Genomic DNA, 114,529 nt, shown 5'->3' with positions numbered 1-114,529 from the left:
GTTGGAGATTTGAGGAAAGCTGCTCCTAGTACGAGAGGACCGGAGTGGACGAACCTCTGGTGTTCGGGTTGTCACGCCAGTGGCATTGCCCGGTAGCTACGTTCGGACAGGATAACCGCTGAAAGCATCTAAGCGGGAAGCCCCTTCCAAGATTAGATCTCCCTGGGACCTTGAGTCCCCTAAAGGGCCGTTGAAGACTACGACGTTGATAGGCTGGGTGTGGAAGCGCTGTGAAGCGTTGAGCTAACCAGTACTAATTGCCCGTGAGGCTTGACCATATAATAGAAATGATTGCATTACGGACATGTGTCCCAAGAATCACTCGCTGCTTTAACATTTTTATCGACCTAATTTGAGTGCAGAGCATTGTAGCCCTGTTGGTTTTTTGACTGATATGTGGCTGCTTTGTACTTTAACCAGTTTTCCTGACGACAATAGCAAGCGTGAACCACCTGATCCCTTCCCGAACTCAGAAGTGAAACCGCTCAGCGCCGATGGTAGTGTGGGGTTTCCCCATGTGAGAGTAGGTCATCGTCAGGTTTTATCCCAAGGCCCAACCGTTAGCTCGGTTGGGCCTTTTTATTTTTATCTAGTTGGTTTTGTGGCATAAGTACCTCGATGGACGGTTGATATTTCATGTATGTCCTTATGCTGAACTCGCGACTGCTGTTTATTGTTGTCGAAGCGCCAATGGCGGGTCTTCTTCAGGGTGTGAGCGAACCGCTGTAACCAATGTTTCTTTAGTAATGGATTTCTAAATTTTCCGCTAAAGAGTTAGACGTAACCATCCAGCATCGGCTTTCCAAGCATTGCGGCTTGTACTGCATTGTTGCGCGGGATAGTCCGACCTGTGAACAGGCTCTCTGCTCGAATATCGTTGTCAACGCCCTACTTCATACCCGTTTGAAAGGGATTTTATATATTCGTGTCCTGTATCGGATGATAGCTTGTATGGAACTAACTAGTGGAGTTGGCGCAGGTTAGTTCCAGTTTTATTTTTTGGTTTGGTAAAGTTATGTTGCACCACTATTGCACACATTAAATTAACAATATATCTTCATTAAAGACGCTTTATATGCTCAAAAATATGCGTCAATATAATTAAAATTTTTTGAAGTCTGCAGAGCAGTCATTTTTATTCTGTTTGATTATGGGAGTGGGAAGGTGGAGAGTTTTTATGAGAACCACAAACCTGAACATGCAGAATCGATACTTTCTTTTTTGGCAGTTCTTCATGATCCAATGATAGCCATTAAGGAGAATGGCAAAATCGTGCAGGCTAATAATAAAGCCCAGGAATTATTTGGTTATCACCGAAACGAATTTCTTAAAATGACGGTTGAGGACCTGCTACCTTCAAACCTGCATCAACTATACAGGCACTTCAAAGAAATATTTATAAAAAAACCCTCTCCCGGTCCCATGGGGAAGTCCCGCAAGCAATATGCCCTATTCAATAGAATGGGCGAGAAAATATATGTTGAAGTGTTTTTGAGTCCGATAATCGGGCCAGAAGGCAATATCACAATCGCAACCATACGTGACGTTACCTCAGAGACTGTTGGTCGAAGAGCTTTAATAAACGTTATGAAGGAAAACTTCTCAAAGACTCGACAGGATTTCTTTGACTCCTTGGCTCTTTTTCTTTTCCGGGATTTGAAAGCTCAGTGGGTTGCAATTGGGAAACTGACGGCCACAAAAGATGCTATCCAGACCATTAGTTTTCTGTCCAATGGCCAGCACGTTGATAACGTCTGTTACCCGCTAGCTGGCATGCCTTGTAATATGACGATTAAAAGTGATGAGTATCTAATTCTTGATCAGCTTCAACAGGCACATCCATCCTGTTGCTCGCACAACAGGATGGATGTGCTCATGCGTACGTTGGGGTCTGCTTGTACTCGTCATCGGGCGAAGTGCTTGGCCTGATCAGCGTACTTTACGATGCTCCCATAGATTCTTCCCAAGGAGAACTAACTCGACATCTTTTGAGAATCATCGCCCTTAGAGCCGCCCCGGAAATTGAAATACTCAGTAATCAGGAAAGCCTGAGTAAACTGTCAGCAGTAGTGGAGTCCAGTCCAAATGCGGTTGTCATAACAGACAGGGAAACCAGGATTGAATATGTAAATCCGCGATACTGTGAAATGAGTGGTTATATTCAGAAAGAACTTATTGGTCAAAAAATGCATATTAACAGCTCGGGAAATACACCTAAAAAAACCTACAACTCGCTGTGGAGTAAAATTGGGGCCGGAGATCAGTGGCAGGGTGAATTAGAAAATGCGAGGAAAGACGGCAGTAGCTACTGGGCAAGAAGTCAGATATTTCCAATTAAAGACCAGAGCGGCTGTATTGTTAATTATGTGGGTATACAAGAAGATATTTCAAAAGCCAGGGCGCTAACCAAGCAGTTAAAATACGAAGCATCGCATGACCACTTAACAGGCCTCGAGAACCGAAAGGCATTTGAATTAAAACTTGATCAGGCTGTGTGCGCTGCCAAACAAAATGGATCCATTCACTCCTTGTGTTTCATAGACCTTGATCATTTCAAGGTCTTAAACGACACCGGTGGGCACCTGGCAGGAGACCTGTTGCTCAAGGGTATAGGGCAAGTTTTGAAGGAGGGAATTCGTGCCAATGACGTTGCCGCTCGCCTGGGTGGAGATGAGTTCGGTCTTATTCTATTTGACTGCGACTCTAACCATGCGGACAAAATAGTGTCCAATATATTAAACAGCATACAGAAATTGGAGTTTGTCTGGGATGACAAATCTTATGTTGTTGGTGCCAGTATCGGTATTGTGGAAGTATCCGGGTACGAACATGATTCAACGGAGTTGCTCAAGCAGGTTGATGTAGCATGTTATAGCGCAAAAGAGCAGGGAAAAAACAGAATCCATTTTTATCACGAAAGCTCGCAAGGTATATCCCGGCACAGAACCGAAGTTGATTGGGTGCCAAAGATTAATGCCGCATTAGCTGATGATCTATTCAGGATTTATTTGCAGCCTATCGTCCCGTTAAAGCAGCATACGGAAAAAAGAAAAAGGGAGGCTTGTCATTTTGAGGTATTGATTCGGCTCTCTGATGCTGTAACGGGTGAGATAATTTCGCCGGCCCGTTTTCTGCCTTCTGTTGAGCGGTTCAATCAATCTGCAAGACTGGATCGCTATGTGATCAACAAAGTCTTCGACTGGATCAAGTATAACCCGAAACGAATTCAACAAATCGGTGGGTTTAGCATCAATCTGTCAGGTGCGTCTATTGCTGATCGATCGCTACTTGATTTCATTATTACAGAACTTGAGACTGGATTTATAACTCCTGGAAAAATCAAGTTTGAAATCACTGAAACTGCCACCATTAGGAATATTACTGAAGCCTGTTATTTCATGAAGTCCATAAGGGCAACAGGTGCACAAGTTGTTTTGGATGATTTTGGCAGTGGTTTTTCATCGTTTCCTTACCTGAAATCCTTGCCCATCGATATGTTGAAAATAGATGGCTCCATGGTCAAAGACATAGCGAGGGATAAGGCCAGCTACACGATGGTCAAGATGATCAATGATCTGGCGCATGCCTTGGGGTTTCAAACTGTGGCGGAGTATGTTGAGAGCAAAGCTATTCTGGATGTTCTGAGAGAGATTGGCGTCGATTACGCCCAGGGTTATGAAATTGCACGTCCCGCACCTTTGGAAGAGGTTTTGCGCGACTAATTTTCGAATGATTCAGAGAATATTGCAGGTCAGGTTTAAACCACTGGATAATACGTGTATCTTCAGTCGGTCATTTTTCTGCAATAAAAAATGAATCTCCGTCTCGTCCTTCTCGAGTAAGTCTCTTGAAAATCTGTCGCGTATAACAACCGCTAGCTTGTTCATATTATTGTTTGTCTCTCTCACTTTTTATTTCGGGCATAATGCTGGGCAGTCCGATATGCAGGAGTTGGCGTGGATATTTACCTGTTGTACCTTTGTCTCGGTGCTGCCGCAGGTCTGATCAGTGGCCTGTTTGGTCTGGGCGGCGGTGTTGTTATCGTCCCTATCCTTATCTTCACGTTCACTGCCCAGGGTATGCCCCAGGCGGTGCTGACACACCTGGCCATAGGCACATCGCTGGCCACCATCGTAGTGACGTCGATGAGTTCTATCTCCTCCCACCACAAACACGGTGCTATCCTGTGGCCGCTCGCCGGGTGGTTGACGCCCGGTATTTGTCTTGGCGCCGCACTGGGTGCTGTTTTTGCAGTCAGTATTTCTGGCACAGCACTGCAGCTCGCTTTCGGACTATTTCTTTGTCTCGTGGCATTAAAAATGGCATTCGCACTCAATCCCACTGGTGGTTCCAATATGCCCGGTCGAGCAGGGCAGAGTATGGTGGGCACAGTGGTCGGCTTCGTCGCAAGCCTGTTCGGGATTGGTGGAGGCTCGCTCACGGTCCCGTATTTAACCTGGGTGCGCGTACCGATGAAAAATGCAGTGGCCACCTCTGCTGCTTGTGGGCTGCCAATAGCTATTAGTGGGGCGCTGACATACTGGTGGCAGGGTGTTGGTGAACCGGATCTGCCGGATGGGGCAATTGGGTTTATTTATCTTCCGGCATTTCTGGGGATTATCGTAGCCAGTACGATATTCGCAAAAGTCGGTGCGCGGCTCGCGCACCAGTTGCCCGGTGAAATTCTTCGACGCAGTTTTGCATTCTTGCTATTGATCATTGGTGTGCGGTTTATCTGGCGGAATATTGGGGTTTGATGGGCGCACATGAACAGTTTGCTGAAAATACTTTGTGACGGCCATTTTCACTCGGGTGAGGAACTTGGCAGATTGCTGGGTATTTCAAGGGCGGCGGTCTGGAAGCAAATACAAAAAATCGAGCAAATGGGCCTCGATGTTAAATCCCACAGGGGTTGTGGTTACTGTCTTATGACAGAGCTGGAATTATTCGATAAAAATACGCTCATCCACAGTCTTTCGCAGATTTCCTGGTCGCTTATCAAGGAGTTGCGAATTGAGTCGTCCGTGTCATCAACCAATGATCTGGTTCGGCATACAGCTGAGCAGGGCGATTCCACTGGTCTGATCGTGCTTGCCGAGCAGCAAACAGCAGGTCGTGGACGGCGGGGAAGGCAGTGGATCAGCCCCTTTGGCAGGAATATCTATCTCTCCCTGGGTTGGGGGTTTGACGGGGGTGTGCAGGTACTCGAAGGCCTGAGTCTTGCGGTTGGTGTGGCTGTAAGGCGTGCGATCCAGTCCTGTGGTGTCGATGGGCTGATGTTCAAGTGGCCGAATGATTTGTTCCTGGAAAACAAAAAGGTAGGCGGTATTTTATTGGAGGTTCTGGGTGACCCCTCCGGCTTCTGCCAAGTGGTTGTCGGTGTTGGTGTCAATCTGGGTATGTCCGATAAAAACGGTAAACTTATCGATCAGCCGTGGATAGACATCAGCTCAGTATCAGGGCGGCCGGTAAGTCGAAATGGGTTGGCTGCCGCCATCATAGAAGAAATGATCGCCTTGCTGGCAAATTTTCACGAGGTTGGATTTGAGGCCTACCGTGAAGAGTGGCTGCAATCTGATATCAATGCCGACAAAGAAGTCAGCCTGTTGCTGATGAATAAAACGATTCAGGGTATTGCCAGAGGCGTGGACGAGAGCGGGGCATTGCAACTGGAGGTTGGTGACGAGATCAAGCTTTTCAGTGGTGGAGAAATCAGTGTCAGGAGCACAGTATGATTGTCGACATTGATGCTGGAAATAGCCGGATCAAATGGCGAGTCATAAAGAATGGGGCGCCTGATTACAAGCCACCGGTCACAGATATCAAAACTCTGCTGGCGGCTGTTGAAACAGAGGGCCCCCCCACTCGAATTCGTCTTTCCAGTGTAGGTAGCAGGACTATCGCCGAGGAACTTGAGAAGCAGGCAGCCCAGTGGGGGTGTCAGTTGCAGCAGGCCGCAACCACCCGTGAAGCGGCAGGTGTGCACTGCGGTTATCTGGAGCCTTCATCTATGGGGGTGGATCGCTGGCTGGCTCTACTGGCTGTTCGAGATCAGTTTAAAGGTGCCTGTGTTGTCGTGGATGCAGGTACGGCTATCACGGTGGATTTGCTCAATGAGCAAGGTTGTCACCTCGGCGGTTACATCGTGCCCGGGTTCCCGATGATTTATCAATCGCTTAATCGGGGAACCAGTAATATTCGGCTCGAGCCTGTTTCGATTGCGGATTGTTTGCCGGGCAAAACAACGGGTGAAGCGGTGAGTCATGGCGCATATTTGATGATCAAGACACTGATCGAGGCATCCAGGTCGACCTTGCAGACAAATACACAGCCCGTAAAAGTCATCGTCACTGGTGGTGATGGCTCGGTGCTCATCGGTGCTCTGAGTGGAGATTGCATTTATGTTCGAGATTTGGTGTTGGACGGTCTTGAAGTCATGTTTCCATAGGCATTGACCAATGCGCTGGCTGTTTTTTGTTTTGGTTTTAATCAACCTCGTGGCGGGCTATTGGTTCTACAGTGCGGCCGTCTTTCGTGCAGATCAACTTGATGGTGTGCAAACCGGATCGGCCTATCAAGAGAATGACAACTACGCTTCGCTCCTGTTGGTGGGGGAGGTCCCCGCTACGACTGAAGAGGCATCTGAACAGCAGCCGATTTCGGATAATAACCAGGCAAGCACTACTATAGATGCCTGGTCGCTCGATAATGCCCGAGAACCCACCCTTTGCCTGCTTGTCGGCCCCCTGGTCGACATCAATCCACAGGAGCTCCGTCAGCAGCTGTCATCCTACAGTTTTGGTGAAGAGTTTGTTTGGCGAACCACCACAATAAGCGAGGGTTATTGGTTGATTATCCCGCCTCTCGGTTCTCAAGCGGAAGCCAGCAAGATGCTAAAAGACTTGCGAAGCAAAGAGATTGATAGTTTTCTGATTGCCGAAGGTGAATACAGAAATGGGATCACCCTCGGGGTATTCAGTGATAAAAGCAATATGGAGCACTATCGGCGGGAGCTGGCAGATCAGGGGTATCCCGTGGTGATCGTTCCCCGTGTCAGCACGAGAGAAGAGCTTTGGTTGCAGCTGCGCCGGTACTCGGATCAGCAGATACCGAAAGACCTGGCGGGCGTCCTTGATCAGCAAGGTAAAAATATTGCACGACAGGTTGTCAAAGAGGCATGTGTTGATCTGGGCCCGGTTGAATAAGGCGATTTCAGATCCCCGGCAAGGGGGGGCGCTCATGTGACGACAGGTTTAAAAGTGGAAAACAGTCATCCAGGTTGCGGCAATGGTTGATTATAGTGTCAACTTTCACTAGAATCGCGCTCCCGATTTAATAGCGGGGTTTTTATAGAGCTGGCGTAGCTCAGTTGGTAGAGCAGCTGACTTGTAATCAGCCGGTCGGGGGTTCGACTCCTCTCGCCAGCTCCAATTAGTTCAGTATAGGCGATCTGTTTGACAGCCAAACTGATGGCATGGACAATGTCCAGCCTTTTTCGCAGGGGTTCCCGAGCGGCCAAAGGGATCAGACTGTAAATCTGACGCGAAAGCTTCGGTGGTTCGAATCCACCCCCCTGCACCAGATTTTAGAGCAGGCACGATAGATTGGTGTGCCTGATATGCCTTACCCAGGAGCGCGAATAGCGCCGTGTCTCGGCAGGCAAGCAATCGCTGTTCAGGCAAGCAATCGCTGTTGAGGAGTAAGCTCAGGTCGGCATAAGAAGACGGATATTATTTAAAGGGTTAAATGGTCTATCTTCTCGAGCAAATGTGAATAAGGTAATTATCCCCTGACGGGGTTGGTGTCGGTTGAGCAGTCAATCGACACTTTATTATTTGACGGAGTGTTGTAAGCGTAGCGGGTATAGTTCAGTGGTAGAACCTCAGCCTTCCAAGCTGATGATGCGGGTTCGATTCCCGCTACCCGCTCCAATGCCTGTCTAGGTAAGTTTTTGCTCATATAGCTCAGTCGGTAGAGCACTTCCTTGGTAAGGAAGAGGTCACCGGTTCAAATCCGGTTATGAGCTCCAGTTTTTCTCCCCGGGTATACTCCGTGGTGTTTTTATTTCAGGTGCCAGTTTTAATGAGGAGTGCTCGTCATGGGAAAAGCAAAGTTTGAACGTAACAAGCCCCACGTAAACGTTGGCACGATTGGTCACGTTGACCACGGTAAGACGACCCTGACAGCGGCGCTGACGCGAGTTTGCTTCGAGACTTGGGGCAGTGGCTCAGCGATGGCCTTTGATGGTATTGATAATGCGCCGGAAGAGCGCGAGCGCGGTATCACGATTGCGACATCCCATGTTGAATACGATTCTCCGAGCCGCCACTACGCACACGTTGACTGTCCGGGTCACGCCGACTATGTGAAAAACATGATCACTGGTGCTGCGCAGATGGATGGAGCGATTCTGGTGTGTGGTGCGACGGATGGTCCGATGCCGCAAACCCGCGAGCATATTCTGCTGTCCCGCCAGGTGGGTGTGCCTTACGTTGTAGTGTTTCTGAACAAGGCAGATCTGCTGGCTGAAGATTGCGGTGGTGTTGGCTCTGAAGAATACAACGAGATGATCGAGCTGGTTGAAATGGAGCTCCGTGAGCTGCTGGACGCCTACGACTTCCCGGGTGATGACACGCCTATTATTGCCGGTTCAGCCCTGATGGCGCTGAACGGTGAAGACGACAACGAGCTGGGTACCACAGCGGTCCGCAAGTTGGTGGAAGCGCTGGATGCCTATATCCCTGAGCCGGAGCGGGCGGTTGACCAGCCGTTCCTGATGCCGATCGAAGATGTATTTTCGATCTCTGGACGCGGCACGGTAGTTACCGGGCGTGTTGAGCGCGGTGTTGTCAAAGTGGGTGAGGAGATCGAGATTGTGGGTATCCGGGATACCACCAAGACGGTCTGCACCGGTGTTGAGATGTTCCGGAAGCTGCTGGACGAAGGTCGTGCTGGTGAGAACGTTGGTGTTCTGCTTCGCGGCACCAAGCGCGATGACGTTGAGCGCGGTCAGGTTTTGTGTAAGCCGGGCAGCATCAAGCCGCACACCAAGTTTGAGGCAGAGGTTTACGTGCTGTCGAAGGACGAGGGAGGGCGTCACACGCCGTTTTTCAAAGGCTACCGTCCACAGTTTTACTTCCGTACCACGGATGTGACAGGTGCCTGTGAGCTGCCTGAGGGTGTGGAGATGGTTATGCCTGGAGATAACGTCCAGATGACCGTGACGTTGATTGCGCCGATTGCGATGGAAGACGGGCTGCGCTTCGCGATTCGTGAAGGTGGCCGCACGGTCGGTGCCGGCGTGGTCGCTAAAATTATTGAGTAATAGTGTTTTTTGAATGAGCCCTGTGGGTGAAGTGCGTTTTTGCAGTTTCAGCCCTATGGTCAAGTTAGTTTTTTAAGGTGACGCGACAGGCCAGTAGTTCAATTGGTAGAGCACCGGTCTCCAAAACCGGCTGTTGGGGGTTCGAGTCCCTCCTGGCCTGCCAATCTTAAACCTGTGTGCCCTCTGCAAAAAGCGGGCGCGGTCAGTAGGGGTGCTATCCGAGAATGAGTTCGGCAACGGAAGAAAAGCAGTATCGATTAGATGGCCTCAAATGGCTGCTTGTCGTGCTGCTGGTCAGCGCCGCTATCTACGGCAACTATTATTTTGCAACAGAGTCGCTGTTATATCGGGTTATAGCGATACTGGCGGTAGCCTTGGTGGCTGGCTTTGTTGCACTGCAAACCCGTAAAGGTGACGGTTTTATTACTCTGTTGCGCGGTGCCTACACGGAAGCGCGACGAGTCGTCTGGCCAACACGGCAGGAGCGTAATCAAACAACCCTGATGGTGGTTGTGGTGGTGCTCGTGATGTCGCTGATTCTCTGGGGTCTCGACACACTATTCGGTTGGCTCGCCACAATGGTCATTGGCTAAGAGGTTCAGATGCGCTGGTATGTCGTTCACGCCTATTCAGGCTACGAAAAGAAAGTTGCCGCTGCTCTGAGAGAGCGTGTGGCTCTGTATGGCATGGAAGATCGTTTTGGCGAAATCCTGGTTCCCACTGAAGAGGTGGTGGAGATTAGGGGCGGTCAAAAACGCAAAAGTGAACGAAAGTTTTTCCCAGGATATGTGCTGGTGCAGATGGAGCTAGGTGATGATACCTGGCACCTGGTGAAAGAAACGCCCAGAGTTATGGGTTTCATTGGTGGTAAGGCAGACAAGCCCGCACCGATTACGGACAAAGAGGCAGAGATGATCCTGCAGCGCGTGCAGGATTCGGAAGATAAGCCGAGACCAAAAACCGTGTTTGAAGCCGGTGAGGTTGTCAGGGTAACTGATGGACCGTTTAACGATTTCAACGGTGTTGTGGAGGAGGTTAACTACGATAAGAGTCGACTGAGGGTTTCGGTGTCGATTTTTGGTCGTTCCACGCCTGTTGAGCTGGAGTTTACCCAGGTGGAAAAAGCCTGACGCAATAATTGTATTGTCGCTTCCCATGGGGGGTGGTGACGGGGAGCCAGCGAGGGATGTCAAAATTCTGAGGCGTTAATACCCATTATAGGAGAAACCAAGATGGCAAAGAAAATTGATGCTTACATCAAGCTTCAAGTGGCCGCTGGGCAGGCTAATCCCAGTCCGCCGGTAGGTCCTGCGCTGGGCCAGCGCGGCGTTAATATTATGGAGTTCTGCAAGGCGTTCAATGCGCAGACTCAGGGAATGGAACCGGGTGCTCCGGTACCTGTTGTGATTACTGTCTATAGTGATCGCAGCTTCACGTTCACCATGAAAACTCCGCCGGCTTCATTTCTGCTGAAAAAAGCTGCGGGAATCAAAAGTGGTAGCGGTCGGCCCAATACGGCCAAAGTAGGCAAGGTGACGCGCGCACAACTGGAAGAGATTGCCAGTACGAAAATGGCCGACCTCACCGCAGCTGATATGGATGCTGCCGTTCGTACCATTGCCGGCTCCGCCCGTGCAATGGGTCTTGATGTGGAGGGTGTGTAAATGGCTAAGCCATCCAAGCGTGTTCGTGCGATCCAGGAAAAAGTACAGGTTGGTAAGCTGTATCCCATCAGTGAAGCCATTGCATTGTTGAAAGAATTCTCCAGCGTCAAATTTACTGAAACCGTTGATGTGGCTGTGAACTTGGGAATTGATCCCCGCAAATCCGATCAGGCAGTACGCGGTGCAACCACATTGCCTAACGGCACAGGCAAGACCGTACGTGTGGCTGTATTTACTCAAGGTGATTCTGCCGAAGCGGCCAAGGCTGCCGGCGCCGATCTCGTCGGAATGGAAGACCTGGCTGAGCAGATCAAAGCCGGTAATATGGATTTTGATGTGGTGATTGCAGACCCTGCGGCAATGCGGGTGGTTGGTCAGCTCGGTCAGGTGCTCGGTCCCCGCGGCCTGATGCCTAACCCAAAAACTGGCACAGTGACCCCCGATGTTGTGACTGCAGTAAAAAATGCCAAGGCCGGGCAGGTGCGTTTCCGTGCTGACAAGAACGGCATTATTCATGGTGGCATTGGCAGCTTGACTTTTGAGGCTGGTGCGTTGAAGCAGAACCTTGAAGCATTGATTGCCGATTTGAAAAAGATCAAGCCGGCTTCTGCCAAGGGTATCTATGTGAAGAAAGTAACAGTCTCCAGCACTATGGGGCCAGGATTGATTATTGATCAGGCCTCTCTGGAGGCTTGATATCGGGGGCAGGATACAAGCCCCTAAATAACTTTGGGGTCTGGGTGGCGAGCTTTATTGCGCGCGCCCGGGCCGTCAAAGACCGTAGGTGCCCCTTGGGGTCTAATGTGATTTTCAGGTTCATGTAACCGCCGTTGAAAAAACGCCTACGCAGACGGTGTGACCCGGTTCAGTATATTTTGGCTGGATTTGATCACCGAAACGGTATCGATAGTGGTTTTATCGATGCTTAAACCAGTAGAGAGCTCCCCCGGGGGTGATCTATTAAATCCAGGAGATAATCTCGTGGCATTGAATCTCGAAAACAAAAAAGCGATCGTCGCTCTAGTTAACGAGACTGCTGGCAATGCATTGTCACTGGTAATCGCTGACGCTCGCGGCGTCAACGTGACGAACATGACTGAGCTCCGCGCGAAGGCTCGCGAACAAAATATCGACCTGCGTGTCATTCGCAACACACTTGCGAAGCGTGCATTTCAGGGTACGGATTTTGAATGCGTGACTGATGTGCTGACTGGTCCGTCACTGTTCGGTTTCTCTATGGAGGATCCGGGTGCTGCCGCTCGCCTTTTCAAAGAATTTGCCAAGACCAATGACAAATTTGAGATCAAGGCGCTGTCCGTCAGTGGACAACTGTTGAGTAAGGAACAAGTTGACGTTCTGGCTACCCTGCCGACCCGAGAGCAAGCTCTGGGAATGCTGGTCAGCGTAATGATTGCTCCAGTTACCAAACTGGCTCGCACGTTCAACGAAGTCCCCACCAAAGTGACACGTGTTGTAGCGGCTGTTCGCGATCAAAAGCAGGAAGCTGCTTAATCGGCGACATCGTTTACTTTAATTTACTTTTTATCAGGAGATTGAGTCATGGCTCTATCAAAAGATGACATTTTGAACGCAATTGCTGAAATGAGCGTCATGGACGTTGTGGAACTCGTATCAGCTATGGAAGAAAAATTTGGTGTATCTGCCGCTGCTGCTGTTTCAGTTGCTGCTGCACCGGCTGCCGCGGCTGCTGCGGAAGTCGAGGAGAAAACCGAGTTTGACGTTATTCTGAACGCCGCAGGCGAGAAGAAAGTCAACGTGATCAAGGTTGTTCGCAGCCTGACTGGTCTGGGGCTGAAAGAAGCCAAAGACCTAGTTGACGGTGCGCCCTCCGCTATTAAAGAAGGCGTTTCCAAAGCGGATGCAGACGCAGCCGTGAAAGAACTGGAAGAGGCTGGCGCAACTGTCGAACTTAAGTAAGTTCTACGGGTTTGACGCGCTGGTTGTCTGATAATTTATCAGGCGCAGGCTGGTGGGCGATTTCGCCCTCCGGCCTTTTCCTGCTTATGGCAGATGCCTAAAGCGGGATCGACAAGGCCTTTTTGTTAAAAGGCCGGACGGCTGCAAAGCCGGGCAATGCTGGATGGTCGATTGGACCAAGTGAACGTGCTGGGGAATATGATGGCTTACTCGTACACTGAGAAAAAACGTATTCGCAAGGATTTTGGCAAATTGCCACAGGTAATGGACCTGCCTTTCCTTCTTGCGATTCAGCTCGACTCCTACCGAAATTTTACACAGAAAGGTGTTCCCGTTGAGCAACGGATGGATGCCGGTCTGCATGCTGCATTTAATTCTGTCTTTCCGATTGTGAGCTACTCAGGTAATGCGAGTCTCGAGTATGTTGACTACGTGCTGGGCAAGCCATCCTTCGATGAAGAGGAGTGTAAGCTGCGCAGTGTTACCTTCGCTGTGCCGCTCAGAGTTCGTGTGCGTCTGGTTATTTATGACAAGGAGTCTGCCAACAAGGCAATCAAGGATATTAAAGAGCAGGAAGTCTATATGGGGGAAATTCCCCTGATGACGGATAACGGTACCTTTATCATCAATGGTACCGAGCGGGTTATTGTTTCCCAGCTACACCGTTCGCCAGGTGTGTTTTTCGATCACGATAAGGGTAAAACTCACTCCTCCGGCAAGTTGCTGTATTCCGCGCGGATTATTCCCTACCGCGGTTCCTGGCTGGATTTCGAGTTTGATCCGAAAGACTTGGTGTTTGTGCGTATTGACCGGCGCCGTAAGTTGCCGGCAACTATCCTGTTGCGTGCGCTTGGGTTCAGCTCAGAAGAAATGCTGGGAATGTTTTTTGAAACCAGCACATTCAACCTGGCTAAAGACGGCAGTTACTCACTGGATCTGGTCCCTTCCCGTCTGCGGGGCGATATTGCCGCATTTGATATCAAGGGCAAGGGCGGCAAGGTTATTGTTGAAGAGGGGCGTCGGATCACGGCGCGCCATATTCGTGAGCTGGAAAAAGAGAATGTCAGCAAGCTCGAAGTGCCCACTGACTACCTTTACGGTCGTCCTCTGGCAAAGGATCTGGTGGATCCAAACACTGGCGAGCTGCTGCTTGAGTGTAATACTGAAATTACCCAGGAAGCTCTCGATAAGTTGCGCGAAGCCGGGCTGAAGTCGGTTGAGACGATCTATACGAATGATCTGGACTGTGGTCCATTTATTTCTGACACTTTGCGCAGTGACAGCAGTCGCACCCAGCTTGAAGCGCTGGTAGAAATTTACCGAATGATGCGTCCCGGCGAACCGCCGACCAAGGAATCTGCTGAAAACCTGTTTAATAATTTGTTTTTCAGCCTGGAGCGTTACGATCTGTCCGGCGTAGGGCGGATGAAGTTTAACCGTCGTCTCGGTCGTGAAGAGGAAGTGGGTGAAGGTACCCTGAGCCGCGAAGATATTGTCGACGTGATGAAGGTTCTGATCGACATTCGCAACGGTAAAGGTGTGGTGGATGATATCGATCACCTGGGTAACCGCCGAATTCGTTCAGTGGGGGAGATGGCCGAAAATCAGTTCCGCATTGGCCTAGTTCGTGTCGAGCGTGCGGTCAAAGAGCGCCTCTCTGTAGCAGAATCCGAAGGATTGATGCCCCAGGATCTGGTCAATGCCAAGCCGGTGGCTGCGGCCATGAAAGAATTTTTTGGCTCCAGCCAGCTGTCCCAGTTTATGGACCAGAACAACCCGTTGTCGGAGGTCACCCACAAACGTCGCGTGTCGGCATTGGGCCCAGGCGGTCTGACACGGGAACGCGCCGGTTTTGAAGTCCGCGACGTACACCCTACGCATTATGGTCGTGTGTGTCCTATTGAGACACCCGAGGGTCCAAATATTGGTTTGATCAACTCCTTGGCAGCCTATGCTCGTACCAACAGTTACGGCTTTCTCGAGACGCCTTATCGGAAGGTGATTGACCGCAAGGTGACTGATCAGATCGAATACCTGTCGGCGATTAACGAATCCAATTTTGTTATCGCTCAGGCCTCTGCCTCTGTCAATGAGAAGGGTGAGCTCAACGATGAGCTTGTCAATGTTCGTCATATTGGTGAATTTACGGTTAAACCGCCGGAAGATGTTCACTATATGGATGTGTCTCCCCAGCAGGTGGTGTCGGTTGCAGCAGCATTGATTCCATTCCTGGAGCACGATGATGCCAACCGCGCATTGATGGGTTCCAATATGCAGCGTCAGGCAGTGCCGACGCTAGTGGTTGAAAAACCGCTGGTGGGAACCGGTTTTGAACGCCATGTGGCATCGGACTCCGGTGTCTGTGTGGTCGGTCGCCGCGGTGGTGTCATCGAGAACGTTGACGCCAGCCGGATTGTTGTGCGTGTCAATGACGATGAAGTTGAATCTGGTGATGCCGGTGTTGATATTTATAACCTCACCAAGTACACCCGTTCCAACCAGAATACCTGTATCAATCAAAGACCGATTGTCCGTCAGGGCGATGTTATAGCTCGCGGTGATATTCTTGCCGATGGCCCGTCTGTGGATATGGGTGAACTGGCGTTGGGCCAGAATATGCGTATCGCCTTCATGCCCTGGAATGGCTACAACTTTGAGGACTCGATTCTGATTTCAGAACGGGTGGTTCAGGAGGATCGCTTTACCACTATTCATATTCAGGAACTGACCTGTACTGCGCGTGATACCAAACTTGGGGCAGAAGAGATTACTGCCGACATTCCCAATGTCGGCGAGGCGGCGCTGTCCCGTCTCGATGAGTCCGGAATTGTCTACATTGGCGCCGAGGTTTCGGCCGGCGATATTCTGGTGGGCAAGGTCACGCCGAAGGGCGAAACCCAGCTGACGCCGGAGGAGAAGTTGCTCCGCGCCATCTTTGGTGAGAAAGCCTCTGATGTGAAAGACACCTCTCTGAGGGTTCCCTCAAGTACCAAGGGTACGGTGATTGATGTACAGGTGTTCACCCGTGACGGGTTGGAAAAGGATCAGCGCTCCCTGCAAATCGAGAAGGCTGCGCTGGATCAGTTCCGTCAGGACCTGAATGATGAATACCGCATTATGGAAAATGCCACTTTTGAACGGCTGAGTGCCGCATTGGTAGGGCAGCCTGTGGTTAAGGCCCCCGGTCTCAAAAAAGGCGAAAAGCTGACGGAAGAAATCGTCGCTGCCTATACCAGTGAAGAATGGTTCAAGTTGCGGATGAACGAAGACGCTCTGAACGAACAGGTTGCCAGGGCAGAGGAGTTGTTGACCGAACGTCGCAAAATACTTGATGAGCGTTATCAGGATAAAAAGAGCAAGCTGCAAAGTGGTGATGATCTCGCCCCCGGTGTGCTGAAAACCGTCAAGGTGTATCTGGCCGTCAAACGTCGCATTCAACCTGGCGATAAAATGGCGGGCCGTCACGGTAACAAGGGTGTTATCTCTGTGATCATGCCCGTGGAAGATATGCCTTTTGATGAAAATGGTGTGCCTGTCGATGTGGTTTTGAACCCACTTGGCGTGCCATCAAGGATGAATGTCGGTCAGATCCTTGAAACGCACATGGGGCTCGCTGCCAAGGGGCTGGGTGAGAAAATCGATCGTATGATCCAGGCTCAGCAGCAAACTGTCGAGATTCGCAAGTTCCTGCAGCAGATCTACGATGTGGGTCTCGGTACCAGTCCGGTCGAGCTGAATACGCTTTCAGATAAGGAAGTCGGTGAGTTGGCCAACAACCTCCGCAAAGGTGTGCCGATGGCGACACCCGTGTTTGATGGCGCACAGGAGGAAGAGATCAAGGCTCTGCTGGCTTTGGCCGATTTACCGGAAAGCGGGCAGATGACGCTCTATGACGGGCGTTCCGGCGACCAGTTTGAGCGACCTGTAACCGTCGGTTATATGTACATGCTGAAACTGAATCACTTGGTGGACGACAAAATGCATGCCCGCTCAACGGGATCCTACAGTCTGGTCACCCAGCAGCCACTGGGTGGTAAAGCCCAGTTTGGTGGTCAGCGCTTCGGTGAAATGGAAGTGTGGGCGCTCGAGGCTTATGGCGCTGCCTATACCTTGCAGGAAATGCTCACAGTCAAGTCCGATGATGTGAATGGTCGTACCAAAATGTATAAAAACATTGTGGATGGAGATCACAGCATGGAGCCCGGCATGCCGGAATCCTTCAACGTGTTGGTTAAGGAAATACGCTCGCTTGCTATCAACATCGAGTTGGAAAACGAGTAACGGTCATTATTAGGTTGGGGGCGGACCTAATGTCCGCCGCGCAAAGCTAGCACCCACTGGAGAAAGGCATTGAAAGACTTACTGAATCTGCTCAAGTCACAGGATCAAACCGGCGAGTTTGACGCCATACGTATTGGCCTGGCATCACCGGACATGATCCGGTCCTGGTCATATGGCGAAGTGAAAAAGCCGGAGACTATTAACTACCGTACCTTCAAGCCCGAGCGTGAAGGTTTGTTTTGCGCCAAAATTTTTGGTCCTGTAAAGGATTACGAGTGTCTTTGCGGTAAATATAAACGCATGAAGCACCGCGGTATCGTTTGTGAGAAATGTGGTGTCGAGGTCACTCTGGCGAAAGTGCGTCGGGATCGTATGGGCCACATTGAGCTGGCCTGTCCGGTAGCCCATATCTGGTTCCTGAAATCGCTACCCTCCCGCATTGGTTTAATGCTGGATATGACCCTGCGTGAAATCGAGCGTGTTCTCTACTTCGAATCATTTGTGGTTACGGACCCAGGTATGACGACGCTTGAGCGCGGCAACCTGCTGACCGATGAAGAATACTTTCAGGCCATGGAAGATTTCGGTGATGACTTCGAGGCCACGATGGGTGCCGAGGGCATTCAGAAGCTGATGAAAGATCTCGATCTGGAGCAGGAAATTGCAGATATCCGTGAGGAGATACCCAATACCCGTTCCGAAACGAAAATCAAGAAACTGTCCAAGCGGTTGAAATTGCTGGAGGCTTTTCTGCACTCGGGCAATAAACCGGAATGGATGGTGATGGAGGCGTTGCCGGTGTTGCCGCCGGATCTGCGTCCTCTTGTGCCTCTGGACGGCGGGCGTTTCGCCACCTCGGATCTCAATGACCTGTATCGCCGGGTTATTAACCGTAACAACCGCTTGAAGCGCCTGCTGGAGTTGAATGCCCCCGATATCATCGTGCGCAATGAAAAACGTATGCTGCAGGAGGCCGTCGACGCCCTGCTGGATAATGGTCGTCGCGGTCGGGCCATCACCGGTTCAAACAAGCGTCCGTTGAAATCCCTGGCAGATATGATCAAGGGTAAGCAGGGTCGTTTCCGTCAGAACCTGCTGGGCAAACGCGTGGACTATTCCGGGCGTTCAGTGATTGTTGTTGGCCCGACCTTGCGTCTGCATCAATGCGGCCTGCCAAAGCGTATGGCGCTGGAGCTATTCAAGCCCTTTATCTTCTCGAAGCTGGAGTTGCGTGGATTGGCAACCACCATTAAAGCGGCCAAGAAAATGGTTGAGCGTGAAGAGTCGGTGGTTTGGGATATTCTTGATGATGTGATCCGCGAACACCCCGTCTTGCTCAATCGGGCTCCTACGCTTCACCGTCTCGGTATTCAGGCGTTTGAGCCGGTACTGATTGAAGGTAAAGCCATTCAGTTGCACCCGCTGGTCTGTGCGGCCTACAACGCTGATTTTGATGGCGACCAGATGGCGGTCCATGTTCCCCTGACTCTGGAAGCGCAGCTGGAATCTCGGGCGTTGATGATGTCCACCAACAATATTCTGTCTCCCGCTAGCGGTGAGCCGATTATTGTGCCGTCTCAGGATGTTGTGCTGGGTCTCTATTACATGACCCGTGAGCGGATCAATGCGCAGGGTGAAGGCCGAGTGTTTGGTAGCCTTCAGGAAGTTTCGCGTGTCTATTACGGCAAGCACGCGCACTTGCAGGCGAAGGTAAAAGTTCGTATCCACGAAGTGACCTTTAACGAAGAAGGTGAGCGCTTGGCGCGTACCTTCATTGCTGACACGACAGTTGGTCGTGCTCTGCTCTGGGGTATCGTTCCGGAAGGTCTGAGTTTCGACATGGTTAATCAGCCGATGACCAAAAAGGCGATCTCGCGCATTATCAATCGTTGCTATCGCGATGTTGGTCTGAAGGCCACCGTCATTTTTGCCGACCAGCTGATGTATACCGGTTTCGATTTCTCCACCAAATCCGGGGTTTCTATTGGAGTTAATGACTTCACTATTCCCGAAGCCAAGGGTGAAATCATTGCCCGAGCTGATGCCGAGGTATTGGAAATTGAAAGTCAGTTTTCCTCGGGCCTGGTGACCCAGGGTGAGAAATATAACAAGGTGATCGATATCTGGTCTCGGGCCAACGACCAGGTCGCCAAATCCATGATGGATGTCATCAGCACCGAGCCGGTTATCGACCGGGACGGCGTCGAGGTGGAACAGGAGTCATTCAACTCTGTTTATATCATGGCCGACTCCGGGGCGCGGGGTTCTCCCGCCCAGATCCGTCAGCTGGCTGGTATGCGTGGCCTGATGGCTCGTCCGGATGGCTCGATCATTGAAACGCCCATCACTGCAAACTTCCGTGAAGGGCTGAACGTGTTGCAGTACTTTATCTCTACTCACGGTGCCCGGAAGGGGCTTGCTGATACCGCTCTGAAAACGGCTAACTCCGGTTATCTGACGCGGCGCCTGGTGGATGTGTCTCAGGACCTGGTGGTGGTTGAGCATGACTGTGGTACCAGCGAAGGGCTGCTGATGACGCCGGTCATCGAAGGCGGCGACATTATTGAATCACTCGGTGACCGGATCTTGGGCCGGGTGGTGGCGGTGGATGTAATGAAAGCCGGATCCAATGATATCGCCATTGAAGCTGGCCTTATGATTGACGAAAAATGGGTTGATCGTATTGAGGCAATGGGTATTGATGAGCTGGTCGTTCGCTCCCCAATTACCTGTGAAACCCGTTTTGGTATTTGTTCTGTCTGCTATGGCCGTGATCTCGCCAGAGGCCACATGGTCAACCCTGGAGAAGCTATCGGGGTTATCGCAGCCCAGTCCATTGGTGAACCGGGTACCCAGTTGACCATGCGGACCTTCCACATTGGTGGTGCAGCGTCACGCGCCTCTGCTGTGGACAGCATTCAGGTAAAAATGAGTGGCACTGTGCGGCTTGTTAATATCAAGGTGGTCGAGCGTGAAAACGGCGAACTGGTTGCCGTTTCCCGGTCGGGTGAACTGGCTCTGGCGGATGAAAACGGCCGCGAGCGCGAACGCTATAAGCTGCCCTATGGTGCTACGATCAATGTGAAAGAGGGCGCCAAGGTGCAGGCCGGCGAAGTAGTAGCCAACTGGGACCCGCATACCCACCCGATTATTACAGAAGTGGCAGGCCATATAGCGTTCTCCGGTATGGAGGAGGGGCTCAGTACCCGTACACAAACGGATGAGCTGACCGGCCTTTCCAATATTGCTGTGTTGGATCCCAATGAGCGTCCATCTGCAGGCAAGGATCTCAAGCCGATGGTGACCATGCTGGATGACAAGGGCAAGGAAATGACCTTCCCAAGCTCGACTGTTCCAGCACACTACATGCTGCCTACCCACGCCCTTCTCAGCGTCAGCAATGGGAGTCGGGTCGGTGCAGGTGATGTGATCGCACGGATCCCTCAGGAGGGGTCGAAAACCCGTGATATCACCGGTGGTTTGCCCCGGGTAGCGGATTTGTTTGAAGCGCGTCGTCCAAAAGACCCTGCCATTCTCGCCGAGGTGACTGGTACGGTTACCTTTGGCAAGGAAACCAAGGGTAAGCGCCGTTTGGTGATTACCCCGACGGATGGCCAGACATTGCCAGACGGAAGCCCCTTCTACGAAGAGCTGATCCCCAAATGGCGTCAGCTGGGCGTGTTCGAGGGTGAGCATGTCGAGAAAGGGGAAGTAATAGCTGATGGGCCTGCCAATCCTCACGATATTTTGCGTTTGCAAGGTGTGGATTCGCTGGCGAAGTATGTCGTCAATGAAATTCAGGACGTCTACCGTCTGCAGGGCGTAAAGATCAATGACAAGCATATTGAGGTCATTGTTCGCCAGATGCTGCGCAAGGTCGAAATTAGCGATATGGGTGATTCATCGTTCGTAAAAGGTGAGCAGGTGGAGTACAACCGCGTCCTGGAAGAGAACGAAGCGCTCTACAACGATGGCAAAACGCCGGCTAAATTTGAGCGTCTGTTGTTGGGTATAACCAAGGCCTCGCTGGCTACGGAAAGCTTTATTTCAGCCGCATCCTTCCAGGAGACTACGCGAGTCCTCACCGAAGCTGCTGTTACCGGTAAAGCGGATTTTCTGCGCGGCTTGAAAGAAAATGTGGTGGTGGGGCGTCTGGTGCCAGCGGGTACGGGTCTTACCTATCACAAGCAACGCCGCGAAGCCCGGGAAGTTATTGGTGAAACGACGGTGAGTGCCAGCGATATTGAGGCAGCATTAAGTGAGGCGCTGAATTCGAGCGACGAATAAAATTTGCTTTGCAAGCGGCCCGCACGGGCCGCTTGACTCGCAGGTTCTCTGTCTTTAGAATGCCGCCTCCCTAAAGTGGGGTCCAGCTATCTGGATCTATTTATTGGAGCCTTCTGCGCGAAGGCGTTTTTATATCTGGAGTTAATGAATGGCAACGATCAATCAGTTGGTTCGTAAGCCGAGGAAACGCAGAGTTGCCAAGAGCGACGTTCCTGCATTGCAAGCTTGTCCCCAGCGTCGTGGTGTCTGTACCCGCGTTTATACAACAACGCCAAAAAAGCCAAACTCGGCACTGCGTAAAGTTTGCCGGGTTCGCCTGACAAATGGTTACGAAGTCAGTTCTTACATTGGTGGCGAAGGGCATAACCTGCAAGAGCACAGCGTGGTTCTGATTCGTGGTGGTCGTGTCAAGGATTTGCCGGGTGTTCGTTATCACACCGTTCGAGGCAGCCTGGATACCGCTGGCGTGAATAATCGCAAACAACGTCGTTCCAAATATGGTACCAAGCGTCCCAAAAAATAACGGACGTACTGTGTGTCGGTAAGAAGAACTGAGTAAGGCCGGGTGCGCGTCAGCGCTCAGTGAATCCCGGATAGCCCTGAAGAGAAGAGCAGACTATGCCTAGAAGAAGAGTTGTCGCCAAACGCGAAATTTTACCTGATCCAAAATTCGGTAATGTAACGTTGGCAAAGTTTATGAACCACGTCATGGTAAGTGGTAAGAAATCTGTTGCCGAGCGTATCGTTTACGGTGCGCTGACAGTGGTTCAAACCCGTTTGAAAGAAGATCCTGTGATGGCATTTGAGACAGCGCTGGATAATATTGCGCCGATGGTTGAGGTTAAGTCCCGCCGGGTCGGTGGCGCAACCTATCAAGTGCCTGTTGAAGTGCGTCCATCCCGCCGTGTTGCGCTGGCAATGCGCTGGATGGTGGACTACGCCCGCAATCGTGGTGAGAAATCCATGTCCCAGCGTCTGGCAGGCGAGATAGTCGATGCCTACCAGAACAAGGGTGGCGCTGTGAAGAAACGTGAAGACGTCCACCGTATGGCGGAAGCCAACAAGGCGTTCTCACACTTCCGGTTCTAGTTCCGGTTGGCGTGCTTTCGTTTTGCAAAAGGGTAGCTGGCATACAGCTACCTTTTGTAATTTTTAAGATTAATTGTTTGTTGGGGAAAAATTGTGGCTCGTAAGACTCCCATTGCCCGTTACCGGAATATTGGTATTTGTGCGCACGTAGATGCTGGTAAAACGACTACGACAGAGCGTGTGCTGTTCTACACGGGGCTGTCACACAAGCTGGGCGAAGTACATGATGGTGCTGCCACCACTGACTGGATGGCTCAGGAGCAGGAGCGCGGTATCACGATTACCTCGGCGGCTGTTACGACTTTCTGGCAAGGCATGGACCAGCAGTTCGATCAACACCGAATCAATGTGATCGATACACCTGGCCACGTCGACTTTACCATTGAGGTTGAGCGTTCACTGCGAGTGCTGGATGGTGCAGTGGTAGTGCTCTGTGGCTCTTCCGGCGTTCAGCCACAGACTGAAACAGTCTGGCGGCAGGCCAATAAATACGAAGTGCCGCGCATGGTATTTGTCAACAAGATGGACCGAGCTGGCGCTGACTACATGATGGTTGTCCGTCAGCTGAAAGAGCGTCTTGGTGCTAATGCCGTGCCATTGCAGATGACCATCGGCTCCGAAGAGAACTTCAAGGGTGTGGTCGATCTGATCAAAATGAAGGCAGTACTTTGGAACGAAGCTGACCAGGGTATGACATTTCAATATGCCGAAATACCGGCAGAGATGGTTGACCAGTGTCAGGAAATGCGTGAATTTATGGTTGAGGCTGCTGCCGAAGCCAATGAAGAGTTGATGAACAAATACCTTGAGGGCGAAGCGCTGAGCGAGGCAGAGATCAAGGCCGGATTGCGTGCTCGTACACTGGCTAACGAAATCGTGCCGGTTCTCGGTGGTTCGGCTTTCAAAAACAAAGGTGTTCAGGCCGTGCTGGACGCGGTGGTTGAATATCTGCCGGCGCCCACGGAAGTGAAGGCCATTGAAGGTATTCTGGACGATGGCGAGACAGTGGCGGTGCGCAAGGCCGATGACGATGAGCCCTTTTCTGCACTGGCGTTTAAAATTGCTACCGATCCCTTTGTAGGTACGCTGACGTTTTTCCGTGTGTACTCCGGTACGCTGAATTCTGGTGATACGGTCTTAAATCCGGTCAAGAGCAAGAAAGAACGTATCGGCCGTATGGTGCAAATGCACGCCAATAACCGTGAGGAAATCAAGCAGGTGCTGGCGGGTGATATTGCGGCAGCGATTGGTCTAAAAGATGTGACCACAGGTGATACGCTCTGTGATTTGAACAATATTATTACACTGGAGCGCATGGAGTTTCCTGAACCGGTAATCTCAGTTGCTGTAGAGCCAAAATCTAAAGCTGACCAGGAAAAAATGGGCATTGCACTAGGCAAGCTCGCTCAGGAAGATCCCTCTTTCCGTGTCAAAACTGATGAAGAGACAGGTCAGACCATTATTTCTGGTATGGGTGAGCTGCATTTGGATATTCTGGTAGACCGGATGCGTCGCGAGTTTAATGTCGAGGCCAATATCGGTAAGCCGCAAGTAGCCTATCGCGAAGCGATTCGCAATACCTGTGAGATTGAAGGTAAGTTTGTGCGTCAGTCCGGTGGCCGCGGTCAGTACGGTCACGTCTGGATCCGCTTTGAGCCGGGCGAGGACGAGAATGCTGAGGGGCTGGAGTTCGTCAACGAAGTTGTCGGTGGTGTGGTCCCCAAGGAATATATTCCGGCTGTCCAAAAAGGTATCGAAGAGCAGATGCAGAATGGCGTGCTCGCTGGTTACCCTCTGTTGGGTTTGAAGGCAACAGCCTATGACGGCTCGTACCACGATGTCGATTCGTCTGAGATGGCGTATAAAATTGCTGCGTCTATGGCGACCAAGCAGCTTGCCCAAAAAGGTGGTGCTGTCCTGCTTGAGCCTATCATGAAGGTTGAAGTCATTACCCCCGAGGAGAACATGGGGGACGTGGTTGGTGACCTCAACCGCCGCCGTGGCATTATTCTCGGTATGGACGAATGTGTTTCAGGAAAAGTTATTAATGTAGAGGTTCCCCTGGCGGAGATGTTTGGTTACGCAACCGATTTGCGTTCAGCCACTCAGGGCCGCGCTACATTTGCTATGGAATTTAACAAATACGCCGAGGCGCCGCGCAATATTGCCGATGAAGTCATCGCAAAAAACCAGCGCTAATTTTTGAAATATTAAAAAGCATATCTTTAAGAGGATCTAGACAATGGGAAAAGCAAAGTTTGAACGTAACAAGCCCCACGTAAACGTTGGCACGATTGGTCACGTTGACCACGGTAAGACGACCCTGACAGCGGCGCTGACGCGAGTTTGCTTCGAGACTTGGGGCAGTGGCTCAGCGATGGCCTTTGATGGTATTGATAATGCGCCGGAAGAGCGCGAGCGCGGTATCACGATTGCGACATCCCATGTTGAATACGATTCTCCGAGCCGCCACTACGCACACGTTGACTGTCCGGGTCACGCCGACTATGTGAAAAACATGATCACTGGTGCTGCGCAGATGGATGGAGCGATTCTGGTGTGTGGTGCGACGGATGGTCCGATGCCGCAAACCCGCGAGCATATTCTGCTGTCCCGCCAGGTGGGTGTGCCTTACGTTGTAGTGTTTCTGAACAAGGCAGATCTGCTGGCTGAAGATTGCGGTGGTGTTGGCTCTGAAGAATACAACGAGATGATCGAGCTGGTTGAAATGGAGCTCCGTGAGCTGCTGGACGCCTACGACTTCCCGGGTGATGACACGCCTATTATTGCCGGTTCAGCCCTGATGGCGCTGAACGGTGAAGACGACAACGAGCTGGGTACCACAGCGGTCCGCAAGTTGGTGGAAGCGCTGGATGCCTATATCCCTGAGCCGGAGCGGGCGGTTGACCAGCCGTTCCTGATGCCGATCGAAGATGTATTTTCGATCTCTGGACGCGGCACGGTAGTTACCGGGCGTGTTGAGCGCGGTGTTGTCAAAGTGGGTGAGGAGATCGAGATTGTGGGTATCCGGGATACCACCAAGACGGTCTGCACCGGTGTTGAGATGTTCCGGAAGCTGCTGGACGAAGGTCGTGCTGGTGAGAACGTTGGTGTTCTGCTTCGCGGCACCAAGCGCGATGACGTTGAGCGCGGTCAGGTTTTGTGTAAGCCGGGCAGCATCAAGCCGCACACCAAGTTTGAGGCAGAGGTTTACGTGCTGTCGAAGGACGAGGGAGGGCGTCACACGCCGTTTTTCAAAGGCTACCGTCCACAGTTTTACTTCCGTACCACGGATGTGACAGGTGCCTGTGAGCTGCCTGAGGGTGTGGAGATGGTTATGCCTGGAGATAACGTCCAGATGACCGTGACGCTGATTGCGCCGATTGCGATGGAAGACGGGCTGCGTTTTGCGATTCGTGAAGGTGGCCGCACGGTCGGTGCTGGCGTGGTCGCTAAAATTATTGAGTAATAGTAATAAAGCGCCTGTCTTGTTTGCGGGGGTCACTGTGACCCCCTTTTTATCGCGATGCTGTTGATCGCTAGCCGATAAAAATCGCCTGGTGTAACAGGTTTTTGCTTGACAGGGGTTGGGTGCAGACTTAGAATCTCGCCTCCATTTTTCCGGGTCCCGATGTGCGGGATTCGATGGCTCTTTAGACAGTTGGAGTTTGATTCCATGCAGGATCAGCGCATTCGTATTCGCCTGAAGGCTTTTGATCACAAGCTGATTGATGCTTCCACGCAAGAAATTGTTGAGACGGCAAAGCGTACCGGGGCCCAGATTCGTGGACCGATTCCCCTGCCAACTCGCAAAGAACGTTTTACTATTTTGATTTCACCGCATGTTAACAAAGATGCGCGTGATCAATATGAGATCCGTACCCACAAGCGGTTGCTGGATATTGTTGAGCCGACAGAGAAAACTGTTGATGCCCTGATGAAGCTGGATCTGGCCGCAGGTGTTGAGGTTCAAATTAGCCTGACATAAACGGTACTGAAAACCCATGTCCTGCCAGAGCAGGGCGTGTGTAACGCTCTGAAATGGGCGGCCATAGCGGGTAATAGCCCCGTACACTATGAGGTTAGACAAATGACTATTGGTATAGTCGGCCGCAAATGCGGCATGACACGTGTGTTCACTGAGGATGGCGCCTCTATTCCGGTCACTGTGATCGAGGCAGAGCCCAATCGCATTACTCAAATCAAAACCGAGGATACTGACGGTTATATTGCCGTGCAGGTGACTACTGGTGCCCGTAGGGCTTCCCGTGTCAGTAAATCTCAGGTTGGTCATTTCGCCAAAGCTGGTGTTGAGGCGGGTAGGGGCTCTTGGGAGTTGCGTGTCGATGGTTTGCCCGAAGACTTGCAGGTTGGCGGCAATATCACGGTTGAGCAATTCGAAGCAGGCCAGAAAGTCGATGCCACCGGCACATCTAAAGGCAAGGGGTTTCAGGGTGTCATCAAGCGCTGGAACTTCAGCATGCAGGATGCTACGCACGGTAACTCATTGTCGCACCGTGCTCCTGGTTCAATCGGCCAGTGTCAGACGCCTGGCCGAGTATTCAAAGGCAAGAAAATGTCTGGGCACATGGGTGCCGAGCGTGTTACCACGCAGAATCTCGAAATTGTCCGTATAGACGCTGAACGTAACCTGCTCCTTATCAAGGGCGCTGTACCTGGTGCGCCAGGTGGTGACGTGATCATTCGTGCTGCTGTGAAGGGCTGAGGGGATCGCCGATGGAATTAACGATAGCTACTCCCAAAGGCAGCGCAGGAACCATAGAGGTTTCTGAGGTCGCGTTTGGTAAAGAATTTAATCAGGATCTGGTACATCAGGCAGTGACTAGCTACCTGGCGGGTGCCCGTCAGGGTACGCGGGCGCAAAAAACCCGCGCTGAAGTCAGCGGTGGTGGCAAAAAACCCTGGCGGCAAAAAGGTACGGGTCGTGCTCGTGCCGGTACCATTCGTTCGCCAATTTGGCGTACCGGTGGTGTGACATTCGCTGCCAAGCCCCAGGATCACTCGCAAAAGCTGAACCGCAAGATGTATCGTGCTGCGCTCAGATCCATACTTTCAGAGCTGGCCCGTCAGGATCGCTTAGTGGTGGTGGAATCTTTTGATGTGGATCAGCCAAAAACCAAAGTCTTGATTCAGAAGCTCGGTGAGTTTGGCATTCAGGATGTGCTGATTGTGACTGAAGAGGTGACAGAAAATCTGTACCTGTCCTCGCGTAATTTGCACAAAGTCGATGTGCGCGATGCAGTTGGTGTTGATCCTGTCAGTCTGATCCATTTTGAAAAAGTGTTGGTCACAGTGCCTGCACTGAAAAAGATTGAGGAGATGCTGGTATGAATCAAGAGCGCATCTTTAAAGTATTGTTGGGGCCGCATATTACGGAGAAGACATCGCTTGCCGCCGATAGTCAAAATCAAGTCGCTTTCAAGGTTGCTACAAATGCGACCAAACTTGAAATAAAGGCGGCTGTTGAGAAGCTGTTTGATGTCGTGGTAATGGATGTTCGTGTCGCCAAGGTCAAGGGTAAAACCAAACGCACTCGCTTTGGTTTGGGTAAGCGCTCCGACTGGAAAAAAGCGTATGTTCGTCTAGCGCAAGGTCAGGACATTGACTTTGCAGTAGCTGCTGAATAAGGGGTTGTTGAGATGCCAGTCGTAAAGAGAAAGCCAACGTCTCCCGGTCGCCGATTTGTTGTCAGTGTCGTCAACCCGAATCTGCATAAGGGGGAACCCTATGCACCGCTGCTCGAGAAGAAAACCAGAACGGGTGGGCGCAATAACAATGGTCGTATCACAACACGCCATATTGGTGGTGGCCATAAACAGCATTACCGACTGATCGATTTTAAGCGTAGCAAGGACGGTATCCCGGCAAAAGTCGAGCGCCTGGAATACGATCCGAACCGTACACCTTATATCGCGCTGGTTTGTTATACCGATGGTGAGCGCCGCTATATTATTGCTCCGAAAGGTCTGAAAGACGGCGACATGATCCAGTCCGGCGTCAGTGCGCCGATCAAACTGGGGAATACACTCCCTCTCAGAAACATACCAGTGGGTAGTGTTATCCATTGCGTCGAGATGAAGCCCGGTAAGGGTGCACAGTTGGCGCGCAGTGCAGGTACTTCAGTTCAGCTGGTTGCCCGCGAGGGGCAATACGCCACCTTGCGCCTGCGTAGCGGTGAAATGCGTAAAGTGCCGGTGGATTGTCGTGCGACCATTGGTGAAGTTTCCAACAGTGAGCACAGCTTGCGCTCACTGGGTAAGGCCGGCGCATCTCGCTGGCGTGGTGTTCGCCCCACTGTTCGCGGTGTGGTTATGAACCCGGTTGATCACCCCCATGGTGGCGGTGAAGGTCGTACATCCGGCGGGCGTCATCCGGTGACCCCATGGGGTATACCGACTAAAGGTTACAAGACCAGAAAAAACAAGCGCACAACCAATATGATCGTGCGCCGTCGCGGCAAGTAATTGATAGAGAAGAGGAAAATATAGTGCCACGCTCTCTCAAGAAAGGACCTTTTATCGACCTTCACCTTGTGAAAAAGGTTGATGAGGCGCAAGAAAAAAATGACAGACGTCCGATCAAAACCTGGTCGCGCCGTTCGATGGTCAGCCCGGATATGGTCGGCTTGACTATTGCCATACACAATGGTCGTCAACACGTACCAGTGTTGGTTAATGAGGAAATGGTGGGGCACAAATTAGGTGAATTTGCCCCTACTCGGACTTATCGCGGCCACGTAGCGGACAAAAAGGCCAAGCGTTAAGCTGGTGTTTAAGAGGTAGATGACTGTGGAAGTAGCAGCAAAATTACGCGGAGCCAGATTGTCGGCGCAAAAGGCGCGTCTGGTGGCTGATCAGGTACGTGGCAAACCTGTAGAGGAAGCGCTGGATATATTGGCTTTTAGCGCCAAAAAAGGTGCGGCGATTATCAAAAAGGTGCTTGAGTCTGCTATTGCAAATGCTGAGCATAATGAAGGCGCGGATGTTGATGAGCTTCGTGTATCGACAATCTTTGTCGACGAGGGCACCACCATGAAACGCATCAAACCGCGTGCCAAGGGTCGTGATGACCGCATATTCAAACGCTCTTGTCACATTACCGTGAAAGTTGCCGATGAGGAGACCGTTTAATGGGTCAGAAAGTACATCCAACAGGCATTCGTCTGGGTATTGTTAAAAAACATACCTCTATCTGGTACGCCGGACAGAAAGATTATGCAGACAAACTGAATGCTGACCTAAGCGTTCGCGAGTTTATCAATAAAAAACTTGCCCATGCCTCTGTCAGCCGAATTGAAATCGAGCGCCCCGCACAAACAGCGAGAATTACTATCCATACTGCCCGTCCAGGCATTGTGATCGGTAAGAAGGGTGAAGATGTTGAGGCGCTGCGCAACGAGGTTTCTGCCCAAATGGGTGTTCCTGTGCATATCAACATTGAGGAAGTTCGCAAGCCCGACCTTGATGCAACCCTGGTGGCCCAGAATGTCGCTCAGCAGCTGGAGCGTCGCGTTATGTTTCGTCGTGCCATGAAGCGGGCGGTACAGAATGCCATTCGGCAGGGTGCCAAAGGTATCAAGATCCAGGTCGGCGGACGTCTCGGCGGTGCTGAGATAGCGCGCTCAGAATGGTATCGTGAAGGTCGTGTTCCCCTACACACCCTGCGGGCCGATATTGATTATGGCACTGCAGAAGGGTCAACAACTTACGGCATTATTGGCGTAAAAGTGTGGATCTTTAAGGGCGAAGTGATTGGTGGTGAAGAGGCGGCGCAAGCGCCCGCCAAGAAAACACCGACTAAAAAGAAGTAAGTTTGCGAGTTAAGGGTCAAGCGAGATGCTGCAACCGAAACGTACAAAATTCCGTAAGCAACACAAAGGCCGCAACCGTGGTCTGGCATTGCGCGGTAGCAAGGTAAGCTTTGGCGAATTTGGTCTGAAGGCCATAGGTCGTGGTCGGCTGACTGCGCGTCAGATTGAATCTGCCCGTCGTGCCATGACCCGTCACATTAAACGTGGTGGCAAGATCTGGATTCGGGTTTTTCCCGATAAGCCGATTACCAATAAACCACTTGAAGTGCGGATGGGTAAAGGTAAGGGGAGCGTTGAATACTGGGTCGCTCAAATTCAGCCCGGCAGAGTGCTTTATGAAATGGAAGGTGTTTCTGAAGTAATCGCTCGCGAGGCCTTTGCTCTCGCGGCAGCCAAGTTGCCGGTTCAAACTACCTTTGTTAGACGGTCGGTAATGTAATGAAAGCCATCGAATTGCGTGAAAAAACAGTTGAAGAACTGAATCAGGAATTGAGCAAGCAGCTAGAGCAGCAATTCAAGTTGCGCATGCAGGCTGCCACTGGTCAGTTGGGTCAGAGCCACAAGGTCAAAGAGGCGCGTGTCAATGTTGCGCGTATCAAGACTGTGCTGAACGAAAAAGCGGGTAACTAAGATGAGTGAAGCAGAAAAAAATGCTCGCACGCTCACTGGTCGAGTTGTTAGTGACAAGATGAATAAATCAGTCACTGTGCTGATCGAGCGCCGGGTTAAGCACCCGGTTTATGGAAAAATCGTGAGCAAATCCACCAAGGTTAAAGCTCACGATGAAAGTAACGATTGTCGTCAGGGTGATCTGGTGACCATTGCGGAAACTCGTCCACTGTCCAAAACAAAATCCTGGACGCTGGTCAAGATTGATGAGCGTGCGGCCGAAGTCTAATCGGCGCGCAGCAGTAACGGGTTCGGAGAGAGACAATGATTCAGACAGAAAGCTATCTGGATGTGGCTGATAACAGTGGTGCTCGTCGGGTGATGTGTATCAAGGTTTTGGGTGGTTCACACCGCCGCTACGCCAGCGTGGGTGACATTATCAAGGTAACTGTCAAAGAAGCCATACCCCGTGGCAAAGTAAAAAAAGGTCAGGTTATGAATGCAGTTGTGGTGCGTACCCGTAAGGGTGTCCGTCGCCAGGATGGCAGCCTGATCAAGTTTGATGACAATGCAGCTGTTCTGTTGAACCAGCAGCTCGCGCCGATTGGTACCCGCATTTTTGGGCCGGTTACACGTGAGCTGCGCGGCGAACGTTTCATGAAAATTATCTCACTGGCGCCTGAAGTTCTGTAAGGCCGGGGGCGAGGAAAGGGTTATGCGCAAGATTAAACGTGATGATGAAATCATCGTGACAGCCGGTAAAGATAAAGGCAAACGTGGCAAGGTGCTCAAGGTACAGGCCGATGGTCGTTTGTTGATCTCCGGTGTGAATATCATCAAAAAACATCAGAAACCAAATCCTCAGATGAATATTCCTGGTGGAATCATTGAGAAAGAGGCACCGATTCAGTCCTCCAATGTTGCAATTTATAATCGTGCAACCAGTAAGGCGGACCGTGTGGGCTTCAAAGTGTTAGAAGATGGTAAGAAAGTTCGTATTTTTAAATCCAACGGCGAAGCCGTTGACGCCTAATTTGACAGGAAACTGACATGGCAAGGCTGAGAGAAGTCTACAAGAGTGAAATTGCTTCCAAGCTTAAAGAAGAGCTGGGACTGGCAAATGTAATGCAGGTGCCTAAGATCACTAAAATCACACTTAATATGGGTGTGGGTGAAGCGCTGGGCGACAAAAAAGCCCTTGAAAATGCGGTAGCGGATATGACGTTGATCGCTGGCCAAAAGCCGGTCGTCACCAAAGCACGCAAGTCAATCGCCGGGTTCAAAGTTCGTGAGGGTTGGCCCATCGGTTGCAAAGTGACTTTGCGGAGTGATCGTATGTACGAGTTTCTCGAGCGTCTGATTTCTCTGGCGATTCCAAGAATCAGAGATTTCCGGGGTATAAGTCCGAAATCCTTTGACGGTCATGGGAATTTCTCCATGGGTGTCACCGAGCAAATTATTTTCCCTGAGATTGAGTACGACAAAGTGGATACGTTGCGTGGACTGGATATCACCATTACCACCACCGCCCGCAATGACGATGAAGGCCGGGCTCTGCTCCGTGCATTCAGTTTTCCGCTGAAAGGTTGAGGTAAGTTATATGGCAAAGACATCCATGATCGAGCGCGAGAAAAAACGTGCACGTATTGTTGCGCAATACGCTGAAAAGCGTGCCGAGTTGAAAGCAATTATTTCCAATACGACGCTTTCTGATGAAGAGCGTTGGGATGCTCAGGTGAAATTCCAACAATTGCCACGTAATGCCAGCCCTTGCCGTCAACAGCGCCGTTGTCGTCAAACCGGTCGCCCCCATGGTGTCTATCGTAAATTTGGTCTGTGCCGCAACAAGCTTCGTGAAGCTGCCATGCGCGGAGATGTTCCAGGCCTGGTTAAGGCCAGTTGGTAAGCAGCGTCGCGAATTAAGGAATTAATCAGATGAGTATGCAAGATACCCTGGCAGATATGTTGACCCGCATCCGCAACGCGCAGATGTCGGCAAAAAAATCTGTCACTATGCCGTCCGCCAAATTGAAAGTGGCTGTTGCCCAGGTTTTGAAGGACGAAGGTTACATTACTGATTTCAGTGTTGCGGATGGTGCCAAGCCGGAATTGACCTTGGTGCTGAAATACTTTGAAGGTAAACCGGTGATCGAATCGATTACCCGTTACAGTAGGCCGGGCCTTCGCCAGTATTCAGGTTCAGACAAGCTGCCAAGTATTCGAGCTGGCTTGGGTGTTGCTATCGTCTCCACAAGTAAAGGTGTGATGACTGATCGTGCTGCCCGTGCTGCCGGTATTGGCGGTGAGGTTCTCTGCACAGTTTTCTAATGGGATAGTCGAGATGTCTAGAGTTGCAAAAAACCCGGTTACCATACCGGCTGGTGTGGAAGTAAAACTCGGCACTAATGAGATTTCGGTCAAGAGTGGTTCGAATGCCCTCTCGTTGGCTGTTAATCAACAGGTAGAAATCAAACAGGACGACAACCTGCTGACCTTTACTGCGCGTGATGGAAGTAAGCAGGCGAATGCCATGGCCGGAACGACCCGTTCATTGGTCAACAATATGGTTCTGGGTGTCGGTGAGGGTTTTGTCAAAAAACTACAGCTAATTGGTGTCGGTTATCGTGCCCAAGCGCAGGGTGGCAAAATCAATTTAACGCTGGGCTTTTCCCACCCCGTTGAATATCAACTGCCTGATGGCGTTTCAGTAGAGACACCGAGTCAGACAGAAATTTTACTGAAGTCGGCAGATAAGCAGCTGCTTGGACAGGTAGCATCAGAAATACGTGCTTTCCGTCCACCTGAGCCCTACAAAGGCAAAGGAGTTCGCTATGCGGATGAGCAGGTACGTCGTAAAGAAGCGAAGAAGAAGTAGGTCAAGATCATGAGCGACAAGAAACAATCACGTTTGCGTCGTGCACGTCGTGCCCGCTGCAAGATACAAGAACTGGGCGCGAATCGTCTCTGTGTGAATAGAACGCCGCGTCACATTTATGCGCAAGTTATATCGCCTTGCGGCGGCCTGATTCTGGCCAGTGCTTCAACGCTGGACAAGTCACTGCGTGCCGGTAAAACCGGCAATACGGATGCGGCCAAGGGTGTCGGCGCTCTTATTGCAGAGCGTGCCAAGCAGGCAGGTGTCACTCAGGTTGCATTTGACCGGAGTGGTTTCAAGTATCACGGACGCGTTAAAGCATTAGCCGATGCCGCTCGTGAAGCCGGTCTGGAATTCTAAAGGTTTATTGTTATGTCTAGAGATCAGAGAGATACATCAGCCGGTGAAGAAGGGCTGCAGGAAAAACTGGTTGAGGTTAATCGGGTTGCCAAAACTGTAAAAGGTGGTCGGATATTTGGTTTTACCGCCCTGACTGTCGTTGGTGATGGTAACGGCAAAGTTGGATTTGGTCGCGGTAAGGCGCGCGAAGTGCCCCAGGCCATCCAGAAAGCCATGGAGGCTGCTCGTCGCAATATGATCCAGGTGGATTTGAAAGGCACGACTATTCAGTACCCCACCAAGGCCAACCATGGTGCATCCAAAGTCTATATGCAGCCGGCCTCTGATGGTACCGGTGTCATTGCTGGTGGTGCTATGCGCGCGGTGCTGGAAATTGCCGGTGTGCAAAACGTATTGGCAAAATGCTACGGCTCTACCAACCCGGTCAATGTTGTTCGCGCAACATTTAAAGCGCTGCAAGAAATGAGTTCACCAGAAACAGTGGCAGCAAAGCGCGGTAAGAGCGTAGAAGAGATACTGAATTAAGTACGGCGGTTGCCGCGTTAAGTACAAAACGGAAGCTTTACCATGACAAAAGCTAAGAAAATCAAGGTTACTCAGGTGCGCAGCGTACATGGCCGACTTGCAGCCCATAAGGCGTGTGTCGCAGGTCTGGGTTTGCGCCGCATCAACCACACTGTAGAGGTCGAAGACACCCCTTCAGTTCGTGGCATGATTAATAAAGTTCACTATATGGTTAAGGTTGAGGGAGTATAGACATGCGTCTGAATACGCTAAGTCCCGCACCAGGCAGAATCAAGGAAGGCAAACGTGTTGGCCGGGGTATTGGCAGCGGCCTGGGCAAAACGGCTGGTCGTGGCCACAAGGGCCAGAAAGCACGTTCCGGTGGAAGCGTTCGGCCGGGTTTTGAAGGCGGGCAGATGCCCCTGCAGAAACGTTTGCCGAAGTATGGCTTCACTTCCCGTATTTCCCGCGTTACGGCTGAAATCCGTTTGAGTGAATTGAACAGCGTCTCCGGTGATCTGATCGACATCGCAACATTGCGTGCTGCAGGTTTGATTAATGCATCAATTACCCGCGCCAAAGTTTTCATGTCCGGTGAAGTGGATCGGCCCGTTACTGTTAAAGGCTTGCGTGTAACCAAAGGTGCTCGTGCTGCGATTGAAGCGGCTGGCGGCAAAGTTGAAGAGTAAAGCCTGATGGCAAAACCCGGAAACATGCCGCAGGGCAATACTAAAGGTTTGGGCGAGCTTTGGGCTCGCCTTCGCTTTTTGTTTGTAGCGCTGGTCATTTACCGTATCGGGACCCATATCCCGGTGCCGGGTATAGACCCGGATCGTCTGGCTGACCTTTTCAGTCAGAACCAGGGAACGATCATCGGCATGTTTAACATGTTTTCCGGTGGTGCCCTGGAGAGAATGAGTATCCTGGCGCTTGGCATCATGCCCTATATTTCGGCATCAATTATCATGCAGCTGTTGACAGCGGTAACACCGTCGCTGGAGCAGCTTAAAAAAGAGGGTGATGCGGGCCGACGCAAAATTAACCAGTACACGCGTTACGGCACCGTACTACTTGCCACTGTTCAGGCTATCGGTATGTCAGTAGGTCTGGCGGGCCAAGGGTTGGCGTTTTCCGCTGACTTCAGCTTTTATTTTATTGCTGTAGTCTCGCTGGTCACTGGTGCCGTGTTCATGATGTGGTTGGGTGAGCAGATCACAGAGCGCGGCGTTGGTAACGGTATATCAATGCTGATTTTTGCCGGTATTGCAGCGGGTATTCCCTCTGCAATTGGTCAGGCGTTTGAGTCATCGCGGCAGGGTGAATTGCATATTCTCGCCTTGTTGGTCGTGGGTGTTTTGGCAATCGCCGTGGTTTATTTTGTTGTATTTGTTGAGCGTGGGCAACGCCGCATCACTGTGAACTATGCGCAAAGACAACCGGGTAGAGGGCCGGCACAAACCAGCCACCTACCCCTGAAAGTGAACATGGCAGGTGTCATACCGGCAATTTTCGCAAGTAGTATTTTGTTGTTCCCGGCGTCTATAGCGCAATGGTTCGGCCAGGGAGCAGACAGTCCGGATTGGTTGCAGGACGTGGCGTTATTTCTCGGACCAGGCCAACCATTGCATGTGCTGCTGTTTGCCGGGTTAATAATTTTCTTCTGCTTTTTCTATTCGGCATTGATGTTTAACCCGAAAGAGATGGCGGATAACCTCAAGCGGGGTGGCGCGTTCTTACCCGGTATTCGTCCCGGCGAACAAACTGCGCGTTATATCGATGGTGTTATGACAAAGTTGACTCTGGTCGGTGGTTTGTATGTGGCGGCAGTGTGTTTACTGCCGCAATTTTTGAATATTTATTTTAATGTGCCCTTCTATCTGGGCGGTACCTCATTGCTGATTGTTGTCGTTGTTACCATGGATTTCATGGCTCAGGTCCAATCTCATTTGATGTCACGTCAGTATGAATCGCTAATGAAAAAATCGAATCTGAAAGGTTTTGGCAGCGGAATTCGCTAGTTGAAGTTGAGGTGTTCCTATGAAAGTGCGTGCTTCGGTAAAAAAAATGTGCCGCAACTGTAAGGTTGTAAAACGCAAGAGTGTTGTGAGGGTGATTTGTAGTGCAGAACCCCGCCATAAACAACGGCAGGGTTAGTCGTAGACAGTTATTGATTTTTTGTGCCTTCAGCGCTATCCTTTTGCGCCTTTTTGGCCAGCCCTGTGGGCTGTTAAAGCAAGTTGACGGCAGTTAAACATAAAAGTGGAGTAAAGTGATGGCCCGTATTGCCGGTGTCAACATCCCAGATAATAAACATGCGGTGATTTCACTTACCTATGTTTTTGGGATTGGTCGCAGTTCAGCCCGTGCCATTTGTGCCCAGGTTGGTATTGCCCAGGATGTTAAGATTTCTGATTTGAGCGATGAGCAGATGGACGCTGTCCGTAATGCTGTTGGCGATCATACGGTTGAAGGTGATCTGCGCCGCGAAGTCAGCATGAGCATCAAGCGTTTGATGGATCTGGCCTGTTATAGAGGTCTCCGTCACCGCCGTGGTCTGCCGCTGCGCGGTCAACGCACCAAAACGAATGCGCGTACCCGTAAAGGCCCTCGCAAGCCCATCAAGCGATAGGAAAGACAAATGGCAAAGCCTGGACAAAAAACGACTCGGAAAAAAGTCAAAAAGACGGTTGTTGATGGTGTGGCGCATATTCACGCTTCATTCAATAATACGATCGTAACGATTAGTGATCGTCAGGGTAATACCCTGAGCTGGGCCACCTCTGGTGGTTCTGGCTTCCGTGGTTCACGGAAAAGCACCCCCTTCGCTGCTCAGGTAGCTGCGGAGCGTGCTGGCCTTGCAGCACAGGAATACGGATTGAAAAATCTGGATGTTCAGGTGAAAGGCCCCGGTCCCGGACGTGAGTCTGCCGTGCGTGCACTGAACAATGCAGGCTTCAAAATTACCAATATCACCGACGTGACACCGATCCCGCACAACGGCTGTCGTCCGCCGAAAAAGCGTCGGGTATAAGAGGATAGTTAACTAATGGCAAGATATCTTGGACCGACTTGTAAGCTTTCTCGACGCGAAGGCACGGATCTTTTTCTCAAGAGTGGTATTCGTCCACTGGAGTCAAAGTGTCGCGCAGAGAGTGCACCCGGCCAACACGGTCAACGTCGTGGTCGTCTTTCTGACTATGGGGTTCAGTTGCGCGAAAAGCAAAAAGTGCGTCGACTTTATGGCGTATTGGAAAAGCAATTCCGCAATTACTACAAGGAAGCGGCCCGCATAAAAGGCGCAACGGGTGAAAACCTGCTCCAGCTGCTTGAGCGCCGTTTGGATAATGTTGTCTACCGCATGGGCTTTGGTTCCACGCGTGCAGAGGCTCGTCAACTTGTTGCTCACAACTCTATTCAAGTGAATGGCAAAAAGGTCAATATCCCTTCATACAGAGTGATGGATGGCGACGTAGTGAGCATTCGTGAAAAATGCAAAAAACAGTTGCGTATTCAGTCTGCGATGCAAATTGCTTCGCAGCGAGGATTGGTTGACTGGATGGAAATAGATGCGAACAAACTGGAAGGTGTGTTCAAGCGCAATCCGGTGCGCAGCGATCTCCCTGCTGAAATCAATGAAAACCTCATTGTTGAACTTTACTCGAAGTAAAGAACTGAAGGCTGAAAACCAGTTAAGCGACCCCATCTAACAGGTACAGATATGCAGACATCAGTAAATGAGTTTTTGACACCACGCAACATCGACGTAACTGAGCTCGGTCCAACTCGCGCCAAGGTCGTTTTAGAACCATTGGAGCGTGGATTTGGTCATACACTGGGTAATGCGCTGCGCCGCATTCTGTTGTCATCAATGGGTGGTGCAGCCATTGTAGAGGTCGAGATTGACGGTGTCCTACATGAATACAGCAGTATCGAAGGCGTTCAGGAAGATGTTATTGAAATACTCCTGAACCTCAAAGAAGTTGCTATCGTTCTGCATGATAAGGACGAGGTTACTCTGACCCTCAGCAAAAAAGGTAAAGGGGTTGTGACTGCAGGTGATATTCAGGTAGATAACTCTGTAGAAATTAAAAACCCCGAGCACCTGATTGCCACGATCACGGGCGATACGGCTCTGAATATGCAGTTACACATTACGACAGGGCGTGGTTATCAGCCTGTTGATAGCCGTGGTAATGATGAAGATGAGACTCGCTCTATTGGCCGTCTCCAGTTGGATGCCACCTTCAGTCCTGTTCGCCGTGTTGCCTATGTTGTTGAGAGTGCCCGGGTTGAGCAGCGTACTGACCTAGACAAACTTGTGCTGGATCTTGAGACTAATGGCACCATTGATCCTGAAGAGGCCATTCGTCGGGCAGCTACCATTCTGCAACAGCAACTGGCCGTATTTGTCGATCTCGAAAGCGAAAATCTTGCCGAGCCGGTAGAGAGAGAGGAAGAAGTGGATCCGATCCTCTTGCGTCCTGTTGATGACCTGGAGCTGACAGTCCGATCGGCAAACTGTCTGAAGGCAGAGAGCATCTATTACATTGGTGATCTTATCCAGCGTACAGAAGTTGAGCTGCTCAAGACGCCAAATCTTGGCAAAAAGTCACTCACTGAAATTAAGGACGTGCTGGCATCCCGTGGACTTTCCCTGGGTATGCGCCTAGAAAACTGGCCACCTGCCAGCCTGCGTTCTGACACTGAACAGGTTTAATTGATTAGGGTTGCAGATTTTGTCTGCCACTGTTGCATAGAATACTTGCTGAGTTAACAGCAACACTATTTGAAAGGAAGTATAAAATCATGCGTCATCGTCTTAGTGGCCGCAAATTAAGTCGTACAGGTGCCCACCGTCGCGCCATGTTTCGCAATATGACGACCTCCCTGGTTGAGCATGAATTGATCAGGACTACGCTGCCAAAAGCAAAAGAGTTGCGGCGTTTTGCCGAACCGCTGATTACCTTGTCAAAACAGGACAGCGTTGCCAATCGCCGCCTGGCATTTGACCGTTTGCGCTGCAAGTCAGCTGTCGGTAAATTGTTTGCCGAACTCGGCCCGCGCTATGAAAGTCGCCCCGGTGGCTATATCCGCATTCTTAAATGTGGGCTGCGCTCTGGCGATGCCGCGCCGATGGCATACGTAGAACTGGTAGACCGTCCAGATGTTGAGCCGGTTGATGTTGACGATGATGAATAATTGACCACGGTGATTTGGTCAGATAAGAGCCGGACGAATGTCCGGCTTTTTTATGCCCTTTTTTCCCGGCAAACTAAAAAGTGCGTGATAGCTTTTTTTGGCTACTGAATAATTACTGATAATCTTAGATACAGGGTATCGCAATGAAAGTACTGGTCACCGGAGGTGCAGGTTATATCGGGAGTCATGCCTGTGTCGCGCTACTTGAAGCAGGCCACGACATTGTTGTGCTAGATAACTTTGCAAACAGTTGTATGACGTCACTGAATCGGGTGAAACAAATCACGGGAAAGGAGTTTCCGGTGGTGGAAGGAGATGTCAACGACTCCCAGGCTCTGGACAGTATTTTTACCAGCAATAATATCGATGCAGTGATGCACTTTGCAGGCTATAAAGCGGTCGGTGAGTCCTGTGAAAAGCCACTTCTCTATTATCGCAACAACGTTGCCGGCACCTTGACCCTGTGTGAAGCCATGCAGCAGCATAAGGTCACTCTGCTGATTTTCAGTTCGTCAGCTACCGTTTATGGCGATCCGCCCACAGTGCCCATCAAAGAGAATTTCCCGCTTACCGCCACAAACCCCTACGGTCGTTCCAAGCTGATGGTGGAGGAAATTCTGCGCGATTTAGTGAGTGCTGAACAGCTTGCAGGATCGGGGGCCTGGCAAATTGGTCTAATGCGCTACTTTAACCCGGTGGGTGCCCACTCCAGTGGCTTGATAGGTGAAGATCCCAACGGTATTCCAAACAATTTATTACCTTACATTTCCCAGGTAGCAATCGGTCGATTACCTGCCTTATCGGTATTTGGTTCGGACTACCCGACTATCGATGGGACGGGTGTTCGAGACTATCTTCACGTGATGGATCTGGCCGAAGGCCATGTCCGGGCATTGGACTACCTTGCCCAGGGTAAAAGTGCATCGGGATGTCACACCTGGAACCTCGGTACCGGTAAAGGCTATTCAGTGCTGGAGATGATAAGGGCATTTGAATCTGCCAGTGGAAAGACTGTGGCCTTCAAAATGGCTCCGCGCAGGCCGGGAGATATTGCGGCCTGTTGGGCGGACACATCCAAAGCCGAGAATGAGCTCGGCTGGATAGCATCGCGAGGCCTGTCTGAGATGATGGAAGACAGCTGGCGCTGGCAGCAGTGTAATCCCCGTGGCTATCGCAGATGACACTGGGGGTTATGTCTATACCTATGCCAGGGGCAGCTGGATATGGAAGGTGGTGCCGACATTCATGTCAGAGGTAACTGCGAGCTGCCCTTTGTGTTGTTCCGTGATGATGAAGTGTGAGAATGATAGGCGCTTACCTGCATCATAGTCTTCTTCGGATGATTTGCCTGCTTTATTGGTGAAGAAGGGCTCAAATATATATTGTTGCTCATCATAGCTGATGCCCAGGCCATTGTGCTGAACCTTGATCCAGAGCATGTCATAACAAACAATGACCTGAATGCGAATAATCGGTAGGTGTCCCGACCTGTTCACCTGACCGAGTGCGTGACAGGCATGGCGGAACAAGCTGAGAAACACCTGCTGTAATTCTGATGCGTAGCAGGGAATATCCGGGAGATTTCGGCTGTAGTGTCTTTCTATTTTGATCTCCCGGAAGCGCAACCCGGACGGTACCGAAAGCACATCATTGGCCAGTTCGATCGTGTGCTCGATAAGTCCAGTGATGTTTGCCAGTCGTTTCTCGCCACCGCGACTTTTCGAGAAGTCCAGCAAGTTGTTGATAACAGCCAGTGCCTGCTGTCCCTGATGATCTGCCTCTTCCAGCACGCTGGTTACGTCGTCTGCCCACGGCGAGTCCGCCCTATTTGTTTGTAATAGTCGGTACGCGGCCTGAAGGTCATTTAGAATAATCTGCAACGGGGCATTAATATCGTGGGCCATGGTCGCTGCCAGCTCGCCCATGGAAGACATCTTGTCGCGCTGAATAAGCATGTTGGATGTAAGAATGTGCTGTGTGACATCGTCTATCAGGATGACTGCATCGGTTTCTGCCTGATTACGCAATGGATAAATGGTTATATCAAAGTGGTATTGGCCCCGTTGGCTGTGTTTGATAGTTACTGGTTTTTTATCGCTTAACGCCTTCTTTACCTGGTCCCTCGACAATGTGATCGTCGGGTAGGTTTGCCACAGGTTTTTTGTCAGCGCCTGTGCTGCCGGGATACCGGTAATTTCTTCTGCGCGGCGGTTCCATTGTGTGATACTGCCCGTTTCAGTCAAACCGATTAGCATCAAAGGCATCGAGCTCAACACATCTTTTATGTAGGCTTCAGAGGATCGAAGTCGACTGGTTGTTTCCCGGTGCTGGACAATTTCACCCTGTAGTAAGACATTGGCCTTTTGCAGTAAGCGGTTTGACTCATCCAGCGTCGCTGTGCGCTCCTTGACGCGTTGCTCAAGCTCCTGGCGGATGACTTCCAGCGCCTTGTTCGCACGGTGTGCCTGCCTGCGACTGAAAAAAAGTGTCACGACGGTGATGGAAAGGAGAATGATAAAAATACCACTTGACCAATTGGCAACGTACTGCCAGTTGGTGTGACCATCTTCCAGTCTGAAATAAGGGATTATGCTGGCTGTGGCGGGACAGCTTGCCAGCATAAAAAAAAGCGCGGTCGCGTAAATCTTCATAATGTTCGATAGTGCTCTTGCAGAGATTAATGTGCGCTGAGTGGAAACCGGGCTATATGATACCAGTGAACGAACAACGGGTTGTTGAAATCATCAAAGCGATAGTTTGATTCCTTGTCTGTCAGCGTTATTCCCGGGAGGAGCATTCGTTTCTACTGGTCTTTCAACTGACAATGTGTTGCAGGATATGCGGCGAATCAACCTGATAAGCAGCAACCCGCCCCTATTTTTGATTTACTTATTGTCTGCTAACTGGCCCTGAATGGAAATACACGGGTATGTCTGACCTTACTATCTATTTGAACGGCGGAGAACTTCACATCAAGCCAGTCAGAATAGCAGCAATAGTGCGACACCGTAGACGAGGCCTGACCAGAGTAGCGCCACCGTGCAGTAACCCATAATATCCTTGATGCCCAACCTGGCTATGCCCAGTAAGGGAAGAGCCCAGAATGGCTGAATCATATTGGTCCAGGCATCACCCATGGCGACAGCCATGGCGGCCTGGTTCAGGGGTATCCCCAGTGATTGTGCGGCGGGAATGACGATTGGTGCCTGGATTGCCCACTGTCCGCCCCCGGAAGGGATAAAGAAATTGACTATCCCGGCACTGAGGAATGTAAACAGATTAAACGTGTGTTCATTGGAAATGCTGATGAACCACTCGGATACGGATGCTGCCAGCCCGGATTGTGCCATCATGCCCATGATTCCGGCATAGAGGGGGAACTGCAGGACAATGCCGGACAGACCTTTTACCGCCTCGTTGACAGCAGAGAGGTAGTTGCGGGCAGAGCGGTGCAGGAGTAGGCCCGTCACCAAAAAAACGAAATTTACGGTGTTCAGCCCGATACGGCCGCCGTCACTGAAAAACTCAAACAGGTAGGCGCAACCCAATAGGCCGAGCATCAGGGTTGGCAGTCGGCTGTGTTCAATCCGGTCTGCCGGCGTATCGATTCTGATGGGAACCTCTTCGGTGATACCCATTTGTTGTGGGGTGACTTCCCGGACGGCGTCGGGTGGTGGCATCATCAATCGAAAAATAACGGGTAATGTCACTAGCATCACAAAACAGATGAGCAAAACTTCCCAGCTGAAAATTGTCTCTGTCAGTGGAATGGTGATATCGCCCATCAAGTTGCTGATGATGTCACCGTCGGCTACGGCAATCTTCAGTGGAATGGAGCCAGATAATCCCGCGTGCCAGATAACCATTCCCGAGTAAGCCGAAGCCACCAGAAGTGGGTAGTGAACCCCCTTGACATGGCGTGCAATTTCTCGAGCCATCAGGGCGCTGGTGATCAGTCCGAACCCCCAGCTGATCCAACCACAAACCAGTGCGATTGTGGTCATAAGAATGATGGCCTGGCCCGGTGTTTTGGCAAGACAGGCCAGCGATCGCAACAGTTTTTTTACCGGTGCTGTTTGCGCCAGCACACTGCCGGTTACCAGTGTCACGGTGACCTGCATGGAAAATACCAGCAGGTTCCATACGCCATCCCCCCAAAAGCGAACCATATCAGTCGGGCGCTGTGTCTCCCCAAGGATACCCGCCAGCAGCACAATGAAGGTCAGTAGGATGGCAAAGATAAAGGCGTCAGGCATCCAGCGCTGCATAATACGGGTAAACAGGTTAGACAGAGAGCGAATCATTTTTGCGTCACCTTGTAATTATCAATTATGGGTTGGTTGCAAAATTAAGGCGTTATTCTATCGGCTTCATGGTTGATTCGAAACGGGATACCGTAAGGCGGTACTTACAAATGTTGGTGAAAGCAGGTGCCGGTGTCCAGGTTCATCAATCGCATGGGGCCGCCCCAGACACATCCGGTATCCAGCGGAAACAGGTTGCTGCCACAGGGTTGTCCCTGTAATGCCGCCCAGTGGCCAAAAATGATTTTCCACTGACGGGTTTTCCGATGCGGGTGACTGTACCAGGGGGCATAGCCCGCCGGTGGCTCATTCGGTGTGGACTTGCTGCGGAGCTCCAGCTTCCCCGTGGCCGAACAAAAACGCATTCGTGTGAAATAGTTGGTAATCATACGCCAGCGTACCGAGCCGGTGAGTTGGTCGTTCCACTGGTCGGGTTGATCGCCATACATGCCTTGAAAGAACGCGTTGGCCTGTTCCGGGTCTTGCAAAACGTTACTGATCTCTCTTGCCCGTATCAGGGCTTCATCGCGCGTCCACTGTGGCGGGATTCCTGCATGAACCATCAACCAGTCGCCCCGTGAGACCATCAGCGGTTGTAATTGCAACCAGTTAAGCAATTGATTCCGGTCCGGGGCTTTCAGGATAGCTTCCAGGGTATCGTTGCGGCTGGGTGCGCGCACGCCGTGAGCGATGGCCAGTAAATGCAGGTCGTGATTGCCCAGCACCATTTGCAAGGAATTTCCTAGCTGGTGGCAGAAGCGCAAGGCTTCTAGGGAGTCCGGGCCACGGTTAACGATGTCTCCCACCGACCATAGGCAATCCTTGCCGGGCTCAAAGTGGACTTTCTCCAGCAACTGCTGCAGAGGCTTCAGGCAGCCTTGCAAATCACCTACTGCATAAGTGGTCAATGCACTGTTCCTGGTACGGAGAGCAGAAAGGCAGGTATTTGAGCATCAAACGTTTCTCCGTGGTCACTGACCATTTGATAGCTGCCCTCCATTGTACCCACCTCAGTATCCAGGACGACTCCGCTGCTGTATCGGAAAGACTGACCAGGGGCAATCAGCGGTTTTTCGCCTACCACCCCGGGGCCCTGAATTTCTTTAATCTTGGCATTGCCATCCGTGATGATCCAATGACGGCTGATCAGTTGGGCTGTTGTATCGCCCAAATTGCGTATCGCGATATGGTAGGCAAACGTAAATTTATTATTGTCCGGTTCGGATTGGCCGGGGAGATACTCTGGTGTGACCTCAACGACGATCCGGTTCATTGCAGGGCTCCTATCTGGTTGCTGAGGTGGACAAAGTCCACCACGCTGAGATTTTGAGGGCGAAGTGATATATCAATATCAAGTTGTTCAAGCTGGGTGGCATCAAGCATATATTTCAGTGTATTGCGCATCGTTTTCCGCCGTTGCTGGAAACTGGCACTCACCAGTCTGGTCAGTAATTTCAGGTCGTTCGCGGGGTGGGGTGGTTGGTTGTACGGTAGCAGTCGAACAATAGCGGACTCTACTTTGGGTGCCGGTCTGAATGCTGTCGACGGAACGCTAAACAATGGCTGCACGCTACTGTAATACTGGACCATCACACTGAGTCTGCCATAGTTTTTGTCACCGGGTGAGGCGGCCAATCGGTCCACCACTTCTTTTTGCAGCATAAAGTGCATATCTTGTATCTGCTGACTGAAACCCAGCAGGTGAAAAATTAGTGGTGTTGAGATGTTGTACGGCAGATTGCCAATAATGCGCATTGCCCGACCAGCTTTATAAAATTGGCTGAAATCGATTTTCAATGCGTCACCCTGATGAATCTGAAAATCCGGGTAACCGGCGAGTTTTTCTCTGAGTAGAGGGATAAGATCACGATCCAGCTCCACCACTTTGAGGGAGGGGCATTTGGCCAGTATGGGCTCGGTGATGGCGCCCCGGCCGGGTCCAATTTCGATGATGTTTTGCCCTGGTTTTGGGGCGATGGCCGCAATAATTTTGTCGATTACATGGTGGTCGATCAGAAAATTCTGGCCAAATCGTTTGCGGGCCCTGTGTTGGTGCGAATCTTCCTGGTTCATGAATAGGTGTTTGCCTTTGCCATACAGGTGGCTGTGGTGATGGCTGCTATCAGGCTGCCTGTGCTGGCAAGCCCCGTTCCCGCCAGATCCAGTGCGGTGCCATGGTCAACTGAGGTGCGGATAATGGGTAGGCCGAGCGTAATATTGACGGCTTTGCCAAACCCCATGTATTTGAGTACGGGTAAACCCTGATCATGATACATGGCCAATACCGCATCACATCGCTTCAGATACTTTGGCGTGAACAGTGTGTCTGCTGGCAGGGGACCCTCGATGTGCATCCCCAGACCGCGCAGCCGCGTCAGTACGGGTTCTATCACCTGAATTTCCTCCATACCCAGATGGCCGTTCTCGCCTGCGTGGGGATTGAGCCCACACACCAATATCCTTGGCGCCTGTAGACCAAATTTCTGCTGTAAATCCGTATGCAGAATATTAATTGTCTCGGTCAAACCTGCTTGCGTAATCTGAGCCGGCACCTGGCTAAGCGGCAGGTGTGTTGTGGCCAGTGCAACCCGAAGCCCTTCGGTAGCCAGCATCATGACTACCTTTTCTGTATGGGTTTTCGCCGCAAGAAATTCGGTGTGCCCCGTGAAGGGAATGCCTGCATCATTGATGATGCCCTTGTGCACAGGGCCGGTTACCAGTGCCCGACAAACATTTGATTGGCAGTCTGCAAGCGCAGTGGATAAGGTCTTCAGTACATACGTGGCATTGTGCGAGTCGAGTAAGCCGGGCCTGGCGGGCATACTCAGTTCAATCGGCCTGATAGCGAGTTCGCCAGCCGCCAAAGGGGAGGGAGGTATTTCGGTCGAGAGCTGGCGTAGCCGCAGGGGAAGATTTAATTCCCTGGCTCGGGCCAGGAGCAATTCAGGGTCAGCGTACACCACCAGTTCTGCAGCATTTGGGCGCTGAGCCAGCTTGATAATCAGGTCGGGACCAATACCGGCTGGTTCGCCTGGTGTAATGGCAAGTCGAATCACAGTTTAATGTCTACAAATGCCTCGTCGCGTATTTCCCGCAGCCAGATTTCCTGTTCTTCATCAAACTTGCGTCTCCGGATGATGTTTTCAGCCTGACGCCGTTGTATCTCGTCACTGAAATCCTGACGACGACGTTCGGTTACCTGCAGAATATGCCAGCCGAACTGGGTGCGGAAAGGCTCACTGATCGCCATTGTGTCAATACTGCCCATGATCTGCTCAAATTCCGGTACAAACTGTCCCGGCAGGGACCAGCCGAGATCACCGCCGCCCAGAGCAGTACCAATATCCTCGGAGTGTTTTCTGGCTAATTCGGCAAAGTCGGCACCGCCGAGGATATCGGCGCGCATTCCTTCGAGCATGGTTCTGGTATCGTCTTCACTGCGAATCTCGTTAGGTTTTAGCAGAATGTGGCGGACTTTGTGTTGCTGCACAATTTGTTCGCCGCCACCCCGGCGATCATAAAGTTTGAGTAAGTGATAACCGGCATCACTGCGAATCGGCATGCTGACCTCGCCCGGGGACAGTTTATCCACGGCGCTGACAAAAATACTGGGTAACTGGGTTGTTTTTCGCCAGCCCAGGTCGCCTCCCTGAAGTGCATCCTGAGCGCCGGAATGGGCGATGGCCAGGCTTTTGAAGTCTGCACCATTTTGCAGTTGCTCGTAGAGTTCCCGAACCTTCTGTTCTACCTTGCCAACGTCCTCGCGGGATGCGCCCGAGGATAGGGGCAGCAGGATATGACCGAGGTTGACATCGGGCGATGACCACTGTTGGCCCTCTTCGGAGGCCAGGAAGTTATCCACTTCCTGCTCGCTGATGTAAATACGGCGATTAACGGCTCTTTCCTGAACCCGGTTTATAGTAATCTCATTGCGTAGCTGTTGCCTCAACGACGTCAGGTCGATTCCGCTCTGACGGGCGTCCTCGACCATTTGAGCAACCGTCTGTTCCCGGCTCTCCGCCATCCTCTCCATGGCCTGGGTGACTTCTTCGTCGCTGATGCGTATCCCCATGCGTTGTGCCCGACTGAGCTGCAGGCGCTCCAGAATAAGGCGCTCAAGAACCTGTGGGACCAGCACCGACTCTGCAGGAATTTCGGTTTCACTGTTTTCCAGTCGTGCATAGATATCAGCTACCCGCTTCTCCAGCTCGCTGGCCATGACTACGTCATCGTCAACCACGGCGACGATGTGGTCGAGTGGTATTTCTTCTGAGCTTGCCGGCAATGCCCAGGCAAGCCCCAGCAGGAGCAGGCTGAAGAAAATATTCGTTTGACTGCATGTGCTCATAATCCGGCTCATCTGCATTAGTAATTGCTTTGTGGTTCATATCCGTAAATACCATCCTGCAGGATGGATTCCACTTTGCTGCCACTGCCGGCGAGGCCTTTGAACTGGATCTGGAAGAACACACCATTGTCGTGTTCCAGATCTTCATCCGGTAGCCGGATGTAGTCATTCCGGTCGAGCCAGCGACGACTGATAATGCTCATTTTCCAGCAGCAGCTCTCATACTGGAACCCGAACAGGGTTTCCAGGTCCCGGCTATTGGTCAGATCGTAATTGTACCGTCCGATCAGGCTCCAGCTTCGGGAAATCGGCAGAAAGGTGGAAAAGTCTGCCTGTTCAATATCGCTATCAATTTCAATGAATTGATTTCCTATGTCAGAAAGGCGGGGCACCCTGCGATTATACCGATAGCTCAAATTGAATATCTTGTTGTTGCGATCGTTATAACGAAGGCTGGCGTTGCCGCGGTCGAGTTCACTGTCGTCTTCATCGTATAGCACGTCAGCCTGGAAGCGGAGGTGTTCGCTGAGCCGCAGGGCAAATTCCGCCGCGTACGCGGAATCATCACGCAATAGGTCGGCGGCGATATCTCGTTGTAGGCGATTCAAATCATCGGGGTCATCCAGGCCTTTCAGGAAAGACTTGCTCAGGTTGGGGTTCAGGGAGACGTAGCGATCACTCAGGTAGAAGATCTGGCCGATGCTGGCTCGCAACCACTCAATCCCGGTGGATTGCTCAACCAGACGGCTGGTTAACCCCAGGGAAACTTGCTCAGTATCGCCAATGCGGTCACCGCCGATAAAACGGTCTTCCCGAAACAACTGGTTATAGGTAAATGTCATCTGCGATGTGTCGAAGTCCGGCAAATCAGTTTGATCTTCGTACTTGGTATGAACCATGTACAAACGCGGCTCAAACGTCTGGGTAAACCCCGTCAGCATGGTAGTGTCGCGCTCCATAAACAGGCCGGTATCGATAACGCCAACCGGTACGGTGACCGAGGGGCTGTCGTCCGTCTGTCCCAGTACTGGATTGTCCAGGTTGTAGGACAGGTGCTTGAGGGTGACCGAGGGCCGGAAGTAGCCCCATGCCCACTGTTTGTCCCAGGTTAAACCGTAATCGAGGCGCAGCCGGTCGCCGGTCACGAAGGTGCCCTTTTCATCTTCAAAAAAGGTTTCACCCTGGAGATAGCCGGGCAGGGTGTCGTTCTCGTCATCGTGGTCAAAAGCGGTGAACTGGTTCTGCAGATTAAAGACAAAGTCCCCGAGGCGATAGTTGCCCGTGGCTTCCAGGCGGGGCAGCATCTGGTACTGGTCAATCCGGTTGGGATCATCGGTGATCGTCTGGAATTCCTGCCCCTTGATACCAAACAGCCAGTGATCCGTTCGGTAATTGGCCGAAACCAGCTGGCGGAGATAGGTCTGACTGTTGACCTCCAGTGTGGCATTGTCCAGATCCCGGAAGTATTCACTGTCACTGACTTTGGTGTAATCGACGCGGGTTTGCCAGCGTTTGCCGATACCCCCCAGGTGATTCAGGTTGACCAGCCAGCGATCTTCGCCCTCGAAGTCTCTTGTGTTGAAGACTTCGGTCGGGTCGTCATCGCGGTCATCGCCACCGTCATCGTCCGACAAAAAGGCGCCGCTCAGGATAGTGTTGGTCAGTTTCGACATATGTCTGACTTCGACCTCAGCCATAGGTCCGCGTTCCTGAATGTAGCGCGGTGTAATGGTGGCGTCGTAGTTGGGTGCCAGATTCAGGTAGATGGGTTGCGCATAATCGATGCCGTTTTCATCACCGATGTCAAAACTGGGGAACAATAGACCAGAGGCTCGTCGATCATCAATCGGGAACCGTATCCAGGGAGCATAGAGTATCGGTATATCCTGGACCTCCAGTCGCACGTGTTTGGCATTGGCGATTCCGGTTTCAGGATTGATGTTAAGTTTACTACTGACCAGGCGCCAGGCTTTGCTGCCCGGTTCGCAGGTGGTGTACGTGGCATTATCGATGTAGAAAACATCATCGACTCGCTTGGCCTGCGTCGCCGTACCGCGCACTCCGGATTCGTGGAACAGGTAACCGGCCTGTTCAATTTGCATGTCCTTGGAGTCCATGTTGATCTGAGCGCTGTCGCCCGTCACCAGTAACCCCGGTTCGCGGAACTGTACATTGCCTTCAAGATTCACGATACGTGTATTCTGGTCTGCTGTGGCGCTATCGCTTCTAACCTGACGGTAACCCTGGGTCAGTTGGACGTCGCCACGCAGGCGGGCAATGTTTTCCTGCTCCACTTCTGTAGATGCTGAGGCAACCCGCATGGGGGCGTCAGCCGGATCCATCTCGGCGTCTTCATAGTCTCTTTTGGGTTCTATATAGGCCCCACAGCAACCCGTAGCCATCTTTTCGCGCTCTTCATCGGTAAGCGCTTGCTCTTCAACCCAGTCCAGGTTGTTGGCCACCCGAACATCGGGACCACTGTCTTGCGGTGGGATTACCGGTTCAGGGTGTTTGGGTCTGGGAAAAGCCCTGCCGGACATATTTTTTTCACCGCATGCCCAGCTACCATCGGCCGCTGCCCGGCACTCCCATTGGCTGTAGGAATCCTGGTTCTCAGCGGCTACTGGTGCCGAAACAAGCAAGCCAAAGAGCAATAATCCCGATGTCCGGGAATACTGTGAGCGCAAGGCGTGGTAGAGCCTGGTACGGATATGACTCGTTTTTATGGGCATTCTGATTTTCCGTGTTCTCTCTGGGCAGGCGGTGTCTTTAATGCGACGGTACATTTTACCGATTCTGGGACAGCATGCGAGGGTTTGGGCTAGAATGGCTAACCTTTTTTCCATATGCTTTCCTCAAACATGTCTGATCACCAAAATCTTCAGCAGTGGGTAGAGCGTTCCCTGCCCCGGCAATTTTTGACATCGGCGGCGCCACAGCTTTATCCGCTGAGTGGCGATGCCGGCTTTCGGCGCTATTTTCGGGTGAATTGTACGCCATCACTGCTCGCTGTTTCCGCGCCGCCGGAACACGAAAATAACGAGGCTTTTGTTCGTATTGCGGCGTTGCTCAAGCGCGGTGGTGTCCGCACACCCCGTATTTATGCCGTCGATTACCCGCAGGGATTTCTGTTGCTTGAGGATTTTGGAGACCAGTTACTGTTGCCGCTCCTGTCCTCTGAAACAGCGGATCGGTTCTACCGTAAAGCAGAAGATACGCTGTTGGTATTGCAGGGTGTTCCACTCGCTGATAGTGGTTTGGCAGTTTACGACCGTCAGCGTTTGCGGGATGAGATGAGGCTCTTTCCGGAGTGGTTTTTAAAGCAGCTGCTTGGGCTGGATATCACGACTGAAGACAATCGGCTCATTGAACAGACTTTTGAGCAATTAGTGACGAGTGCGCTTTCCCAACCGGAAGTGATCGTCCACCGGGATTTCCATTCCCGTAACCTGATGTTGCTCGCTGATGGCGATATGGGAGTGATTGATTTTCAGGACGCCGTCAGAGGCCCGCTGACGTATGACTTGGTTTCGCTGCTCCGGGACTGTTATATTCGATGGCCCGCTGAGTATGTTTCGCGGCGGGCACTCAACTATTACCGGCGGGTTGTAGCGACAGGTGTCGCTGATACGGTGCCGGACAGCCAGTTCCTACGCTGGTTTGACCTGATGGGGTTGCAGCGGCACATCAAAGTGCTGGGTATTTTTGCCAGGCTCTGGTTGCGTGATGGAAAGCCGGGCTATCTGGCGGACTTACCACTTGTTCTCGATTACACCCTTGAGCAGTTGACGCCGTATCCTGAACTGCATGACTTCAAGTCCTGGTTTGAAAGACGAGTGATGCCTCTGGTGAAAATGCAGCATTGGTATCAGAAAAATAGGCCGTGCCGTTGATGGCAAGTTAAGGATAGATCCTATGAAAGCAATGATTCTCGCGGCGGGGTATGGTGAAAGGCTTCGTCCCCTCACAGATGAGACACCCAAGCCCTTGCTGCATATCGGTAATAAGCCCCTGATTCAATACCATGTGGAACGATTGGTTGAAGCGGGTGTGCGCGAAATAGTGATCAATACCTCCTGGCTGGGTGAGCAAATAGAGTCTTTTCTCGGTGATGGCTCGCGTTTTGGTGTGAGTATTGCCTGGTCCCGCGAGACGGAACCCCTGGAAACCGGTGGTGGTATTCGCCGGGCTCTGCCGCTTCTCGGCAATCAGCCCTTTATTGTGATTAATGGCGACGTGTGGACCGATTACCCCCTTCAGTCGCTGGTCGAGCAAAGCTGGTCCGAGGATATGGATGCGCATTTGGTACTGGTGCCCAACCCTCTGCATCACGCCAGCGGCGATTTTGCCCTGAATGCGGATCATTGCGTTGGTTATCCCCTGGCGGGGGAACAAACTTTTACCTTCAGTGGTATCAGTGTCATGAGACCGGAGACGTTTGCCATGTTTTCTTCCGCCAGTGAACGCTTTCCGCTGAGAGATGTGCTCGCCGCGGGCATCCGCGGTGGTTATGTCACGGGGGAGGTTTTTTGTGGTACCTGGTGGGATGTGGGGACACTTGAAAGGTTGCAGGCGCTGAACCTCCTGGTTTCAGGCCGGGAGGTCAGTCCGGGAAAAAAGTCGCAACTTAAATTGCGCTAGTGGCCGGTGCCAGAGCCATGATGAATGTGACATTCTGGCGAGCTACTTTGCTATTTGGTTTGATCGCGGTGCTGCTGCTGGCTCTATTGCCCACCGGGGACCAGATGGTGTTTTCCGGGCAGGATAAACTGGCGCATGGCATCACTTTTGCGGTTCTGTTTCTGTTGTCAAAGCAGAGTCTGCCAGCGGGTGCTTCTATCTGGCTGATTTACCCGGGGCTGATGGGTTACGGGATTCTGATGGAGGTGCTGCAGGGGTTCACAGGTTATCGCCACATGGAAGGAGCGGACTTGTTGGCCGATTTACTGGGCCTGATGGTGGGGCATCTGGTTGTTCTGTCAATCCGGAAAGCTCAACGCAAGCTTCAGGTTTCCCGACTGTAATGTGGGGGTGCCACAGAACATCAACAGCAGTGTTGTCAGATCATCCCAGGGGTCTGCAATACGTATTCCTTTGATAGCTCGGTCGATGCCTGCGGCCAATCGAAGCATCTGTTTTAACCGGGTCAGTTTCAGCCTCCTCAGGGTTTGCTTGAATAACGGTTTACGTTTTTCCCAAACCCCCAGGTCTTTTAAAACCCAATCGAGGTGATCCCCGTTTTCCAGCGCTTCGCCGGCTCTGATCAGCGTGCGCAACTCCCGGGTCAGTGCCCAAAGAATAATGGCGGGTTCGGCGCCCTCATCGCGAAGGCCCCTGAGGGTGCGACAGGCAGCTTGGGGATCGCCCTCCAGAATCTTGTCCGCGAGTGTGAAGACATTGAAGCGGGCACTGTCGGCAACCACTGTTGACATGGTTTGACCATCTACTTCGCCGTCGGGTAGCAGCAACTTGAGCTTTTCAATTTCCTGAACCGCCGCCAGCAGGTTGCCCTCTACCCGATCGGCAAGAATTTCAACGGCCTGGCGATCTGCGCTGATGCCGGCTTGCTGAAGGCGTTTTCCGATCCAGCCGGGAAGCTGATCAGGGGGTACGGGCCACGTCTGTATCAGGGCGCCGTGGGCCTCTATGGCCTTAACCCATTTGCTGCGCACGGTGGCAGCTTCCAGTTTCGGTGTGATGATCAGCAACAGCGTGTCGTCAGTGGGTTTGCCAGCGCATTCCTGAAGCACCTTTGAACCCTTGTCCCCCGGTTTGCCGTTGGCAATTCGAATCTCGATAATTTTCTTTTCAGCGAACAATGACAGGCTGTTGGCTTCGGTCAGTACGGTATTCCAGTCGAAACTGCTTTCGGCATGGAGGATTTCTCGCTCAGTGTAGCCCTGCAGGAAGGCAGCAGCCCGGATAGCATCTGCTGCCTCCTGGACCAGCAGTGTCTCATCTCCGCTGACCAGATAAAGAGGGGCCAGATTGCCTTGAGAGAGGTGAGAACCGAGTTGTTCAGCCTTCAGTCGCATCGGGACCCGGTACGGTCGTCGAGCGGTTGGCAACAGCATTGAGACGGCTGATGATCTGGCGGATCAGGTCACTTCGCATTTCACGCCGCAGCAGGTTGGCTTCGTCTTCTTTCGACTGAACATCATTTTCATCGAAATCAAAGAATCTTTCTGTGCTGAGGGTGGTGCGCTGCAATAGCGGCTGTCCGTTGGCCGCCAATATCATGATCGTCACTTCTTCGGTGAGCTGGTATTCAGAGACCCGCACGGTGACGCTGACGGTGGCGGTCTTGCGGGAGTATTTCTGGTCGAGAATCACAATGTTGTATTGTGCGTCAGTGGCATTTTTCACCACGGTAATATCGTTGGCCTGCAGTGATCTCGAAAGGGCCTCATAAAAGTCATTAAACCGGCCCTGACTGCTGATATGTACACTGGATACATTGTCAACCGATCCCGTGCCCCGCAAATGCCACCCACAGCCAGCGGTGAGGGTGGTCACCAGCAAACCGGTTATGACCAGACAAAAAAATCGTTTCATGGTTATTCCTTAGGTTGTCACTTTTTCAGCGTGCAATTGCGGGTAGTCAGTTGGCAACGATATTGACCAGTTTGCCGGGCACCACGATTACTTTACGGATGGTTTGGCCTGCCGTAAAGCGAAGAACATTTTCATGGGCCAGCGCACTGTCCTCGATGCTCTGCCGGTCTGCGTCGACGGCCACATCGATCTGTGCACGAAGCTTGCCGTTGACCTGAACCACCATTTGAAGAGTGCTTTTTGTCAGTGCAACCTGGTCGGGAACCGGCCATGGTGTGTCCAGCAGGCTGTCAGTGTGACCCAGCGCCTGCCAGAGTGCGTGGCAGATGTGGGGTACAATCGGTGCCAGTACCTGTACGGTAATGGTCAATGCCTCCCGCTCTACAGCAAGGCCATTAACTGAGCTGCGATCGGCAGACCTGGCCAGCTCATTGAGCAGCTCCATCACGGCGGCAATAGCAGTATTGAAGGTCTGGCGGCGGCCGAAGTCATCACTGACCTTAACGATTGTTTCGTGGGTTTTACGGCGGAGATCCCGCTGCGTCTGATCAAGTGACTCGCTATCCAGTTCGCCGGGTGTGCCTGCCTCCAGGTGGGCATGAACCATTTTCCAGAGTTTTCGCAAAAACCGATGGGCCCCCTCAACCCCGCTGTCATTCCACTCCAGTGACTGTTCCGGTGGCGCGGCAAACATGGTGAACAGCCGGACAGTATCTGCACCGTAACGATCAATCAGTTGTTGCGGGTCCACTGTGTTGCCCTTGGACTTGGACATTTTGGTGCCGTCTTTAAGTACCATGCCCTGGCACAGCAGCCGGGTGAAGGGTTCATCGGAATTCAGCAGGCCCTCGTCGCGCATCAACTTGTGGAAAAACCTTGCGTACAGCAAGTGCAGAATCGCATGTTCGATACCCCCTATATATTGGTCAACGGGCAGCCAGTAGTTGGCGGCTTTGCTGTCGAGCATCCCATCGGTGAAGTTCGGGGAGGTATAGCGGGCGTAGTACCAGCTCGATTCCATAAAGGTATCAAAGGTGTCTGTTTCCCGCTCGACCATCTGGCCGTTGAGCTCGACTTTGCACCACTCCGGATCCGCTTTGATCGGCGAGTGCACTCCGTCCATCACCACATCCTCTGGCAACAGCACAGGCAGGCGATCGGCGGGAACGGCAATATCGCTACCATCTGGAAGATTCAGGATGGGAATGGGGGTGCCCCAGTAGCGTTGACGGGAAACGCCCCAGTCGCGCAAACGGTAATTGGTCTTTATTTCGCCGCAGCCCAGTTCGGTCAATTTGGCGGCGATCGCGTCGAAAGCCTTTTCAGGACTCAAGCCATCAAAATCACCGGAGTTGATGGATACGACCTCATCTGCTGACTTTGACGAGTACCAGTCTTTCCATAAGTCGGGATCAAAATAATTGTAGTCCTCTTTTGGAGGTGCGTTTTCGGTGTCTTTTCTGCCGTCTTTGTCGGAAGAGGGTGTGCGCTCAAATACCTGTTTGATGGGGAGTCCGTGTTTATTGGCAAACTCGAAGTCGCGCTCATCGTGGGCGGGCACCGCCATTATTGCGCCAGTGCCATAGTCCATCAGCACGTAGTTGGCCACCCATATCGGAACTGTTTCGCCACTGATCGGATGGATGGCATTGAGGCCGGTGGCCATGCCCTTTTTTTCCATGGTGGCCATGTCGGATTCCGACATGGACTGAGTCTTGCAGTGTTGGATAAAGGTAGCCAGCTCAGGGTTCGTTTTGGCCAGCGCCAGAGCGATAGGGTGTTCTGCCGCTATACTGGCGTAGGTGATGCCCATTAGCGTGTCGGGGCGGGTGGTGTACACCTCAAAGTGGTCGATGCCACTCACGCCCTGTTCCAGCTGGAAGCGGAACTGAACTCCGCGGCTCTTGCCGATCCAGTTGCGTTGCATGGTGCGCACCTGTTCCGGCCAGCCATCCAGTTTGTCGAGATCGGCCAGGAGTTCTTCTGCGTAGTCGGTAATCCTGATAAACCACTGGGGTATTTCCTTGCGCTCGACCGGCGTATCGCAGCGCCAGCAGCCACCGTCTATAACCTGTTCGTTGGCCAGTACGGTCTGGTCGTTGGGGCACCAGTTAACCCCCGCTGTTTTCCTGTATACCAATCCCTTTTCGTGGAGCCTGGTGAAGAACCACTGTTCCCAGCGGTAATAATCTGGTTTGCAGGTGGCCAGTTCGCGCGACCAGTCATAACCGAAGCCCAATCGTTTCAACTGGGCTTTCATGTACTCGATATTTTCGTAGGTCCATTTCGCCGGGGCAGTATGGTGCTTGATCGCTGCATTTTCAGCGGGCAGGCCAAATGCATCCCAGCCCATGGGTTGCAATACATTCTTGCCGAGCATCCGCTGGTAGCGGGCAATCACATCCCCGATCGTATAGTTGCGCACGTGGCCCATGTGCAGCTTGCCACTTGGATAGGGGAACATCGCCAGACAGTAGTACTTTTCTCTGCCGGGAATTTCGCTGACTTCAAAGGCGGCGGTTTCCTGCCAGTGTTGCTGGGCGACAGTTTCTATTTCACTGGGGTGATATTGGTCTTTCATCGACACTCTGTATTGTGGGGTTGGGGGCTAGGCCAGAAAAGCCGCTAATTATAGGCTAAAGGAGGGTGCAGACACAGCCCGCGATGTGACTATTGGCGGCTCATTGCTCCTACCGTTGTGGTTTGCGTCAGTTGGCCCGGAATTTCCAGAAAGCGCCTAGCAGCATGATCAGCGAGCACAGCAAGACCGGATTCGAGCCCCATCGGCCGAAGGGTGTCTGGCCCCGATAGGGCGTCAGTTGGCCTGTGAGGGTGCTGCGAATGAAAGGGGGTGTCGTAGCGACGACCTTGCCATGATGGTTGATCAGGGCCGTAATGCCATCATTGGTGGCGCGAATCAGCGGTTTGCGGTTTTCTGCTGCCCGCATTCTGGCCATCTGAAAGTGCTGTTTTGGACCGATGGATCGGCCGAACCAGCTATCGTTGCTGACGGTCAGAAGCAGGTTTGAACGGTTGGCAGTAGCTGCCACCAGGTCAGGAAAAACAATTTCGTAGCAAATGGCTGTGCCAATACGGATATCGTTGGCACGAATGGGTTGTTGTAAGGTGGGCCCGGGGCTAAAGACCGACATGGGCAGGTTCAAAAAGGCCATCGTGCCGCCAAGCCAGCGCTCAAAGGGCACATATTCCCCAAAGGGTACCAGGTGTTGCTTGTGGTAAATGCCGCTTGCTGTGCCGAGAGCCATCACGGAATTGTGGTATTGCCGCGTGGTCGTATTGCGCGTGGGAATTCCCGTGAGCAGGGCGGTATTGGTATCCAGCGCACTTTTTGCCATTGCGGCAAGAAAGGGTTTTACCCGCTCTTCCAGAGTCGGCACCGCGGATTCTGGCCAGATCACCAGGTCGTTGCCCAGTAGTTCACGGGTCATCAGGCGGTTCTGCTCAAGAATAGCGGCAAGTTGTGTGCTGTCCCACTTTGCGGCGACGGGAAGCGCGGGCTGCATGATGCCAATGCGCAATGGGTCGCCTGCAGAGGTCGTCCATTCAGCAGACTGCAGATACCAGCCGCTCGCCCAGCCCACTGCCGCCAGCAATGCGAGATTACCGAGCACAAAGGATGCTCTGGTGATGGCAGCGATGCCGATCACCGTGCCGGATAATGCGCAAATCCAGCTGATCCCCAGTACCCCGGTGATGGGTGCCCACCCCGCCAGCCAGGTGTCAATGTGGCCATAGCCGAGATACATCCATGGGAAGCCGCTAAATAACCAGCTGCGAGTCCATTCTCCCAGAACCCAGATACTGGGGAAGGCGAGGGCCATGGTGCCCGCCGTACGGTTTAACCCTGTGCCATATAGCATAAATGGCAGGGCAAAAAGTACCGCCAGCAGAATCACAAACAGGGATGTCAGAATCAGGGCGAGTGGTACGGAGGCGTGACCGTGGTCGTGGATACTGATGAAGACCCAGGATACCCCAACGCCAAACATGCCGAGTCCAAACCAGAAGGTGCGCCAGAAGCAGTCAACCGGGCGCAACTCCTTGAGTAGCAAAACCAGGCCGGCAACAGCTATCAAGCCGATTGGCCACCAGCTCCACGGCGCCAGCGACAGCGGCAGCACGGCGCCCAACATTACCCCGAGCAGATGTCCCCTGAATTTGGGGTGAGAAGCGATTGATCCCATCATTGGATTGTGGTCCCGGGCAGACGGCTGGACTAGGCTTTAATCCGCAACTCGAGCAATTTGACCTGCCGGTTGTCGCCCTCCGCAACGCGAAAATCAAAGTTGTCCACTTCGATGGTTTCATCGACCTTGGGCATGCGGCCAAAGGCCTGGACGATAATGCCGCCTATGGTGTCGAATTCCTCATCACTGATCCCGACATCGAAGAATTCATTGAAATCCTCGATGGGTGTCAGGGCATCCACCAGATAGCTGTTGTCCTGCTGGGGGCGAATCATGGTGTCTTCGTCCTCATCGGTCTCATCTTCGATGTCGCCGACAATTTCCTCGAGAATATCCTCAATGGTGATCAGCCCGGCAATGCCGCCATATTCGTCAATGACGATAGCCATGTGATAGCGCTGTTCGCGGAACTCCCGCAACAGCACATTCAACCGTTTGCTCTCGGGGATGATCGTGGCGGGCCTGATCACATTGGCAATTTCGAAATTTTCACGACCGCTCAGTAGTAGCGGTAATAGCTCCTTGGCCAACAGAATGCCGACAATATCATCAGCATTGTCACCGATCACCGGGAAGCGGGAGTGGCTGGATTCGATAACCAGCTCGAGAAGGTCTTCAAGGCTGGTATTTTGCTGAATCACGACCATTTGAGTGCGGGGGATCATGATTTCCCGCACCTGCTGGTCGGAGACATGCAGTGCCCCCTCAATAATTTCCAGCGCATCGTGATCAATAATGCCGTTATCGTAGGCGGAGCGGAGGGTGTTCGCCAGCTCCTCTCGCGATTGTGGCTCCGAGGAAAAGGCCGTGGCCAGTTTGCCTAACCAGGATTTCTCCTGTGTGCCATTCAAGTCGTCATCAGTCATGAAATATCTGCTGCTCCGGAGCATCATCCTGTTGGTAGGGTGGTGAAAAACCCAGCTTCGTCAGTATACGGGTTTCAAGGGCTTCCATTACATCCGCATCATTATCTTCAATATGGTCGTAGCCGATCAAATGCAGGCAGCCGTGAACCAGTATGTGCGCCCAATGCGCCTCAATGGGTTTGCCCTGCTCGGCCGCTTCGCGCTCGACCACCGGTGCACAAATGACCAGATCCCCGAGTAGCGGAAGTTCTAAATCCGGTGGCAAATCGGCCGGGAAAGACAACACATTGGTGGGACCCGGTTTGTGGCGATAGCGTTGGTTCAGTTCGGCACACTCTGCTTCACCGACAATTCTTACGCTCAGCTCGGCCGTTTGCCGGGTGCTGGACAGTGCTGCGGTAGCCCAGCAGCGTAGCTGTTTTCTGCTCGGTATCCAGCCCGTTTTACCATAGGTATTGTCGATATCGAGCTGAAGCTTCATTGCGGCGGGTCTTTGGCCTCGTCCTGCTCGAAGGCATCATAGGCATCGACAATCTGTTGTACCAGCGGGTGGCGAACCACATCCTTCGAGCCGAAAAACGTAAAGCTGATATCTTCGACGTCCTTGAGCACCTTGCAGACGTGAAGCAGTCCGGAGTGACTGGGTCGGGGCAGGTCGATCTGGGAGGTATCCCCGGTAATTACCGCGGTGGAGCTGAAACCGATTCTAGTGAGGAACATCTTCATTTGTTCCCTGGTGGTGTTCTGGCTCTCATCGAGAATAATGAAAGAGTTGTTCAGGGTGCGGCCGCGCATGTAAGCCAGCGGTGCTACTTCAATAACACTCCGGTCAATGAGTTTTGCTACCGTTTCAACGCCGAGCATTTCATACAGCGCATCGTAGAGTGGACGCAGATAGGGGTCCACCTTCTGGCTCAGATCTCCAGGCAAAAAACCGAGTTTTTCGCCGGCTTCAACAGCAGGGCGCACCAGCAGAATGCGCTCCACTTCGTCTCTCAGTAGCGCTTCCACCGCGCAGGCTACTGCCAGATAGGTTTTGCCGGTACCGGCAGGTCCCACCCCAAAATTGATATCGTGGGTCTGTACGGCCCGCACATAGCGTTGCTGGCTGAGTCCTCTGGGTTTGATATTGCCTTTTTTGGTGCGGATGACCGTCTGCGTTATAGCGTTCTCTGTCTCGGTGACATTGCTGTCAGCTGTAGTCGTGGTCGCATAGTGTTCCATAGGCATTCCGGCAGTGGATTGTTGAATGGCAAGATGAATGTGGTCGGGTGTCAGCTCACGGCTGCGACCGGTTTCCTGATAGAGGTGATGGAGAAGTTGCCCAGCCACGTCAGCTGCGGCATGGTCGCCAATCAGTGCGAAGGTATTGCCTCGGTTGCGAATCTCGATTTTCAGCCGCTGTTCGATGTGTCTGAGGTGTTCGTCGAATTGTCCGCAGAGTGTTGCTAGGCGACGTGTGTCGCTGGGTTCCAGCGTGATGGTTTGTGTTGCAGTCTGAATATTCAAATTTTCCAATAGGCCGCCCTCTGCGGCTACGCATGTAGGGCAAGCATATAACCTTTATTAGGGTCTGAAAACAGTTTTGAGTGAGGTTTATAGGTATTTGCCAGCGCCGTCATTTATGCTGCAGTGTTCTCCGTTGCAGCGATCAGGCGTCCGCGCAGTGAATTGGGCAACGCCTCGATAATGCTCACCCTGGCAAACGTACCTATCAGTTGATGGTCGGTGGCTGGGAAATTGACGACCCGGTTGTTTTCGGTGCGGCCCTGCAACTGGCCGGGATCTTTCTTTGAAATGCCGGTGATCAGGATGGTCTGTTCAGTACCGACCATTTGCTCACTGATACTCGTGGCATGCTGGCTGATCCGGCTTTGCAGGATTTGCAGTCGTTGTTTCTTGAGGTTTTCGGGCGTGCTATCGGGCAGATCGGCTGCCGGTGTGCCCGGTCGGGCGCTGTACACAAAGCTGAAGCTGTGATCAAAGCCGATATCCTGAATCAGCTTGAGGGTATCCTCGAAATCCTTCTCGGTCTCACCGGGAAAACCAATGATGAAGTCCGATGAAATGCTGATATCCGGTCTGATCCGGCGCAGCTTGCGAATTTTTGATTTGTATTCCAGTACGGTGTGGCCACGTTTCATTGCCGCCAGAATTCGGTCCGAGCCACTTTGCACCGGTAGGTGGAGGTGGCTGACCAGTTCGGGTACTTCAGCGTAGGCCGCAATGAGGCTGTCTGAAAATTCCACTGGGTGGGAGGTGGTATAGCGAATGCGGTCAATGCCTTCAATTCCCGCCACATAGCCAATGAGTTCCGCCAGGTCGCAGAGGCTACCGTCGGGCATGCTGCCGCGGTAGGCGTTGACATTCTGTCCCAGCAAATTGACTTCCCGCACGCCCTGGCCGGCGAGGTGAGCCACTTCCGCGAGTACATCTGCAGCCGGGCGGCTGACTTCCTCACCTCTTGTATAGGGCACAACACAGAAGGTGCAGTATTTGGAGCAGCCTTCCATAATCGAAACGAAGGCAGTGACGCCATCGGCGTCCGGCTGAGGCAGCCGGTCAAATTTCTCAATCTCCGGGAAGCTGATATCGACGATGGTGGTGCCGTCTCGCTGCTTTCTTTCGGCCAGCATTTCCGGCAACCGATGCAATGTCTGCGGGCCAAACACCAGATCCACAAAAGGTGCGCGCTGGGCAATGGCGTCTCCCTCCTGACTGGCGACACAGCCGCCAACCCCGATGATCAGTTCCGGATTGCGGGCTTTGAGGTGTTTCCATCGGCCGAGCTGGTGAAAAACCTTTTCCTGGGCTTTTTCCCGGATTGAGCAGGTGTTCAGTAACAATACGTCGGCTTCTTCCGGGTTGTCTGTTGCCACCATCTGGTGGCTGTCGCCCAGCAGATCACGCATGCGTGATGAATCGTATTCATTCATCTGGCAGCCATGGGTGACAATGTGCAATTTTTTGATTTTTGGCTCGGACATAAATTACTGGTTATGGATACACTTGGCGCGGCCGCACAGTATAACGGTCGTCAGTGGTTAATCCCACAGGGTGTGGTCTGATCGGGTGAAATTTGTGCAGATTGTGGTATTCTTTCGCGCCCTTGATAAACCGGTGAACAGGCAACCTGTATGGCATCAACCCCCATTTACAAAATTGTATTTTTCAATCAGGGTCAGGTGTACGAAATCTATGCCCGGCAAGTCTACCAAAGTGATTTGTGGGGGTTTCTGGAAGTCGAGGAGTTTGTGTTTGGTGAACGCTCCCAGATGATAGTCGACCCTTCCGAAGAAAAACTGAAGAATGAGTTTTCCTCGGTCAAACGGAGCTTTATTCCGCTGCATTCTGTCGTGCGCATTGATGAAGTGGAAAAAGAAGGTTCCTGCAAAATTATTGAGGCGAAGGGCGGTGCCGGTAATGTCACCCCTTTCCCCTATGCGGGTCTTGCACCCAAACCAAAAAGTGATCGCTAGTTAACAGTCGCCTGTTTGGCTGAATAAAAAGGGCAGCTTGTGCTGCCCTTTTTTGAGGTCGGGAGCCTAGGCCTTGAGTTGTTGGTTCACAGAGGCCAGTTTCACGGCATTACAGAATACGGCCATGGCGTGATCAATATCCTCAACGGTAGGGAATGACGGTGCCAGACGGATATTTTTATCGTCCGGGTCTTTTCCATAGGGGAAGGTGGCGCCCGCCGGGGTGAGTTTGACCCCCGCTTCTGCAGCCAGCTGGATAACAGCGTTAGCCAGTCCGGGGCGGGTATCAAAAGAAATAAAGTAACCGCCATCGGGTGAACTCCATTCTCCCAGGTCAGAATCGCGGAAGTTTTCCTCAAGGTGCTTCAGCACGCAGGCAAAGCGCGGTCGCAGCAGCTCGGCGTGTCGGGCCATATGGTTGCGCAGTTCCGCCATAGTACCAATCATCTTCAGGTGCCGGAGCTGGTTGACCTTGTCCGGCCCGATAGTGGCAATCCCCAGGTGTTTTTTCATAGCACCCAAATTCGTTTTGCTGCCCGCCATGAAGGCCACCCCTGCACCGGCGAAAGTCACCTTGGAGGTCGATCCGAACTGCAGTACGCTATCTTCGGTGCCATGTTTCTCACAGGAATCCCGTATATTGGCCAGTTCGACAGGTTTATCCACCAGGTCGTGAACTGCGTAGGCGTTGTCATAGAAGACCCTGAAGTTCGTGGTCGCGATAGTCCCCAGTCCGGCCAGCCGTTCGATGGTCGCGGCGCTGTAAATACAGCCGGTGGGGTTGGAGTATTTGGGTACACACCAGATTCCCTTGATACTGCTGTCATTGCGGAGCAGGGCCTCCACTACGTCCATATCCGGGCCGTCTTCATTCATCGGCACGTTGACCATTTCAATGCCAAATTCCTCGCAGATGGCAAAGTGACGGTCATAACCGGGCACGGGGCAGAGAAACTTGACGTTTTCTTCATGTCGCCAGGCCGAGTCCGGTCCGTTCAAACCAAACTGCCAGGCAAACAGGACACTGAAATACATCAGGGTCAGGCTGCTGTTGCCCCCCACCATGATTTCGTCAGATTTTACGCCGAGGATCTCTGCCGCCAGTTGGCGCATGGCCGGCAAACCGTCCAGTCCGCCGTAATTGCGGGTATCCACGCCCTCGTCCGAAACATAATTTCCCTGCAGGATGCCATCCAGCGCATCGGCCAATGATAATTGGTTGGCGGATGGCTTGCCCCGGGTCAGATCGAGATTAAGCTTGCTGGAGACAAAGCTCCGATGGTTGGCAGAAAGCGCTTCTTGCCAGCGTTGCAACTGTTGACGGTCTGCTTGTTCAACGTACACGGGGATTCCTCTTGACGGGGTTGAAGTGAAGTTTTGTGTGCTGCAGAATAGATACATTCGCGTAGCTCGAGTGATTATACGAAAAACATAACACTCGGTGGGATGGAATAATGGAGCGCCAGGCCATTAAATCCAGAACTGCCAGGGACGTTTTTGTACTTCTTTGTCTTCCTTGCGGCGTCCGGGGTTTTGGCGTCGGTCTTTTTTTCCCGGTTCGTATCGGACCTCCTGGCGAGGATCTGTGAAAGAGCGTCTTTCACCTTTTCTTGAGTCGGGCCCGCGATATACCTCAGTTTGGGTTAATTCTTTTGCCTGAAAGAGGCTCTCTTTGCTTGGCGGGACTTCCTCGGGTTTTGGCTGGATAGCCAGCCCCGCTTGAGGTGTCGGGGCCGGTGGAGCCTTACGAACGGTATCCGAGATATCAACTACTTTTTTTTTAGTGTCGCTAACGGCTGCAGGTGCCACCTGGGGCGGTGCATCGTAGGTGTCCTCAACAGCAAAATCGAGATCGGGAAGCATGGTCTTTGATGTCAGCTGCTCCTGATTGATTTCACCCAATACAATCTTGGCGTCGTTAATGCTGATTTTATGCAATTCTTCAACGCAGGCATGTAAAAAAAGTCGACTGCAAATCATATTGATGCGTCTAGGAATCCCCTCGCTGACTTTGTGGATTACAGGGTAAATGGCATTACTGATAGCCGGGTCTCCGTTCCAGCCAACCTGATTCAACCTGTGTTTGATGTAACCCTTGGTTTCCTCTTCATTCAGGGATGCCAAATGGCAGGCGGCCACGAGTCGCTGGTGCACTTGTTCCATATTTGGCTGCTGAACAATATCCCTGAGCTCTTCCTGGCCCAAAAGAAAAATCTGCAGCAGAGGTTCTCGGCTCATCTGCAGATTGGTGAGCAATCGAAGTTCTTCCAGTGCGGCTGTGGAGAGATCCTGAGCTTCGTCAATGATCAGTAGGGCGCGCTTGCCAGTTTTGTAGTCGTTGACAAAAAGCCGGGTCAACTGTTGCAAGAGCAGTGATTTATGGTCTGTGTTGGATGACAAGCCAAAAGCATCGGCAACCATTCGCAACAGGTCGTCTGCCCCCAGCTGTGTGCAGACCAGCATGGCGACATTCACTTGATCTTCCCGAAGACTTTCCACAAGATCACTGACTAGGGTTGTTTTTCCAGTGCCGGGCTTGCCAGTAATCATCACAAAGCCTTCGGCGCGCTGAAACGCATACTGCATGTAAGCCTTGGCTTTGGCGTAACTGCGGTGGTTAAAGCAGAACCTGTGATCCGGACTTAGTCGGAAGGGCTCGGCCTTGAGGTCATAAAATTGTTCGTACATGGGAATTGGCCGAATTGTATTTTTGGGTTTGTGAGCCCCCGGAGTATAAATTGAGCAAATAAAATCAGCAACTTAATGCTTTTGCGCTTATGATTTATTCGCTATAACCAAAATTGGCGGGATTGAAGCAAATGGTAGCTGTCTATCGTTAAACGTGACGTGAGGAGCGTTAAGTGAGAATTCTATCGAACATAGCCACAGTGGCGGGTATTGCCGGTGTGGTCATCTGTCTGCTCGCTGGTGTGATTCGTCTGATGGGCGATTACTACTTTGTGGGTTTTGAAATACTGACCCTGTTTAATATCGGTGTTGCAGCGATGGTTTTTAGTTGCCTATTAAAGCTTGAGTATATTGTGTATTCGCTCAAGCGATGATAGTTGCTGTAGCGGACAATGCTGTGAGAGTGCTTACTTTTCCTGCCTGATCGCTTTTCTGAGCAGGTGTGGAATCAGTAGCCGCATGGGCATGCGAAGATAGTGTGACCTGATAAATAAAATAAAGCGGGCAAGCCCCAGTAAACGGGTTTTTTGACCAAGACAGTTTGGCATCATGGCTTTCAGTAACATCTTGTCCATGAGGTACCTGGATAAACAAAAGGGTTCTGCCCCGGCGGCAATTTTTCCTGTCAGCTCCTCGGGAACAGGCGTTTTCAGAAGCATCTTGGCATAGCGCAGTCCGTAATAGAGTGATCGTGACAGGTGGAGTGTCTTTGCCCGGGTGAAGAGGCCGGCCCAGGCGTCGCCACTCTCCAGAGCGTACTCACGCAGTAGCGCGTCCAGATCGACAACATCGCGTAGCCCCTGCTCGAAGTCCCCTTCATGAAAAAGGTGGGCGGCACTGTGCAGAATCATGTCCTGGAGAGATAGAACATACATTCCCGGGTAATCCTTCAGCTCAATCACCTGCTCCCATATTTTATTGATATCAGGTTTTGCATCGGCAGTAGGCGGGAGAATGGTGTGGTGAACATCCAGGTCTGTTTGTCTTTTCAGGTGTTTCAGTGGCGGTAGCTCATGCATCCATGTGCGATAATATTTCTGGTCATAGGGATCTATCTTTGTGCAAAACCACCCGTGTTTGATAAGTGCTTTTTCAGCTTCTTTTAACTGCTCATTCCTGACCAGAATATCTATGTCGCCAAACAGTCTACCTTGGGATGCATCGCGCTCACTCATGACATAGGCAGCACCTTTGAGCAAGGCAAAGGGAATGCCGGCTTCGCTCAGTGCAGTATAAATTTGCAAGATCTCCCACTTCACTGAGCGGAGGTTGCTTGATGACACCAGTTGGGCGCTGTGCAAGTGAGACTGAAGATGCTCAGGCACAAAGGACAGAAGATCGAATATTTCGACGAGGTGCGCCATGCGGCTCAATAAATTGCTGCGTCTCGCCTGACGAACAAGCATTTGCCATTCACCAGGTGAAAGTCTGGTGGCACTGTGTTGCGGATCACGAAGGAAGCGAACCAGGCAGCATTCCATGATTGACTCAGGCATCAATCAGATTCCCTAGGGTGGTATAGGCGTCATCCAGATTCTGGTAGTTCAATCTGAAGCATTCGCACTGGTCGAGCATGGCTGTCAGCGCACCAAAGGCGGTTGAGCCAAGTATGTGGTAATTGAAGCTGTTTTCTGCCAGTTCGAGAAACGTCCTGCCCTTACTCAAAGGTGATAATTCAATGTTCGCGCCCTTGCGGTATTTTGGAAAGATGATGGCGGTCGGCACAGCTGGCTCATCACTTCTTGCTACGCTGCTTGTGGGTGCGCACATGTGGGCAACACTGCCTTTGGCGGTATCGTGTACTGGTTTCCCCACAAAAATGTCATCATTTGCAAATGACCTGACGAGATCAATGGACTCGTTTTTAAGGCTTATCGGTCTTGGAATCGGTGTGATTAAGCCGGTTTGCGTCGAAAGCAGTGCCATTTCATCGGACAGTAGCCGCCACCCCTGGCTAACAAGGCCCGCACAGAGAGTGCTTTTGCCGCTACCTGGCGTACCCGGAAAAATGATCGCCTTGCCATTTTTTTCCACAACTGCGGAATGGATAACCAGATATTGGTGTGCATTGTTGGCTACGCACCAGTTGAGTCCCCATTCGAACATGGCAAAAGATTGGGTTTGTGGTAGGGGCTTGAAAGGCAGGTAGCCGTCAAAGGAAAAAATGGCCTGCGGACGAATCCAGCGTCTGATTAACGACGGAGATTGCAGTGCGATATGGAAATCGACCCGGTGGATATCTTCCAGAGTGTAGGCGCCGTATAGCTCGCTGAGATTTTCTGCAACGTTTGGCAGGGTTGACGACAGGTTGACTACGAAGGGGCCAATTTTCAGGTTGATACCTTCTCCTGCGAGCTGTTGTTTTAGTTTTCGAAGCGGTATCGATGCGAGCAGCAAAGGAGCTATTCCCCTGTCGCTGAAATTAAGTGCATGTCCTGAAGTTTCTGCAGGGTAGTGCAGAGATATTCATCTATTGCTGTTTCAGAAACATCATCCAGCTGCTCTTTGAGCAAGAGGCTGAGTTGGTCGTATCGGGTTGGTGCTGCTGCAATGGTGATCAGAATCCTGGCGGCCGTTGCTTCCAGCAAATGGGTTTCCCCGGAAACCGGATTGTACATGACACATTCCTCCTCCCATTGGCGATAGAGGCAGGACTGGCAGGAGGAGGAGAAAGTATCGGCATTATTCATGCCGATACTTTAAAGCAAAAACTTACCAGGTTGAATCCAGAAATGATCCGATGCTCCCTGTATAGGGCTCCGGTATGGTTGATGGATCGTTATAAAGTCCAACAAGCTGGCTGGGAGTGATGACATAGGTAATGCCACTGTGCGAGGCATTCAGGAGTGCGGCTACAAAATGGCCTGCAAAGTTGCCTGTGCTGCCACCGGGATTTTCATGCAAAATAGTCGCCATTGGCAAATGGCAGACGCTGGCGAGCCCGGAGGGACAGCCTAAGCCGTAATAACCCAGGGCTTCAGAGAGTGTTGTCCCTTCTACATAGCATTCGGGTTCATTTTTTTTGTTCCTGCCACATTTTTTCTTTTTCCCGCTGCCACCCTGGGTGTAGGTTGCTTTCGGGTCATAAATGCCATATTGAAACGGGGTGCTGTTCCAGTCGGGTTCACTGCCCCCTACGTTTTTCCAGCCGCCGGGGCTCCAGCCGGGGCTACATTGACCTCTGTCCTGATACAAATGTCCGGACATCATGTTGGACAGGCACGGAGCCCCCAGCGCAGAGGGGCTGGCGAGAGACATGAGAATCGGCGCCGCAGCACCGATGCGGGAAAAATTGCGGCGTGAGATATTTACTGAAGAATTAGGTTCAGCACCCTTCTTGGTTGCATGATTTTGTGAGTCGTTTTCCATTGCTCCAAACCTGTATCTACGGGGTTTTATTTGATATGAAAATCATTCTGCAATAAATGGGCCATCGTTTTTAAGTCTTTACTAATCAGTGCGTTGCGATCATAAAAACGAGTTTTCTTTTTGGCAAGGTAGTCGGCGACCCCTTGATGTAAAAAAACCTGACAGCTGCAAGGGGTCAGACAATCTGTTTAATGATGATAGTCGATACAATGCTTTCTGGTATGACCTTTGGGGCGCCTAGAGCCGCCATATATCGATATTTTTCTCTTCAAACAATGACCTGTCGAGCATTGATTTAACATCAATGATGGTAGCGTTTTTAGCCATGATGGCGCCAAGTTCACTGGCAGATAGCTTCTTGTAGTGCTGGTGGGCAACCGCCAGAACCACTGCATGTGCATTTTTGATTTGATCCCAGGGGGTAAGTTCCACGCCGTATTCCTCAATAGCTTCGCTACTCTCTGCCATGGGATCATGAACAATGATATTGCAGTGATATTCCCTGAGTTCTGCGATGATATCTGCAACTTTTGAGTTTCGGAGGTCGGGACAATCCTCTTTGAATGTTAGTCCCAGGATCACTACATTGGCACCACAGACCGGGTGACCTTTCTTGACCAGTTGTTTTACAGTCTGTTCGGCAATGTATTTGCCCATGCCATCGTTAGTTTGTCGGCCAGCCAGAATAACCTGGGGGTGGTGGCCCTCTGCTTCGGCTTTAAAGGTGAGGTAGTAGGGGTCGACGCCAATACAGTGCCCACCCACCAACCCGGGGCGGAACGGCAGGAAATTCCATTTTGTTCCCGCTGTTTCCAGAACATCAAGCGTGTCTATACCGAGTTTATGGAAAATAAGGGACAGTTCGTTCATCAATGCAATATTAAGATCGCGCTGAGTATTCTCAATCACTTTTGCTGCTTCAGCTACCTTGATGCTGGCAGCTCGATAAACTCCGGCCGTAATAATCTGTTCGTAGGTTTGGGCCACTTTTTCCAGGGTTTCGGGGGTGTCACCAGAGACTACTTTGACGATGGTCTCCAGCCGATGAACTTTGTCACCGGGGTTGATGCGTTCCGGAGAGTAGCCAATAAAAAAGCCATTTTGTCCGTCCTTACTGACTGCGCCGGGCTTGCCAAGCCAGGGCATCCCGGATACCGACTCCAATATGGGTGCGCAGGTTTCTTCAGTGCAGCCCGGATATACGGTTGATTCATACACGACAGTGGTGCCTGGACTGAGGTGCGCTGCAATGGTTCTGGATGCCCCGTGAACAGCCCTCAGGTCAGGTTTGTGAGCCTGATCAATGGGGGTGGGGACGGCGATAATGATAACGTTGGCTTCCGCTAATTTGGCGGGATCATCAGTGAGTTCAAGGTGGGAGGCTGCGGCCAGGTCTTCTGGTGCTACTTCTCCACTGGGGTCTTTCCCCGAAAGATAGGCGGCCAGCTTTTTCTTGTCGAGGTCAAAGCCAATGGTTGGCAGTTTTTTGCCAAATGCGACGGCCAGAGGCAGACCTACGTACCCTAATCCAACAACTGCTACTTTCTTCACAATATCTCCCGTGTCCCTATGAGACCGTTGACGAATTATTTTTAATCCGCTGTCTTTTTTAAAAACCAATCCAGCGTAGCCTGTAACCCTTGGTGGACGTTATGAGAGGGCTGGTATCCGAGCAACGAGTTGGCCTTTTCGATGTTTGCCCGTGAGTGTCGAACATCGCCAGGGCGCAATGCCCGGTGTTTGGCCGTCAAACTGTTGATATTCGGGTAATGACTCCCGAGCAGCATTTTTATCGAAGAAAAAAGCTCGTTCAGGCTGGTTTGATCGCCGCACGCGACATTATATATCTGATTGATGGCGGTCGGATTTTCAGTGGTTGCGGCCAGCAGGTTAGCTTGAACGGTATTGTCGATAAAACAAAAATCCCGTGATGTTTCCCCGTCACCATTAATAAAGCAGTCTTCTCCGGACAGCAGTTGCCCGAACCACTTGGGTATGACAGCGGCATATGCGCCGTTTGGATCCTGTCTTGGCCCAAAAACATTAAAGTAGCGGAGACCTATGTTTTCCATGCCATAAGTTCGGGCGAAGACGTCCGCATACAGTTCGTTCACGTACTTGGTGACGGCGTAGGGTGAAAGTGGGCGTCCAATTTCATCTTCGACTTTGGGGAGTCCCGGATGATCACCATAGGTGGATGACGAAGCTGCATACACAAAGCGCTTTACTTCGGTGTCTCTCGCTGCCACCAGCATGTTCAGAAAGCCATCAATATTTGAGCTGTTGGTTGTAACTGGGTCTTCAATAGATCTTGGTACGCTTCCCAGAGCCGCTTGATGAAGAACAATATCGACACCCTTGCATGCATTTATGCAGTCGTTCAAGTTGCGGATATCGTAGGGGTAAAAAGTAAACCTGCCCCAGTTTTCGCCGCTTTCGGCTTGCACGTCGTCCAGATTGGATTGATGTCCGGTTGAAAAGTTATCAATGCCGACAACCCGTTGCTCCAGTTCAAGCAAGGTTTTTAGAAGGTTGGAGCCGATAAACCCTGCAACACCAGTAATTAGCCAGGTTTTCGGTTTTGATCTTAGTGATTGCTGTAGATCGCTGTACGATGTCACCGATATATTCCTTGATTCGTGGGTGGCTAATCCATATGTTGCGATTGTCTCGTCCACCACAAAGCGGTAGATGGAAGGGCAGTAACTGATAGCAGCCAGCTGGGTTTTTTGGTTGAATCGCCTTCGGGCAAAAACACCGCTTCGATTAACTCAGCTGCATGTCCGACTAAATTTAAGGTGCTGAGTATAGTGTTAAAGGCAGTTCTGATCCAGAATCCGCTAGTGTGCAAAATCTGTTGCTGAATGGAGACGCTTTATGATCGACGGGATCTTGAAACTAGACCTGCAGGTTCTCGCATGAATGTGGGTGTGCCCAGCTATCTGTTCGCATTTTTTGCCTATTTGGTACTGACAATTCTGATCAGTGTTTCATGGCGTGGACGACCACAGGGGATTCTGATCATTCTCGCTGCCGTCTGTTCGACTGTTTGGGCTGGCGCTATTGCAGCCGGCGAGTTCGGTGCCCGGGTTTCCTTTGAGATGATACAGCTGGCTGAACTGTCGAGAAACCTGTCCTGGTGTCTGTTCCTGTTGGATGTTCTCTGTAAAAAAGATGGTGAAAGTGCCCGTGGGGCCCTGGTGTTCCGGTTTTCATTGGGCTGCTCGGCAGTGCTTATACTTTTTGGCGTTCTGTTTAGTACGCCATTTGCTTCCGAGTATTTGTCCGTATCAGAAACGCTGTTCCGAGAAATTGTGTTAGTGCTATGGGTGGTACTTTCACTCACGGGTCTGATTCTGATTGAGCAAATTTTTCGCAACTCTGGCGCTACCCAGCGGTGGTCGACAAAATTCTTGTGCCTTGGTATCGGCAGTTTTTTTGTCTATGACTTTTTCATGTACTCGGATGCACTGCTTTTCAAACGCATCAGCCTTGATTTATGGGAAGCCCGCGGTCTTGTGAACGGGATGGCTGCACCGCTTATCGTCATTGCCATCGCCCGAAACCCCAAGTTTGAAATGAATATACACGTGTCAAGGCATGTGGTTTTCCATACCGCAACGATCATGGGGGCGGGTGTTTATCTGTTACTGATGGCCACTGCCGGTTACTTCATCCGTTATTATGGCGGGACTTGGGGTGGTGTGCTGCAAATCGTATTTTTCTTTGGTGCGGCAGTCCTGCTGGTCACCCTGATGTTTTCCGATAAGATTCGTGCTCAGGTAAGGGTCTTGCTGAGCAAGCACTTTTTTTCCTACAAACACGATTATCGGGAAGAATGGCTTAAGTTTACCCAGACGCTTTCAGGTAGTGATGACAGTGTACCGGAGCGGGTGATTCAATCCATTGCGAAGCTGACGGAAAGTCCAGGTGGCATCCTGTGGGAAAAAAATGATGCTGGACATTTTAGTGTGCTGGCTCGCTGGCATATGCCTGAACCTGATTGTGCGGATGCGAAATCGTTAGATTCTTTGACGTTATTTATGACGCGGACTCACTGGGTTATCGATATCGATGAATATAATGAAGATCCCGAAAAATATGCGGGTTTGGTCCTGCCGGAGTGGTTGCTGAAGATTCGGAATATCTGGCTGTTGGTGCCCCTGATACTTCGGGATGAGTGCCTGGGGTTTGTGCTGGTCAGGCGCTCGGATTTGTATCACGCGATTAACTGGGAAGATCGGGATCTTTTGAAAATGGCAGGCCAGCACGCGGCCAGCCATTTGGCGCAATATCGGGCAGATCAGGCCCTGATTCGTTCGCGACAGTTTGAAGCGTTTAATCGGCTGTCTGCCTATATTGTTCATGATCTGAAAAATATCCTGGCCCAGCAATCGCTGATTATCACCAATGCAGAAAAGCATAAACACAAGCCCGAGTTCATTGACGATGTTCTTGCAACTGTCAAAAATTCCGTTAATAGAATGACCCGGCTTATGGAGCAGATGAGAAGCGGTGTTCGGGGCGATTTGGCCGAGGATATCGAGCTTGGCAGTTTGCTGACGAAGCTGGTCAGGACCGCCTCTGCTAGGGAGCCTAAACCTGTACTTGAATCGGTGGTCGGTGATGCGGTGGTGCGTGCGGACCGTGAGCAGCTATCGACTGTATTTGGCCATATCATCCAGAATGCCCAGGACGCCACCCCGGCAACAGCAAGAGTTGCTGTCAGCGTAGAGAGGCAGGGGCAGACTGTTCATGTCATTATTGAGGATGCGGGTACGGGAATGGATAGGACTTTTATCCGCGACCGTCTTTTCAGTCCATTTGATTCCACTAAAGGTTTGACCGGCATGGGTGTGGGCGCATTTGAAAGTAGAGAGTATATCCGTTCTGTCGGCGGGGATATTCTGGTTGCCAGTGAGCCGGGGGTGGGTTCTCAATTTACTATTATCTTGCCGTGTAGTCCGATTGATGGTGGCGAAGCAAGTACCGAAAATGAAGGAAATCAGTCGTGAAAGAAACCAACAGACCGCTGCTCGTGGTTGAAGACGATACCGGCCTGCAAAGTCAGCTGCGCTGGTGTTTTGATGACTATGATGTGGTCATCACCGGTGATCGTGAGGCCGCCATAGCTCAGTTGCGCCGTCATCAGCCATGGGTGGTATTGCTTGATCTGGGGCTGCCGCCGGACCCCGGTGGCGTCACAGAGGGTTTTGCCACGCTGAGTGAGATCCTGGTGATTTCACCGCAAACAAAAGTGATCGTGGTGACGGGTGACAATGATAGATCCAATGCGGTCAAGGCAATTGGTCTTGGAGCCTACGATTTTTATCAAAAGCCGGTTGACCCCGATATCCTTACATTGATTGTCGACCGGGCTTACCGTGTTTATGAGCTGGAGTCTGAAAACCGTCGACTTCAGGAGCAGGGTGTGGAGTCCCCTTTGCGAGGGGTTGTTACTGCCAGCCCGGAAATGCTGAAAGTCTGTCGCACAGTTGAGAAAGTAGCGCCCTCCGATATCACGACCTTGCTGCTGGGCGCCAGTGGCACTGGCAAAGAGGTTATTGCCCGGGCATTGCACGAGCTGAGTGCCAGGGCAAACCAGAAAATGGTGGCAATCAACTGCGCTGCGATACCGGATAACCTGTTGGAGAGTGAGTTGTTCGGCCATGAGAAAGGTGCCTTCACGGGTGCGGTTAAGCAGACGCAGGGGAAAATAGAGTATGCCGACGGGGGTACCCTGTTTCTCGATGAAATTGGTGACTTGCCATTAGAGTTGCAGTCCAAATTATTGCGTTTCCTTCAGGAAAGAGTCATTGAGCGAGTAGGGGGTAGGACAGAAATCCCCATTGATGTGAGGATTATATGTGCCACACATCAGGATTTGACCAAATACATAGAGGAGGGGAAGTTTCGCGAGGATCTTTATTACAGGGTGAGTGAGATCACCATCCAGATACCGTTGTTGAAAGATCGTGAAGGGGATGCCCTGCTACTAGCAAAGGCGTTTTTGGCACGTTTCAGCAAAGAGTCAGGGAAATCGTTACGTGGATTTGACAAGCAGGCAGCTCAGGCGATCGAATCTTACGATTGGCCTGGCAATGTCCGTGAGCTGGAAAGTCGAATCAAACGGGCCATTATCATGGCCGAAGGTACCCACATCACCCTGGAGGACCTTGAGCTGTCGCCAGCGGGCGAAGAGGCGGCACCGTTTAACCTCAGAGAAATCAGAGAGAAAGCTGAAAAAGGCGCTATTCAGAGAGCGTTGCTGAATGCGGGGGATAATGTCTCGGAAGCGGCCAAGATGTTGGGAGTGACCAGACCAACCCTCTATAACTTTCTCGAAAAGTACAATATTCGTTCCTAGGTGGCAGGACGTTACAAAGTACGATAGGGGGTGATTACCGGCCCTTGCCAAAAAGAACAATCTCAACGGTTCTGATGAGAATGTTGAGGTCGAGCAGGAAGCTGCGGTGCTTGACGTAGTAGAGGTCGTACTTCAGCTTTTCCATGGCGTCCTCGTCTGTTGCTCCATACGGATATTTAAGCTGAGCCCATCCGGTTAAACCGGGTTTAACATTGTGCCTTTCGTTATAGTAGGGGATGCTGCGAACCAGCCCCTGAACAAACTCGGGTCTTTCCGGCCTGGGGCCGACAAAGCCCATTTCTCCGCACAGCACATTGTAGATTTGTGGTAATTCATCGATTCGGCATTTTCGAATAAAGTTTCCTATGCGGGTTATTCTGGTGTCATTGACTTTGGCCCAGACGGCTCCGTTGCTCTCGGCATCCGTGCGCATACTTCGGAATTTGATGATTTTGAAGACCTTGCCGTCGAGTCCTACCCTCTCCTGGCGATAAAAAATGGGCGCCTTGATGCCATCTTCAATTTTAATCACCAATGCAGTGATGAGCATAATTGGCCAGGTGACGAGCAAGAGTAGAATAGCGATTGATGCATTAAAGAGCCAGTCTACCGAATTTCTCAGGTAGTGGATTGAGGCGAAACCATTGGAATAAATGATCCAGCTGGGATAGATGAGGTTGACCGCAATTTGTCCTGTTTCCCGTTCGATGAAATCCAGAATATCAATAACATTGACGCCACGAATTTTACAGGCGAACAGCTCATCAACAGGTAGGTTAGCCCTTCTCTCGTCGCTGGCAACAACAATTTCGTCAATATTGTGTTCGATAACAAATGACAAAAGCGCACCTTTTTCAAGGTTGATGCGTCGTTCCTGTTTAATGCCATCGGGCAAGTCGCCCTCCATCACCACAAACCCCTTGAGGGTAAAGCCATGGCGGTCAACAGCGCGTCTCATCCTTCTCTCAACGATCGATGCCCGTTCTCCAGAGCCAAGTATCAGTACGTTGATCTTGTTAAAGCCAAGCAGGTCGAAACGGTTGAGGGTATGTCTGATGAGACTGGTAAGAATCAGTCCTATACCCGCTGCTGTGAGCACAACCTCAGCAGTGAAGGGCTCCGTGTTGATAAGCATAAAGAGAATCGCAAACTCGGCAGAGCCGAGTGCGACGGCAAGCACGAGCCTGCGAAATACACTGCGATAATTTTCTCGCATTCTGGGGTTGTATAGCCCCAGTGAAAGGGAAGTGAGCAAAATGAAAAGAGCAAAAACAAGAGAGTAGGCAGCGACTATATTTGTTTCGAGGTTGCTTTGTTGGGACCAGCCAAAGAAATTATTGGCAAGGATGGCAAAAAATACCGAACCGAAATATACGGAAAGCTCGACGATTACGAGCACCTTATAACCTGAGGACAAGTCGCGAAAATTCGTCTTTTTCATTGCCTGTAATAAACCCCTTCCATAAGGTAGGTTTGGCTTCTGATTGGAGAAGCCAGTTGCTTTTGATGGGTAACCGTTGGGCCGGTCTATCAGTATCTGCAGCCGGAATCATCACAGGCTGTGCCCGCCAATAGCAGGAAATCCTATGCCGGAAATTTGCAGTATATGGCTGACGGTGGTTGGTAAGCCCTTACACTACAAATAGTTAGCCTTAATTGTTTGTTGCGGAGCAGAACCCAGCCTTATCGGGGAATGGTACCAGTTAATTAGGACTAGGGCCGAGTATATTTTGCAGGTCAAGCCACGCAACCGGCCGTTCGTCTAAATGATTCGTCCATAAAGCGGAGCTTCTGTTTAAATCCCGTCACGGGCTGGGGTGGCGTGGCCTGAAGCCCGCTGCTAGTCATCGGTTTTATGTGCATGCTACACTCAGCCGGGATTTATATTTGAAGCACTCAAGGGAGGAGCTGAATCGTGTCTGGTCTTATTTCTTACGTATCAAGAACTTCATCTGTGATTGGTCTCAGTCTGGCTCTAGTGGCTCTTTCCGGTTGCTCGTCATCAACCCACACCGAGGTGCCCGATGACCTGCGTACAATGCCGGCCGACTATACCTATGTAATTGGTCCCGGGGATAGTATGGAAGTCTTCGTCTGGGGTAACGAAGAGCTGACAATCAACGGTGTCAAAGTACGTCCTGATGGGAAAATCAGCACCCGGTTGGTTGAAAACATCGAGGCAAGTGGGAAAACGCCCTCGGAGCTTGCCCGGGATATTGAGGAAGCCTATTCAGAATATGTCAAGAGTGCTGTTGTCAGTGTTATCGTCGACGACTTTGTGGGCGTCCCCTCTCAGCAGGTCAGAGTGGTTGGTGAAGCTGCAGAGCCGACAAGTATTCCCTTCAGAAAACATATGACGCTGCTTGATTTGATGGTGGAAGTCGGTGGCCTGACGGAGTTTGCCGCTGGCAACAAGGCTGTGTTGATCAGAAGCTTTGGTGGTGATCAAAGCACGTATAAGCTTCGCCTGGATGATCTGCTCAATGATGGGGATATTTCGACAAATCTTGCCCTCTTTCCCGGAGATATAGTGATTATCCCTGAGGCTTGGTTCTAAGTCGTTGCCACGACGTAACCCGGAAACTTAAGGAAGATCAGCTATGCAAGAAATGTTGGCGATGCTATTCAGCTATCTGTCGGGCCTTTGGCGTTTCAGATGGGCGGCATTGGTTATTGCATGGCTGGTTGGTGTCGTTGGATGGTTTTCGGTATCACAGGTGCCCGATCAGTACATGGCTACAGCCAGGATTCATGTCGACACCAATACCATCCTGCGGCCACTGTTGAGGGGATTGGTGATACAGCCGGATATTGATCAGCGCGTAGAGTTGATGAGTAGAACATTGCTTAGTCGACCCAATCTCGAAAAGCTACTCAGAATGACTGATATGGACCTCCGGGCCCAGACAGAAAGAGAGAAGGAAAAGCTTTTCAGCAATATCCGGAGAGCGGTATCGCTATCTGGCGATCGGCGCAATTCATCCCTCTATTCGGTGTCTTTCTATCATGAGGACCGCGATCTTGCCCGGAAAGTTGTACAGGCGCTAATCACCGTATTTATTGAGAGCGCAGTCAATGAAAAGCGCGGCGACTCGGATTCAGCCCAAACCTTCCTTGATAAGCAAATAGCCGAGTATGAAAAACGTCTGGTTGAGGCCGAATCTGCGCTGGCTGACTTCAAGCAAAGGCATGCGGGGAACCTGCCGGGTGAAGGCGGTGGCTATTATCAGCGTCTGGTGGCTAGTCAGCAGCAGTTGAGTGAGGCGCGTTTGCAACGTAGTGAGATGCAAAACCGGCGCGATGAGTTAAAACGTCAATTGGCTGGAGAGCAGCCGGTCTTTCTGGCTAGCGGTGCCAGTGAGCAGAGCTCATCCATTGATGGTCGCATTAGCTCGCTGAAAGCCCGGCTGGACGAGCTGCTATCCAAATATACTGATCGCCACCCCGAAGTTGTGCAAATCAACAATCTTCTCGAAAGCCTTGAGCAGGAGCGAGAGTCGGAGCTCGCGAAACTGGCAACCGGGGAAGCATCCGATCTGTCGGGCATGAATACCAGCCCTGTTTATCAGCAAATGCGTTCGATGCTGGCGGAGGCGGAAGCCAAAGTTGCCGAATTGAATGTTCGTGTGGCTGAGTATCAACGCCGTGTTGATAAGCTCAACAGTATGGTGGACAAAATACCCCTGGTTGAGGCCGAGCTGGTTCAGTTGACCCGCGACTATGAAGTCCTCTCCCAGCAGCACACCGGGCTTCTGGAGCGTAGGGAATCCGCTCGGATCTCTGAGGATGTCGAGCAGCAGGCAAATGACCTGGTGTTTAAAGTGATCGATCCTCCATTTGTTCCCTTAAAGCCCAACAAGCCCAATAAAATACTACTTAATACCGGTGTTCTGGTGGCTTCCCTGGGCGTAGGTGCGGGGTTGGCATTACTTCTGTCATTGCTGAGACCGGTCATATCTGACCGGCGCAGGTTGACCATGGTTACCGGGTTGCCTGTATTGGGCTGTGTGATGCACATTCCTACGCCTGCACAGCAGCGAATGGCAAAAATGAACAAAATACTGTTTGTCGTATTGCTGCTGTTGCTGGTTGCTGTCTATGCCGGTGTCACTTTTCTTGAAGAGCTGGCGTTGACATGAGCTCGGTGATATTTGTTCCATGCGGCGCTCACTTGGAGAGCGATGTAAATTGTTTGGTCATCATCCGGAAACCCTATGAGCACAATTGAAAAAGCAGTTGAAAAGCTGGGGAAGAAGAGTCAGAAAAATGATTCGGCAGCTCCCACATCAAGCTCACCTGAGGCAGGGGTCAACCTAATGTCCGATCTGGACAGCCGGGAGGAGGTTAGCAAAGCGGTTGCTCCATCAGTAACACGCTCCGCAAATAAAAGTATCGTTCTGCCTATTAAAGAGTTGGAGGCAAAAGGTTTTGTCTCCCCGTACAAGCCGAGGAGTTATATTGCAGAAGAGTATCGGGCGATCAAGCGTCCGTTATTGCAAAACATAGACACCAATATGGCTCAGGGTACAGACCATGCCAATCTGATTATGGTGACGAGCTCTTTTGAGGGAGAAGGAAAAACGTTTTCAGCCATTAATCTGATGCTGAGTATCTCCATAGAAAAAGATAAAACAGTTTTGTTCGTGGATGCCGATATGGCAAAGGCCACTGCTGGAAATATATTGGGTATTCCCGATGATACGCTAGGGCTGATTGATGTTCTGGAAGACGAAAATATCGGCATCGAAGACGTATTGTTAAACACGGACCTGCCCAATGTGCGCATTATTCCAGTGGGTGTTGCCCATGAGCGGTCCACAGAACTGCTTGCCAGTGAGCGGATGAAGCAATTGATGGCAGAGTTGTCAGCGCGTTATCCGGATCGGGTTATTATTTTCGATTCCCCACCGTTCCTTCAGACGAGTGAGGCAGCAGTGCTGGCCGACTGTATGGGGCAAATCGTGTTTGTGGTCGAAGCGGAAAAAGTTTCACCGGATGTTGTGAAACAGGCGGTTAGCCGGATCAGTGACGATAAAATTATCGGGATGCTACTCAACAAGGCCGTAAGATACCCTTGGGACAATTATACCCATGGCTATGGTTATGGGTATGGACACAGTTATGGGGCAGGTCGAACAAGGATAGGTGGCGGCCAGAATGAATAACAGCACACGGGTTTCCCTTTGTAAAATCAGCCGTGTGGCATCTATTGCCATGGTCGTGATATTGGCCGCGCCGTATTCGCTGAATGCTGGCGAATGGAAAAGCAAGGGGAGTATTACTTTTGGTGAAATTTACACGGACAATGTCGAGCTGGACGATGACAACAAGGAGAGCAAATTTATCAGTGTGGTGCGACCTACCATCGAACTTGAAGGTAAAGGCAGACGCGCTGAAATGTCACTGGTTGGTGCTTTTGAGTTTAACAATGTAGGTGGTGGCGCAGACTCCTTTAATCCCAGGGTGCGTGGTGACGGCGCTGTTGAGTTACTGGAAGATTTCTTTTTTGTTGAAGGCGATATCTATTCCAATCAGACGCTTATCGACCCTTTCGCCGCTTCTGGCAGCACTCAGCTCAACAGATCCGACAACGTTACAACCACTTATGATTACAGCATAAGTCCCTATCTTGTTCATCGCTTTGCACGGTTTGCCGACCTTCAGGTGCGCTACACCTATGATGATCAGATCAACAAGGGTGATGAGCTTTCCGACAGTGTTCGAAAAATGTCAGCGGTGACACTCAACAGCGGTCCGGATTTTGGCCCCCTGAGCTGGACCCTACGTGCCGACCACCAGAAAACGGAATTTGATGGCGATGGCTTCATGAATCAGGACGGGGATAATGAGCGCTCTACGGCCAGTGTCAGGCTGGGTTATGCCCTCGATCGAAAGTGGCAGTTGAATGGTACTTTGGGTCAGGAGTGGAATAACTTTCAGACTTTCGATGACGACAATACCGATGGTGATTTCTGGGATGTAGGTCTGGTATGGACCCCAAACAGACGAACAACTTTTGACTTCGGCTACGGAAAACATTTTTTTGGTACCACACCCCGCTTCAAGTTTAGCCACACCACCCGTCGGACATCTCTTGCCGTCAACTACAGTCGTAGCATCACCGACACCCGATCAGAGAGACGTGCTGCCAGCCTGTTCCCGGGAGAAGACCCCTTTGGAGACCTGATTGATCCAATTACCGGAGAGCCGCTATTTCTGACAGATAACCTCACTTTCCGGGATCAGGGAATTTTTGTTAATGAGTTGTTTGATGCTTCGCTAACACTGAAAGGCAAGCGCAGTGATCTGACCTTCTTTGTTCGGGAGTCAAAGCAGCTCCGAGAGGACATCGACAGTGACGCAAAGTTTACTTCCACGGGTATTCGGTTTAATCGAAAACTGTCTTCAAAAATCAGTGTTACCTCAAGATTGAGTCTGGATGAAAGAGAAAACCGGGCCACTTCAGAGTCGGAAATTACCAGGTTTTATCTGAGCATTGATCGTCAGCTGGGTCCCAAGACCTCTGTAACGCTTGGCTACAGTTTTTCTGACAGGGACGCAGACGGTTTTGGGCGTGACTATAAAGAAAACCGGTTAAACCTGGGCCTGACAATAGATTTTTAGGATATATCATATGGTCAGGAAGCCACAGCCTCCACAGATCCTCTGTGTCGTAGGTGCAAGACCAAATTTCATGAAAATAGCGCCGATTATGCGAGGGTTAAATCACCCGCAAGCGGGCCTTTCTGGCAAGCTGGTTCATACCGGGCAACACTACGATGCCGCCATGAAGACAACCTTCTTCGAGCAGTTGCATATCCCCCAGCCCGATATTGATCTCGAGGTGGGGTCCGGCACCCATGCCACACAAACGGCAGACATCATGAAACGTTTTGAGCCGGTCCTCGATGAGCAGCGGCCCCATGCAGTACTGGTGGTGGGCGATGTGAATTCCACCATTGCCTGTGCGCTGGTCGCCGTGAAAAAGGGTATTCCGGTGATTCATGTGGAAGCAGGGCTGCGCAGTGGGGATCGCACCATGCCCGAGGAGATCAACCGGGTATTGACGGACCAGATTTCGGAATTGCTGTTTACCACGGAAAAATCGGCTGCTGACAACCTGCTGCGGGAGGGCATTGATCCGGATCGCATACATTTTGCCGGAAATGTGATGATCGACACGCTGCGTTATAATCTGACACAGGCGATACCGGCGATGACGACCACTTCCGGGCTGAAAAAAAATGGCTCAAGGCTGGGTCTCACCAACGGTTATGGCCTGTTGACACTGCACCGTCCAGCCAATGTTGATCACCCCGAAGTGTTGCAAAGCCTGCTCAGCGTGTTGGTTGACATCAGCCGGGATATCCCACTGGTTTTTCCCGTCCACCCCCGGACCCGACAACGCATCATTGATGCCGGGCTGGAGCCAATGATTGCCTCCTCTGCGCTATACATGACAGGCCCGTTAGGCTATCTCGAGATGCTGGGCATGATGAAAGACGCGCGGCTGGTGCTCACCGATTCCGGAGGAATCCAGGAGGAAACGACAGCGCTGGGTATTCCCTGTGTCACCCTTCGTGAAAATACCGAGAGGCCCATTACAGTGGAGCAAGGGACCAATACCATTGTCGGTACCGATCCGTGGGCAATCCATGCCTGTGTCGCAGATATTCTCAGTACCGGTGGAAAATCGGGTTGTATCCCCGAGCTTTGGGATGGCCAGGCGGCAGAGAGAATCGTGGAAACAATTGCTCTCTGGTCTAACGGGAGCCTGTAGTGAATCACGCAACCTCTATTCGCAATGCCATGTCGGTCGATGTGGAGGACTATTATCATGTCTCCGCCTTCGAGGGTTGCATCAATAAAAAACAATGGAATGAGATGCCCTGTCGCATAGAGGCCAATATGGAGCGAATCCTGGCCCTATTTGAGCAAAAAAGCATCAAGGCAACCTTCTTCACCCTGGGTTGTGTGGCCGAACGTTACCCCGCTATGGTCAGGGAGATTGTCGACCAGGGGCACGAGCTGGCCAGCCATGGCTGGGAGCATATTCGGGTTACCCAGCAAAATCAGCAAGCCTTTACCCAGGACATTACCCGAACACGCCAGTTGCTTGAAGATCTTTCGGGCCAGCCCGTGATTGGCTATCGCGCCGCCAGCTATTCCATCTGCGAGGAAAACCTCTGGGCGCTGGATTGTCTCGCCGATGCAGGCTACCAGTATAGTTCCAGTATCGTACCCATCAGACATGACCATTACGGCATACCGGGCGCTCCCCGGTTTGCTTTTCCGGCGGCCAATAACAGGTTGTTGGAGATTCCTGTTACCACTATTCCCGTCGCAGGGCGCAACATCAACTGTGGTGGCGGCGGCTGGTTTCGTTTATTTCCCTACAGTTTCACCCGGTGGGCGATCAATCGTGTTAACCGGAAAGAGCATCAACCCTGTATTTTCTACTTTCACCCCTGGGAAATTGACCCTGAGCAGCCGCGTGTGCCAAACGCCGGCAGTAAAGCCAGATTCCGGCACTATTTGAATTTGCATAAAGTCCATCATCGACTGGAGCAGCTTGCCGATGACTTCCTGTGGGGGCGAGTTGATGAGGTGTTCCTGAAAGGCTTCCAACAAAAACAAACCGGCAATGATCAGTGGGGTTTGCATGGCGCTTGCGATTCATCAGCTGTCTGACGAAGATTTGTCCCAATGGGACGCGTATGTTTTAAAAACGCCAGCGGCAACGTTCTTTCACAGGGCCGGCTGGAAAACGGTTCTACAGCGAGCCTTCGGCCACCAGCCCTATTTTCTCTATGCCGAGCACGAGGGAGAAATAGTCGGCATACTGCCGCTGGCACACAATAAAAGCCTGCTGTTTGGCAACAATCTGGTATCCACACCATTTTGCGTCTATGGCGGTATCGTTGCCGACACCGATGAAATTGCCGCAGCACTGAGAACCGCCGCCTGCGATCTCGCGCAGACACTTCATGTGGATGTGCTGGAGTTGCGAAACCAGCACCGTTCAGCTGAAAACTGGCCGACAAAGAGTATTTATGCGACCTTTCGCCGCTCTATTGATCGGGATCCCGAGGTCAACATGCAGGCGATTCCCAGCAAGCAGCGGACCATGATTCGCAAGGGAATCAAGAATGGCCTGGTGAGTGAGCCGGGACAGGACTGGGAACGAATTTATCGAATTTACGCAGAAAGTGTCAGAAATCTCGGCACGCCGGTTTTCTCCAAAAACTACTTTTCGCTTCTCCGGGAAGTGTTTGGCGATGACGTCGACACTCTGATGATTACCCATGAAGGGCGCGATGTGGCAGGTGTGTTGAGCTTTTACTTCAGAGATGAAGTGCTGCCCTACTATGGGGGCAGTATTGCCGAGGCGAGGGAAATCAAGGGCGTCAACGATTTTATGTATTGGGAGTTGATGCGTCGTTCAGCTGAGCAGGGTATCCAGGTGTTTGATTTTGGTCGCAGCAAAGAGGGCACGGGTCCCTACCGTTTCAAGCAGCACTGGGGATTTATCCCTGAGCAGCTGTATTATGAATATCACTTGGTCGGGGCGGACAGTATTCCGGATATAAATCCCCTCAACCCAAAGTATCAGTACTTCATCAGGGCATGGAAAAAACTGCCATTGCCTCTGGCAAATACCGTTGGGCCACTACTGGCAAAAAACCTGGGTTAGGAATTTGTCAAGCATGAAGCCAGCATTGTTATTTCTATCTCACCGGATCCCTTTCCCCCCCAACAAAGGCGACAAGATACGCTCCTTTCACTTGCTCAAATATTTGAGTGAGCATTATCGTGTTTACCTTGGCACTTTTATCGATGATGCAGAAGACTGGCAATATCGGGAGCAGGTTCGGGAATATTGTGAAGATTGCTTTTTTGTCAGGCTGAATCAGCGCAAGGCCCGGCTGAAAAGTCTGTTCGGACTGATAGCTGGTGAACCGTTGACCCTGCCTTATTTTTTCAGTGCCGCGTTGGCCCGCTGGACTCGCAGTGTAACTACTGAGCAGGGTATTCAGCGAGCCGTCATTTACTCCGCCGCCATGGCGCAATATGTTTCCGGCACAGAGCTGCCTATTGAGCGGAAGCTGATTGATTTCGTGGACATTGATTCCGATAAGTGGCGACAGTATTCGGCGAGAAAGCGCTGGCCAATGAGCTGGATTTATCGCCGGGAGGCAAAGCGGTTACTGGCTTACGAGCGTCATGTGGCGGCTGATTTTGATGCCAGTCTGTTTGTCTCTTCTGCCGAAGCGGGCATGTTCCAGAGGCTCGCCCCCGAAGTGGCCAGTAAAACCGGCTTTTACAATAATGGCGTGGACGTGGATTACTTTTCGCCGGACACTGATCTGGTGACGCCATACAGTCCTCAGGACAAAGTCCTGGTTTTTACCGGTGCGATGGATTACTGGCCCAATGAGGATGCGGTCTGCTGGTTCGCCGAGAAAGTGTTCCCGGGACTCAGCAGGATTGATAGCAGTCTGAGACTGTATATCGTCGGCAGTAATCCTACCGAAACTGTTCAGTCTCTGGAGAAAATTTCCGGGGTTTGTGTCACCGGTCGGGTGCTGGATGTCCGCCCCTATCTAAAATTTGCCATGGCTGCAGTTGCGCCGATGAGAGTTGCCCGGGGTATTCAGAACAAAGTGCTGGAAGCCATGGCCATGGCCAAGCCGGTTATCGTCACCCCGCAGGCATTGGAAGGCATCGCAGCTGAACATGGTCAGGACGTATTGGTGGCTGACGATGAAGCGGCTTTAAGAGCATTGGTCGAGCAGGTTCTGGCCGGTCAGTTTTCCTCAATCGGCAAGACGGCCCGAGAAAAAGTCACCCGTGATTTCAGTTGGGAAGACAACCTGCCCAACGTCACCAGCTGGCTGGAGTATGGCAGGAACTCAGTGAGTGGGGATGCCAGTCATGAAGCCTGAATCGTCTTTAAGTAATGCCTGGCAACAGTACACAGGTAATGGACAATTGCTTGTCCCTGTTTTTTTTATTGTCTTGGTGATGGCATTTTTAGGTCTTTTTTACGAAACCACCTGGTCGATGGTGTCCACCTGGTATGTGGCTGAAACCTATACCCACGGTTTTCTGATCCTGCCTATTGTCGCCTGGCTGATCTGGCGGCGCAGAAATTTTCTGCAGAACCTGCGGCCCACTCCGCAATTTTTGGCGTTGATCCCCCTGGCTGCTGCAGGGTTTCTCTGGATGTTGGGTAATCTGGTGGATGTTCAGGTTGTTCAGCAGTTCGCGCTGATCACCATGGTTGTCGCTGCGTTTCTGACGGTTATGGGGATCGATATCTCCAAAGCACTGATTTTTCCGCTGGCATTTCTATTTTTTGCAGTCCCCATGGGGGAGGAGCTGGTTCCCCCGTTGATGGAATACACCGCAACGGTAACAGTCGCTTTGGTAAAACTTAGCGGAATCCCCGTTTATCGCGAGGGCATGTTTATCGCACTGCCCTCCGGAAACTGGTCAGTCGTGGAAGCCTGCAGCGGTATTCGGTATCTGATTGCATCGGTGACCCTGGGATGCCTGTTTGCCTATATCAACTACTCAAGCATGAAAAAAAGACTGGCATTCATCCTGGTGGCGTCAATTGTACCAATCATTGCCAACGGACTGCGCGCCTACATGATTGTCATGATTGGCCATCTCAGCGGCATGGAGCTGGCGGTAGGCGTTGACCATCTGATTTATGGCTGGGTTTTCTTCGGGCTTGTTATGCTGATTTTATTTGTGATTGGGGCCAAATGGAGCGACCTCGACCAGCTGCCTGTGCACGCAGATAGCCTTTCTGAGACGAATTCCAACCAGCGATCACGTTTGCCCGGCTTGGCTCTTATTCTGGCGGTTTTCGCCACACTGGCAGTGGCAGCTATCTGGCCCGCCTGGGTTTTTGCGTTGAATCAGGGGGGGCAGTCCAAACCAACTGCCGCCGAGTTTGCACCAGAGCACCTCGGCAAGTTTACCCTGAGTACGGATATGTTCTGGGACTGGTATCCCCAGCACCGGGGCAACGATAGTCATATAAAGCAGTTTTACGTGTATCAGAATCAAAATGACGCTGAAGGGCAGCCCGCTGTAATGCTCGATATTTCCCAGTATCTGCGACAGGAGCGGGGTGCGGAACTGATCAGTGGTCAGAACCGTCTGTTTAATCGCGATGTTCGCGACTGGCGGGTGTTTCCCATGGGCGGAGAATCCGTGGACCTCAACGGTGAAACAACCGGGGTTTTATCCGCAGTGGTGAAAGGACCCGGTCAAAATCTGCTGGTTTGGCGGTGGTATCGCATTGGTGACCAATATACGGCCAATGACTATGTGGCCAAGTTCTATGAATTGAGCGCCCGGTTGCTGGAAAACAGGCGGGATGGTGCCATTATCACCCTCGCGGTACCGATAGATTTCCCGGGCGAGAGCGAACAGATGGCCGTTGCTGAAGAAATGCTGCAAAGGTTCATCCATACGATGTTGCCGGAACTGGAAAGCTCACTCGATCGGGAATTTTCCGGGGCAAAGCAACCGTGAAAACCACTCCTCTTGTGGCGCATATCATTTATGCCCTGGGCACCGGCGGTCTGGAAAATGGCCTGATCAACATCATTAACCGGACACCGCCAGACCGTTATCGGCATGTGATTATTTGTCTGACAAATGCAGATGAGTTTGCCAACCGGATTACCTTGCCGGGTGTACAGGTTATCCAGCTGCATAAACCCGCTGGTCAGAATTTTCGTGTTTTTTGGGATTTATGGAAAACCCTGCGGACCCTGCGGCCCGACGTTGTTCATACCCGCAATCTGGCCAGTCTGGAGATGCAGTTAGTCACGCTGTTGATGCCCGGTATCAAACGTGTACACGGTGAGCACGGGCGGGATATTCACGACCTCGATGGCACCAATAAAAAATATAATCTGTTGCGCAAAGCAATGCAGCCTTTTGTGCATCGCTATATCGCGGTTAGCCGGGACTTGCTGCAGTGGTTGAAGCATACGGTCTCTATCCCCGAGAAAAAATTGCGCCAGATTTACAATGGTGTCGATGCGGGAAAATTTTCACCCCGACAGGGCAGTCCACTGGTGGGCGATCTGGCCCCTCCGGGATTGTTGCCAGAGAACGCCGTTGTGGTTGGTACTGTTGGACGGCTCGCCGAGGTAAAAAATCAGCAGCTGCTTATTGAGGCGGTTGGCTATCTGTTCACAAAGAGGCCGATACTGCGGGAAACACTGCGGCTGGTCCTGGTGGGTGACGGCCCGCTCAAGCCGCAACTGGTTGAGCGGGTAAAACAGCTTGGTCTCTCCAATGTGGTGTGGTTTTCCGGTGACAGGAATGATGTCCCGGCATTAATGCAGCTGATGGATATCTTCATCCTGCCATCCCTCGCAGAGGGTATTTCCAATACCCTGTTGGAGGCGATGGCTTCCGGCTTGCCGGTCATTGCCACTAGCGTGGGTGGCAATGTAGAGCTGGTAGAAGAGGGCGTTAACGGCAGGTTGGTGCCGGTCAATAATGTGGTAGCAATGGCCGACGCTTTGGCTGAACTGGTAGATGACCCCACCCTCCGGCAGTCCATGGGTGAAAAGGGGCTGGCTCTGGTGAGGACAACGTTCAATTGGGAAAAGACAGTGGCGGATTACCTGGCTGTTTACGACACCCTGCTGGGTGTGGATAGTGCACCATTGAATAGCAACAGAACTCAGGGCAATTAATGCATGTGTGGTATTGCGGGAATTTTTGATTTAACGGGCCGTCGGGATTTTGATGGTGACCTGATCGGCGCGATGAACCAGACTCAGTTTCATCGCGGCCCCGATGAGGGTGGCCAGCATCTGGAGCCGGGTGTTGCGCTGGCCCATCGCCGTCTGTCGATTATCGATCTGTCCTCCGGGCAACAGCCCATGTTCAGTGAAGATGGCAATCTTTGCGTCGTTTTTAATGGCGAAATTTACAATTTTCACACATTGTCCGAGCAGCTCAGGGAAAAGGGCTACCACTTTCGTACGCGCTGTGACACGGAGGTTATCCTCTATGCCTGGCAGGAGTGGGGAGAGCGTTGTGTGGACCACTTTCGCGGCATGTTTGCCTTTGCTGTCTATGACCGCCGGGCAGAATCGGTGTTTCTCGCCCGGGACCGGTTTGGTATCAAGCCGTTGTTCTACTCCATCCTGCCCGACGGGCAACTGGTGTTTGGCTCCGAACTCAAGGTGCTCAAAGCCCACCCCGACCTGCCGCGTTCGCTGAATGTGCGGGCGGTAGAAGATTACTTTGCCTTTGGCTACATCCCCGAGCCAAAAACCATTTATCGCGATGTCTTCAAGCTTCCACCCGGGCATACCCTGCTGCTGCGCCGGGGTGAACCGGTGCCGGAGGCTCACGAATATTGGGATATCCCCTTTACACCGGTCCAGGCAGGCTCGGAATCTGAGGTGCAGGAAGAACTGCTGGTGCGGATGCGGGAAGCGGTGGAGGTGCGCATGGAGGCCGAGGTGCCATTGGGGGCATTTCTGTCGGGTGGTGTGGATTCCAGTGCCGTGGTGGCAATGATGGCCGGATTGCAGGATAAACCGGTCAACACCTGTGCCATCGGTTTTGATGTCAAGCAATTCAATGAGACCGAGTTTGCCCAGCAGGTGGCCACCCGCTATCAGACCAATCACTTCGAGCGCACCGTCAGTAGTGACGATTTTGACCTGCTGGATATTCTCGCCGACCTCTATGATGAACCCTACGCAGACAGTTCGGCGATCCCCACCTACCGGGTTTGCCAGCTGGCCAAGCAGCAGGTAACCGTGGCCCTGTCCGGTGATGGCGGTGACGAGGGTTTTGCCGGGTATCGCCGTTATCGCTGGCACATGAACGAGGAAAAACTGCGATCCAGGCTGCCACTGGGGTTGCGCAAACCCCTGTTCGGTACACTGGGCCGCCTTTATCCGAAGGCCGATTGGGCGCCCAGAGTGTTTCGGGCCAAAAGCACGTTCCAGTCTTTGGCGCGCAATTCCGTCGAAGCGTATTTTCACTCGGTTTCACTGGCCAAGGACGATCAACGGGAAAAACTGTTCAGCGAGAAAATGAAAAGCCAGCTGGCGGGCTATCGTGCGGTGGATACCTTTCATCACCATGCCGCACGTGCTCCCACCGATGACCCACTGTCGCTGATTCAGTACCTCGACATGAAAACCTATCTGGTGGGGGATATTCTTACCAAAGTGGACCGTGCCAGTATGGCCCATGCGCTTGAAGTCAGGGTGCCATTGCTGGACCACAAGCTGATGGAGTGGGTTTCCGGTCTGCCCTCCAATATCAAATTGAAAGGACAGGAAGGTAAATACATTCTCAAAAAATCCCTTGAGCCGCACTTGCCTGATGATGTGCTTTACCGCGACAAAATGGGTTTCGGCGTACCGCTGTCAAAATGGTTTCGCGGGCCGCTCCGGGACAGGCTGCGGCGTACAATTACCGGCGGAAACCTGGCTAAAACCGGACTGTTTAACCAGCCCTATCTGGAAGAGCTGGTCGACCAGCACCTCTCCGGTCGCCGTGACCACAGCGCTGTTTTATGGTCGTTGTTGATGTTTGAAGCCACCACCAAACACGATCAATTCGAGCTATAGATTACCATGCGTATCCTCCATATTCTCGACCACTCGATTCCCCTGCAAAGTGGTTATACCTTCCGCACCCGCAATATTCTCAGGCAGCAGCGTGCGCTCGGCTGGGACACGGTTCATGTCACCGGCTTAAAGCATCCCGGTTCTTCGGTGCCGTATGAGGAGGTCGACGGACTTCGTTTTTACCGGACCCCGGCCGGGAGTGGTTTGCTGTCACGGCTGCCGATACTCAACCAGTGGCAGGTGATACAGACGCTGGCAAAACGTATTGCCGAGGTCATCGAAACGGAGAAGCCGGATATCCTCCATGCCCACTCCCCGGCGTTAAATGGTCTGGCAGCATTGCAGGCGAATAAAAAATTTGGCCTGCCACTGGTTTATGAATGCCGTGCTTTCTGGGAGGATGCCGCCGTTGATCACGGTACCAGCAGGGAGTTGGGTGTTCGCTACCGGTTGACCCATGGCATGGAAAGCCATGTTTTTCGTCGCGCCGATGCCGTCACCACCATCTGTCAGGGGCTGCGAGACGATATCGTCCGTCGCGGCATTGAGCCATCTAAGGTTACCGTAATCCCCAATGCGGTAGACATTGAGCACTTCAGTGTGGAGGCCGGGGCGGACCCGGAACTGCAGCAGACCCTTGGCTTGCAAGATAAAACGGTACTGGGTTTCATCGGTTCATTTTATGCCTATGAAGGTATTGTGTTGTTGCTTGAAGCCATGCCGGAAATGATTGCCAGCTGCCCCAATTTGCGTCTGTTGCTGGTGGGTGGCGGCCCACAGGAGTCACTGATCAAGACAAAGATTGATGAGATGGAGCTGCAGGATGTGGTGATCATGACAGGCCGGGTTCCCCATACCGATGTGCAGAATTATTACAATCTGGTCGATATCTTCGTCTATCCGCGGCTTAGTATGCGGTTGACAGATCTGGTAACGCCCTTGAAGCCACTGGAAGCCATGGCTCAGGGTAAGTTAGTGATCGCTTCGGATGTAGGCGGTCACCGGGAGCTTATTCGAGAAGACGAAAATGGCTGCCTGTTTACCGCTGGCAGTGCTACATCATTGGCTCGCACCGTTATCGGATTGCTCGATGACCGGCAGCGATGGCCTGCCATACGCAGCAATGGTCGCCGTTACGTGGAGGAAGAGCGGAACTGGGCCAACAGCGTCAGCCGATATCGGCAGGTTTATGGCGATCTTTTAGGATGACGGCTCAGCCAGGAAAAAAATTGCGTCTGGGGGTGGTTGGTCCTCTGCCCCCTCCGGCAGGTGGCATGGCCACCCAGACCAGCCAGCTGGTCAAGTTGTTCAAAGAAGAAGGCGTAGAGGTTTGCCTGGTGCAGACCAATCGGCCCTACCGTCCAAAGTCAGTGGAAAAACTCAGGGGCGTTCGCGCACTGTTCCGTCTGGTACCCTATCTGGTGGCCGTCTGGAAAATGGCTGGCAAAGTCGATGTCATCCACCTGATGGCCAATTCCGGTTGGTCATGGCAGCTGTTTTCCACGCCCGTGGTCTGGCTGGCATGGTTGAAAAATACCCCGGTTATCGTGAATTACCGAGGGGGGGAAGCGGGCAGTTATTTCGAGCAGTCTTTTCGGTGGATCAGGCCAACCCTGAACCGAGCCACGCAAATTGTTGTACCCTCCGGCTATCTTCAAGAGGTGTTTGCCGGGTTCGGCGTTGAGACCACTGTGATCCCAAATATCATAAATCTGCAAAGGTTCAGGCCGGTAGCCATGGTCGATGATGTGCCCGCCACAAAGGGGTTCAGGGTGATTATTACCCGCAATCTCGAAGCCATTTACGGCATTGCAACAGCAATCAAGGCTTTGGCAATCGTGCGCAGGGAGATCCCTGCAATAGAACTGGCCATTGCCGGTTCCGGACCGCAGCTGGCCGAACTGACCGCCCTGACCGATCAGCTGGGTCTACAGAAACATGTTCAGTTTGTCGGTCGACTGGATGCACAGCAAATCGTGGATTTTTACCAGTCCGCCGACCTGGTTCTGAATCCGACCACCGTAGACAATATGCCGAACTCCGTTCTGGAAGCACTTGCCTGTGGTGTGCCAGTGGTGACGACGGATGTGGGCGGTATTCCCTATATCGTGTCGCAGGAAAAAACCGCCCTGATGGTGCCTGCAGGAGACGCAGCAGCCATGGCGGCGCAGATAATCCGCCTGTATAGGGAAGAAGAGATGCGGCAAAGGTTGATTGACAATGGACTGGACGCGGTCAGGCTCTACGCATGGCCAGTGGTAAAAGAACAGTGGCTGACACTCTATCGATCACTGAGGTCAGGGTTATGAGGTCAGAGCAATGAGTTGGTATACCCGACTGGTCTCCGGCGTTTTGTTCCCGCTGCACGAGCGGCTGAAACGTCACAGCACGGTGCGTGTTCGTCGCGATATGGAGCGAACACAGTGGCTGACGGCGGCGGAACTGGAGCAGCTGCAGTTGCAGCGGCTGCGGGAATTTCTCGTTGATATTGGCCGACATGTGCCCTATTACCGGCAACTGTTTGCTGCGCTGGACATCAAGCCGAATCAAATAACCTCACTCACTGAGCTTCAGCGTCTGCCGCTCATGGGTAAACCGGAAATACGAGCCAACAGTGAGAGCATGAAGGCTGAAAGTGCGGTGGGATTGTCACGCTTCAATACCGGTGGCTCCAGTGGTGAACCGCTTATATTTTTCATTGGCAGTGAGCGTGTTAGCCATGATGTGGCTGCTAAATGGCGGGCTACCCGCTGGTGGAATGTGGATATTGGGGACCCGGAGATTGTGGTCTGGGGATCGCCAATAGAGCTGGGTACCCAGGATCGCGTGCGGCAGTTGCGCGATAGGTTGTTCAGGACCCGCCTGTTGCCGGCCTTCGAAATGTCAAAAACAAAACTGGATGATTTTGTGGCTACTATCCGCAAGGTCAAACCAGCAATGCTGTTCGGTTACCCCTCGGCACTGGCGCATATTGCCGGCCATGCTGAAGACAGCGGTATCGATCTTTCGGGACTCGGTATCCGGGTGGCCTTTGTCACCTCTGAGCGGCTCTACGATCACCAGCGGGAGAGAATAGAGCGGGTGTTTGGTTGTCCCGTCGCCAACGGCTATGGTGGCCGGGATGCCGGATTTATCGCTCACCAGTGTCCGGCGGGCAAGATGCACATCACGGCCGAAGACATTATTGTCGAAATCGTGGATGGTGATGGCCGGGTATTGCCGCCGGGCGAGTCTGGAGAAATTGTCGTGACCCATATGGCCACTCGCGACTTTCCCTTTGTTCGCTATCGCACCGGTGACATTGGTGTGCTCAGCGACTCACCCTGTAGTTGTGGCCGGGGGCTGCCGGTGATGCAGGAAGTCCAGGGGCGTTCGACAGATTTCCTGATGGCCCAGGACGGAACCCTGCTGCACGGCCTCGCCCTGATTTATATCCTGCGTGACCTGCCCGGTATCGCCTCGTTCAAAATCACACAGGAGTCACTTGACCTGACACGGGTAGAGATTGTCCGCGGCGATGATTATGTCATCGCCAATGAGCAGGCAATCAGCGATGTTTTTAAAAAAAGGCTGGGGCAGGCGGTCACGGTTGAATTTGAATACTGTGACGAGATCAGGCCGGAAAAATCAGGCAAATTCCGTTATGTGGTCAGCAAAGTCACCTGACCAGCCCACAGTCAATTGACGGATAGGTTGATGCCTGTCCGGGGGAGCTAACACGCAACCGTTATGAGAGATATCCTGGTTACCCTTATGGTGTTTGGCAGCCTGCCATTCATTTTGCGCCACGCCTACATAGGTATTCTGGTCTGGTGCTGGCTCAGTTACATGAACCCACACCGGTTGGCCTGGGGCTTTGCCTACAACATGCCGTTTGCCATGATCGTGGCGCTGACCCTGTTTGTTTCAGTTCTGTTCAGTACAGAAAGGCAGCGCCTGCCGATAAACGCCACAGTCGTGATATGGCTGATGTTTATCGTCTGGATGGCGATCGCGACCTTTAATGCGGTCTATCCCGACCAGGCCATGGAATCCTATATCAATATACTGAAAATTCAGGTGATGACGTTTTTGACCCTGATCCTGATAATTGATGAAAAAAAGCTCAACCTGCTTATCTGGGTGATCGTCCTCTCCGTAGGGTTCTTCAGTTTCAAGGGCGGCATTTTCACACTTATGACCGGTGGCGCCTTCCATGTTTTCGGGCCGCCGGGCAGTGATATTTCAGAAAACAATGCGCTGGCGGTTGCGGTGTTAATGGTCATGCCGTTAATGGTGTATCTCTACCGAATAACGCCCCATAAATGGGTACGTTACGGGATGGGCTGCGCCCTGTTTTTCAGTCTGATTTCAGTGTTTGGCTCTCAGTCGCGTGGTGCCTTGCTGGCGATGGCAGCGGTGGGCTTCTTCTTCTGGCTGAAGAGCAAAACCAAAATACTCAGTGGTTTCCTGATAGTAATTGCGGCCTCGCTGATTTTTGCCTTTATGCCGCAAAGCTGGCACGAGCGTATGGAGAGCATAAAAACCTATGAGGAAGATGCATCGGCCATGTCCCGGATCAACTCCTGGCAATACAGCATTAATGTGGCCAATGACAGGATTACCGGTGCCGGCCTGTCGGCCTGGTCAAAGGAGATGTTCGCCATTTATGCGCCGAACCCCAACCAGGTATTTGTTGCCCACAGCATTTATTTTTCAGTCCTGGCAGATCATGGCTGGCCGGGGCTGATCCTCTTTTTATCGGTACTTGGGTTGACCTGGCGAAATCTCACCCAGGTGATCAAGCGCACCAAAAACGACCCGGACTCGCCGCATTCAAATTTGCTGGCCCGGATGCTCCAGGTCAGTCTGATTGCCTATATGTCAGGTGGTGCCTTTCTGAGTCTGTCGTATTTTGATTTGCCCTGGCACATCATCGCCATATCGGTACTATTGAACTACCAGTTTGCCAGCCGGGAAGTGGTGGGCCTGGGCCAGTCGGGCGATATTATCCAGCGGCCCAAAGCCCCTGCCAATAGAATGCGCAGCCGGCAACGGATGCCGCCAAGCTAGTTCGGGGCCCGTTCTCGCAATAATCAACAGCTACTCTTTTGAAAGCCGGATTAAGCCTATGTCAGCAACGCAACCCTTTATCAGTGTTATTGTCCCGACGCGCAACAGAGTCGATTGGCTGCGGCGCTGCCTTGACGGCATTGCTGAGCAGGATTTCCCGGACTACGAGGTGGTGATTGTCGACGATGGCTCCAGTAGCGATGTGATTGTCGCCTATCAGCAAATGATGGAGGCGTTCGGTCCTCGCTATCGTCTGTTGAAGGCCAATACCGAAGGAGGGCGACGTCTCGGACCATCGGTGGTGAGAAACATCGGGATCGATGCGGCAAAAGGGACCTATATCGCCTTTTGTGATGACGACGACTACTGGTGTCAGCCAGACCTACTTTCTGTTGCAGCGGCGACTCTGCGGGAAACCGATGCCGATCTGCACTTTGCCAACCAGAAAATAATGCACGGTGACACCGTTTTTTCGAAAACCAGCTTCAGGCGTGTTGAAGCCAGCCTGCAGCAAGATCAGCAGTTGGCGGGTGGGCCGGTCTATCAGATAAAACGTGAGCAAATGCTCTGTTATCCCGACTATGCGCACCTCAATATCACTATCGCCAGAAAAGCCCTGCTGGAAAACATTGGTGGATTCTGGGAGGAAACCCGCTATGCCGAGGATGTGGATTTATTCGTGCGTCTCTGTGATGCAGCCGCGGGGCACATTCTGTTTCGTCCCGATGTTTGCTCGGCGCACAATGCGCCGGTAACACACGGGCACGAATCCGCATCAAAAGGTGTAGGTGATCTCAATCGACGTTTGCTGGAAAACTCGGTTTACTGGCACCTGCTCGCCAGTTGTCATACGCCAGAGGCAGTTCGTTATTCGAAACTGTCGTTGTCTTCAAACTCAAAACTACTGTCCCGGGAGTTGCAGCAAAGGGGTTCCATTCAGGCCGCTGTGGCAGTAGCCAGAATCGCGTTGGCTGCCAGACCCAGCTTTAAATGGAGTATTTATTGTGCGTGGCTCACTATCAGGGCACTGTGTAAACCCCACTGATGTCCGCTATGTAGAGGAACCCGTTACAACAATGCTTTGTCCAAGACGGGCATGGGCTTACTGGGGATGGATGCCAACCGGGTAGACGCACGCTATGAAACACCAAATATTTTCAAAAGCTCCGTTCCAATTGCTACTTTTTTTACTGTCATTCCTGTTGGTGAATATCGAGACTCAGGCCAGCAGTTCAACCACTGCCACACCTGAGCGGTTGTCTGTCGTTTTAACCAATGTCTATGCAGACTTTCCCCCGACAAGACTGGCTGAAGTGAACTGGGAGGAGTTCAAGCGAATAAAACGGGGTGCGCAATCTGGCGAGGTTGAACCGTCGGAGTCAGTGGCAGAGCCAAAGGTCGAGTCAAAACCTGCTACAAAAACAGTATCGTCAAAAAATCCATCAGTGCAGAAACCAGCAGCGCCACTGACATATCCTGTGGTCTATACCCGTGTCCCTCGCACTCACGGTGAGAACACGGTCGCACTGAGCAGCGGCGAGTACACCAGTGACAACTGGGACTATATGGACTCACTGCCCGAAGTCTCCCGTCAGTTCGATGGCTTCAACGCGCCGGGGCAGTTGGTCCTGCGGGACACTGACGGCACCGAGAAGATCATCTACGACTGTATGAACGCCGAGCGTCCCTGCGTGCCGTTTGATGCCATGCCATCGCTGGACGGAACAAAAATCGCCTTCTCTGTCTACTCGGCAGATGGGCTGAAACCCCCGTGGCCGGAAAACCGCAACTTCCCGACCCGGCAGCTCAACGGCTCGAACACCGACGCCCGCATTTACATCTATGACATCGCCACTGAGTCTCTGACCGCATGGCCGCATAACCAAGGGAATCATGATATTTCCCCTGTGTGGTTGCCCGACGGCAAGATGATGTTTGGTTCAACCCGTAATGGGTTTTTGGCTCCGATCCGTGCGCGTGTAAACAACTCACAAGACGTTCAGCCTCGCCTGTATCTTGCTGATCTCGACGGCACGAATGTCATCGACATAACCCCTCACGAAGTAACGGCGGCGCTCCATCCATACCTGCTGAACAGCGGTCGTGTTGCTTACAGCTCACAATGGCTGAGTCACAATCTGGCCTATGGCACTACTAATGGCGGCGTTAATTGGCCCGGTACAGGTGCTAATATGTGGGCAATCATGGGTATGGACTATCGTGGTGGAGACATGACAGCCCTGCTCGGTGCCCACAAGAATCGCCTCACCGGATCGAACCCCCGCAGCAATACCATGAAGGCGATGCACTTTCTGGGGCAGCGTGCCAACGATGATATTTGCACAGTAAATTACTATCGAGCCAATAACCTCGGTTTGGGCGACGTTATTTGCTGGCCTCCAGCGAAGCATGGCATTGAAGGCCCTGCCCCCGGCTTTGTGCCGAGCGGTCATTACAGCGCAGCGGTGTGGTCTACCTCAGAGGACGCGGCATCCCGCAAAGACACCAGCGGTCGGTATCTGGGCAAGGTGGGCTGGCCAGAAGGCACACCGGATAACCAGTTATTGTTGTCTGTAGGCAAAGGTTTTTGCACTCAGGTCGCGACCGGAGTACCCGGTACGCCGGATAAGATTGGTGATGACATCGGCTGTGATGTGGGACTGTATAAAACCACCGTGATTCCCAGTCAGTCGCCCGATGATCTGACGCTGATCGTTGATCATCCGGAATGGCACGAGTTTAGCGCCCGTGTGGTCAAAGTGCGCGACATTCCTACGCCTCCAGTAGCCAACACTGATGACGGCTCTTGCCAGATAGCAAGTTCCGATGCCGGGTCAACCGATGCGCTCAACTACAAGGGCTATGTGTTCAACGAGCAATACAAAACTGTCGATAATAACGGCGCGTTGATGGAAGCCGTCGACCACAGCGAAATGGCGGCAATCCGCTTTTACGAGATCGTCCCCAACACCACCACAAACCGTGACTTTGAAAACAGTATCGGTAATCGGGTAAAACTGCTGGGTGATGTGCCTCTGCTGGCAGACAAATCATTCAAGGCGGAACTGCCCTGTGAGACACCCTATGTGATGGCGGGAGTGGATTCAGACGGACGAATCATCAAGCGCGATCAGGTGCCCCAGTCATTGCGGCAGGGCGAGAAGCGCGTCTGTATGGGTTGTCACCTGCATGCTAAAGAAGGCCGCCCCTACGAACAATCAATGGCATTTTCGGCCCCGGCATTCGACCTGACCAAAGCCATGCCGGTGCCCACTTACACCAAGGACATCAAGCCTATCTTTGAGGCGAAGTGCACAAGCTGCCATGCGGTTGGTGGCGATGTGCCGCTATACGATTACGATGATCTAGCATTGGACTACGCGCAAAAGTCATTACCGGAACACCTGAAAGTTCAGATGACCAGCTCTACAAACCTGACCCGCAAATACGGTTTGCAGCGGCCCATGATGAGCAAGTACGTCAACAATATGTATGCCAGGGAAAGCCTGCTGTATTGGAAGGCCGCCAACAAACGCACCGATGGTCGCACCGATGACCAATACGACGACGATATTGATTTTGGTGCCGATCACCCGGTAGACCTGAGCTCTACAGAACTGAAAGCAATAGGTGATTGGCTGGACAGTGGGGCGGCAGAGTAATGACTCAACAGTACTCGCGTTAATACAGACATCTCAGAGCTGCCTCCCCCGGAGAATCCGTCAAAAAAGTTTTTATTAGCACTCTCTCTGCTTCAACTGTTAGGGTGTTCCTGAATTATTACCCAACTCCAGGAATCATCTATGAAGAAGAACCCTTGGCAGGATTCATCCGGTGGGGAGCGCGATCTCCACGAAGACCTTGCTGAATTGCTCAAAAAGCTCCCCAAGGGGAGCGCTATTGTTTATCTGCCGGTACTGCTTATTGTCCTCTGGGCAGTATTTTCATCGTTCTACACCGTTCAGCCAGAACAGCAGGCCGTCGTCAAACGCTTCGGTGCCGTGGTGAACATTACGGATCCCGGTTTACACTTCAAACTGCCTTTTGGTATCGACAGAGTTCAGCGTGTGGCGTCTGCCCGGGTTCTGAAGCAGGAGTTTGGTTTTCGTAGCGTGGGTGAGGTCAACAACCGGACCAGTTACTCCGAGAGCGACTTCACCAGTGAGTCCCTGATGCTCACAGGCGACCTGAATGTGATCGATGTGGAGTGGGTGGTTCAGTATCGCATCCAGGATCCCATCAAGTACCTCTACCAGCTGCGTCAACCGGACCTGACACTGCGGGATATTTCCGAGTCCGTGATGCGCAGGGTGGTGGGTAACCGACTCGGTTCAGAGGTGTTGACCGTGGGTCGGGTCGAAATTGCCCAGGGAGCCCGCGATGAAATTCAGGGCATCATGGATCTCTACGATTCCGGTATTCATGTGATTACCGTTGAATTGCAGGACGTGGTTCCCCCCAAGGCTGTGCGGCCTGCGTTTAATGAGGTGAACGAAGCTCGCCAGGAACGCGAACGAATGATCAATGAAGCCACCAAACGGGCCAATCAGCAGATTCCACGGGCCGAGGGTGAAGCCCAGCGCCTGATTTCCGAGGCCGAGGGTTACGCCACTGCCCGCGTTAACCGTGCCTTTGGTGAAACTGCCCGGTTCCGCGCGATGTTGGTGGAGTACAAGACGGTACCTGAAGTCACCCGCACCCGTCTCTATCTGGAAACCATGGCAGAAATACTGCCGAATATTGGACAGGTACTCATGGTGCAGGAAGATCAGGTAGGGCCCCTACCATTGATGAATGTGCGTGATGCGCGTCAGGGAGCAAGCAAATGAAAAAATTGGCCAGTCTTTTTGTCGTGCTTTTTGTCGCTATCATTGTCTTTTCATCGGCCTTTGTCGTTGATGAAGCCGAGCAGGCCATTATCGTCCAGTTTGGCGAACCCCAGGGGGATGTGATCAGCACCCCGGGTTTGCACTGGAAACTGCCTTTTGTCCAGGAGGTGCGTCGCTATGATCGGCGCCTGCTGGTCTGGGACGGCGATGTATCCCAGATCCCCACCCTTGGCCGTGAGTTTATCCAGGTGGATACCACCGCTCGCTGGCGTATTGTGGATCCCCTGCAATTCCTGCGCAGTGTTCGCGATGAGCGCGGTGGGCGTACCCGCCTCGACGACATTATTGACTCCGTGGTTAGAGACATTATTTCCGGCACAGAACTGGAAGAGATTGTCCGCTCAGGAGACTGGGATGTTGATGTGGATGAGCTCGATGAGGTAGAGCAGGATCGGGATGATGTCAGTCTGACCAAGCGTCCCAAACTGGGCCGTGAAAAACTGGAGTCGGAGATACTGAAAAGTGCCTCAAAACTGATGTCCGATCTGGGTATTGAGCTCAAGGATGTTCGTATCAAGCGCATTAACTATATTGACTCCGTGCGTCGCCAGGTGGAAAACCGCATGATTTCAGAGCGTCAGGCCATTGCCGAGCGGTTTCGTGCCGAAGGCCAGGGTCGCAGTCTGGAAATCACCGGTGAAATGGAGAGAGAATTACGTCGCATCAATTCTGAAGCGGCCAGGGAAGCAGAGGAAATTCGCGGGGATGCCGATGCCGAGGCGATCAGTATCTACGGCGAAGCCTTTGGTGCTGATCCGGAGTTTTATGCGTTTATACGTACGCTGGAGACCTATAAGGCGCTCGGTGATAACGCCACTTTGATGATTCGCTCGGATTCCGATTTCTTCCGTTATCTGGAAAAGACAGACCGTTAGTGGTTTTTGGGGCGGATGACAGGTTATTGATAAAAGCCTGTCGTCTGCTCACTTTTCCACCACTGCTTTTTTCATCACTGCTTTTTCAATCACGGTTTCATCAATCAATGGTGTACCGAAAAGATAGCCCTGCTCAAGCAAGAAATGATCCATAGCCAGAGTGGTGGCGCTGCGCCAGGGTTCCCGGTTAAAAAAGCCATGAGCCTGCCCCTCTGCGGTTAACAGGGTGGCGGGTACCCCTTCTGATAAAGCCTTCTCTGCAAAAAAGTTGCCCTGCGCCAACAGCCCATCCCGGTCACCAAACATCAACAGGGTGGGTGGCGTGCTGCCGTCGATATGCAGATTGGGTGACAGGCTGGTGACCGATGGCTCGGGCATCATCCCGATCAGTTCGATTTCCCGGCTGGTGAATTCCTCTTCCGCCGTGGGATTGACCAGGTTGAGCACGGGGTTGAACAGCACCAACAGGGCCGGACGCATGGATGTCATGTCGATGCCCGCCGGATGATTGCACATCGCCAGGCATGCAGCGATATGGCCGCCCGCCGATCCTCCGGACGAAACAATCTGATGCGGGTTGATACCCAGTTGCGCTGAGTGCTGGTGTAACCATAAAAGTGCATCAAATCCGTCTTCTGCTGCTTTATCCGGGGTCGTGTGGTGGCGGCTGTCCACACGATAGTCGACCCTGACTGCAACCACTCCCCGCCGGGCCAGATAGTCTGCCTGCCAGCTGAAGTGCTGGATCCCGCCGCTTATCCAGCCACCCCCAAAAAAGAACAGGACGGCGGGTCTGCGGTCATCTTCAGACCAGTCACGGGGCAGATGAATTTCCAGCGTGAGTTTTCCCTGGGGGGTCTCTTTATAGGTGAATTGTCTGACCGTGGGCCTGTTCGAGAAAAACAGTGTGTAGAGAATAAACAGGACGGTGCAGATGGCAAATACTCCCAGCAACCATGGCCAGAATTCTCTGAGCCAGCTCATAGTGATCCCTCCCTTAGCAAACCAGTTTTGACAGGCCTGAAATACACTGATCGATAGTCCGGTAGACCGACTGGTAAACTGGTTGTGATTTGTTGTAGGGGTCCGGAATTTCAGTGGCTGATTGATCAGCGAGCAAGCCGCCGAGCAGCAGTGCCTTGTCTGCGGCAGCTTGTGAAAAGGTGGACAGTTGTTTGACGTGATCCGCTTCCATAACAAAAATGATATCTGCCCACTCGGTTAATTCCGTGGTGAGCACTGACGAACGGAGGTGGTCCATAGACACTCCCTCCGCTGCGGCAATAGCCGCCATTCTGGGGTCTGCCGGTCGGTTTCCCAGCGGGTGAAATCCCGCTGATTTGAAGAAGTATTGCCCGGCATCCGGAATCCTTTTTTCTGCCAGGGCGTGAGCCACAGCACTGCGATTGATATTGCCATAGCATAAAAACAGTATATGGCTGGCTGTCGACAGGCGATCACCGATCAAAGAATAGCGACTGCGCTTGATAATCCCGTTGCGAAACTGCGTCTCGCGGTAAACACCGCTCAACCGATCCGTGTAACTGCGAACAATTTGCCAGAGGTCGACCAGACCCGGTCTCAGATCAGACAATGACTGGGCGTCGAAATAATGTCGGGGGGAGAATACCTTCAGCAAATCTTTCATGGCATCGCCCAGTCCCGGGATCGTTACCAGTCGGGGATCAGCATCTTTGCGTGCCACGGCTTCCAGCCAGCGAAGATCGCTGGACAGTTTTCGGCAGTAGATCTCAGTTCGGTAGGGCTTTGTTTCAATCGGTTGGGCGGTATAAAGCTGGTAAAGCTGGTGGGGGAAGTCCGCGCCGGCGGCTACGGCTAGAGGCAGCGAACCCCAGAAACGACCGTTGATTTCAATCAGAATAAATTCACCGCTTTCCGGATTCTGCTTGAATTCCACCATGGCAACACCGTGCCAGTTCAGCTGTCTGATCAGCCGGGCACTGACATCGAGCAAGACCGGATCAACGTCGACACTTTTCCGATAACTGCTGCCGCCCCCGCTGAGGGGCATTTCATGAAGACGCTGATGCTGAAAGGCGCTAACGATTTCACCGCGATTGGCAATTAACTCAATACCCTTGCCAATACCGGAAAAATACGCCTGTAGCACCAAATGGCCGTGCTGGAGCAGTTCCGTGCCCACCTTGATCAGCTCTTCTTCTGAGTGGGCGTAGCGGACCGACAGCGGCGTCCGTAGCGAGTTGTCTGAAATGGAGCGGCCCGGTTTAATCACCATCGGATAGCTGAATTCAGACAACGCGGACTGAAGCGCTTCAATGCTGGCAATATCCCAGCTGGCGGGTAATGGTGCATTGCACTGCCTGGCGAGCAGGGCTGTCCGCGACTTGTCCAGCACGGTTTCCAGCGCATCCAGATCCGGTGCGGCAATCCTGTAGTAGTGGGAGCTGTTGTGAAAGTGTCGGGCAATGGGTACCAGTGTCCGCTCCGTGGCCGGGATCACCAGTTGGTACTGGTGACCGGCGAGCTGATCTTCCAGCCAGTGAACAAAGCTATCAGGCGCCAGTAGCGGATTCGGATAATCGAGAATGCTCGATGCGTAACGCGAGTAGCCGGCAATGGGGTTTTGCTGGTGGGAGGCAACGACTACCGGAATGCCCCGGCTGCCCAGCGAACGGGTAATCGCCAAAGCCGGTAATGTGTCCCCATCGAGAAGAAGGATAGTCATTGGCAATCATTTCAACCTGTCTTGAAGGTTGTTCGCATCAATCGTCAGCTGGGCTAATCTTTCCAGCATCTGGCTGGCATGAGAACGAATAATCGCAGGGTTGCTGTTAAAGGATTTCCCCTCTTTGATCAGTTTCTTCAATTGTTGTCTGGCCAGAAAGGATTTGCCTTTATTGAGCAGGGTTTTGGTGGTGGTGGAGCGCCTGTCGTCGAAAATTGAGACCAGATTTGCCGGTTCATAGACCACATTGATTGATTGGCACCAGTCATGCCATTTGAACTGGTTGATGTGGGGCATGGTATTGATCGGCCGCCAGGGTATGCCATAGGCATCAGCGATAATTGCACCATGAAGCGATTCGGTAATGACGTATTTTGAGGCAATCAGATCGTTAATAACGATGAGGGGATCTTTCGCCCTTGGATCAATGTGGTGGATTCCCAGGTCATGGGCGATATTCTTCCAATAACCACTTTTTGCGGTGTCACAATGCATGATCAATGACACCTCGTGAATTTTTTCGGCTTCGGGTATAAATTCCCTTAACAGGATAGCGGGATCAGTCAGGGCTTTGGCGGGATCAATGCCCAGCTTTTTGGCAGTTTGCGGCCCCCTGACAAAGTAGATATTGTATTTTTCATCAATCGTCGGCGGGGAGAAATAACCTACCCCGGAACCTGCAATAAATTTCATTGGAAGAGGGGGGATTCTCTGGTCAAGTATAGTGCCAATCCCGTACAGCAGCGCTGCTTCCCGGTTGTTTTCCTCGTAGTATTCGTCACCATGTTTGGCGGTACCCTGAATGATACCAGGCAGCAACTTTGGCCATAACCAGGCATTCAAATCGTCTCCAAAATTACCCTCGTTGTCATGGTAGTAACAGAGCTTCATAAATTGGTTGCCTCAGGCCGTTTGTGATAGGTTGCTATGAACAGGTTTTATTGTATTTCATCTAAATAAAAGGGAACGCGTTCAGGGAAATACTCCCTGATTAGATCCTCGCAGTGGCTCCATACTTTTCTTGTCAGGTAGTGCTCATCAATTCCCTCTATAAAAGAGGCTTTCTCTGGTTCAGAGTTGGCATGTGAGGTATTGATATCCCGTGCATTGATGTTTAAAAACCGGGCAATTTCTCCAGATTCCTTGGACAGGTTGTCTGTTCTGATGTAAAGACTGGCAGCCTCGGGAAGATAGTGCTTTGCCAGCAAATAGTGTTCATTATATTGGGACAGATAAGCATCCAGAGAAGCCAACTGGTTGGCCTTGAGAACGGCCTCTTCCAGATCATACCCCCGGGTTTTGTCCATCCAGAAATACTGGCGATATTCCTCCCATTCTGGCGGATGTTTTTTGAAATGAAAGTTGATTCTGGACTTGATCCAGCTCAGTGGCTCCCTGACAGTGACTAAATATTTTGCCTCGGGAAACAGGCCAACGACTTCCTTTGCTATGTAAATTAATGAATGGGTAGATTCCATTTCAAGGTTCAGTTTTCTGTCCCGCTTTTCAATAAAGGACTGAACCTCTTCAGCCGTCATTTCATTTTTTAAATAGCTGATGATTTGATGATTGGTCTCGGAAATAGCTGGCTCGTGGGCCGAATCAAAGTGGGCCTTAAACATGGAGGATATGGACGTTGTGCCGGTTTTTGCAGCACCGATACAGTAACAATGAAATCGCCGGGGCAGTACCTTGTGGGTCCTGAGTCGCAATTGGTTATAAATAGACACAGTGGCTCCTTATCAGGTGCTTGATGCTGGTTTTCATAGCCGGCCCTTTCCAAAAAAGCTATTTATTTCATTGTAGAAGGTGTGCCTGGAAAGCTTTAAACCAACGATCCACCCCACAAATGCCGCTGCCATCAAAAGGGCAAAATGAACATAAATGCTTTCTATCTGTCCCTGCATCACGGCATTTGCAGCCAGTGTCGGCACTATTGTAAAAATCAACGGCACCAGACCCTGGACGGCAGGTTTTGCGGCATCTTTTATACCAATACCAAATATCTGGTTTGCATAAAACTGGCAGGCAATAAACCTGACAATAAAGAATCCCACCAGCGCCATACAAACCGCTTCCAGTCCTGAAAAGCATGCAATGCCAACCATCACGATTTTTGCAACGTTCGAAATGACCTGGATTTTCAGTGTAATCCCCGGTCTGCCAAAGGCAATGAACAGGTTGTCGGCAAACAAAAACGATGGCAGTAGAACCCCTGCCAGGCAGAGAATTTTTACCAGTGGAATGGCGGCGTCCCACTGGGTGCCATACAGTACCCTTATGGTCTCTTCCGTGTAGAGAAAAAGGAAAGCAAAGAAAGGCCAGGCAAAAACATAGGAATAAGTCACAGCCTTGAGATAACTTTCCCTCAGTTTGCCAGTGTGAAGGTTGTCCCGGGAGAACAGCGGCAAAATGACCCCTCGGATGCTGCTGACAAAAATATGATCGAACAGTGAAAAAGCGCCAAATGCGCGGGAGAAGTACCCCAGCTGCGCCAGCCCGAGAAGTCGAGCAATCAGGGCATCCGTAATGCTGGTGGCAAACTGGTTGACGATGTTACCCACACCAACAATGGAGCCAAACCTGAAGATATTTTTGGCGCCCTCCAGGGTAGGTCGAACACTCACATCTCTTGGCCGGAAAAACACCGACAGAAGTACGATACTTGAAGTCTCGGTAATTGCCCCGTAGGCGAGACAGAGGTAGCCGGAACCGGTATAGGCCGTTGCCAGGGAAATGCTGATACCCAGTACTGTGGCGATCAAACCAATAGCTTCTGTGATATGAAAGCGCATTTTCTTGCGCAGTAATGCCAGGGTGATAGTCCCAAAGGGGATGATAAAAAAGTTGAAGGAGAGAATCCTGATCAGTGTTTCTATGCCTTCTTCCTGAAAAAAAGCTGCAATCAGGCCCGCCGAAAAAAACAGCAAAGTCCCCAGCGTCCAGGACATCAGCAGGTTTAGCGTGAAGGTTGTCCTGATTTTTGTTTCACTCAATTCTTTTTCCTGAATAATGTACTGATTCAGGCCAAAGTCGCGAAACAGTTGGGCCAGCGCCACGATGGTAAAGCCCGCACTGAAGATACCGATTTCTTCTGGCGTCAACAGCCGGGCCAGGATCATGGTTGAGACAAACTGGAGGGAAAGCGTCAGGTACCTGCCGGTGATGCTGAATCCAATGGCTGTGCGGGTAGTGATAGTCATCAGGTCGAATAAACCCTAGGTTTGGCAGGCAATTTTATAACGGACTGCAAGTCTATCTTATATTCGACTCCGTGAAGAACTCCCCGCTGAATAAGATAATTCTGTTCCTGCGGTGACTTGTCGGATCGGCACAGATATCAGGCCAATTTTTTGCTGATATAAAATGGCCTGGCAGTCCGTATGGCTTATATCCCTCCAGCCAAAAACGTAAAAAATTCCGACAGTTGTTAGCGGCCTCGCACACTGTCAGAATCCTTGGCTTCGAGCAAACGTCCGAGGATTAATAAATGAACCATCTGCTGTACAGCGCAGTTGCCAGAACACTGCCCTTTGTGCTGCAGACAAAAAATAAACAGCGGGTTTGTATTCTCACCTACCACCGCGTGTTGCCTGAACGTGATTACATGCGCAGTTCCGAGCCGACAGTGGCGACGTTCGATTGGCATATGGAGCTGCTCGCCCGCTACTTCAATCCGCTTTCGCTGTCTGATGTCATTGCCAGACTGGACAGCAATGATCTGCCGGAAAGGGCTGTTTGCGTGACCTTCGACGACGGGTATGCCAACAACGCAGAATGTGCGTTACCGGTACTGCAACGTTGGAATATACCCGCCACCGTATTTATCTCCACGGGCTTCCTCAATGGTGGCCTGATGTGGAATGACGCGGTGATTGAGGCATTGCGAATTGCCGGGAGTGGCGAGTTTGATCTGCGTTCGCTGGGTCTGGCCACCTACGATCTGGCCGATTTTCAACACCGCAGACAGGCAGCGGGTCAGATTATTCGTGAAATAAAGCATTGGCCACCGGAAAAGCGCGCCGAGGCTATTCGTGTTATTGAGTCTATGGTGGGGCCCTTGCCGCAAAATATGATGCTGACCAATGATCAGGTGAAGCAGTTGGGCGATGCCGGTATCGAGATTGGTGCCCACACCAGGACACACCCCATCCTGGCCATGCTGAAACTCGCCGATGCCCGGCAGGAAATTCAGGCTTCAAAAGATGCGCTGGAAACACTCACGGGCAAACCGGTGCGGTATTTTGCCTACCCCAATGGTCGGCCCGAGATCGATTATCGGCTGGAACACCGCGATTTTGTAAAATCCATCGGTTTTGAGGGGGCGGTCTCTACCCAGTGGGGCGTTGCCAGCGAGTCAAGTGATCGTTGGCAGATGCCGCGGTTTACCCCCTGGGACCAGACGCCATTGCGATTTATGACGCGCTTGCTGGCTATGTTCAGGAACCCGGCTTGAGGTTTACTGGTTGTCGCCCGACGACCACTGCCCGGCCGCTTTCAGTTTGTCTCTGAGGCCGGGAAGTGGGAATCCCCTTTTGTAGAGACTGGTGGCATAGGTTCTGGCTTCGGTATATTTTTTGAGATCCACCAGTAAGAGCGCCAGATTGTACTGAATCTGTGGATTGTGGGGGTCAAGCTCAATGGCCTTTTCGTACAGCTCAAGCGCCTTTTGCTGATGGCCGGTCTGATGAAGGAGAATACCGTACAACATGTGGGTAGTTGCATCATTGGGGCTGAACTTAATGGCCCGCTGTAGATAGCACTCTGCCGGGGTGTAATGTGATGGATGGCCATCGGGCCATGTATTGATGCGATGACGAATAGTGCTGTACAGCGCCCGGTGATGGTTTGGCCAAGCCATCAGGGTGTAATCGATGTCCCCCAAAGGTGAGATACTGTTCTGCCCCTTGATCAGTTGCTCTACTTGTGGATTAAAGTGATGTTTTTCCACAATGCTCAGCTGACCGGGCAACTGGTTGCGCAATAAGTAGTCAAACGGTCCAAAATTCTCCATGCCACCCTTACAGGGTGCACCTTTGAGCGTATCGCCTACCCAGGGTGCATGGCCGACAGGCGCTGAAAAAACTGACGTGCTGTATAACATGAACACGGAAAAAAGGGATAAAACAAAACAGTGGGGCAGCGTTACTTTCGTCAATTTGTGCATGGGAAACCTGTAAAGAGCCATAGCAAGCCAAACACCCGCGAGTGTAAGTTTTCAATAGGTGATAAAGTGCGCATTAATTATACGGCGCCTCTGCCTGTAAAAGGGTTTTTGTCAGTAATCCGGCCGACAGTCACTTTGACTGCTAATACTGCCAGAGTGCAGGGTAAATGTCAGAAATGAAACAGTGGATATTTCATTTGGCGAAGTATACGGGGCTGTTTGCCCTTTGGCTGGCTGATTATTTATCCCAATTACAGCGGACTTTCTCATACGAGAAGACTACTCTCATCTCACGCAACGCGTTAAATTGATAACAGGGTAAGGGGTGTACATGACTGAAATATGTTTGAAAGGGAGCACCTTAACCCAGACAGGTCAGAAAATACGTGTAAATGCCGTTGTGGAGGGCTGTGAACCCATCTGGTTTGAATTAGATAAGCAATTCCAGTCCATGATCGACTTCGAATCAGTGGATGCCTTTTTTATTCTCTATGTCTGGATTGCCATGGAGCGGGGTTTGGGACTTAGGGTCGAAGGCAAGGTGTCCAGGCAACTGGCTGATGCTGTGACACAGGATATACAAAAGATGTTTCTCGCGTTATGCCCCCGTTTGCATGACATTGATATCGACGTGCTCAATCCAGAGTCAGCCTGGCCGCAGTCAGCGGAAATTCCTGCAACAGGGTTCAGTGGTGGGGTGGACAGTTGGTATACAGCCCTGCAAGCTGCGGAAAATGGTACGCCGTATTCGTATTATTTATTCGCGAATACAGGGCAACATGGTAAAGACAACGTTGAAGAGGTTTTTGCGCAAAGGTTTGCTGTTGCGGAAAGTGCCTTGCGGACCATGGATAAACCCCTGATCGCAGTCGATAGCAATATTGACCGTATTTTCAGAGAGCGTTTTCAGCAGCGTGATGTGATAGGCAATATCGCCTGTGCGCTGTTATTGCAGCAGGGCATCTCCAGGTACGATTATTCTTCTACCTATGCGCCTGAAGGCTCAGGGATATTCGAACACTACGACATGTCAATTATGGACCCCTATCTTTTGCCATTACTCAATACCGAAAGAATCCATTTTTTCTCCATTGGGGATGATGCTGGAAGAATAGACAAACTTGAATTTATTTCATCCAGAGATCTGTTTAGTAATGAAATATATGTATGCATAGAAAAGGCAGTTCCCGCAATAAACTGTGGTTATTGTTTTAAATGCAGAAGAACACAGCTTGCCCTGGAAAGCATCGATAGAATGGCGTTATTAAAAAATAATTTTGATTTCAGTTTATATAAAAAAATAAGACTGGGTTCAATGGTCGGGTTATTTTCAAGTGTGGATAAAAGCAATCTTGATCTTGAAATAAAGAGCGCACTAATAAAAAAATATGGCTTGAATATATTTTTTGTTCGTGTCTTTTCAGTTCTCTGGTCTTTGACAAAGAAGTTAATGCCAGAGGGGGTGAGATGGCGAACAGAGCAGAAGTTCCCCTACTTATGGTAGCTGCATTGTTCTTATAGAATTTTCTCAGGAGCTATTTGAATGAACAAAAAATTGCTTATAAGTAATATAAACATAAAGCAAGAAGATGGGTTTAATATTTTATCTGCCTATGTTGATGGCGATTTAATTTTTTTTAAAGTTCCAGATAAATTTCCCTTATACATAAATGCTGAGTGGTTTATCGGTATTTCTCTTTTGGAGGCCATGGTTTCCCAGCGGGATATAGAGGTTGATGCAGGTGTGGCTGTGTCCCGGGTGTTTTATGATCAGCTCAGTGAATTACAAACGATATATTCCAAGTGGAATCCAAAGCTTAAAAAAATCGCATTGAACTGTGAGCTGAGCAATCGCGATAAGCAGTTCACTCATATTGGAAGTTTCTTTTCTGCGGGGGTTGATAGTTCCTTTACCCTTATCGCCAGGCGTGACGAAATCACCCATCTTGTTATGCTCCGTGGTTTCGATATGGGCGATGATGATTTAGCCTGGAATCGCCGTATTGAGCACCAGGCAGCATTTGCTGAAAGCAGTGGAAAGCAACTGATCCCAGTGGATACCAACGCCCGGGACTGGACAGAGAAAAAAGAGATCGGCTGGAGTTTTGCTCATGGGCTATTAATCTCTTCTGCAGGGGGGAATCTGGGTATGAAGCGCCTTTATGTCGCTTCATCACATACTTATGACCACTTACTCCCCTGGGGTTCTCATCCATTAACTGACCCTATGTGGAGTACGGAGTCAACTCAAGTGGTCCATCACGGCTCCGGAACCAGTCGTAGCCAAAAGACAAAAACAATTTTAGAGTCTCCCAGTGTGGCTGAAAATCTTCAGGTATGCTGGGAAAATATTGATAAAAACTGTGGTGAGTGTTCCAAATGTATACGAACCATGGCAGCAGTATTCCTGCTGAATGGTGATGTTAAGTCGCTACCAAAATTCCAGATGAGTCAATTAAAGAAGCTGCAGCCTACTTCCGATTCATTAAAAACTACTGTAATTGATTTGCTTCTTTTGGCTGATGAGACAGGTAATATTGAATTCTACAAAAAACTGAAAAAATATTATTTGAAATATGAGAGAAGCAAGATAGGTTCGCTGGTCGATAAATGTTTTTTAAATAGTATATTAAAAAAGACCTACCGGCGCATTAGAAAACCAAGGTGGCTAACGTTAAGGGTGATTCCAGCCTATAAGGAAAATCACGACCTTTAAAGTCAAATTATTTAACGATTAATTAATATCAAGAGAAGGTGAAAATGCTTTTCGGTGACAGGGCCGGTTATTTCTGAGTTGAAGATTTATCGCGATTACAGCGGATTTTCTCATACAAGAAGACTGTTCTCATCTCACGCAACGCGTTAACTGGATAACGGAACAGGCTTCGTATGACTGAAATTATTTTGAAAGGATGCACTTTAACCCAGACGGGTCAGAAAATACGGGTACAGGCCGTAGTTGATGGTTGTGAACCCATCTGGTTTGAGCTGGACAAACAATGTCAGTCCATGATCGACACTGAATCAGTGGATGCCTTTTTTATTCTCTATGCCTGGCTTGCCATGGAGCGGGGCCTGGATCTCAGGGTTGAAGGCAGGGTGTCCAGACAGTTGGCTGATGCTGTGACACAAGATATAAAAAAGATGTTTCTCACGTTGTGCCCCCGTTTACATGATATTGATATCGATGTACTCAATCCGGCGTCATCCTGGCCACAGTCGGGCGACACTTCCGCTACCGGGTTCAGTGGTGGGGTGGACAGTTGGTATACAGCCCTGCAAGCTGCGGAAAATGGCACGCCGTATTCCTATTATTTATTCGTAAATACAGGTCAGCATGGGGAAGACAACGTAAAAGAGGTTTTTGCCCAAAGATTTGCTGTTGCGGAAAGTGCCCTGCGCACTATGGATAAACCCCTGATCGCAATCGATAGCAATATTGACGTTATTCTCAGAGAACGCTTTCAACAGCGCGTCGCTATAAGCAACATTGCCTGTGCGCTGTTATTGCAGCAGGGTATTTCCAGATATGACTATTCTTCCAGTTATACGCCTGAAGACTCAGGGGTATTCGAGCACTACAGTATGTCGGTCATGGACCCTTATATTTTGCCACTGCTCAACACCGAAAGAATCCGCTTTTTCTCTATCGGGGATGATGCCGGAAGAATAGAAAAGCTTGAATATATTGCATCCAGAGACCTGTTCAGCAATGAAACATACGTATGCATAGAAAAGACAATTCCCGCAATAAACTGTGGTTGCTGTTTTAAATGCAGAAGAACGCAGCTTGCGTTGGAAAGCATCGACAGGATGGTGTTGTTAAAAGAAAGTTTTGATTTTAGTTTCTATAAAAAAATACGCCTGGGTTCCATGGTCGGGTTATTTTCTAGTGCTGATGACAATAACCTTGATCTTGAAATAAAAAATGCACTAATAAAAAAATATGGCCTGAATCTTTTTTTTGTGCGTGTTCTTTCGGTTGTCTGGTCTTTAGCAAAGAAGTGGTCATACCCAAAAAAAGTAGACACTCTAACTATGCGGCTACTGCCGCAATC

The 114,529-nt window shown here is 51.5% G+C and carries 109 protein-coding genes, 5 tRNA genes and 2 rRNA genes; 85 read left to right on the top strand and 31 right to left on the bottom strand.

The genetic code is table 11. From position 1 onward, the window contains the following. The 55 genes from AACZ64_RS11030 to galE form a co-directional block, all read left to right on the top strand. Positions 1-278 (top strand): 23S ribosomal RNA (locus AACZ64_RS11030); the annotation flags it as partial. Between the two features lie 146 nt (positions 279-424). Further along, positions 425-540, top strand: a 5S ribosomal RNA gene (gene rrf, locus AACZ64_RS11025). Positions 541-1,164: 624 nt separating this feature from the next. Further along, positions 1,165-1,929, top strand: coding sequence for a PAS domain S-box protein (locus AACZ64_RS11020; RefSeq protein ID WP_339640067.1), 765 nt, complete (start codon positions 1,165-1,167; stop codon positions 1,927-1,929). After that, the gene (locus AACZ64_RS11015) at positions 1,917-3,722 is read left to right on the top strand and encodes an EAL domain-containing protein (protein WP_339640066.1); all 1,806 of its coding nucleotides are present in this window, start codon (positions 1,917-1,919) and stop codon (positions 3,720-3,722) included. Before AACZ64_RS11020 ends, AACZ64_RS11015 begins: the two co-directional genes overlap by 13 nt. Positions 3,723-3,956: 234 nt before the next feature. Next, entirely contained in the window at positions 3,957-4,757 is an 801-nt protein-coding gene (locus AACZ64_RS11010) for a sulfite exporter TauE/SafE family protein (RefSeq protein ID WP_339640065.1), read from the top strand. A 9-nt stretch (positions 4,758-4,766) separates the two neighbouring features. After that, positions 4,767-5,735 carry a bifunctional biotin--[acetyl-CoA-carboxylase] ligase/biotin operon repressor BirA gene (gene birA, locus AACZ64_RS11005; RefSeq protein WP_339640064.1) on the top strand — a complete coding sequence of 323 codons (969 nt, stop codon included), beginning with the start codon at positions 4,767-4,769 and terminating at the stop codon, positions 5,733-5,735. Continuing rightward, on the top strand, positions 5,732-6,448 hold the full coding sequence (locus AACZ64_RS11000; protein WP_339640063.1) for a type III pantothenate kinase: 717 nt from the start codon (positions 5,732-5,734) through the stop codon (positions 6,446-6,448). Before birA ends, AACZ64_RS11000 begins: the two co-directional genes overlap by 4 nt. Positions 6,449-6,458: 10 nt before the next feature. Continuing rightward, positions 6,459-7,205: an SPOR domain-containing protein gene (locus AACZ64_RS10995; RefSeq protein ID WP_339640062.1), complete on the top strand. Its 747-nt coding sequence runs from the start codon at positions 6,459-6,461 to the stop codon at positions 7,203-7,205. Positions 7,206-7,354: 149 nt separating this feature from the next. Continuing rightward, positions 7,355-7,430 (top strand) — tRNA-Thr (locus AACZ64_RS10990). 67 nt (positions 7,431-7,497) lie between these two features. After that, a tRNA-Tyr gene (locus tag AACZ64_RS10985) sits at positions 7,498-7,581 on the top strand. Between the two features lie 276 nt (positions 7,582-7,857). Then, a tRNA-Gly gene (locus tag AACZ64_RS10980) sits at positions 7,858-7,931 on the top strand. Positions 7,932-7,953: 22 nt separating this feature from the next. Next, positions 7,954-8,029, top strand: a tRNA-Thr gene (locus tag AACZ64_RS10975). A gap of 69 nt (positions 8,030-8,098) precedes the next feature. After that, the gene (gene tuf / locus AACZ64_RS10970) at positions 8,099-9,325 is read left to right on the top strand and encodes an elongation factor Tu (RefSeq protein WP_339640053.1); all 1,227 of its coding nucleotides are present in this window, start codon (positions 8,099-8,101) and stop codon (positions 9,323-9,325) included. 87 nt (positions 9,326-9,412) lie between these two features. Next, a tRNA-Trp gene (locus AACZ64_RS10965) sits at positions 9,413-9,488 on the top strand. Between the two features lie 61 nt (positions 9,489-9,549). Then, positions 9,550-9,918, top strand: a complete 369-nt coding sequence (secE, locus tag AACZ64_RS10960; RefSeq protein ID WP_036858685.1) for a preprotein translocase subunit SecE — start codon at positions 9,550-9,552, stop codon at positions 9,916-9,918. A 9-nt stretch (positions 9,919-9,927) separates the two neighbouring features. Next, positions 9,928-10,455, top strand: a complete 528-nt coding sequence (gene nusG / locus AACZ64_RS10955; protein ID WP_036858683.1) for a transcription termination/antitermination protein NusG — start codon at positions 9,928-9,930, stop codon at positions 10,453-10,455. Between the two features lie 102 nt (positions 10,456-10,557). After that, the gene (gene rplK, locus AACZ64_RS10950) at positions 10,558-10,989 is read left to right on the top strand and encodes a 50S ribosomal protein L11 (RefSeq protein ID WP_339640060.1); all 432 of its coding nucleotides are present in this window, start codon (positions 10,558-10,560) and stop codon (positions 10,987-10,989) included. Further along, entirely contained in the window at positions 10,990-11,685 is a 696-nt protein-coding gene (gene rplA, locus AACZ64_RS10945; protein ID WP_339640058.1) for a 50S ribosomal protein L1, read from the top strand. 285 nt (positions 11,686-11,970) lie between these two features. After that, entirely contained in the window at positions 11,971-12,501 is a 531-nt protein-coding gene (gene rplJ / locus AACZ64_RS10940; protein WP_036858680.1) for a 50S ribosomal protein L10, read from the top strand. A 48-nt stretch (positions 12,502-12,549) separates the two neighbouring features. Continuing rightward, a complete protein-coding gene (gene rplL / locus AACZ64_RS10935; protein ID WP_036858679.1) occupies positions 12,550-12,927 on the top strand; it encodes a 50S ribosomal protein L7/L12 in 378 nt (125 codons plus the stop codon). Positions 12,928-13,128: 201 nt separating this feature from the next. After that, positions 13,129-17,208 carry a DNA-directed RNA polymerase subunit beta gene (rpoB, locus tag AACZ64_RS10930; RefSeq protein ID WP_339640068.1) on the top strand — a complete coding sequence of 1,360 codons (4,080 nt, stop codon included), beginning with the start codon at positions 13,129-13,131 and terminating at the stop codon, positions 17,206-17,208. A gap of 69 nt (positions 17,209-17,277) precedes the next feature. After that, on the top strand, positions 17,278-21,495 hold the full coding sequence (gene rpoC / locus AACZ64_RS10925; RefSeq protein WP_293614027.1) for a DNA-directed RNA polymerase subunit beta': 4,218 nt from the start codon (positions 17,278-17,280) through the stop codon (positions 21,493-21,495). A gap of 148 nt (positions 21,496-21,643) precedes the next feature. Beyond that, positions 21,644-22,018, top strand: a complete 375-nt coding sequence (gene rpsL, locus AACZ64_RS10920; RefSeq protein ID WP_036858677.1) for a 30S ribosomal protein S12 — start codon at positions 21,644-21,646, stop codon at positions 22,016-22,018. Between the two features lie 95 nt (positions 22,019-22,113). Beyond that, complete coding sequence (gene rpsG, locus AACZ64_RS10915) at positions 22,114-22,584, top strand: 30S ribosomal protein S7 (RefSeq protein ID WP_036858676.1); 471 nt, start codon at positions 22,114-22,116, stop codon at positions 22,582-22,584. A 93-nt stretch (positions 22,585-22,677) separates the two neighbouring features. Continuing rightward, positions 22,678-24,783 (top strand): elongation factor G, encoded by a 2,106-nt coding sequence (fusA, locus tag AACZ64_RS10910; protein WP_293614026.1) that lies wholly within the window; start codon positions 22,678-22,680, stop codon positions 24,781-24,783. A 43-nt stretch (positions 24,784-24,826) separates the two neighbouring features. Then, the gene (tuf, locus tag AACZ64_RS10905) at positions 24,827-26,053 is read left to right on the top strand and encodes an elongation factor Tu (protein ID WP_339640053.1); all 1,227 of its coding nucleotides are present in this window, start codon (positions 24,827-24,829) and stop codon (positions 26,051-26,053) included. A 207-nt stretch (positions 26,054-26,260) separates the two neighbouring features. Beyond that, positions 26,261-26,572, top strand: a complete 312-nt coding sequence (gene rpsJ / locus AACZ64_RS10900; RefSeq protein ID WP_036861018.1) for a 30S ribosomal protein S10 — start codon at positions 26,261-26,263, stop codon at positions 26,570-26,572. A 102-nt stretch (positions 26,573-26,674) separates the two neighbouring features. Continuing rightward, on the top strand, positions 26,675-27,310 hold the full coding sequence (gene rplC, locus AACZ64_RS10895) for a 50S ribosomal protein L3 (protein WP_293615523.1): 636 nt from the start codon (positions 26,675-26,677) through the stop codon (positions 27,308-27,310). An 11-nt stretch (positions 27,311-27,321) separates the two neighbouring features. Beyond that, a complete protein-coding gene (gene rplD, locus AACZ64_RS10890) occupies positions 27,322-27,936 on the top strand; it encodes a 50S ribosomal protein L4 (RefSeq protein ID WP_293615524.1) in 615 nt (204 codons plus the stop codon). Next, the gene (rplW, locus tag AACZ64_RS10885) at positions 27,933-28,232 is read left to right on the top strand and encodes a 50S ribosomal protein L23 (protein ID WP_293615525.1); all 300 of its coding nucleotides are present in this window, start codon (positions 27,933-27,935) and stop codon (positions 28,230-28,232) included. The genes rplD and rplW overlap by 4 nt, the downstream gene beginning before the upstream one ends. 12 nt (positions 28,233-28,244) lie before the next feature. Continuing rightward, entirely contained in the window at positions 28,245-29,069 is an 825-nt protein-coding gene (rplB, locus tag AACZ64_RS10880; protein ID WP_293615526.1) for a 50S ribosomal protein L2, read from the top strand. 23 nt (positions 29,070-29,092) lie between these two features. After that, a complete protein-coding gene (rpsS, locus tag AACZ64_RS10875) occupies positions 29,093-29,368 on the top strand; it encodes a 30S ribosomal protein S19 (RefSeq protein ID WP_036858668.1) in 276 nt (91 codons plus the stop codon). A 25-nt stretch (positions 29,369-29,393) separates the two neighbouring features. Further along, positions 29,394-29,735 (top strand): 50S ribosomal protein L22, encoded by a 342-nt coding sequence (gene rplV, locus AACZ64_RS10870; protein ID WP_293615527.1) that lies wholly within the window; start codon positions 29,394-29,396, stop codon positions 29,733-29,735. Continuing rightward, entirely contained in the window at positions 29,735-30,415 is a 681-nt protein-coding gene (gene rpsC, locus AACZ64_RS10865; protein ID WP_293615528.1) for a 30S ribosomal protein S3, read from the top strand. Before rplV ends, rpsC begins: the two co-directional genes overlap by 1 nt. Positions 30,416-30,440: 25 nt before the next feature. Beyond that, positions 30,441-30,854: a 50S ribosomal protein L16 gene (rplP, locus tag AACZ64_RS10860; RefSeq protein ID WP_036858666.1), complete on the top strand. Its 414-nt coding sequence runs from the start codon at positions 30,441-30,443 to the stop codon at positions 30,852-30,854. Beyond that, positions 30,854-31,045, top strand: a complete 192-nt coding sequence (gene rpmC / locus AACZ64_RS10855; RefSeq protein WP_036858665.1) for a 50S ribosomal protein L29 — start codon at positions 30,854-30,856, stop codon at positions 31,043-31,045. Before rplP ends, rpmC begins: the two co-directional genes overlap by 1 nt. A gap of 1 nt (position 31,046) precedes the next feature. Next, positions 31,047-31,313 carry a 30S ribosomal protein S17 gene (gene rpsQ, locus AACZ64_RS10850; protein WP_293615529.1) on the top strand — a complete coding sequence of 89 codons (267 nt, stop codon included), beginning with the start codon at positions 31,047-31,049 and terminating at the stop codon, positions 31,311-31,313. A gap of 35 nt (positions 31,314-31,348) precedes the next feature. Then, the gene (gene rplN, locus AACZ64_RS10845) at positions 31,349-31,717 is read left to right on the top strand and encodes a 50S ribosomal protein L14 (protein WP_036858663.1); all 369 of its coding nucleotides are present in this window, start codon (positions 31,349-31,351) and stop codon (positions 31,715-31,717) included. A gap of 22 nt (positions 31,718-31,739) precedes the next feature. Next, positions 31,740-32,057 carry a 50S ribosomal protein L24 gene (gene rplX / locus AACZ64_RS10840; RefSeq protein ID WP_293615530.1) on the top strand — a complete coding sequence of 106 codons (318 nt, stop codon included), beginning with the start codon at positions 31,740-31,742 and terminating at the stop codon, positions 32,055-32,057. Between the two features lie 17 nt (positions 32,058-32,074). Further along, positions 32,075-32,614: a 50S ribosomal protein L5 gene (rplE, locus tag AACZ64_RS10835; RefSeq protein ID WP_293615531.1), complete on the top strand. Its 540-nt coding sequence runs from the start codon at positions 32,075-32,077 to the stop codon at positions 32,612-32,614. A 10-nt stretch (positions 32,615-32,624) separates the two neighbouring features. After that, positions 32,625-32,930 (top strand): 30S ribosomal protein S14, encoded by a 306-nt coding sequence (gene rpsN / locus AACZ64_RS10830; protein WP_293615532.1) that lies wholly within the window; start codon positions 32,625-32,627, stop codon positions 32,928-32,930. A gap of 29 nt (positions 32,931-32,959) precedes the next feature. Beyond that, complete coding sequence (gene rpsH, locus AACZ64_RS10825; protein ID WP_293615533.1) at positions 32,960-33,352, top strand: 30S ribosomal protein S8; 393 nt, start codon at positions 32,960-32,962, stop codon at positions 33,350-33,352. Between the two features lie 13 nt (positions 33,353-33,365). Beyond that, the gene (gene rplF / locus AACZ64_RS10820; protein ID WP_293615559.1) at positions 33,366-33,899 is read left to right on the top strand and encodes a 50S ribosomal protein L6; all 534 of its coding nucleotides are present in this window, start codon (positions 33,366-33,368) and stop codon (positions 33,897-33,899) included. Positions 33,900-33,908: 9 nt separating this feature from the next. Continuing rightward, positions 33,909-34,259 carry a 50S ribosomal protein L18 gene (gene rplR, locus AACZ64_RS10815; RefSeq protein WP_036858656.1) on the top strand — a complete coding sequence of 117 codons (351 nt, stop codon included), beginning with the start codon at positions 33,909-33,911 and terminating at the stop codon, positions 34,257-34,259. 12 nt (positions 34,260-34,271) lie between these two features. Then, positions 34,272-34,784: a 30S ribosomal protein S5 gene (gene rpsE / locus AACZ64_RS10810; RefSeq protein ID WP_036858654.1), complete on the top strand. Its 513-nt coding sequence runs from the start codon at positions 34,272-34,274 to the stop codon at positions 34,782-34,784. Between the two features lie 42 nt (positions 34,785-34,826). After that, complete coding sequence (rpmD, locus tag AACZ64_RS10805) at positions 34,827-35,015, top strand: 50S ribosomal protein L30 (RefSeq protein WP_036858653.1); 189 nt, start codon at positions 34,827-34,829, stop codon at positions 35,013-35,015. A gap of 2 nt (positions 35,016-35,017) precedes the next feature. Then, positions 35,018-35,452, top strand: coding sequence for a 50S ribosomal protein L15 (gene rplO, locus AACZ64_RS10800; protein ID WP_293615534.1), 435 nt, complete (start codon positions 35,018-35,020; stop codon positions 35,450-35,452). Positions 35,453-35,458: 6 nt separating this feature from the next. Next, entirely contained in the window at positions 35,459-36,781 is a 1,323-nt protein-coding gene (gene secY, locus AACZ64_RS10795; protein ID WP_293615535.1) for a preprotein translocase subunit SecY, read from the top strand. 19 nt (positions 36,782-36,800) lie between these two features. After that, a complete protein-coding gene (gene rpmJ / locus AACZ64_RS10790) occupies positions 36,801-36,917 on the top strand; it encodes a 50S ribosomal protein L36 (RefSeq protein ID WP_081890805.1) in 117 nt (38 codons plus the stop codon). 118 nt (positions 36,918-37,035) lie between these two features. Beyond that, positions 37,036-37,392, top strand: coding sequence for a 30S ribosomal protein S13 (gene rpsM, locus AACZ64_RS10785; protein WP_293615536.1), 357 nt, complete (start codon positions 37,036-37,038; stop codon positions 37,390-37,392). A 9-nt stretch (positions 37,393-37,401) separates the two neighbouring features. Further along, a complete protein-coding gene (rpsK, locus tag AACZ64_RS10780; protein WP_293615537.1) occupies positions 37,402-37,794 on the top strand; it encodes a 30S ribosomal protein S11 in 393 nt (130 codons plus the stop codon). A gap of 15 nt (positions 37,795-37,809) precedes the next feature. Then, a complete protein-coding gene (gene rpsD / locus AACZ64_RS10775) occupies positions 37,810-38,430 on the top strand; it encodes a 30S ribosomal protein S4 (RefSeq protein ID WP_036858648.1) in 621 nt (206 codons plus the stop codon). 51 nt (positions 38,431-38,481) lie between these two features. Continuing rightward, positions 38,482-39,480: a DNA-directed RNA polymerase subunit alpha gene (gene rpoA / locus AACZ64_RS10770; protein WP_293615538.1), complete on the top strand. Its 999-nt coding sequence runs from the start codon at positions 38,482-38,484 to the stop codon at positions 39,478-39,480. 89 nt (positions 39,481-39,569) lie between these two features. Beyond that, the gene (gene rplQ, locus AACZ64_RS10765; protein WP_293615539.1) at positions 39,570-39,962 is read left to right on the top strand and encodes a 50S ribosomal protein L17; all 393 of its coding nucleotides are present in this window, start codon (positions 39,570-39,572) and stop codon (positions 39,960-39,962) included. A gap of 143 nt (positions 39,963-40,105) precedes the next feature. After that, positions 40,106-41,143, top strand: coding sequence for a UDP-glucose 4-epimerase GalE (gene galE / locus AACZ64_RS10760; protein WP_293615540.1), 1,038 nt, complete (start codon positions 40,106-40,108; stop codon positions 41,141-41,143). A 21-nt stretch (positions 41,144-41,164) separates the two neighbouring features. On the opposite strand, the gene AACZ64_RS10755 is transcribed toward galE, so the two are convergent. The 8 genes from AACZ64_RS10755 to AACZ64_RS10720 all read right to left on the bottom strand — a co-directional run bounded on the left by AACZ64_RS10755 (position 41,165) and on the right by AACZ64_RS10720 (position 51,346). Further along, on the bottom strand, positions 41,165-42,613 hold the full coding sequence (locus tag AACZ64_RS10755) for an ATP-binding protein (RefSeq protein ID WP_293615541.1): 1,449 nt from the start codon (positions 42,611-42,613) through the stop codon (positions 41,165-41,167). A gap of 330 nt (positions 42,614-42,943) precedes the next feature. Next, on the bottom strand, positions 42,944-44,266 hold the full coding sequence (locus AACZ64_RS10750; RefSeq protein ID WP_293615542.1) for a short-chain fatty acid transporter: 1,323 nt from the start codon (positions 44,264-44,266) through the stop codon (positions 42,944-42,946). A 104-nt stretch (positions 44,267-44,370) separates the two neighbouring features. After that, positions 44,371-45,174, bottom strand: coding sequence for a symmetrical bis(5'-nucleosyl)-tetraphosphatase (locus AACZ64_RS10745; RefSeq protein WP_293615543.1), 804 nt, complete (start codon positions 45,172-45,174; stop codon positions 44,371-44,373). Beyond that, on the bottom strand, positions 45,171-45,539 hold the full coding sequence (gene apaG / locus AACZ64_RS10740) for a Co2+/Mg2+ efflux protein ApaG (RefSeq protein ID WP_293615544.1): 369 nt from the start codon (positions 45,537-45,539) through the stop codon (positions 45,171-45,173). The genes AACZ64_RS10745 and apaG overlap by 4 nt, the downstream gene beginning before the upstream one ends. Further along, on the bottom strand, positions 45,536-46,339 hold the full coding sequence (gene rsmA / locus AACZ64_RS10735) for a 16S rRNA (adenine(1518)-N(6)/adenine(1519)-N(6))-dimethyltransferase RsmA (protein WP_293615545.1): 804 nt from the start codon (positions 46,337-46,339) through the stop codon (positions 45,536-45,538). The genes apaG and rsmA overlap by 4 nt, the downstream gene beginning before the upstream one ends. After that, positions 46,336-47,319: a 4-hydroxythreonine-4-phosphate dehydrogenase PdxA gene (gene pdxA, locus AACZ64_RS10730; protein ID WP_293615560.1), complete on the bottom strand. Its 984-nt coding sequence runs from the start codon at positions 47,317-47,319 to the stop codon at positions 46,336-46,338. Before pdxA ends, rsmA begins: the two co-directional genes overlap by 4 nt. Beyond that, positions 47,319-48,614: a peptidylprolyl isomerase gene (locus tag AACZ64_RS10725; protein ID WP_293615546.1), complete on the bottom strand. Its 1,296-nt coding sequence runs from the start codon at positions 48,612-48,614 to the stop codon at positions 47,319-47,321. Before AACZ64_RS10725 ends, pdxA begins: the two co-directional genes overlap by 1 nt. A 17-nt stretch (positions 48,615-48,631) precedes the next feature. After that, positions 48,632-51,346, bottom strand: coding sequence for an LPS-assembly protein LptD (locus AACZ64_RS10720; protein ID WP_293615547.1), 2,715 nt, complete (start codon positions 51,344-51,346; stop codon positions 48,632-48,634). A 129-nt stretch (positions 51,347-51,475) separates the two neighbouring features. On the opposite strand from AACZ64_RS10720, the gene AACZ64_RS10715 reads away from it, so the two are divergent. From AACZ64_RS10715 to AACZ64_RS10705, 3 genes are read left to right on the top strand one after another with little or no spacing between them, the layout of a single operon-like run. Then, positions 51,476-52,507 carry a phosphotransferase gene (locus tag AACZ64_RS10715; protein ID WP_293615548.1) on the top strand — a complete coding sequence of 344 codons (1,032 nt, stop codon included), beginning with the start codon at positions 51,476-51,478 and terminating at the stop codon, positions 52,505-52,507. 22 nt (positions 52,508-52,529) lie between these two features. Further along, positions 52,530-53,255: an N-acetylmuramate alpha-1-phosphate uridylyltransferase MurU gene (gene murU, locus AACZ64_RS10710; protein ID WP_293615549.1), complete on the top strand. Its 726-nt coding sequence runs from the start codon at positions 52,530-52,532 to the stop codon at positions 53,253-53,255. Positions 53,256-53,272: 17 nt separating this feature from the next. After that, positions 53,273-53,638 (top strand): VanZ family protein, encoded by a 366-nt coding sequence (locus AACZ64_RS10705; protein ID WP_293615550.1) that lies wholly within the window; start codon positions 53,273-53,275, stop codon positions 53,636-53,638. On the opposite strand, the gene holA is transcribed toward AACZ64_RS10705, so the two are convergent. From holA to miaB, 8 genes are all read right to left on the bottom strand, one after another. Beyond that, positions 53,594-54,649: a DNA polymerase III subunit delta gene (gene holA, locus AACZ64_RS10700; protein ID WP_293615551.1), complete on the bottom strand. Its 1,056-nt coding sequence runs from the start codon at positions 54,647-54,649 to the stop codon at positions 53,594-53,596. The genes AACZ64_RS10705 and holA overlap by 45 nt on opposite strands. Continuing rightward, on the bottom strand, positions 54,633-55,169 hold the full coding sequence (lptE, locus tag AACZ64_RS10695; protein ID WP_293615552.1) for an LPS assembly lipoprotein LptE: 537 nt from the start codon (positions 55,167-55,169) through the stop codon (positions 54,633-54,635). Before lptE ends, holA begins: the two co-directional genes overlap by 17 nt. A 46-nt stretch (positions 55,170-55,215) precedes the next feature. After that, a complete protein-coding gene (gene leuS, locus AACZ64_RS10690) occupies positions 55,216-57,750 on the bottom strand; it encodes a leucine--tRNA ligase (RefSeq protein ID WP_339640046.1) in 2,535 nt (844 codons plus the stop codon). Between the two features lie 127 nt (positions 57,751-57,877). Beyond that, on the bottom strand, positions 57,878-59,377 hold the full coding sequence (gene lnt / locus AACZ64_RS10685) for an apolipoprotein N-acyltransferase (protein ID WP_339640044.1): 1,500 nt from the start codon (positions 59,375-59,377) through the stop codon (positions 57,878-57,880). A 29-nt stretch (positions 59,378-59,406) separates the two neighbouring features. Next, the gene (locus tag AACZ64_RS10680; protein WP_051921124.1) at positions 59,407-60,243 is read right to left on the bottom strand and encodes a transporter associated domain-containing protein; all 837 of its coding nucleotides are present in this window, start codon (positions 60,241-60,243) and stop codon (positions 59,407-59,409) included. Further along, the gene (gene ybeY, locus AACZ64_RS10675; RefSeq protein WP_293615555.1) at positions 60,236-60,724 is read right to left on the bottom strand and encodes an rRNA maturation RNase YbeY; all 489 of its coding nucleotides are present in this window, start codon (positions 60,722-60,724) and stop codon (positions 60,236-60,238) included. The genes AACZ64_RS10680 and ybeY overlap by 8 nt, the downstream gene beginning before the upstream one ends. After that, positions 60,721-61,752: a PhoH family protein gene (locus AACZ64_RS10670; protein WP_293615561.1), complete on the bottom strand. Its 1,032-nt coding sequence runs from the start codon at positions 61,750-61,752 to the stop codon at positions 60,721-60,723. The genes ybeY and AACZ64_RS10670 overlap by 4 nt, the downstream gene beginning before the upstream one ends. Before the next feature lie 113 nt (positions 61,753-61,865). After that, entirely contained in the window at positions 61,866-63,230 is a 1,365-nt protein-coding gene (gene miaB / locus AACZ64_RS10665; protein WP_293615556.1) for a tRNA (N6-isopentenyl adenosine(37)-C2)-methylthiotransferase MiaB, read from the bottom strand. 150 nt (positions 63,231-63,380) lie between these two features. Here miaB and AACZ64_RS10660 point away from each other — a divergent pair, with 150 nt between their 5' ends. Continuing rightward, positions 63,381-63,722, top strand: a complete 342-nt coding sequence (locus AACZ64_RS10660) for a DUF1820 family protein (RefSeq protein WP_293615557.1) — start codon at positions 63,381-63,383, stop codon at positions 63,720-63,722. Between the two features lie 66 nt (positions 63,723-63,788). Here the strand turns inward: AACZ64_RS10660 and AACZ64_RS10655 are convergent, their stop codons facing one another. Both AACZ64_RS10655 and AACZ64_RS10650 read right to left on the bottom strand, forming a co-directional pair. Further along, the gene (locus AACZ64_RS10655) at positions 63,789-65,066 is read right to left on the bottom strand and encodes an aminotransferase class I/II-fold pyridoxal phosphate-dependent enzyme (protein ID WP_293615558.1); all 1,278 of its coding nucleotides are present in this window, start codon (positions 65,064-65,066) and stop codon (positions 63,789-63,791) included. 126 nt (positions 65,067-65,192) lie between these two features. Then, the gene (locus tag AACZ64_RS10650) at positions 65,193-66,410 is read right to left on the bottom strand and encodes an AAA family ATPase (RefSeq protein WP_339640039.1); all 1,218 of its coding nucleotides are present in this window, start codon (positions 66,408-66,410) and stop codon (positions 65,193-65,195) included. Between the two features lie 173 nt (positions 66,411-66,583). Between AACZ64_RS10650 and AACZ64_RS10645 the strand changes: the two genes are divergently transcribed. After that, positions 66,584-66,784, top strand: a complete 201-nt coding sequence (locus AACZ64_RS10645; RefSeq protein WP_293614106.1) for a hypothetical protein — start codon at positions 66,584-66,586, stop codon at positions 66,782-66,784. 33 nt (positions 66,785-66,817) lie between these two features. On the opposite strand, the gene AACZ64_RS10640 is transcribed toward AACZ64_RS10645, so the two are convergent. The 6 genes from AACZ64_RS10640 to AACZ64_RS10615 all read right to left on the bottom strand — a co-directional run bounded on the left by AACZ64_RS10640 (position 66,818) and on the right by AACZ64_RS10615 (position 72,400). Further along, positions 66,818-67,906, bottom strand: a complete 1,089-nt coding sequence (locus tag AACZ64_RS10640) for a nucleotidyltransferase family protein (RefSeq protein ID WP_293614105.1) — start codon at positions 67,904-67,906, stop codon at positions 66,818-66,820. Then, entirely contained in the window at positions 67,899-68,807 is a 909-nt protein-coding gene (locus AACZ64_RS10635) for an HprK-related kinase A (RefSeq protein ID WP_293614104.1), read from the bottom strand. The genes AACZ64_RS10640 and AACZ64_RS10635 overlap by 8 nt, the downstream gene beginning before the upstream one ends. A gap of 5 nt (positions 68,808-68,812) precedes the next feature. Continuing rightward, on the bottom strand, positions 68,813-69,100 hold the full coding sequence (locus AACZ64_RS10630; RefSeq protein WP_293614103.1) for an HPr-rel-A system PqqD family peptide chaperone: 288 nt from the start codon (positions 69,098-69,100) through the stop codon (positions 68,813-68,815). A 22-nt stretch (positions 69,101-69,122) separates the two neighbouring features. Beyond that, positions 69,123-69,779, bottom strand: a complete 657-nt coding sequence (locus tag AACZ64_RS10625; RefSeq protein WP_293614102.1) for a hypothetical protein — start codon at positions 69,777-69,779, stop codon at positions 69,123-69,125. A 237-nt stretch (positions 69,780-70,016) separates the two neighbouring features. Further along, the gene (locus tag AACZ64_RS10620) at positions 70,017-71,330 is read right to left on the bottom strand and encodes a nucleotide sugar dehydrogenase (protein WP_293614101.1); all 1,314 of its coding nucleotides are present in this window, start codon (positions 71,328-71,330) and stop codon (positions 70,017-70,019) included. A gap of 41 nt (positions 71,331-71,371) precedes the next feature. Then, positions 71,372-72,400, bottom strand: a complete 1,029-nt coding sequence (locus AACZ64_RS10615; protein ID WP_293614100.1) for an SDR family oxidoreductase — start codon at positions 72,398-72,400, stop codon at positions 71,372-71,374. Positions 72,401-72,697: 297 nt separating this feature from the next. Here AACZ64_RS10615 and prsK point away from each other — a divergent pair, with 297 nt between their 5' ends. Then, positions 72,698-74,794: an XrtA/PEP-CTERM system histidine kinase PrsK gene (gene prsK / locus AACZ64_RS10610; protein WP_293614099.1), complete on the top strand. Its 2,097-nt coding sequence runs from the start codon at positions 72,698-72,700 to the stop codon at positions 74,792-74,794. After that, the gene (gene prsR, locus AACZ64_RS10605; protein WP_293614098.1) at positions 74,791-76,146 is read left to right on the top strand and encodes a PEP-CTERM-box response regulator transcription factor; all 1,356 of its coding nucleotides are present in this window, start codon (positions 74,791-74,793) and stop codon (positions 76,144-76,146) included. The genes prsK and prsR overlap by 4 nt, the downstream gene beginning before the upstream one ends. Positions 76,147-76,180: 34 nt before the next feature. On the opposite strand, the gene AACZ64_RS10600 is transcribed toward prsR, so the two are convergent. After that, positions 76,181-77,587 (bottom strand): TIGR03013 family XrtA/PEP-CTERM system glycosyltransferase, encoded by a 1,407-nt coding sequence (locus tag AACZ64_RS10600; protein WP_293614097.1) that lies wholly within the window; start codon positions 77,585-77,587, stop codon positions 76,181-76,183. 474 nt (positions 77,588-78,061) lie between these two features. Here AACZ64_RS10600 and AACZ64_RS10595 point away from each other — a divergent pair, with 474 nt between their 5' ends. The 19 genes from AACZ64_RS10595 (at position 78,062) to hflC (ending at position 102,597) form a co-directional block, all read left to right on the top strand. Next, on the top strand, positions 78,062-78,703 hold the full coding sequence (locus AACZ64_RS10595; RefSeq protein WP_235189798.1) for an XrtA/PEP-CTERM system exopolysaccharide export protein: 642 nt from the start codon (positions 78,062-78,064) through the stop codon (positions 78,701-78,703). 43 nt (positions 78,704-78,746) lie between these two features. Beyond that, on the top strand, positions 78,747-80,285 hold the full coding sequence (locus AACZ64_RS10590) for an XrtA system polysaccharide chain length determinant (protein WP_293614096.1): 1,539 nt from the start codon (positions 78,747-78,749) through the stop codon (positions 80,283-80,285). A gap of 75 nt (positions 80,286-80,360) precedes the next feature. Then, positions 80,361-81,311, top strand: a complete 951-nt coding sequence (locus AACZ64_RS10585; RefSeq protein ID WP_339640035.1) for an XrtA-associated tyrosine autokinase — start codon at positions 80,361-80,363, stop codon at positions 81,309-81,311. Beyond that, positions 81,304-82,770 carry a TIGR03016 family PEP-CTERM system-associated outer membrane protein gene (locus tag AACZ64_RS10580; RefSeq protein ID WP_339640034.1) on the top strand — a complete coding sequence of 489 codons (1,467 nt, stop codon included), beginning with the start codon at positions 81,304-81,306 and terminating at the stop codon, positions 82,768-82,770. Before AACZ64_RS10585 ends, AACZ64_RS10580 begins: the two co-directional genes overlap by 8 nt. Positions 82,771-82,780: 10 nt before the next feature. Next, on the top strand, positions 82,781-83,926 hold the full coding sequence (gene wecB / locus AACZ64_RS10575; protein WP_293614093.1) for a UDP-N-acetylglucosamine 2-epimerase (non-hydrolyzing): 1,146 nt from the start codon (positions 82,781-82,783) through the stop codon (positions 83,924-83,926). After that, complete coding sequence (locus tag AACZ64_RS10570; protein WP_293614092.1) at positions 83,926-84,837, top strand: XrtA system polysaccharide deacetylase; 912 nt, start codon at positions 83,926-83,928, stop codon at positions 84,835-84,837. Before wecB ends, AACZ64_RS10570 begins: the two co-directional genes overlap by 1 nt. Continuing rightward, on the top strand, positions 84,809-85,840 hold the full coding sequence (locus AACZ64_RS10565) for a FemAB family XrtA/PEP-CTERM system-associated protein (RefSeq protein WP_339640033.1): 1,032 nt from the start codon (positions 84,809-84,811) through the stop codon (positions 85,838-85,840). The genes AACZ64_RS10570 and AACZ64_RS10565 overlap by 29 nt, the downstream gene beginning before the upstream one ends. A gap of 13 nt (positions 85,841-85,853) precedes the next feature. Then, positions 85,854-87,092: a TIGR03087 family PEP-CTERM/XrtA system glycosyltransferase gene (locus AACZ64_RS10560; protein ID WP_293614090.1), complete on the top strand. Its 1,239-nt coding sequence runs from the start codon at positions 85,854-85,856 to the stop codon at positions 87,090-87,092. Continuing rightward, positions 87,082-88,698: an exosortase A gene (gene xrtA / locus AACZ64_RS10555; protein ID WP_293614089.1), complete on the top strand. Its 1,617-nt coding sequence runs from the start codon at positions 87,082-87,084 to the stop codon at positions 88,696-88,698. Before AACZ64_RS10560 ends, xrtA begins: the two co-directional genes overlap by 11 nt. Further along, positions 88,695-89,879, top strand: coding sequence for a TIGR03088 family PEP-CTERM/XrtA system glycosyltransferase (locus AACZ64_RS10550; protein ID WP_293614088.1), 1,185 nt, complete (start codon positions 88,695-88,697; stop codon positions 89,877-89,879). Before xrtA ends, AACZ64_RS10550 begins: the two co-directional genes overlap by 4 nt. Before the next feature lie 3 nt (positions 89,880-89,882). Continuing rightward, positions 89,883-91,781, top strand: coding sequence for an XrtA/PEP-CTERM system amidotransferase (locus AACZ64_RS10545; RefSeq protein ID WP_293614087.1), 1,899 nt, complete (start codon positions 89,883-89,885; stop codon positions 91,779-91,781). A 6-nt stretch (positions 91,782-91,787) separates the two neighbouring features. After that, on the top strand, positions 91,788-92,990 hold the full coding sequence (locus AACZ64_RS10540; RefSeq protein ID WP_293614086.1) for a TIGR04063 family PEP-CTERM/XrtA system glycosyltransferase: 1,203 nt from the start codon (positions 91,788-91,790) through the stop codon (positions 92,988-92,990). Continuing rightward, positions 92,987-94,090 carry a glycosyltransferase family 4 protein gene (locus AACZ64_RS10535; protein ID WP_293614085.1) on the top strand — a complete coding sequence of 368 codons (1,104 nt, stop codon included), beginning with the start codon at positions 92,987-92,989 and terminating at the stop codon, positions 94,088-94,090. The genes AACZ64_RS10540 and AACZ64_RS10535 overlap by 4 nt, the downstream gene beginning before the upstream one ends. A gap of 10 nt (positions 94,091-94,100) precedes the next feature. Further along, complete coding sequence (locus AACZ64_RS10530) at positions 94,101-95,447, top strand: AMP-binding protein (RefSeq protein WP_293614084.1); 1,347 nt, start codon at positions 94,101-94,103, stop codon at positions 95,445-95,447. Positions 95,448-95,510: 63 nt separating this feature from the next. Beyond that, positions 95,511-96,833 carry a putative O-glycosylation ligase, exosortase A system-associated gene (locus tag AACZ64_RS10525; RefSeq protein WP_293614083.1) on the top strand — a complete coding sequence of 441 codons (1,323 nt, stop codon included), beginning with the start codon at positions 95,511-95,513 and terminating at the stop codon, positions 96,831-96,833. Positions 96,834-96,891: 58 nt separating this feature from the next. After that, positions 96,892-97,878, top strand: coding sequence for a glycosyltransferase family 2 protein (locus tag AACZ64_RS10520; protein ID WP_293614082.1), 987 nt, complete (start codon positions 96,892-96,894; stop codon positions 97,876-97,878). A 94-nt stretch (positions 97,879-97,972) separates the two neighbouring features. Continuing rightward, positions 97,973-100,495 (top strand): hypothetical protein, encoded by a 2,523-nt coding sequence (locus AACZ64_RS10515; RefSeq protein WP_293614081.1) that lies wholly within the window; start codon positions 97,973-97,975, stop codon positions 100,493-100,495. Positions 100,496-100,636: 141 nt separating this feature from the next. After that, a complete protein-coding gene (gene hflK, locus AACZ64_RS10510) occupies positions 100,637-101,662 on the top strand; it encodes an FtsH protease activity modulator HflK (protein ID WP_293614080.1) in 1,026 nt (341 codons plus the stop codon). Beyond that, the gene (gene hflC, locus AACZ64_RS10505) at positions 101,659-102,597 is read left to right on the top strand and encodes a protease modulator HflC (protein WP_036858600.1); all 939 of its coding nucleotides are present in this window, start codon (positions 101,659-101,661) and stop codon (positions 102,595-102,597) included. Before hflK ends, hflC begins: the two co-directional genes overlap by 4 nt. Positions 102,598-102,645: 48 nt before the next feature. Here hflC and AACZ64_RS10500 read toward each other — a convergent pair whose 3' ends face one another. Genes AACZ64_RS10500 through AACZ64_RS10480 form a run of 5 tightly spaced genes read right to left on the bottom strand, consistent with a single transcriptional unit; the run spans position 102,646 to position 108,507 of the window. After that, positions 102,646-103,581, bottom strand: coding sequence for an alpha/beta hydrolase fold domain-containing protein (locus AACZ64_RS10500; protein ID WP_293614079.1), 936 nt, complete (start codon positions 103,579-103,581; stop codon positions 102,646-102,648). A gap of 13 nt (positions 103,582-103,594) precedes the next feature. Next, complete coding sequence (locus tag AACZ64_RS10495; protein ID WP_293614078.1) at positions 103,595-105,304, bottom strand: ATP-grasp domain-containing protein; 1,710 nt, start codon at positions 105,302-105,304, stop codon at positions 103,595-103,597. 6 nt (positions 105,305-105,310) lie between these two features. After that, on the bottom strand, positions 105,311-106,195 hold the full coding sequence (locus AACZ64_RS10490; protein WP_293614077.1) for a polysaccharide pyruvyl transferase family protein: 885 nt from the start codon (positions 106,193-106,195) through the stop codon (positions 105,311-105,313). A gap of 47 nt (positions 106,196-106,242) precedes the next feature. Continuing rightward, entirely contained in the window at positions 106,243-107,034 is a 792-nt protein-coding gene (locus AACZ64_RS10485; RefSeq protein WP_293614076.1) for a sulfotransferase, read from the bottom strand. A gap of 33 nt (positions 107,035-107,067) precedes the next feature. Continuing rightward, a complete protein-coding gene (locus AACZ64_RS10480) occupies positions 107,068-108,507 on the bottom strand; it encodes a lipopolysaccharide biosynthesis protein (RefSeq protein ID WP_293614075.1) in 1,440 nt (479 codons plus the stop codon). 287 nt (positions 108,508-108,794) lie between these two features. On the opposite strand from AACZ64_RS10480, the gene AACZ64_RS10475 reads away from it, so the two are divergent. Then, entirely contained in the window at positions 108,795-109,760 is a 966-nt protein-coding gene (locus tag AACZ64_RS10475; RefSeq protein WP_293614074.1) for a polysaccharide deacetylase family protein, read from the top strand. Positions 109,761-109,763: 3 nt separating this feature from the next. Here AACZ64_RS10475 and AACZ64_RS10470 read toward each other — a convergent pair whose 3' ends face one another. Beyond that, entirely contained in the window at positions 109,764-110,471 is a 708-nt protein-coding gene (locus AACZ64_RS10470) for a tetratricopeptide repeat protein (protein ID WP_293614073.1), read from the bottom strand. 331 nt (positions 110,472-110,802) lie between these two features. Here AACZ64_RS10470 and AACZ64_RS10465 point away from each other — a divergent pair, with 331 nt between their 5' ends. The 3 genes from AACZ64_RS10465 to AACZ64_RS10455 form a co-directional block, all read left to right on the top strand. Next, positions 110,803-111,975, top strand: a complete 1,173-nt coding sequence (locus AACZ64_RS10465; RefSeq protein WP_293614072.1) for a hypothetical protein — start codon at positions 110,803-110,805, stop codon at positions 111,973-111,975. A gap of 39 nt (positions 111,976-112,014) precedes the next feature. Continuing rightward, positions 112,015-113,187 carry a hypothetical protein gene (locus AACZ64_RS10460; RefSeq protein ID WP_293614071.1) on the top strand — a complete coding sequence of 391 codons (1,173 nt, stop codon included), beginning with the start codon at positions 112,015-112,017 and terminating at the stop codon, positions 113,185-113,187. A 173-nt stretch (positions 113,188-113,360) separates the two neighbouring features. Continuing rightward, positions 113,361-114,529, top strand: a 1,169-nt coding sequence (locus AACZ64_RS10455) for a hypothetical protein (protein WP_339640030.1), incomplete at its 3' end; no start/stop codon positions are given.

This window comes from uncultured Porticoccus sp. (genome assembly GCF_963975625.1).
In the GTDB taxonomy this organism is placed as follows: domain Bacteria; phylum Pseudomonadota; class Gammaproteobacteria; order Pseudomonadales; family Porticoccaceae; genus Porticoccus.
Note: the sequence above shows the minus strand (reverse complement) of the source record. Positions and strands in the feature narration are given on the sequence as shown.

Excerpts from the sequence above, each read along its gene's own strand:
- nusG (WP_036858683.1), top strand. The coding sequence starts at position 9,928 with ATGCGCTGGTATGTCGTTCACGCCTATTCAGGCTACGAAAAGAAAGTT.
- rplX (WP_293615530.1), top strand. The coding sequence starts at position 31,740 with ATGCGCAAGATTAAACGTGATGATGAAATCATCGTGACAGCCGGTAAA.
- apaG (WP_293615544.1), bottom strand. The coding sequence starts at position 45,539 with ATGAACCGGATCGTCGTTGAGGTCACACCAGAGTATCTCCCCGGCCAA.
- rplB (WP_293615526.1), top strand. The coding sequence starts at position 28,245 with ATGCCAGTCGTAAAGAGAAAGCCAACGTCTCCCGGTCGCCGATTTGTT.
- AACZ64_RS10755 (WP_293615541.1), bottom strand. The coding sequence starts at position 42,613 with ATGAAGATTTACGCGACCGCGCTTTTTTTTATGCTGGCAAGCTGTCCC.
- AACZ64_RS10520 (WP_293614082.1), top strand. The coding sequence starts at position 96,892 with ATGTCAGCAACGCAACCCTTTATCAGTGTTATTGTCCCGACGCGCAAC.
- rpsJ (WP_036861018.1), top strand. The coding sequence starts at position 26,261 with ATGCAGGATCAGCGCATTCGTATTCGCCTGAAGGCTTTTGATCACAAG.
- secY (WP_293615535.1), top strand. The coding sequence starts at position 35,459 with ATGGCAAAACCCGGAAACATGCCGCAGGGCAATACTAAAGGTTTGGGC.
- rplC (WP_293615523.1), top strand. The coding sequence starts at position 26,675 with ATGACTATTGGTATAGTCGGCCGCAAATGCGGCATGACACGTGTGTTC.
- AACZ64_RS10560 (WP_293614090.1), top strand. The coding sequence starts at position 85,854 with ATGAAGCCAGCATTGTTATTTCTATCTCACCGGATCCCTTTCCCCCCC.
- rplW (WP_293615525.1), top strand. The coding sequence starts at position 27,933 with ATGAATCAAGAGCGCATCTTTAAAGTATTGTTGGGGCCGCATATTACG.
- AACZ64_RS10490 (WP_293614077.1), bottom strand. The coding sequence starts at position 106,195 with ATGAAGCTCTGTTACTACCATGACAACGAGGGTAATTTTGGAGACGAT.
- holA (WP_293615551.1), bottom strand. The coding sequence starts at position 54,649 with ATGCGACTGAAGGCTGAACAACTCGGTTCTCACCTCTCTCAAGGCAAT.
- rplF (WP_293615559.1), top strand. The coding sequence starts at position 33,366 with ATGTCTAGAGTTGCAAAAAACCCGGTTACCATACCGGCTGGTGTGGAA.
- rplN (WP_036858663.1), top strand. The coding sequence starts at position 31,349 with ATGATTCAGACAGAAAGCTATCTGGATGTGGCTGATAACAGTGGTGCT.
- AACZ64_RS10535 (WP_293614085.1), top strand. The coding sequence starts at position 92,987 with ATGACGGCTCAGCCAGGAAAAAAATTGCGTCTGGGGGTGGTTGGTCCT.
- AACZ64_RS10525 (WP_293614083.1), top strand. The coding sequence starts at position 95,511 with ATGAGAGATATCCTGGTTACCCTTATGGTGTTTGGCAGCCTGCCATTC.
- AACZ64_RS10715 (WP_293615548.1), top strand. The coding sequence starts at position 51,476 with ATGTCTGATCACCAAAATCTTCAGCAGTGGGTAGAGCGTTCCCTGCCC.
- rplK (WP_339640060.1), top strand. The coding sequence starts at position 10,558 with ATGGCAAAGAAAATTGATGCTTACATCAAGCTTCAAGTGGCCGCTGGG.
- AACZ64_RS10630 (WP_293614103.1), bottom strand. The coding sequence starts at position 69,100 with ATGAATAATGCCGATACTTTCTCCTCCTCCTGCCAGTCCTGCCTCTAT.
- rpsK (WP_293615537.1), top strand. The coding sequence starts at position 37,402 with ATGGCAAAGCCTGGACAAAAAACGACTCGGAAAAAAGTCAAAAAGACG.
- rpsD (WP_036858648.1), top strand. The coding sequence starts at position 37,810 with ATGGCAAGATATCTTGGACCGACTTGTAAGCTTTCTCGACGCGAAGGC.
- rpmJ (WP_081890805.1), top strand. The coding sequence starts at position 36,801 with ATGAAAGTGCGTGCTTCGGTAAAAAAAATGTGCCGCAACTGTAAGGTT.
- AACZ64_RS10495 (WP_293614078.1), bottom strand. The coding sequence starts at position 105,304 with ATGACTATCCTTCTTCTCGATGGGGACACATTACCGGCTTTGGCGATT.
- AACZ64_RS11000 (WP_339640063.1), top strand. The coding sequence starts at position 5,732 with ATGATTGTCGACATTGATGCTGGAAATAGCCGGATCAAATGGCGAGTC.
- rpmC (WP_036858665.1), top strand. The coding sequence starts at position 30,854 with ATGAAAGCCATCGAATTGCGTGAAAAAACAGTTGAAGAACTGAATCAG.
- wecB (WP_293614093.1), top strand. The coding sequence starts at position 82,781 with ATGGTCAGGAAGCCACAGCCTCCACAGATCCTCTGTGTCGTAGGTGCA.
- prsK (WP_293614099.1), top strand. The coding sequence starts at position 72,698 with ATGAATGTGGGTGTGCCCAGCTATCTGTTCGCATTTTTTGCCTATTTG.
- leuS (WP_339640046.1), bottom strand. The coding sequence starts at position 57,750 with ATGAAAGACCAATATCACCCCAGTGAAATAGAAACTGTCGCCCAGCAA.
- AACZ64_RS10590 (WP_293614096.1), top strand. The coding sequence starts at position 78,747 with ATGCAAGAAATGTTGGCGATGCTATTCAGCTATCTGTCGGGCCTTTGG.
- rpoA (WP_293615538.1), top strand. The coding sequence starts at position 38,482 with ATGCAGACATCAGTAAATGAGTTTTTGACACCACGCAACATCGACGTA.
- miaB (WP_293615556.1), bottom strand. The coding sequence starts at position 63,230 with ATGTCCGAGCCAAAAATCAAAAAATTGCACATTGTCACCCATGGCTGC.
- rpsM (WP_293615536.1), top strand. The coding sequence starts at position 37,036 with ATGGCCCGTATTGCCGGTGTCAACATCCCAGATAATAAACATGCGGTG.
- tuf (WP_339640053.1), top strand. The coding sequence starts at position 8,099 with ATGGGAAAAGCAAAGTTTGAACGTAACAAGCCCCACGTAAACGTTGGC.
- AACZ64_RS10460 (WP_293614071.1), top strand. The coding sequence starts at position 112,015 with ATGAACAAAAAATTGCTTATAAGTAATATAAACATAAAGCAAGAAGAT.
- AACZ64_RS10640 (WP_293614105.1), bottom strand. The coding sequence starts at position 67,906 with ATGCCTGAGTCAATCATGGAATGCTGCCTGGTTCGCTTCCTTCGTGAT.
- AACZ64_RS10725 (WP_293615546.1), bottom strand. The coding sequence starts at position 48,614 with ATGAGCACATGCAGTCAAACGAATATTTTCTTCAGCCTGCTCCTGCTG.
- rplE (WP_293615531.1), top strand. The coding sequence starts at position 32,075 with ATGGCAAGGCTGAGAGAAGTCTACAAGAGTGAAATTGCTTCCAAGCTT.
- AACZ64_RS10750 (WP_293615542.1), bottom strand. The coding sequence starts at position 44,266 with ATGATTCGCTCTCTGTCTAACCTGTTTACCCGTATTATGCAGCGCTGG.
- AACZ64_RS10480 (WP_293614075.1), bottom strand. The coding sequence starts at position 108,507 with ATGACTATCACTACCCGCACAGCCATTGGATTCAGCATCACCGGCAGG.
- AACZ64_RS10600 (WP_293614097.1), bottom strand. The coding sequence starts at position 77,587 with ATGAAAAAGACGAATTTTCGCGACTTGTCCTCAGGTTATAAGGTGCTC.
- AACZ64_RS10705 (WP_293615550.1), top strand. The coding sequence starts at position 53,273 with ATGATGAATGTGACATTCTGGCGAGCTACTTTGCTATTTGGTTTGATC.
- rplP (WP_036858666.1), top strand. The coding sequence starts at position 30,441 with ATGCTGCAACCGAAACGTACAAAATTCCGTAAGCAACACAAAGGCCGC.
- hflK (WP_293614080.1), top strand. The coding sequence starts at position 100,637 with ATGAAGAAGAACCCTTGGCAGGATTCATCCGGTGGGGAGCGCGATCTC.
- AACZ64_RS10515 (WP_293614081.1), top strand. The coding sequence starts at position 97,973 with ATGAAACACCAAATATTTTCAAAAGCTCCGTTCCAATTGCTACTTTTT.
- lnt (WP_339640044.1), bottom strand. The coding sequence starts at position 59,377 with ATGATGGGATCAATCGCTTCTCACCCCAAATTCAGGGGACATCTGCTC.
- AACZ64_RS10545 (WP_293614087.1), top strand. The coding sequence starts at position 89,883 with ATGTGTGGTATTGCGGGAATTTTTGATTTAACGGGCCGTCGGGATTTT.
- rpsE (WP_036858654.1), top strand. The coding sequence starts at position 34,272 with ATGTCTAGAGATCAGAGAGATACATCAGCCGGTGAAGAAGGGCTGCAG.
- rpsQ (WP_293615529.1), top strand. The coding sequence starts at position 31,047 with ATGAGTGAAGCAGAAAAAAATGCTCGCACGCTCACTGGTCGAGTTGTT.
- rplL (WP_036858679.1), top strand. The coding sequence starts at position 12,550 with ATGGCTCTATCAAAAGATGACATTTTGAACGCAATTGCTGAAATGAGC.
- secE (WP_036858685.1), top strand. The coding sequence starts at position 9,550 with ATGAGTTCGGCAACGGAAGAAAAGCAGTATCGATTAGATGGCCTCAAA.
- rpsC (WP_293615528.1), top strand. The coding sequence starts at position 29,735 with ATGGGTCAGAAAGTACATCCAACAGGCATTCGTCTGGGTATTGTTAAA.
- rpsN (WP_293615532.1), top strand. The coding sequence starts at position 32,625 with ATGGCAAAGACATCCATGATCGAGCGCGAGAAAAAACGTGCACGTATT.
- rpsH (WP_293615533.1), top strand. The coding sequence starts at position 32,960 with ATGAGTATGCAAGATACCCTGGCAGATATGTTGACCCGCATCCGCAAC.
- AACZ64_RS10565 (WP_339640033.1), top strand. The coding sequence starts at position 84,809 with ATGGCGCTTGCGATTCATCAGCTGTCTGACGAAGATTTGTCCCAATGG.
- ybeY (WP_293615555.1), bottom strand. The coding sequence starts at position 60,724 with ATGAAGCTTCAGCTCGATATCGACAATACCTATGGTAAAACGGGCTGG.
- AACZ64_RS10625 (WP_293614102.1), bottom strand. The coding sequence starts at position 69,779 with ATGGAAAACGACTCACAAAATCATGCAACCAAGAAGGGTGCTGAACCT.
- AACZ64_RS10465 (WP_293614072.1), top strand. The coding sequence starts at position 110,803 with ATGACTGAAATATGTTTGAAAGGGAGCACCTTAACCCAGACAGGTCAG.
- AACZ64_RS10470 (WP_293614073.1), bottom strand. The coding sequence starts at position 110,471 with ATGCACAAATTGACGAAAGTAACGCTGCCCCACTGTTTTGTTTTATCC.
- tuf (WP_339640053.1), top strand. The coding sequence starts at position 24,827 with ATGGGAAAAGCAAAGTTTGAACGTAACAAGCCCCACGTAAACGTTGGC.
- rplQ (WP_293615539.1), top strand. The coding sequence starts at position 39,570 with ATGCGTCATCGTCTTAGTGGCCGCAAATTAAGTCGTACAGGTGCCCAC.
- hflC (WP_036858600.1), top strand. The coding sequence starts at position 101,659 with ATGAAAAAATTGGCCAGTCTTTTTGTCGTGCTTTTTGTCGCTATCATT.
- murU (WP_293615549.1), top strand. The coding sequence starts at position 52,530 with ATGAAAGCAATGATTCTCGCGGCGGGGTATGGTGAAAGGCTTCGTCCC.
- rplD (WP_293615524.1), top strand. The coding sequence starts at position 27,322 with ATGGAATTAACGATAGCTACTCCCAAAGGCAGCGCAGGAACCATAGAG.
- lptE (WP_293615552.1), bottom strand. The coding sequence starts at position 55,169 with ATGAAACGATTTTTTTGTCTGGTCATAACCGGTTTGCTGGTGACCACC.
- rplA (WP_339640058.1), top strand. The coding sequence starts at position 10,990 with ATGGCTAAGCCATCCAAGCGTGTTCGTGCGATCCAGGAAAAAGTACAG.
- birA (WP_339640064.1), top strand. The coding sequence starts at position 4,767 with ATGAACAGTTTGCTGAAAATACTTTGTGACGGCCATTTTCACTCGGGT.
- AACZ64_RS10580 (WP_339640034.1), top strand. The coding sequence starts at position 81,304 with ATGAATAACAGCACACGGGTTTCCCTTTGTAAAATCAGCCGTGTGGCA.
- AACZ64_RS10540 (WP_293614086.1), top strand. The coding sequence starts at position 91,788 with ATGCGTATCCTCCATATTCTCGACCACTCGATTCCCCTGCAAAGTGGT.
- AACZ64_RS10475 (WP_293614074.1), top strand. The coding sequence starts at position 108,795 with ATGAACCATCTGCTGTACAGCGCAGTTGCCAGAACACTGCCCTTTGTG.
- AACZ64_RS10585 (WP_339640035.1), top strand. The coding sequence starts at position 80,361 with ATGAGCACAATTGAAAAAGCAGTTGAAAAGCTGGGGAAGAAGAGTCAG.
- galE (WP_293615540.1), top strand. The coding sequence starts at position 40,106 with ATGAAAGTACTGGTCACCGGAGGTGCAGGTTATATCGGGAGTCATGCC.
- AACZ64_RS10530 (WP_293614084.1), top strand. The coding sequence starts at position 94,101 with ATGAGTTGGTATACCCGACTGGTCTCCGGCGTTTTGTTCCCGCTGCAC.
- rplR (WP_036858656.1), top strand. The coding sequence starts at position 33,909 with ATGAGCGACAAGAAACAATCACGTTTGCGTCGTGCACGTCGTGCCCGC.
- rplO (WP_293615534.1), top strand. The coding sequence starts at position 35,018 with ATGCGTCTGAATACGCTAAGTCCCGCACCAGGCAGAATCAAGGAAGGC.
- rpoB (WP_339640068.1), top strand. The coding sequence starts at position 13,129 with ATGGCTTACTCGTACACTGAGAAAAAACGTATTCGCAAGGATTTTGGC.
- AACZ64_RS10650 (WP_339640039.1), bottom strand. The coding sequence starts at position 66,410 with ATGTACGAACAATTTTATGACCTCAAGGCCGAGCCCTTCCGACTAAGT.
- rpsG (WP_036858676.1), top strand. The coding sequence starts at position 22,114 with ATGCCTAGAAGAAGAGTTGTCGCCAAACGCGAAATTTTACCTGATCCA.
- xrtA (WP_293614089.1), top strand. The coding sequence starts at position 87,082 with ATGAAGCCTGAATCGTCTTTAAGTAATGCCTGGCAACAGTACACAGGT.
- rpmD (WP_036858653.1), top strand. The coding sequence starts at position 34,827 with ATGACAAAAGCTAAGAAAATCAAGGTTACTCAGGTGCGCAGCGTACAT.
- rpsL (WP_036858677.1), top strand. The coding sequence starts at position 21,644 with ATGGCAACGATCAATCAGTTGGTTCGTAAGCCGAGGAAACGCAGAGTT.
- AACZ64_RS10660 (WP_293615557.1), top strand. The coding sequence starts at position 63,381 with ATGGCATCAACCCCCATTTACAAAATTGTATTTTTCAATCAGGGTCAG.
- AACZ64_RS10995 (WP_339640062.1), top strand. The coding sequence starts at position 6,459 with ATGCGCTGGCTGTTTTTTGTTTTGGTTTTAATCAACCTCGTGGCGGGC.
- AACZ64_RS10500 (WP_293614079.1), bottom strand. The coding sequence starts at position 103,581 with ATGAGCTGGCTCAGAGAATTCTGGCCATGGTTGCTGGGAGTATTTGCC.
- rsmA (WP_293615545.1), bottom strand. The coding sequence starts at position 46,339 with ATGAACCAGGAAGATTCGCACCAACACAGGGCCCGCAAACGATTTGGC.
- AACZ64_RS10720 (WP_293615547.1), bottom strand. The coding sequence starts at position 51,346 with ATGCCCATAAAAACGAGTCATATCCGTACCAGGCTCTACCACGCCTTG.
- AACZ64_RS10680 (WP_051921124.1), bottom strand. The coding sequence starts at position 60,243 with ATGACTGATGACGACTTGAATGGCACACAGGAGAAATCCTGGTTAGGC.